Genomic DNA, 96,918 nt, shown 5'->3' with positions numbered 1-96,918 from the left:
TAAGCCCTTCTTCGCATTCAATACAAGCGCAATAGCAAGGAACCATTTCGGCAGAGGAAGTTTAGTCGCTTCAAAAATAGTCCCCACCAAAACACTATAACTTTTATTACAGCTATTACAATGGTGCCGCTGTGTCCCGTCACGTTTTGAGCTTTGTTTGCTCTTACAATAAGGGCATTGTGGCTCCCCGTGCCATCTAATCGCCTCCAAATGCGATATGCAGGTCTCCTGCTCGTGATACCTTGCAAGTACTTCTATTATGTTCATTATCATAAAGATACATATTTTAAATGTCTTTTCATAGGCTATTACTCTTGAGAGGGGTTAGGGGTGTGTCAGCCCGCGTGCATTGCGAATATTGCATGGCGACGAACACACCCCTGCCACTACACAGTCAGATGCGCCCCCTCTCAAGAGGGGAACAAAAAGTCACTTTTTCCCTTTAGCCCCGTGCTCCAAAATATGATTTTCAATTGTCCTCAAAACGTTAACCATATCCTGTCTAACCTCCCGCTCGGTAAATCGCAAGACAACTAAATCATAAGCAGCCAGTTCCTCATCGCGTAAGACGTCAGCATTTGATATCTCTTCATAACTATGATATTGGCCATCAATCTCAATCACTAAATCCAATTCGTAACAGTATAAATCGACGATATAATTTAACAGCGGCTTTTGACGGTGAAAATCGTACCCATACATTTGTTTATCTTTCAGTTCATTCCAAAGCAAAACTTCGCCGAGGGTGCTGTCGTTTCTTAATTTTCTGGCGAATTGTTTTAGGCTTGTATTATATGGGATGATTTTGCGGGGCATAAATCAATAATAGAAAAGAATTTAAGGAAAATCAAGTATTTTGGAGGATAGTTCAATAACACACCCCTAGCCCCTCTCAAGAGGGGAACCGTTCTTCCATAGACAATAAGATTTCGGACACCCTGTTGTTTTTTAGCTGCACAAAAAAAGGCCACCTGATTACTCAAGTGACCTTCAAAAATATAGACAAATAAATACTATGTATCTATTCTCGCGTATTTCGCATTCTTCTCAATAAACTCGCGGCGAGGGCCAACCTCATCACCCATTAACATGGAGAAGGTATGGTCGCATTCGGCGGCGTTTTCAATGCTGGCGCGTTTTAGGGTGCGGGTTGCCGGGTTCATGGTGGTGTCCCACAATTGCTCAGCGTTCATTTCACCCAAACCTTTGTAACGCTGAATGTGTACGCTATCTTCTTTACCCGCGCCTTTAAGGCGTTGTACGGCAGCATCGCGTTGTTCTTCAGTCCAGCAATATTCAAATTCTTTACCTTTTTTAACCTGGTAAAGCGGCGGCGAAGCAACATAAACATAACCGTTTTCAATCAGCTCCTTCATATAACGGAAGAAGAAAGTCAATATCAACGTAGTAATGTGCGAACCGTCGACGTCCGCATCCGTCATTATCACAATTTTGTGGTAACGCAGTTTGACCATATTTAGGGCCTTATCATCCTCAGGCGTACCGCGGCTTACGCCAAGGCCGGTAAACATGTTCTTTATTTCCTCGTTCTCGTAAATTTTGTGTTCCATGGCTTTCTCCACGTTCAGTATTTTACCCCTTAGCGGCAAAATAGCCTGGAATTCGCGGTTACGGCCCTGTTTGGCGGTACCACCCGCCGAGTCACCTTCGACAAGGTACAATTCGCACAATGCCGGATCGCTGTTGGCGCAATCTGAAAGCTTACCGGGCAAACCTGAGCCCCCCATAACGCTTTTACGCTGCACCATTTCGCGTGCCTTGCGGGCAGCAGCACGGGCGGTTGCGGCAAGTATTACCTTGTTCACAATCATGCGGGCCTCTTTAGGATGTTCTTCCAGGTAGTTACCTAAAATTTCGCCTACTGCCATATCCACAGCCCCCATTACCTCGTTGTTACCTAACTTCGATTTGGTTTGTCCTTCAAACTGCGGCTCCTGCACTTTAACCGAAATTACTGCGGTCATCCCTTCGCGGAAGTCATCACCGGTAATTTCAATCTTCATGTTTTTTAACAGGCCTTCCTTATCAGCATAAGCTTTCAAAGTACGGGTTAAACCACGGCGGAAACCGGCAACGTGTGTACCACCTTCAATAGTATTGATGTTATTCACGTACGAATGCACGTTTTCTGAATACGTATCATTATACTGCAAAGCCAGCTCAACAGGGATGCCGTTTTTAATACCGTCAACATAAATAGGCTCCGGTATTATAGCTGTACGTGTGCCGTCAAGGTATCTGACAAACTCAGCCAAACCGCCGGTGGAGTAAAATTCTTCAGTTAAAAAGCTGCCATCCTCTTCGGGTGTACGCTCATCAGTTAGTGTTAGGCGGATGCCTTTATTTAAGTAAGCCAGCTCGCGTAAACGGGCTGCCAGCGTGTCGTACTTATACTCGGTTGTAAGGGTAAAAATCTCATGATCCGGCTGAAAGGTTTGGGTTGTACCTGTACGGTCTGATTTTCCAATCTCCTTTACTTCAAACAAAGGCTTCCCTTGCGAGTACTCCTGGGTAAACATTTTGCCATCGCGCTCAACAACAGTTTTCATGTGGATTGACAGCGCATTAACGCAGCTTACACCCACACCGTGCAAACCGCCGGATACCTTGTAAGTATCCTTGTCGAATTTACCGCCTGCGTGCAAAACTGTCATTACAATCTGCAATGCCGATACCTTTTCTTTGGTTGTAATACCTGTAGGGATACCGCGGCCGTTATCAACTACGGTAATTGAATTGCCTTTGTGGATGGTTACATTTATGGTGTCGCAATAGCCGGCAAGCGCCTCATCTATCGAGTTATCTACAACTTCGTACACCAGGTGGTGAAGGCCTTTAACGCCAGTGTCACCAATGTACATCGACGGGCGTTTCCGCACCGCCTCTAAACCCTCTAAAACCTGTATATTATCTGCTGAATAATTTGATTTGTCTTCTTTTTCTTCGCTCATATATGGTAAAAACAATAACCTTCAAAAGTACGAAAAATACCCCATATTGCCGCATTTGTGGATAAGTAATAAGTGTGGAAAAGATAGTTGATTTGAAGATTAGTTGATTTGAAAATTTGAAGATTATAAAGCACATAAATTCTTAATATTGCCAAGTCGATAACCTTTGAAATATTAAATTTCCAAGGCTACTCATCTTCAAATCTTCAAATTAGCACATCTTCAAATCAATCGCACATCAAATTAGGATACTTGTGCTTAAAGTTTATCTTTGTCAAAATTTTTATAAATCAAAACAAGCAAAATTCTTTGCGTAAATCGCAGTAAAACAAATTAAAACAATGAAAACTTCGGCTTCAATTATTACTAAAATTGCTCTTGGTGCTTTACTTGCCGGAAGCTTAGCAGCATGTAATCAAAACAAACCAGCAACCCCGGCCACACCAGCTGCAGCAACAAGTGTAAAACCCGAAATTGTTTACATAAACGAAGATACGGTTAATACAAAATACAATGCCTCGATAGATATGCGCAAACGCCTTGAAGATAAAGGCAAAAGCATGCAGAACGATGTAGGTGGTAAAAGACAGGCCTTACAGCGCGAAATTGCAGAATACCAAAAAAACGCTGCTACCCTGAGCGCCGACCAGCGCCAAACTACCGAGCAACGTTTACAACGTGAAGGGCAGACTGAACAAAGCTACGAGCAAAACGCAAGTGCCCAGATGCAAACCGCCCAGGCCGACGAAAGCAAAAAACTTTACGAAAAAGTTTATGAGTTCACTAAACAATACGCCAAAGAAAATGGCTATAAAATGGTGCTGACCTTCCAAACAGGTAACGCTCAGCTTTTATATGCTGACCCAAGTCTTGACGTTACAGCTGATTATTTAAAAAAGCTGAACGACGCCTACGCTAAAGAAAAGAAATAACAATGTACGGATGAGGGCACACGCAACTGCGCGAGTGTTTTTCAAAATGATATTATGACAAAAGCCCCGGCAAATCGCCGGGGTTTTTTAATTTTGAACCTATGGAAAACGGGATGAATGAAAACTTTATGCGGATGGCCATTGCATTGGCCGAAAGCAATATTGAGCAGCGCCTTGGCGGTCCGTTTGGTGCGGTGATTGTAAAAGATGGCGAGGTTGTGGCAGGCAGCGCCAATAAAGTAGTACCCGAGAATGACCCCACCGCCCATGCAGAAATTTCGGCGATAAGACTGGCGTGCAAGGCTTTGGGTACTTACAATTTATCCGGTTGTGAAATCTATACCAGTTGCGAGCCCTGCCCCATGTGCCTGGGCGCCATTTACTGGGCACACATAGACAAAATCTACTACGCCAACACAAAGGTAGATGCCGCCAACATAGGTTTTGATGACCATTTCATTTATAATGAAATGGCATGCAGCATGGACGAACGAAAGCTGCCATTTGTACAACTATTGCGCGATGAGGCCCAGCCTGCCTTTAAACGCTGGCAGGAAATTGGATAGCAGCAGATTTAATTTTAAATCACAGCCATACCTGTAAAAAGAAAATTTATGGCAACTGGTTGAGATATACACAAATACGTTAAAATTTAAATACCTGACAATCAACATGTTTCACAGCGTTCCGGGTGTTCCGCGTGTAAAAATGGAACGCCTTGCCGACTTATAACTCATCCGCCGGGGCCGGCCTTTTAGTTATCGCATGAAAACAGGTTACGAAAGTCCCGGTATATCCTCTGCCTTATAATACACCGGGATCCCCAGTGAGTGTGCTTTTTCTACATCGCCGTCGGCACCCTTTGAGGCACCTTCAATCCGCCATATCGCATCGGCCCTGGTAATCATCCGGCGGGCAATAGGGTACGAAATTCCCTCGTAAATAGCATCACCAGGATACTTTGACCCTGCGACTTTTAATAGCGGCAGTGCAAACCACTCGCCAACAACCGGTATGTGCCCCGCCCTGAAAATAAGCAGCGCGGCTTCTTCCATTTTCCGCAGGTTGTTTTCCATCAGCACCGGGTCGTCGTTGGTTCCTGAGCGGTATGGCCCGGCAACCAGGATAATTAAGGCTTTGTCGTTCATATAAGATATTGTAAAAGAATTATTCTAAAAGATCGCGTGTCAAAACGCGTTCTCATCGCCTACCAGCGAATTCCTCACGGTCAGGAAAACAATTTTGAGGTCGAGCAAAAATGACCAATTTTCCAGGTACCACAAGTCGGCCTCAACGCGCTGGTTCATATCGTCAACTGTTTTGGTCTCGCCACGGAAGCCCTTTATCTGCGCCCAGCCGGTTATGCCAGGCTTCAAAAAGTGCCTTACCATAAACATGTCTATCAGTTCCGAATACTCCTCCGTATGGGTTATCATATGCGGCCGCGGCCCCACTACCGACATATTGCCTATCAGCACGTTAAAAAACTGCGGCAGTTCATCTAAACTGGTACGCCGTATAAAGGCCCCCAATTTGGTAACCCTGCGGTCGTTACGCGTTGCCTGCCTTTTATCCGCATCACCGTTAACATACATGCTGCGGAATTTATAACAGTTAAAAGGCTCGTTATTGTGGCCCGACCGTGTTTGTATAAAAAACACCGGCCCTTTCGACTCCAGTTTGATAATGAGCGCCAGGATGGGAAACAGCCAGCTGAAAATAAAAACAATAACAAACAATGAAAATGCAATATCGAACGTACGCTTTATCGAGCGGTTCAACAGGCTCTCCAACGGCTCGGCCCGGACAGATATCACCGGTATTTGCCCAAAACTTTTGATATAAACCGGCTTGTTGCCATAGTCGTAATACTCGGGTACCGATTTAAAGCGGATAAGGTTTTTATCGGCATCCAACATCAGCTTTTTTATGGTTTTAGCTTCGGATACCGGCAGCGTGCAAAAAATCTCAGTTATTTTATTGTGCTTCACATATGTAATACAGTGCTTTACATCGCCTAAATACAAACCTGCTTCGCTAACGTTGGAGGGCTCATCATCAAAAAAGCCTACTACCCGGTAACCTGTATCCCAATTTTTAAGCAGGTATTCGTGCAAATCCTGCCCGGTGCGGCCGGCGCCAACAATTACCGCTCTGCGCGTATCCATTAACGATGCGCGCTGCCTTTTACGTATCAGCAGGAAAATAACCTTCCAAAACCCTAACAACGATCCAAACAGTGCCAGCGAGTAAAACAGGTATTGCCGGGTGATAAAATAAGCCTCGGTACCAATTAATATCAATATGGTGAAGCAGATAAAACTGATAAACAGAAAATAGGCGTTAATTACGTTGCGGAAGGTTATGATTGAATCCTTGTTCAGCACATCGAAATATAACTTTGCTATATTGGCCGACAGCATCCATATCAAATTAAAAACCAGCACTATGGGCAGGTATTTTTTATTGCTCCCCGCTAATATGCTGGTACTGTTCTCAATATAATAAGTCGCTATTAAACTAATGTTCAATACCAGGTAGTCGACTACAAGATTTAAGGCTTTAAAAAAGGTGGTATGCCTGTTTATCATTCAAATTTTGCAGCTTAAATTTGTACAGTTTTTTGCCAAGATAACGATATAGCGGTTGTTTTTAGTTGCCTTTTTCAAAATAGTCGTCCTTCAGGTCGTCAATTTCGCGGCGGTCGCGCTTGGTTGGGCGGCCTGTACCCCTGTCGCGTTTTAGTACCGGGGCATGAAACATTGATTTAAACGCATTCGTTTCTTCAACCGGTGTAACGTCTTCATAAAAGTTAACAGCAGTTTTGGCGTCAACCCTGTTCTCCAGCATACCCGTAACTTTAACTATCTTTCTGTCCTGCCCTTTTGACACCTGGTACACCTCCCCTATTTTCACCTCGTGTGCAGGTTTAATATTCTGGCCATCCAGCTTTACGCGCCCGGCTTTGCACGCGTCTGATGCGAGGGTGCGGGTTTTAAAAAGCCTTATCGCCCACAAATATTTATCTATCCTAAGTTTTTCTTTAACCGGCATAAGTGGTCAAAATTACAAAGTTTTACACACTTGTCTATTCAACCTAAACAATTTTCCATTTGTTTAATTGTATGTTAACTTTACTGAACAAATTCTTTAAAAATCCTTTAATTTGCCGAAAGTTAAAATTTACTGATGCAAGACCTTAAAAAATTGATAGAGGCTGCCTGGGAAGACAGGAACCTGCTGAATTACACCGAGTACGTTAACGCTATTGATACCGTAATTGAAAACCTTGACAAAGGAACCATGCGCGTAGCTGAATTGATTGGCACACGCTGGCACACGCACGAGTGGATGAAGAAGGCGGTTATCCTGTATTTCCCCACCCGCCAGATGGAAGAAATTTCAGTGGGCCCGTTTGTGTTTCATGATAAAATGAAGTTAAAAACGGACTATGCCCAAACCGGAGTACGCGTGGTTCCGCATGCGATCGCACGTTATGGTGCGCACCTTGCAAAAGGCGTTATCATGATGCCATCGTATGTAAACATAGGCGCATATGTTGATGAAGGCACTATGGTTGATACCTGGGCTACAGTAGGCTCATGTGCGCAAATTGGTAAACATGTGCATTTAAGCGGTGGCGTTGGTATTGGTGGTGTGCTTGAACCCGTACAGGCAGCTCCGGTTATAATTGAAGATAATTGTTTTTTGGGCTCCAGGGCCATAGTAGTTGAAGGTGTACACCTTGAACGCGAAGTGGTATTGGGTGCAAATGTTGTATTAACCGCATCGACCAAAATTATTGATGTTACCCACGAAAACCCTATCGAATACAAAAGCCGCGTTCCTGCACGTTCGGTAGTTATTCCGGGCTCATACACTAAAAAATTCCCTGCCGGCGATTACCAGGTACCTTGTGCTTTAATAATCGGCACCCGCAAAGAATCGACCGATAAAAAAACATCATTAAATGATGCGCTGCGCGAAAATAATGTAGCAGTTTAGATTTAGAGATTAGAGGTTAGTTAATTGGAGATTAGTTCAAAGCCTTTTATTTTGGCTATGAACCATCATCTATGAACCATGAACAAACAACTAGTCTCTAATCAACTAACCTCTAATCAACTAACCCCATGAAAGTCCTGATCCGTCTTCCTAACTGGCTCGGCGATGTGGTGATGAGCACTGCGTTCGTGGCGGCGGTGAGGGAAACTTACCCGGATTCGGCGATTGACGTGATTGTTAAAAAGGAACTGGCCGGCATTGCTGCGCTCATACCGGAGATAGATAAAGTACACCCATTTTCAAAGCTGGAATACAAGGGACTCGGCGGTGTTTATCGCTTTGGTAAAAACCTTCGCGGCGAAAAGTATGATATATTTTTCAACCTGCCTGCTTCGCTGTCATCATTAGTGATGGCACGGGCAACCGGAGCAAAAAAGCGGGTTGGTTTTGCAAAGGAGGGTGGTTTTTTCCTGCTGACAAATCGCTATAAAACGCCTGCAAACCTACATCGCGTTGATGAATACCTGTTTTTGCTGGAGCAATTTACCGGGAAAAACATAGCCACCAGGAAGGTTAAGCTATTGCCGCAGCCAACCGAAAAAAACAACGCCCGTTTATTGGTTAATTTTAATTCTGAAGCCGAATCGAGGCGAATGCCTGTAGACAAAGGCCGGGCAATTATCAATTTGCTGACGTCGACCTTTACCGGTGCAACGCTAACTTTTATCGGCGCACCAAAAGAAGCGGCATTTGTTGATGAACTTATTGCCGGCGTTGATAACCGCGAAAGAATCGAAAACTTTGCCGGCAAAACGAATTTGCCCGGTTTGGCGGCTCTGATGGCATCGTCGGCGGCAATATTAACGACCGATTCGGGTCCGGCGCACCTGGCGAACGCAGTTGGCACGCCAACCGTTGTTTTATTTGGTGCAGGCAACGAACACAGCACCGCCCCATATAACAAACACAATTTGACCGTTTTACGTGCCGGGAAGCTGGACTGCGAACCTTGCATCAAAAACACTTGCAAGCTTTACGGCATACCAAAATGCATGCAACTGTTAGATGAATTACAAATGATTAACGCATTGACTGTATATTTGCCCCATGCTTAGAGACGAAGTTGCCAAAGCTTTTAAGGTGATACAGGATGGGGGCATCATCCTGTACCCTACCGACACTATATGGGGAATTGGCTGTGATGCCACCAATACTGAGGCTGTAAACAAAATTTACAGGCTTAAACAGCGTGATGAGGCAAAAAGCATGATTATTTTGCTGGACACCGAAAACAAACTGGAAAGCTATATCAGCGATGTGAACCCTTTGGCTTACGATTTGATAGAATATGCCGAAAACCCACTGACCCTGGTTATGCCCGGCGCCAAAAATATTTCGCCCGCATTAATAGCGGCCGATGGCAGCGTAGGTATCCGAATAGCCAAACACCCGTTTTGCCAGCAGCTGATACAGCGCATGCGTAAGCCGCTGGTTTCAACTTCGGCGAACATCAGCGGCAAACCATCGCCGCAATATTTCTCGCAAATTGATGAAGAAATAATAAGCGGCGTTGATTATGTAGTGGACATTGACCAGCACGACATGGAGATCAAAAACCCATCAACCATAATGCGTTTAGCACCTGATGGAAAGTTTGAGTTTATCAGGCGGTGATTTTAATTTACGATTTCAGATTTACGAATTACGATTTTTTTAATTTGTAATAAATCTGAAATCGTAATTCGTAATTAGTAAATAATGAGACAGCACTTACAAAACCCAATATTCTCAACGATATCAAAGCTTGCCGGCGAACACAACGTGCAGGCTTACGCTATCGGCGGTTTTGTGCGCGATATTTTTTTAAACCGGCCATCAAAGGATATCGACATTGTAGTGCTTGGTAACGGCATTGAATTTGCCGAAGCGGTTGCCCGTAAATTAAATGTTAAGTTATCCGTTTTTAAAAATTTTGGTACGGCATCACTTAAGTACCGCGACCTGGAGATTGAGTTTGTAGGCGCCCGCAAGGAATCATACCGCCGCGATTCGCGGAAGCCAATAGTGGAGAACGGAACTTTGGATGATGACCAGAAACGCAGGGATTTTACCATTAACGCCCTAGCCATATCATTGCACCCGGACACCTATGGCGAGCTGCTTGATCCGTTTGACGGCATAATCGATTTGGAAAACAAGCTTATCCGCACGCCGTTAAACCCGGTTGAGACCTTTAGCGACGACCCCTTACGCATGATGCGGGCCATACGCTTTGCTACGCAGCTCAATTTCAAAATTGATGAGGTGGCGATTGCTGCTATAAAAAATAATGTAGACAGGATTAGCATTATATCGCAGGAACGCATCACTGAGGAAATGAATAAAATTATTTTGTCGGCAAAACCGTCCATTGGGTTTAATTACTTGTTTGATACTGGCCTGCTGCACAAAATATTCCCGCAAATGACGGCACTTTATGGTGTCGACTATATCGACGGCAAAGGGCACAAAGACAATTTCTACCACACCCTGCAGGTTTTGGATAACATTTGCGAAACGACTGAGGACTTGTGGCTGCGCTGGGCAGCTATATTGCATGATATTGCCAAACCTGCCACCAAGCGTTTTGAACCCGGCCACGGGTGGACGTTTCATGGACACGAGGACAAAGGCGCCCGGATGGTGCCAAAATTGTTTACGCAATTAAAGCTGCCGCTGAATGAAAAAATGAAGTTTGTGCAAAAAATGGTGCAACTGCATTTAAGGCCCATTGTTTTGGCACAATCAATCGTAACAGATTCGGCTGTGAGGCGTTTACTTTTTGAGGCAGGCGAGGATATTGAAAGTCTGATGTTGTTGTGTAAAGCAGACATCACCACAAAAAATGAATATAAAGTAAAAAAATACCGCAATAATTTTGAGCTGGTCCAGCAAAAGCTGAAAGACGTGGAAGAGCGTGACAGCATCCGTAACTGGCAGCCGCCCGTTACAGGCACCGATATTATGGAGCTTTTTGGCATAAAAGAAGGAAGAGAAGTGGGAATTATTAAAAACCACATACGCGAAGCCATACTTGAGGGCGAAATACCAAACAGTCGGGAAGAGGCTATTCAGTACACAATTGCCAAAGGCGAAGAAATTGGCTTAAAAGTTGTGGGGAAGCCGTAACGATTTACGATATAAGATTTACGAATTACGATTTTAAAAACCCAACTATACAATTCACATTTTAGTGATTTCTAATAATTGATGCAGCATCTTTATAAATCCGAAATCGAACATCCGACATCCGAAATAAATAAAACATTACTATTTTTGTAAAAAAATCTATACTTAAAAAATGGCGCTATACAGGTTCAGGATTACTTTTGAAGACTATGATGATGTGGTAAGAGAAATCGACGTAAAGTCGAACCAAACATTTGAAGACCTTCACCGGGCAATCCATCAATCAACAGGATACAATCCTGAATATTCTTCGTCCTTTTATATCAGCAACGACCAGTGGATAAAGGGCGAGGAGATTACCTTTATGCCCAACCAGAAAAGAATTGACCGTAAGGTTGCCCTTATGGACAAAGTAAAGCTGTTAAGTTATATTGACGATCCGCACCAAAAATTTTACTATACCTTCAACTTCGACCGCCCCTTTGATTTTCACGTTGAGCTAATGAAAATTATACTGGACGAAACACCAGGTGTTACTTACCCGGCGGTTATTAAATCAACCGGCGAAGCTCCAAAACAGTTTGGCAACGTGCTTAACGTACCTGTTGCAGCACCCGAAGGCGACGATTTCGACTTTTTGAACGAAATGGCCATCGGTGAAGAAGATGCCGAGGACTTTGAAGAAATTAGCGAATCGGCCGATGAAGATATCGTTCCTAAAGTTGCCGTAGATGATGAGGAAGAAGAAGATGAATTCGGCAGCGAATTTTCTGACGATGAAGGCTTCGACGACGACAGCAAACTTTCGCACGGCGACGATTATTAATTTTTAGTCCATGGACCATAGTCGATAGTCCATAGATTTAACATTTTTCGATAAACGTATTTCTACTATGGACTATGGTCCATCGACTATGGACTCCTCAAAAACCCTCATCGTCATTGCCGGCCCCACTGCTTCGGGTAAAACTGCGGCTGCTATTGAGGTAGCCAGGCATTTTAAGACCGTGGTTGTTTCTGCGGATTCGAGGCAGTTTTATCGCGAAATGTCAATTGGTACTGCAAAGCCTTCAGCCGAAGAGTTAGCGGCGGTTAAGCACTATTTTATCGATTCGCTTTCTATAACCGAAACTTACACCGCAGGCGATTATGAAAAGGAATGCATGGAACTTTTGACAACGCTTTTTAAAGTTCATGATGTTGTGGTATTGGCAGGTGGCTCTGGCCTATTCATTAAAGCAATTTGCGAAGGTTTTGACGAGTTCCCGGACGTCGACCCCGAAGTGCGGAACAGGCTAAACAATGAACTTGATGACAAAGGCCTGATTTATCTCCAGGAAAAATTAAAAGCCGCCGACCCGGATTATTTTGAACAAGTGGATATCAACAACCCTCAGCGTGTAATCCGCGCTTTGGAGATATTTGAAAGTACGGGAAAACAATATTCATCATTCCGCAAATCAGCCGGTAACAAAAGGCCTTTCCGTATACTAAAATTTGGATTAAACCTGCCGCGTGAGGTATTATACAATCGAATTAACAATAGGGTTGATTTAATGGTTGAACAAGGCTTAATTGACGAAGTAAAATCCCTCCTGCCCTACCGTCATTTAAATGCCTTGAACACCGTAGGGTATAACGAATTGTTTGACTATTTTGACGGGAAAGCTGATTTACAAACTGCAATTGCACTTATCAAACAAAACACCCGCCGCTTTGCCAAAAGGCAAATGACCTGGTTTGGGAAGGATAAAGAGATTGATTGGCTGGATGCAGGTAGCCATTTAGCAGATACGATAGTCAATTCTATACATTAAACCCTATAAATCACGTCATTGCGAGGAACGAAGCAACCTCTGCACATGCTAATCATGGAGCGAAAAAAATGTGGGATCTGCCAGCCCGGCTGCCAAGTTCCCACATATATATATTTCGTGAATGTCCTATGTAGAGATGGCTTCGTTCCTCGCCATGACGGTACGGCTTTAATCCAGCAGCGTCTGCAAATAAGCCCCGTAACCACTCTTGGTGTACTTGGCTACCAGCACCTTCAATTGCTCGTTATCAATAAATTTCTGTCGCCAGGCAACTTCTTCAATGCAACCTATTTTGGTTGCTTGTCGCTTTTCAATAACCCTTACATATTCTGAAGCATCACTTAATGAATCGAATGTGCCGGTATCAAGCCAGGCCGTTCCCCTATCCATTACACCAACATGCAGGTTGCCCTGCTCCAGGTACCGTTTGTTTACATCGGTAATTTCATATTCTCCGCGGGGCGATGGCTCCAGTTTTTTGGCGATATCAATTACACTGTTATCGTAAAAATAAAGACCAGGTACGGCATAATTTGATTTTGGTTTTGCCGGCTTTTCTTCGATAGATAAAGCTTTAAAATCCGAATCAAATTCTACTACGCCATATCTTTCCGGGTCCGCAACAGGGTAAGCAAAAATAGCAGCGCCGTCCACATCGTTAAAGCTGCGGATTAGCTCTGTAAAACCTGTACCGTAAAATATGTTATCGCCCAAAATAAGCGCTACTTTGTCGTTACCGATAAACTGCTCACCTATTACAAAAGCCTGGGCAAGGCCGTTTGGTTTTTCCTGTATGGCATAATTAAAGCTGCAACCAAGTTCCTCACCTGTTCCAAGCAAGCGTTTAAAGCTGTCACTGTCTTCTGGCGTGGTGATTATCAAAATTTCGCGTATGCCGGCCTGCATTAAAACCGATAGCGGGTAATAAATCATCGGTTTATCATAGATGGGCATCAGTTGCTTGCTTATTGCCCTGGTTATGGGATAGAGCCTGGTGCCCGACCCGCCTGCTAAAATTATTCCTTTCATGGTAGAATATTGGGGTTATTTTTGAAGTTTACCTACGCAATTTACAAGGCTGTCTCTCCAATACGGTATTTCTATATTAAATGTTTGTTTTGCTTTGCTTTTATCCATTACCGAATATGCTGGCCGCGTGGCCTTGGTTACATATTCGTCGGTACGAACCGGTATGGCTTTTACCAGTGTGCCCGATATATCAAAAATAGCCCGCGCAAAATCAAACCACGATGTTACACCTTCGTTGCTATAGTGATATGTGCCGTAGGCTTTACTATCTGCCGAAATAATCATTAAAATAAAGCCAGCCAGATCGATAGCGTAGGTCGGCGTGCCAACCTGGTCAGCTATAATCCTTAGCTCATCCCGTTCTGCACCAAGTTTCAGCATCGTTTTTACAAAATTGTTTGCAAATTCCGAATACAGCCAGCCGGTTCGGATAATGAAATACTCTTTCAATACCGCAGCAACTGCTAATTCACCGTCGAGTTTTGTTTTCCCATAAGCGCTTATCGGGTTGGCTGTATCATCTTCTTTAAGCGGATGGGCAACATCACCTTTAAAAACAAAATCTGTGGATATGTGAATCAATACTGCACCGTTTATGTCACACAATTTCGCAATGTTTTCGGCCCCGGTTTTATTAACTTTTTCAGCAATTTTAAACTCATCTTCCGCTTTATCAACAGCGGTATAGGCTGCACAATTAATAACCCAACCAGGTTTGTACTGGTCAAATATTTTTTCAAGACCGGCGGTGTTTAAAATATTGGCGTCTTCCTCGGGCGGGAAAATCAATGTTGTTATTTGCTTTTCGGCCGCAACAGCTTTTATGCATTGCCCTAATTGACCCGAAGCGCCGAAAACCACTATATTTTTCATATCAGAAATTCTTTTTTGCATAAAAACCAAACGCTTACAGGTAGATTAAGCCGATAAGGTAATGGTGTTTATGGCTGCAAATATGTCACTATATTTCAAATCAGAAGCAAAAATTAAATATTCAGCTTGCTGAGACACTATCCCGGATAAATTCAGCCGCGCTTCATTACTTTTTTTGCTGCCTTTATCAAAATGGGCGGTACAATATCAAGCACCACGTCCCTGAACGTCAGTGGTTCCTTTACTATATCATCTTTCATTTTTGCGCGACTAACAAAAACAGTACCGTGAGTGCGGTCGCTTATTTCGCTTTTGGGGCGCCCGTTTGAGTAATAATAAAACGCCAGTGATTTTCTGCTCCTGTCCGGCGGACAGGTAAGCGGATCCGGGTGGCCGTGGTATGAAAAATCTGTTGTCGAAAAAATAGCTACCCTGTTAAATACCGGCAATACTTTTTTGCACGATTTGCTCATGTTTTTATCCCATAGCTCAAAATGGCCGCCGTAGCTTTCCTCCCAGTCTTTGTTCAGGTAAACCAATAAATTTATTCTGCGGTCAAGTTTGGTAAAATCGTGTTTATTAAAATCAGCATGCACTTTCAGCAGGCCGCCAGGCTTAATTTCGTGGTACCCGCCGCCGACAAAATATGGGTCGGGTAGCAGGGTTTCTTTTATTCCCGTAAGCTCCTGTAAAAACTCCAGCACCGGCTGCGAGTTTAAATAATGTGTAAACGATTTGGTTATATCGCTAAAATATTTCTCGCCCTTTGCCTCAAATTTCTTTTCGTTGTGGTTATTGTAGGAAATAACCTCCTTTTTTTGCGATAAATCCGGAAAATCGGCCAAAACCTGGTTTAAAACTTCCTCGTTAAAAAAATTGTCAAACACTATACTGGGGAACGGGCTCGCGTTGAGGTATTCTTCGCTCTTATCAATCCCAAGCTGTTTCAGGTCTTTTATTTCCGGGTTAAGGTAGTTCATACGGTAAATTTAATAATTCACGAATATAATTATTTATCCAACGCATAATTAAGCAAATGTTCAATGCGCCAACCGGTATCATTTCTCCATCATTAAACCGTATTTTTACGGGTAAATTAAGTTAAATTTGCCTGCAATCCGTACCACTTGAAACAACGCGTAACTAACATTTACAATAAGCTAAAGGCGACTAACATCATAGCCAATTTCTTAAATTTAAGTAGCATCCAAATTTCAAATATGTTGCTATTGTTATTGCTTATCCCCATCATCACGCGCATTATCGGTATAAAGGAATTTGGCATAATAATGTTTGCCAGCAAGTTTGCACAATTAGCGGGTTCTGTTATTAATTATGGTACCGGCCAGTCCGGCGTAAGGGATGTAGCGTTTTATTTAACCGATCAAAAAAAACTGGGCACTGTATTTTACAATAACCTTTTCATTCGTGTAGTTATCTTCGTGCTTTTTATAGCGCTATTATTTAGTCTGCAATGGGTTAATGTTGATTATTATCCCTATATCCTTTTATCAATACCTATAGCTTTAGCAGAGGTATTTAACCCCTTATGTTTTTTCATCGGCGCCGAAAGGCTGAAGTTGTTTAATTTATTAAACATGCTTTCAAACGTAGCTTCAATTATAGCCATTTTGATTTTTATTAAAAGCCCGCACGATGCTATTTGGGTAAATTTTATACTGGGCGGGGCCAATACAATTACCTACATCGGGCTGCTTGTTTACTTTGCCTCGCAATACGGGTTGGGCTTTAAATTACCATCGCGGCAGGAAATGCTAAAAATTGGGAAAGATAACTCTTACCTCACTATCAATAACATCTCGGTTAACTTGCAGCAGTCTATCATCATATTTGCCATGCCGCGCTGGGGTTATGCAGCACTGCTCGGCCCTTATACTTTATGCGATAAAATCATCGGCCAGTGCCGGATCCTGCTCATTACCGTGTCGAACGCTATTTACCCAAATGCGGCACGCTTATTCCAGCAAAGTACCGGGTTATGGAATATCTACCGCAAAAAAACAAAGTACCTGCTGGCCGCCGTTTTCTTTGCCGGCTCTATACTGATATTTATCCTTGCCGATTTTATCGTGTTTGTATTATCAAAAGAACACAACCCTACCGCTGTTTTAATTTTAAGAGTAATGGCCTTTGTTCCTATAATGTCGGCGCTTAATGTGTTAAACGTGCTCGACCAGCTTTTAAAAAACAACACAGTTTATATTTTCAGGATCGCGGTTTATCTTTTTATATTAACGGTAGTTGTTGCGTTTGCGCTGGTCAGCATCGGCGGGACCCTGGCAATTGGCGCATTTACCCTGATAATTGAAACAAGCGCTGTACTGATGTACGAGTATGCCATAAAAAAACCATATACCCAAAATGGATAAGCCGGTAGCCGTGATATTGCTCAACTGGAATACGCCTGTGCATACGGCTAATTGCATCGCTTCGCTCAAACAGTATTGCGATGGGGCTTTGTTTGATATTATTGTGGCCGATAATGGCTCTGCTGACGATTCTTTATCGACATTAAAAAAACAATATCCGGGTTTAATATATATTGATAATCAACAAAACCTCGGCTTTGCCGAAGGCAATAACAGGGCGCTTATATACAGCATCGATAACGGTTATACCTATTCGTTGGTGATGAATACTGATACAGAAGTTGACAGCAACCTGGTTAGCTGCCTGCTTCGCCACATGGATAGCCATCCCGAGGTCGCCGCTGTACAACCCGCGATTTACTGGATGCACGATAAAACCCAAATCTGGAACGGTGAAGGGAAATTCAACCGATTTACCGGCAAAACTATATCCGACCTTTCTGTGCCCGGTGCCAGTGCATTAAATACCTTTAAAAAAGCCGAATGGGTAACCGGTTGCTGTATGCTGCTCCGTAATTCGGCACTGGCGAAAAGCGGATTGTTTAACAAGCAGTTCTTTTTATATTTCGAAGATGTAGAACTTTCGTTCAGGCTGCGTGATTCTGGTTTCGAGGTACATTACCTCCCATCATGCAAAATGTACCACGAGGCGGGAGTGTCTGCAAAAGTAGCTGCACCAAAAAAAGAAGGCACTTTAAGTCCGGTTATTCACTATTATACCAGTCGTAACCATATCTGGATATTAAGACGATATGGCAACCCGTTGTTGTACCCTGTTTACCTGGTTTACAACGGTTTTTACTACCTGGCGTTGCTTGGGTATTTGTTGTTGCGCCGCCGTACGCAAAAAGCAGGCTTTTTAATTAAGGGGTTAAAAGAGGGAGTTTTCACGTCAAAAAGCCTAATTTGGCCTTTGGGGAGTCAAAAGTCTTAAGTCCAGAGTCCAAAGAAAAGACTATTGACTACAGACTCAGGACTTCTGACTAAACTACAATTTATAACTGAAACGATACACGTAAAAAAGGATGTTATTCATATTTCCGCTCATTTTCCTTACTTCATTTTTTGTCGCCTGCCGTGAGGTGGTGAAAGGGAATTTGCAGGGAATATTGGTGTTCTTCATTTTCGGCCTTTCCATGTACACCACGGCAATGTCGGTTGCCTTTTTGCTCGGTCTTAAAGATTTCATTCCCATATTTCAATATTTTAAAGAAGTATTGGTATTAAGCGTGCTGTTTTTAAACATCATATCGCTGCAATACCGGCCACGGCTCCATTTAATTGATTATGCAATACTTGCATTTTTAGGCTACACATTTATTTACGTCATATTGCCCATTGGTGAACAAGGCTTTGTTAACAGGCTGATGGCGTTTAAAAGCACATCGTTCTTCGTGGTGGTATATTTTACCGGGCGCCTGATGGATATCCGGGCGGTATACGTAAGTAAATATTTCAATTATATAGCCTTGTTAACCATTGCCGCAGGCTGTGTGGTACTTACCGAGGTAATTTTTAACCAGCACCTGCAAAGCAAAACCGGCTTTGCCGAATACGTTTACTATTTCTTCAACTTCGAACCCGGCGGCGATTTTGGCTTGAGCTGGACATTTCAATCCGAAGGAGGATATAAACGCTTCGCGAGCTTTTTTGCAAACCCGTTGGAGCACGCTTCTGCAACCCTGTTGGCTTTGGCCGTTATCATAGCGTTATTTAACCGCGAGGATAACAAGTTTAAGCCTAATGGCGTAGGCATGCTTGCTTTGGGTGCATCATTCCTTTCAATTGTATTTGCGTTATCGCGGGCACCCTTTGTAAGCTATTTTGTTATAATTTATGTGTACGCTTTAATCACCAAAAAGAAATACATCACTTATACAGTGCACGCTGCACTTGGCGCCGGGGCCGCGTACTTAATTTATTTATTTACAGCTTTTGGTGTACAAAAAGGGGGCATTACAGAGGTGATAATGAACACCATCGACTTTAGCAATCCATCGAGCGTTGGCCACCTTTTGGAATGGGCCGAAGGGCTGATGGCTATGATCGAGAAACCTTTAGGCCTGGGGCTGGGTACATCGGGCCGTGTTGCGGGCAGCCTTGGCGAAAACGTGGGCGGCGAAAACCAATATATAATAATAGGGGTCCAAGCTGGTATAATTGCCTTATTTTTATACTTGTGGATTTATATCATGCTGATAAAAACGAGCCTAAAATGGCTACCACATTTACACGGGCGGGAAAAGAAGGTTTGTATGGCTGTTTTACTAATAAAAGTTGGGTTCTTTATCCCACTGTTAACGTCAGAAGTGGAGTCATCATCGTATATATCTTACGTAAATTGGTTTTTATGTGGCTTATTGATGAGTATTATTATGAAACCCCAAACGGCACAATTATATCCGGCAAATGATGATTGAAAAGCTGATAAAAACATTAAAAAACGACCCCAATTATAAGTGGGAAAGCCCCCATTCATCAAGGGATTTATTTAGCATTGCCTGGATAAGGCTGATACAGGTTACCCGTGGGCTGTTTTTAAAGCTGTTTTTAAAAAAGTCAAAAGGGTTACTTTTCAGGGGAAGTCATGTTAAAGTGAGGCATGCCTACAAGATAACTGCCGGTAAAAATTTGATACTTGAAGATAATGTGAGTGTCAACGCCCTATCTGAAAACGGCATCAGCTTTGGCGATAACGTTTCGATCGCCCGCGATTCGATACTGTTTTGCACCGGGATAATTGCCTACCGTGGTAAAGGTATTTCTATTGGCGACCGAACAGGCATCAGTGCACGGGCCTATTTTGCAGGCCAGGGCGGTATAACCATTGGCAACGATGTGATAATGGGGCCAAATGTGCAGGTGTTCTCAGAAAATCATCTCTACAACGATATGAGTCTAACCATAAAGGAACAAGGCGTGACAAAGCAGTCGGTAAGCATTGGCAATAATTGTTGGGTCGGCGCCGGCTCAACCATATTGGCAGGCGTTACTATTGGTGATGGCTGCGTAGTTGCAGCGGGCAGCGTTGTTACTAAATCGTTCGCTGCAAATTCAGTGATTGCGGGCGTGCCTGCCAAGCTGATAAAAACCAGGGGAGAAAATTAAATGCCGAAACCATTAACCATAGCCGTTGATGTGCGCGATTTGCAGGTGGCCAAAACAGGCACACGCACCTACCTTGAGGAACTTTGTAAAGAATTTAAAAACATGGAAAGCGGCGAGATCCGTTTTCATTTTATCGACACAAGCATTCCTGTTTACGCCGGTAACAATAAACTACTAAAATATATTGAGCACGCCAGATACCAGTTGTGGAAGCAATTGATTTTACCGTTAAAAGCATTTTTTAAAGGTTGTGACATTGTTTTTTGTACCGACAACTGCGTTCCGATAATTCATTTAGGGTATGAAACCGTCCCTGTCTTTCATGATGCTTTTTGTTTTGAGTCGCCAAAAGCTTATGGCAAACTGTGGCTATGGCTGTATATGAAAACAGCGGTGCCCGCTGCGAAAAGGTCGCCCTTTGTAATTACGCCGAGTGCATGGTCCAAAAAGCAAATTCATCATTTTACCGGCATCGACCATGAAAAACTGGAAGTAATATATGAAGGGCCGAAAGAGTTAGCTACCACAGGCAATTCTCAGAATGACGAATTGTTATTAAGCAAATTTGGCTTAACACCACAAAAATACCTGCTGCACGCCGGTTCAATGTTTAAACGAAAAAACATACCCGCGCTTATTGAAGCATTTGCAAAAGTTAAAGCTTCCAACTATCCCGATTTAAAGTTGGTGCTCGCAGGCCCCACCCCTGCCAATATTTTCGACAGTGATTACAAATTGATTTTAGACGCTATTGAGATTAACAGCATTAGCGACGAGGTATTACTAACCGGTTATTTAACTGATAGTGACCTGGGTGCACTTTATCAAAATGCGCTGTTGTATGTTTTCCCGTCAACAAATGAAGGTTTTGGTATCCCTGTCCTCGAAGCATTTAAAAGTAATTTGCCCGTATTGGTAGCAGATAATACCTGTCTGCCCGAAGTTGGCGGCGATGCTGTACTGGAATTCAATCCTTTTGATATTCAGGATATGGCGGCAAAGATCAAAAGCGTTTTAGATGATCCTGAATTACGTGAGGACATGAAAAACAAAGGAAGAGAACGCCTTAAATTATTCTCGTGGCGTAACACGGCGTTTCAACTGGTTGAAGTGTTTAAAAAGGCTATTTAGGACTCTGCAAAAACTTTTACGTGTTCATCGGCAACCATTTCCCAGTTAAATACGCTTAACGCACGCACCTGCGCTTTCTCCGCAAGAGCAAGCATTTCGGAATGATTTGCCTCACAAAAGTTTATTTCTTCGGTTAACGATTCAATATTGCCTTGCTTAAACATACGGGCGGTATCTAAAACTGCATATTGGTTTTCTTCAATATCGCTTACTATAAGCGGCACGTTAAGCCCCATCACAGTTAGCACTACCGGCGACAAACCCTCTACATCAGATGGCTGGATATAGCAATAAGCATTTTTCATCAGCGTATTTACATCATCGCCATAAACATAACCGGGGAATATTATTTGCTCATTTGCCATATCGAGCAGTTCCTTTTCGTATGGTGAAGGGTTGGGTGAACCGCCTATAAGTACCAGCTTTCTTTTTGAGTTCGATTTCTTGAATGCAGGTATAAGATAATGGAGGCCTTTATCAGGGATAAAACGGCCAACAAATAAGTAATAGCCGCCTTTTTCAAGGTCATGATTGTCCAGTATTTCAGTGCTGCCGTTACCCGGTTCAACCTCGCTGCCAAAGGGTATAAACTTAAATTGCTTATTAAATTTTGCTTCAAAAAGTTTTTTAGCAATTACGTTATCAAATATCACCTCGTTGGGTATGTGTGCGGTAATAAACGACGAAAGCTTTAAATATAATTTACCGTACCAGGGCCATTTATCGCGTTTCCAGTCTACCCCATCCTGGCTGATAAATACTTTTTTACCAAACAGGCGCAACGGCAGGGCCCATATGCTGTTGCCTCCGTTTTGTATATGCACAATATCGGCGGTGTTATTTGCAATAATATCCCAGGTACATTTAAAGGAGTGCAGCAGTGTATCGAATCCCTTTCTGGGGGTAGTTTTAAAGGTTTTAATCTTTACACCCTTATATTCATCTACATCAACAAAAACGTCTGGGTACTGGCGATTATAGGCCACAACGCTATGGCCCCTGGTAACAAGTCGCGGAAAAAGTTCTAAAGCAAATTTATCAGCGCCGGCAGCACCTTTCGATGGCGGGACCGACCGGAAACCGAAGGCAGCAATGCGCATTATGGCTGGTAGTAGTTATAAAGTAATGGTATCTTCTTTTGTCGAATAGATATTTTTTTCCTTCAAGTAGTCAACATAGTAGTCATCAATATACTCGCCGAGTGCGATCTTCCAGTCGCGCATAATATTCATGTTCCTCAACTCAAGCTTTTTATTGATCAGGCGCTCTGACGGCGGCCTTGGTGCAAAATAGGTATCTTTAAAGTAGCTTGACGAAACTTCGTGGAAGGTAACTTCATTTTCGAGGCCCAAAATCCTAACCAGCTCCTCAGCCACCTCAAGCCTGCTGGTTTCGCCGTTACAAACCAGATTGTACAAGCCCCAATATTCTTTTTCAATCAGCAGCTTAACATTTTTGGCAAAATCAACCGTAAAAGTTGGCGTACCATCTTTGTCGTTTACAATATGCAAGTCGCGTTTACCGCCAGCCAATTGCTTAATTATCTTGTTTATAAACTTTTTGTCTTTATAGGGCCCACCGCCCATCATCCATCCTGCCCGGCAAATAATGTAGCGCTTTGCATTTTCTCTCACATAACGTTCACCCATATACTTTGAACGTGCGTAGTGGCCAAGCGGATTAGGCTCGTCCCAATCGTCGTAAAAGTCCTTTGTACCGTCAAAAATACCGGCAGTGCTAATGTATAATAAAGGTATATCTATGTTGTTAGCTATGAATACAGCATTTTCAACAGCTGTAGTATTGGTAAGGTAGGTATCGTCTAAATTAAGCTCGCAAAACTCAAGGTCGGTGTAGGCGCCAAGGTGAAAAAGATAGTCTGGTTTAAAAGTCTCAACTTCTCTCTTATATTTCTCAAAATCGCGAAAATCCAAAAAGCTAAGCCATTTTTCATTTACATCCTTATCTGTGCACTTAACTTCATACTCATCTTTAAATATTCGATAAAAAGCTTCCCCAAGCATTCCGCCTGCGCCTGCAATGTAAATCTTTTTCTTCATATAAATGTTAAAACCATAAGGTAGAATCTGGTAGTTGATTCAAAAGTGTGACGGGATAGATAGTCTTCACTTTCCAAAATTAACTTTTTTTGCCTTACCAACCAGATTATTTTTTTTAAAACTGTTAAAAAATCGATAAAATAATTCAAATACTTTGGCTTTTAGTATAATTAGATAAAATTTTAGCAACCAAAATACCAATTAAATACGGGTATTATAACCAGCGGGTCGTCCAAAATGCTTTATCGGAAGTCTATACAGCGTGGAAAATCTAAATCAATTCGATACAATGCGGGTCAACATTGTTTAACCGAGTTAATTTTTAGGGTCATTTTCATGACCTTACCGGGTAAATAGCGGCCCGTTATTAATGTAAAATTGTCCTCCAAATTTTAAACTTCTAGTTTTATCGTACTAATATCATTTAATACAGGCATCTTTGAATTTTGTTTTATTTAAGTTAAAAAATTATTCGGAATGAATATTCTTGTTGTTAATTGGGCGTGGTATCCGACCGGAGGTGACTGGACTTATGTCGAAAATGTGGTTAATATTTACCAGCAAAAAGGACACAATGTTGTGCCATTTTCTATGAAAGATGACAGGAGCCTACCTTCGGAATACAGCAGTTACTTTATCGAAAACATCGACTACAAAAAAGTTAACAAACGTAGCATATCCGCCGGAGTAAAAGTGGTAATGAAAAGCATATATTCATTTGAAGCCCAGGAAAACCTTGAAAGGCTGCTGAATGATGTTAAAATTGATTTTGCCCATATCAATGTTATCCACCATTATATCACCCCAACTATTTTAAAAATCCTAAAAAAACGAAATATTCCCATCATTTGGACCTTGCATGAATATACACCCATTTGCCCGGATAGTATTTTTGTAAGCCATGGCCAGGTGTGCGAAAGGTGCTTTGGCGGTAAATTTTACAACTGCATTACCCATTCATGCAAAAAAGGTTCATACCTGGCAAGCACGGTGGCTGCGCTTGAAAACTACGTTCATAAATACCTTAACTATTATGCCTACGTAGATTATTTTGTTTGCCCGTCAATTTTTCAACTTGAAAAATATAAGCAATTCAATTTTTTTAATGATAAGCTGGTACAAATTTATCACGGCTACGACTATGCTGAAATTGAAAGGGTAAAGCTGATGCCAGCGCAAACAACCGAAAAGTATATAATTTTTGTAGGCCGGCTGGAGCGGATTAAAGGCGCGCATACCTTATTAAAAGCGATGCAATCTTTCCCCCATATCAAGCTTAAAATAATAGGCGACGGCACCCAGGAAGCGGAATTAAAAACATTAAAAACTGAGCATCAGTTAAACAATGTCGAGTTTTTAGGAAAAAAAAGCAAGTCAGAAGTTTTACAAATTGTTAAGGGGGCTGATTTTTTGATCTGTCCCTCCGAGTGTTACGAGGTTTTAGGATTCACTGTGGTTGAGGCTATGGCGCTGGGCAAACCAGTAATTGGAGCCCGCATTGGCGGTATACCCGAAATGGTTATTGATAATTATACAGGACTGCTGTTTGAACCGGGCAATGCCGCACAGCTGGCCGAACGAATCAAAGTCTTGTACAATAATGAAAGCCTTGTTACCGAAATGGGAAAAAATGCACTCGGGCATATTAACAAACTTATAAACAACAAAACGCACTACGAAAGGCTTCAAAAACTTATCCCCGGCTTGTAGGCAAATTGTCCCCGGCAATTACCAGGGATACTTTGTAACCACTTTATTTTAAAAACCAGCAAACCAAGCCGCTCTCGTTTTGTTAACGCTGCGTATCACCACAGGCTTGCTATTTATGGTATTTCACTGATTTAATATTTTATATTTGCAACGCTAAGCTTAACTTCAATTTTTACATGCGGATTAAATACTTATTCTATATTTTATTGTTTGCCTTAACGGCCTTTTCAACCAGGGTAACAGCGCAGGATGTATCACTCGCAAATATCCAAAACATAAAGGTTGGCGCTTTGAGCGATGAGCAAATAACAATGGCCTGGAAAAAATTACAGGACTCCGGCGTATCTGAACAGGACGCTTATAAAATACTCATTCAAAAGGGTATGCCTGCAGGTGAAGTTGATGCCTTTAAAAACCGTGTAACGTTGCTTGGCCTCAACAAAAAAACAGGAACAAAATCTACCCAGTCAACTGAAAAGAAAAAGATAGATTTTTCAAGGGACGAGAATGACACGGTATTAACCCCAAAAGCAAATACGGCTGTCCCAGCTCCTGCCAGCACCAATGGCTTACGTGTTTACGGAAGCGATTTCTTTAACCAGACCAGTTTAAGCTTTCAGCCAAATTTTTCCGTTGCAACGCCTAAAGGCTATGTGATAGGCCCGGGCGATGAATTGATTGTACTATTAACCGGATTGAATGAAAGCAGCGTACGCTCGAAGGTAACACCAGAAGGAAATGTTCAGGTACCCTATGCCGGTATAATTTATGTAAATGGTTTTACTATTGAGCAGGCCACAAAACTTATTAAAACCAAAATGACCAGGGTTTACCCTGCCTTAAACTCCGGCCAAACACAATTAGCTGTAAACCTTGGTAATACCCGCAGCATCAAGATTACATTGGTGGGCGAAGTGAAGACCCCGGGGTCATATACACTATCGGCGCTTTCAACTTTGTTTAATGCGCTATACAACTCAGGCGGCCCAAATCAAAACGGATCGCTAAGAAACATTGAGCTGATAAGAAATAATAAAGTATACAAAACGGTCGACTTCTACGCATTTCTTCAGCAGGGGCTGTTGGATGGCAATATAAGGCTCGAGGATCAGGATGTAATCCGCATCCCGGTTTACAAAAAGCGCGTTGGCATTAGCGGCGAAGTAAAAAACCCCGCTATTTATGAATTAAAAGATAACGAACAGTTAGACGAGCTTATAAAATATGCAGGCGGCTTTACTGATGTAGCCTACAAAGGCATTGCCAAAGTAGACCAAATTAATGCGCTGGAACGCGAGGTTAAGGACGTTCCGGCAAACTTGTTTGCAAACTACATACCCCATAATGGCGATTTAGTACAAATAGGAGCCATTACTAACCGCTACACCAATAGAATAGTACTCGAAGGTGCGGTTTACCGCCCAGGCGTTTACGAGCTTACTGCGGGCTTTACTTTAAGCGCGCTGCTAAAAAGTGCGCAAGGATTAAAGCCAGAAGCCTATATGGAACGCGGCTATATAAAAAGAACTATGCCAAACCTCGAACGACAATTGATATCATTTAACCCTGGCGACGTGGTCGCCGGCAAAAATGACGTTGCTTTGTTACGCGAAGATTCGGTGACGGTGCTTAACCGCGATGTTTTCACATCAAACCAAAAAGTCGTTGTAGATGGTTTTGTACGGAAGCCAGCAGTTTTTACATACCGCTTTGGATTAAAGCTAGCTGATGTAATTGCGATGGCTGGCGGGTTTGCTGACGAAGCAGCCGACCACCATGTTGAGATATCAAGAATTATAAAAAACGAATCAGACACAGTAGCCAATAAATTAGTAAATACTTTTGTTGTAAATATGGATAGCCCGGAGGCCGGGAAGGACATTGAATTACAGCCGATGGATTTTATCTACGTGCCGCGCCTGGTCAACTATCGCTCCTTAGGAAACGTGAGCATTAAAGGTGAGGTGGTGTTCCCGGGCGATTATGCGGTTCAAAAACAGGACGAATCGGCGCTTGATTTTTTAAACCGGGCCGGAGGTGTAACGCCTTACGGTTCGCTGCAAAATGCCCAGGTTTTCAGAAAAGGAATACGGGTAAATGTTGATCTTACCCGGAAGGACGGTAATAAAATTGAAAACAGCAATATGGTATTAATGCCGGGCGACAGTGTTTATGTTCCGAGGGTTATCTCGTATGTTGAAGTATCGGGCTCGGTAAACAACCCGCAGTATATAAGTTATAACGGCAGCAGTTTTAAATACTACATTAATGCCGCCGGTGGCACAACTGAAAAAGCAAGGTTAAAGGGTGCTTACATTAAGTATCCCGATGGTTTAAACCAACCTGTGCGGCATTTTCTGTTCTTTCGCAATTATCCATTAGTAAAACCCGGAAGTAAGATCATAGTGCCTGAAAAAACGCCAGATTCCCGTATTAAAATAGGCGTAGGAGATATTGGCAGCATAGCTGCAGCGTTAACTGCAATAGTTAGTATTATTGCCATTTTACATAAATAAGAATGAGCCAGGAAAATCCACCATATCCTTATGAGCCCGAGTTTTCTATAAAAAAGGTACTTCAAGACCGTGTTGCGGATATAGCTTATATTTTTCAGTTTAAAAAAACTTTGGCGCTGGCTTTAATTGTTGGTGGCCTTGCGGGCGCATTAACGGCCTGGTTGTGGACACCATCGTATACTGCCCGACTGACATTTGTTGTGGATGATGCTAAATCATCAGGCAGCGCAGGTGGCCTCTCGGCACTGGCAGGTCAATTTGGATTCAATCTCGATGGCCTTGGCGGTGCGAGCGGAGTATTAGCCGGCGACAATGTTGAGGAATTGATAAAGAGCCATAAATTGATAAAAGCTACACTTTTAACTGCATACGATAGCACGCAAACCCTTGCCGACCGCTATGCTGCGGTAAACAAACTTGATAAAAAGTGGCTTAAATACAGTCCTGATGGTAAGATAACGCGCTTCCCGCTAAACGGTAAAAACAATACGCGCCTTCAGGACAGCCTGCTGCACGAAATGACCACACTTATTTTATCAGGCGAGTTTGGGATTGATAAAACCGATAAAAAACTTGGTTTCTTTGAAGTAAATGCTACTATGAAGGATGAAAAGCTGGCTCAACTGTTTTGCACCAGGATGATTAAACAGTCAACTGACTTTTTTATCACCACTAAAACAAAGCGGCTAAGAAATAATGTGGAGCGACTGCAGCAACGCGCTGACAGTATTGGTGCTATTTTAAACCATAAAACTTACGACTTATCCAGTGCAAACCAAACATTGCTTGATGTTAACCCAGCCTATACAAAGGCATCAGCCAATGTTGACATAAAAGAGCGTGACAAGATTGTTCTGTCAACCGTTTTTTCTGAAACAGTTAAAAACCTTGAATCAAGCAAAACAATGCTAGCCCAGGAAACACCAACCGTTCAGATAGTTGACGAACCTGAATTGCCGCTTAAGAAAAACAAACTCAAATACTCTATTGCCATATTAAGTGGCTTGATAATTTCAGGATTATTATTCAGCTTTTACATACTGGTAACCCGGAAAAAAAGGGCCTAAAACCTATAAGTTGCTCCTATTATCGCGTGAAGGTTATAGACTGTGTTATGCGGAATATAATATTGTTGCGACGACGGGTCGTAATCTTTTAAAAACCATTCATAGTTTAATGATTTCACTTCTTCAATTGTAGCATTAAATATCAGGTTTTTATAATTCCATTCGCCTTGCAACGCAAATGCAAAATCAACCCATTTCCTGCTATTGCCGTTTATATCTGCAAGTGACGCGCTAAAGTCGGCGTTGTGTTCGTAGCGTTCAAGCCTCACCCCCAGTTTTTTCAGCCCTGAAACCCAACTTACATCCATCGACTGGAGATTACCCCCTGAACCCGTTCCAGCTCCTATAACTTGTCCTTTATTGGTTTGGCCTTGCTTTACACCAGAATGCACGTACCATCCTCCTGCCCCTCTTACTAACCTATCCACAGTTTGCGAAAGCTGGGTTATCTCTCCGCTTAATAAAATATGCTGGTCTGCATGAGTACCAAATGGAAGCATTTTGCGCAACCCAAATATGTAAGCGCGGGAATGATCTGGCGATCCTATAAAGTCCCTGAAATTATATGAATTATCGTTTAAGCCATATTCAAAATAAACTTCGGCCTGTGCTTTTGTAAACAGCCATCTTGCGTACAATGAGGTGAGCTGATCACGGGGAATTGGGTCTCCATCATTGGTGCTTTGTTTTTGATATGGAAAAAAGAAAGGGACATACTCACTAAGTGTATTAATATCTTTATGATATGCGTCAAAAGTCCTGGTTAGTCCCAGTGTCAATCCTTCAACCCACTTTATATGATAATTAATGTTAACGCCGGTATAATATCTCCAATCATTGGTTTTTGCCCGTACCAGGTTGGCCCCCGTTGAGGTAGTAGTAGTTAATAATGGCGGAAAGTTTGTAGCATCCAAACGTGCAGCAATAACCTGAAACTCAAACGATCCAACCGGGGTATTTATCGGGCGTACGGTGTTAATTGTAAAATGTTTAAACCCTGGGGCATTATTACCCAGGATCAACGAATTACGGATACCCGGCCCCCACCATAGATTTTCATTTGACAGTCCGATTGACACCGGGTCGAAGGTTAGTCGGATACTGCTTTGCCCTAAAAATGCTTTGCTATAGGCTTTATTTCCAAAACGTTCCGGGTTGTCAATGTAATTGTAAAAAGCATAGTATTTGATCAACTCCTTGTCTGAATGGCCCGAAGCAAATCCATTAAAAGGCGGGTTGCCAGCATAAACAAACTCAGGGCGGAATTGGATACTTAAAGGGCCGTACTTTACAAATATTCCGCCACTTACCATAGTTTGATACCCTTTGGCTGGTATCATCGCCCCATCGTTCCAACCGTACGGATGGTCAGAATTAAATTGCTGTTGCCAGCTAAACGGCAATATTTGAAACGATCCGGCACCATTGGCAAAACTAACAGGACCCGTGGGTGTCCAATTGTCATTTTTTAAAGTGGTGTCGGGATCGTATACATTATGCCTTTTAAACGCCACGCCTGGAAAGAGTGGCCGTATGGTAAACGACACATTTGAGTCGACCTTTCCAAGTAGCTGCATCCTGCGATAATAATCGTCAAGAGCAGGTGTGCCAACCGGAACGGACTGAGCATTTACCTTGCTTTTTAACAAACCGGTAAAGGCTAACGCCATGCTTAATATAAAAAATATCTTTTTCATCTGTAACTTTAGCTGTTAAAACCTGTATGTAACGCCTGCCTGAATTTGTAAATTAATTGCATTGGCACCATTTGTAAAATATGTATTGCCGATCTGTTTTAAGTACCATTGATAATTTAACGATTTTATACCCTGTATCTTAACGTTAAATAACAGATTATTATAATTCCATTCACCATTTGCTGCAATGCTCAAATCAACCCAGTGCCTTCTGAAATCATAACTGTCATAGTAGGCATAATAATAAAAATCGTTATTATGGATATAACGTTCAAACTGCAGTCCGATCTTTTTAAGCCCTTTTACCCAGCTTACCTCCAGCGTTTGTAAATTTCCGCCCGGACCTATGCCGGCACCAAGTACTTCGCCATAATTAGTATAACCCTCTGGTATGCCCTTGCTTGTATACCACTCATCCCCAGCTTTAATTTTATCGATAGATGTTTCCTGCAATTGAGTAACCTCCACTCCTATCAAAATATTTTCTTGTTTTGCAGTATTAAAAGGTACCAATTTTCTTATCCCAAAAATGTACGCACGCGATTCGCTCGGGTTTAATTCAGCCTGAGTTAGATCGCCTGTATAATTGTTATGCCCCCATTCAAAATAAATTTCAGCGTTTTCCTGCGGCCATAACCAGCGCATAAATAGCGAGCTTCGCTCATCCTGCTTATTGATCGGCTCATCAGGCGCCCCAACTTTCTTTATTTGCGAAAAAAGAGGCAGGATGCTTTTAATACCATTTAAATCTTTCCCATAGGTCTGTGAACTCTGGTCAAATCCCAGGAACAAACCTGGAATCCATTTTGGCTGCCAGGTAAGCACAATTCCCGCCAGGTATCTCCAATCCGTGGGCTTCGGAACGTATAAGTCGGTACCAAAATAAGTATGTCCCGGTTCCAGGGGTGGGTAACCCGAATTATTGAGTTTCCCACCTATGAGTTGCCCTTCAAACGAACCAATTGCAGTTTTTATCGGGCGTGTGGTGTTTAACGTTGCGTGTAAAAAGCCCGGCGCCGTATTGCTCATTAAAAGCGAGTTGCGGATACCCGGCCCCCACCACAAGTTTTCGGTCGATAAACCGAGCGACATCGCCTTATAATTTACCCGTATGCTACTTTGCCCCCAGCGTACCCTATCATACCCTGAAGTACCAAAACGAGCTGGTAAATCAATATTATTGTAGATATCATAGTAGCGGGCGAAGATTACATCATAATGACTGGGATTAAATGTTACAAAATCTGAGTTTGCAGCCATCAAAAACTCCGGTCTCAATTGTATTGTCAGAGGACCGTATTGCGCAAAAACACCTGCGCTTAAAACCCCCTGCAATCCTTTGGCCGGTATCATTATACCATCGTTCCATCCGTAGGGATGATCGGAATTAAATTGAGTTTGAATGCTTACTGGTAATAACCGAATGTCTAAAGCATTTTGTTTTGCGGGTTTCCACAGCCTGCTTGAACCAAACCCAGTGTATTTTTGTGGCGTGCTGTCAGGATAAAATATATTTGTGCCCCTGGTTATGCTGCCGGTAAATAAAGGCCGAACTGTAAACGATACGCTTGAGTCGGCAGTTCCAAGGAGTTGCGCCCTTCTGTAATAGTCTTCGAGCGCTGTTGTGCCAACAGGCAAAGTTTGCGCCTTAGCGCTAAATTGCACAAAAGTTGCTAGCGCACATATTAATGCAAGCTTCAGGATCTTCATAAGGTAATTGCTTTAACATTGATATTATCTATTGACCAACTTTCGTCACATTTTGGATCGATCGTGTTCGATTGAACAAGTTTATCCAGGCACTTTAGCACTAATGTTTTTTCAGAATGTTTAAAGGTTTTTGAAATCTTGTACATTGTGGTGCCATGGGTGCTGCTTGCCCAACTACAGGCACCGGGCAAATCGGTCCTGAACGCCCCGGTTTTCGGGTTGTTATAGTTATTGGGATAATCCAGTGGATACGACTGCGGGGAACAGAAATTACCTGGTGAACAGTCGGAATTTGAAAAGGTAGTGTAAATGTAACGGCTGTTATCTACTATCATTTCCCAAATGTCTGGTCCATCAGGAGCAGCTTTATTTCCGTCCCAACTATCGTGAATATACAAATCAAACGAAATGGTAATAAGATCGTGATTAGGCAGGCTTTTTAGTGACAGGGTAAAACTGGTGTCATTATATCGCCCTAATACCGAGGAATTATTAAATTGGGTGATCGTGCCATTGGTTATGTTCGACAGATCGTTGGTTTCAAAATCATTATGGTACACCACCGTCTCGTTACTAACAGTGCTTTTGTTGCACGACCCAATAAAACAAAGAGGGATGATGAAGAGTAATATTTTTTTCATATGGTAGCGTTACGTTTAATATCTAATTCCTCAAAATTAAATTTTCGTTTTTCAATTGGTGTACTAGATCCACTTTCGCTTTAGCGCATGGAACATCAGTTTCCATGGCCTCAGTTGCTTTATCTTCCACCATTGAGGCGTTGCTTATATGCCGCCGTTTAGTAAACGAATGAGGCTTGTATTTTTCAAACAAATACCGCGTATTTTTCGTCTCTTACGTTTCCAATAAACGCGTCAATGCCTTTTTCAGTATGTTTTTCTTCAATTCAGAGTACAGGGATAAACTCCAACGAGTTTATCTGATAAATTAATCAAATAGTCAAGAGCTTACTGATAAAAAGCTGATTAATAAATCGACAGTAAAAACTATCCAGCGAACTACCATGTTTATTTGTTTAAATAACGGGAATCAATTAATGTCAAATTAATAAAGCTATAAATTACCCGAAACTTCCTCAAGCTAATTCAACATTCAATCAAATTCCATAGCGAGCTGACTATTAATAGCTACCCGTTTATTATGACAAAAGTAACAACCTTAGATCGAATTTCCACAAATATTAAACAAAGGCTTGATAATTTTCAAAATTAATAAAATATTGTACTCTTTAAGAGTCGGGTTTAAACACATTTTTCAGTTTAACTAGCTTTAAAAGGCTAACAAGTAAGTAACTTAAGGAAATCAGAAGAAAAGAGGCTTTAATGATTACCAATAGGACGGCTGCATAAACTATGTGAGTAAAATCAGCAAACCTGGCCAACCAGCGATTATCTACTGACTTTTTTTATTCAAAAAGCAAGTAGTCTATTCATTAAACTATATTGTTATACAGATTTTGTTTATATCCCTATTCCACTTAGAACAGTTTTTATCGTCAGGAATATTATCTTAACATCGAGGAAAAAGTTTTGATTTCTGATATAATATAGATCGTATTTATGTTTCCAAACTCCATCTTCGATGGATGCTCCATACGGGTACTTCACCTGCGCCAGACCAGTTATACCAGGTAATATGCTGTGCCTGAATTCATAGAACGGAATTTCATTAGTCAGCATCTTAATAAATACGCTTCTTTCGGGGCGCGGCCCGATCAGTGACATTTCGCCTCTTAGAACATTGATTAATTGAGGAATCTCATCGATACGTGTTTTTCTCAAAAAACTACCTACCCTGGTGACACGGGGATCTATCTTTTGAGCCCATTGAGCACCTTTGCTTTCAGCATTGACCCTCATCGACCGGAACTTTATAACTTTAAACTCTTCATTAAATTGCCCAACCCTGGTTTGTATGTAAAAAATCGGACCCGGAGATTCAAGCTTTATGCAAATAGCTGCAAGTATAGATATAGGCAACGTCAGAATAATTAACACAATTGCATGAAAATAGTCGGCGATTCTTTTTAAGGCTACCTTCCGGGTGTTTCTAAGCACCGAAAAATCATCCTTACCTATAAAATAATCCCAGTCTAATAAATCAACTTCAGTATAGCCATTTATTTCCTCCAGAAAATCAATCAGCGAATAGGCTCTAAACCCGTTCTCGATGTAATTTATTAAGTGAAGTTTATCTAAATGATTAATTAAATGACTTTGATAGTATAAAATTATTTTCTTATTAAAAGAAAACATTTTCCGAAGCTTAACCGGCTTGTTCTTAATTAGTTCCAACAACATTTTGCGCACCTTGAAGTGCTGGCTTTCGGGACAAAATACTTCTATTTTATTAAACTCCATTTCAATCTCGAAAAATGAAGTCTTATCATTAGTTAAATTTCTGCTGTATAATTGCGTAATCCTTGCTTCAACCAATTCCATGTTTAAAATATAAATTTTTCTATAGGTGTGTTCTTCTTATCTAGTATAAATACCTATTGTTAAAAAAGGTTTTATTTATTCTAATTAAAAAACTATAAATCCTTATTTTCTGCTGAAAAGACAACTTTTTATGTCCTATTGCAATAGATCTAGATTCGGCAAAGTTAATAACTAAAGATTTAATTAAAGACTATTTTGTTAAATTAAAATGTTCGTCGTTTAACATTTCGGAGTCATCATATCAAATCATTGTTCTCAAATTGTGTTTCTATATCGTTGACACCGAGAAATTAACGCCAGTCGACGTTTCTTTTTTATGACATGTGTAAAACATGTTCCAACCTACTTTTCCTGATCAATTACTAACATATATCTATGATTTTCTGCTCTCTTGCCGAACATAAACACAATCCTTCTCCTATACGCGGGGTTTCCGATTTTCGCTACATGTACATGCGAAAAATTTTCAATCAGAAAAAGTTTACTTATCATACTGTATGCGGGCTACTCGAAGGGATAAAACAAATAATCTAATTAATTTATTGAATTGAAAATATCTATCATAATATGATTTCGAAAGGTACGGCGCAAAAATAGCTTGTAGTTATCCTAGCATGACAATTTTAGTTATCTAACGATATTGTTATATAGTTGCATTACCGGCGAAAATTACAGCATCACCGGACTTGCGAGCTGGCGCTATACCTAAAACATCATGAATTTCTAGTCTTCGCAATATTTCCTTGAATAGGCATTGAAACTAACAATGACAATTATGAAAAAATATTAACAATAATTTAATTAAGGGGGGATTAAGGTTTTGTTATAGCGGCTAAATACCTTCTTAGACTATTTCAAATAGTTCAGCAATCCAGCCTCTTAGGTGGTACTTTTTCAAAATGTTGTCGCTTACCGGCATGAAGGGGGCAAGTAAAAATTGTTTGTCAATAACTGGGTTCAATCTGTCTATGATCAAAATGTTGTTTTTATTGTAAAAATCATAGTTTACTACATCAGCATTTGTTGTGATAAGTTTTCGCCCGGAACCTAATACCTCAAATGTCCTCATTGTTAAGCCTAATTGGCCTGGATGATTAATATCTAACACGGCTTTCGACTGTTGAACCAATTCTGAATTGTTTTTGTGAGTGAGGGGACTGAATGATATATTTCCATAGCTAACGTTTCTGAAATCCTTTTCAATAATTTTTTTTGCCCAGAAAAGCATTTTACTCCCCAGAAAAAAGTACTCTTTAATAATAAATTTGTCAGAAAATTGATTTCTAATCTTGTCCAGGAGTTTATACCGGTCGGTGTGGGCCGTTCCAATGAAAAGCAAATCATATTTTAACTTCCCGTTTCCTTTTGCTGAATACAAGTCAATATAAAACAGCGGTCGCAGTTTTAATCCGAAATTTTGCGCGTCCCTTGGATCAAATGTAAATTTGTTGTCAAAAAACGGCATTAATTCTGCGGTGGTTTTCCTGTTTTTAAATGAATCCCACATATACAAAATAAATTTCGCGCCTGGTAACCCAATTTTTAATTGTCTTAAGCTAGTAACAGAAATCGCCTCAGGGTTTAAGAAAAACACATAGTCAAAATGCAGATTATCTATTTTTATCTGTTCAATAATGGCTTTATAGTAATTGAAGATTTTTTTTTTGATGAAATTTTTATTGATCCGTATAAGCGCCTTTGATAGGAAGTTATTTGAAGGGCGATCATCATACCATTTAACAGTTGCTCCAAACTCTTCGAGCACTTTTTTTATTTCGAGTTCATAGCCGAAAAATTTCGGACAAAAAAATAAAACAGACTTTCCGCTTAAATCCTTCATACTACCTGTATAAGCCCCTGCTTCTCATTTCCTCGATAGATTTTGCGTAATTATCAGGCTCTATCATTTGCCTATTAACCCAATCGCAAAATTTCTTTATGCCATCATCAAATAAATATTCAGGTTTATACTGCAGTCTACTTTTTATCTTGCTTAAATCCGCATAATTGTGCCTGATGTCACCGAGCCTGTAATTTCCGGTTATAGTTAAAGGTACCTGTATACCATAATTCTGGATAAGGCGGTTGGCCACTGTAACAACATCGGTAGGCACCCCTGTGCCTACATTAAATACTTCACCATCAGCATCGCTATTTTCAATTCCTTTTATGGTGGCGTCAACAACATCATCTATAAAAACAAAATCCCTGGTTTCTTTTCCATCCTCGAATATATTAATGCCGTTTCCATTTTTAATCTGGGTTGAGAAGATAGATAAAATACCTGTGTACGGGTTTTTCAATGATTGTCCCGGACCATATACATTTTGGTAACGAAATGCTACCGGTGCAATTTCTAACGTCGGGCAAACCGTCATAATCATTTGCTCCTGGTTTTGTTTGGTAATACCATATACGGATGATGGATGGATTTTCGATTCTTCATCAGTCGGCATAACTATTAAAGTGCCGCAACCGGGGTATTTCACCTCAAAATCGAGTTTATCCATGTCTTTGGCTTCACGATGTTTTGGATAAACGAAACCCGATTCCGGACACCGGTATTTCCCTTCACCGTATATTGACCGGGATGATGCCACAACAATCTTTTTAACCTGGTGCTTTTGGTTAGCCAGGATATCCAGCATAATTGCAGTTCCATTGATGTTGACTTCAACATATTTTTGTATTTCATACATTGACTGGCCGGTCCCGGTTTCAGCTGCAAGGTGTACAATAATATCCTGCCCTCGTAAGGCTTGTTCCCAATCCACTTTCGAAGTAACCGTTCCGATTATAAAATTCACCTTCCCTTTTATACTTTGATATAGCGGAGATGAATTGTCGGGATCATCGCCGTGTATCTGAGAAGAGAGGTTATCGAGAACCGTAACTGAATATCCTTTTCTTATTAAGGCTAAACTTAAATTACTCCCGATAAATCCTGCACCACCTGTTATTAGTATATTCTTCATTCTGTTTAATTCACTTTAAAAGAGCCATCCGGGTTAGTTTTTTCCCAGGCTTCTGTTTTAACATTATATCTTTTAACTACTTTAGCGGGTATCCCAACTATTACCGAGTAATCCGGGAAAGATCCTCTGACTACAGAACTGGCCCCCACTATACACTGCTTACCCAGTATTGTTCCCGCTTGAATAGCAACACCGTACCCGATGAAACAGTTGCTTCCGATTCTCGTCTCCTTAACAATCATTTTTTGATTTAGAATATGCGTTCCGATTTCCTGGTAATCGTGATCAATATTTGTTATAAATACATTGCCAGAAATTGTAGTATCCCGGCCAATTATAAGTTCTCCGGCGGAAGTAACGTGAAAGTTTTGTCCTATAGAAATATTTTCTTCAAACAAAATTGTTCCATTTTCATGCGTTTCAATTCTGACGCCGGGCAATATTCTAACTCTTCTGCCAATTACTACTCTTTTCAAACCAGAGGTAACAATTGGTACTCCAATGTAAGAAGGAAATGAAAACTTCTTAAAAAACGGAGCGTAGAGAACAGAAATTAAACCCCAATATAATCTATAGAGCATTCTATCTGATTTTAGTAATAAATATTCTTCTCAAGTACTTAATCCTGGCAAAAGAATATATAAAATAGAAGAAAGGCATACTAATTAACCCTTCTTTTTGAGCCTCTTTAAATGTAAACTCGTTGCCTATTTGCATTTCCCTTAAATTGGCTGACAGACCGCTGTGTCCGAAAGTTGGTTTACGCATACCGGTTATTACTAATGATTCAGGCAAAAAATAAAAATTAGAATTCGCACAATAACGTATCCACAAGTTTCCATCTTCAGCATGTGTCAGGCTTTCATTGTATCCGCCAAATTGCTCAAATAATTTACGTTTAAAAATAGCAGTTGAAGTTTGGGGAAACATTTTTATAAGCAACTCCCTTACAGAAGCTTTATGTAAGATTTTTACTTCTTTCCATAAAATTCTTAAAACTTCGTCGTTTCTGCTACATCCTAAAAAATCTATTTCATTATTATTTAGTAATACCTCCATCTGCCTTTCTAACTTTGTCGGTAACCATTCATCATCGGCATCTAATAAAGCAATATAGTCCCCTTGGGACGCTTTCATGCCCATATTTCTGGCGGAAGAAACTCCGCCATTTTCTTTGTCTATAATAACTAAATTTTTTATATTATTATCTTCCTGGTACTTTGTTAGCGTATTTAAAGAATCGTCGGTCGAACCATCGTTAACCACGATAATTTCTAATCTCCCTTTATAAGTTTGCTTCAAAACGGAATCTAAACAAGGCTGAATTGTCTTCGAAGCATTGTACATTGGGATAACCACACTTATAATACATTTATTCATCTAAAGTCACTCTCTAATTTCTTTTGTACTCACAGTTTAATTATATTCCCGGTACGTATATTATTATTTTTATAAATTCTAATTCTTGTAAAAAGATTCGCGATAAGAGGCCATATTAATAACGTTCCAGAGGCATACCACATATTACTAAATATATTCAGCAAAACTATTGACACCAAACAAGCCCATCCAGTTATAAAATATTTCGAGCTTCTAGGGATCAGGTAGGGATAAAAAAGCATTATTGCTATCGAATACACAAACATTAATACAGCCCCTGTCCAACCCAGCAGGTAATAAGATCTGTAATATACAGTTGGGGCATTTAATACTTCAATAACAAAATATTTACTTGCATCGTCGCTAAAGTCTTCAACTCCAAGCATTGTTACCAAGCGTTTCGAAATAAAATCAGGAAATAGTTCACCTGCTATAAATGAACTCACATTACCAGTAACAAAACGCGACTCCTTTTTATTTATAATGTTTTGCATATTCCCAATCGGCGTAGCAATATAAAGGTATCCCCAGTAATATTCAAACGGAACATCGCCCTGGATAAACTCATCAGAGGCTCCGCCTATTCGTAAAATATATTCCTTATCCTCTTTACTTGCCGAATAACGCAGGTTACCTATTATCCCAAAAGCGTAAATTAATGCTGCAATTGAAAATATAATTAATCCAATTTTTTTCAAACGTAGACGTTGAATTTTCATCAGATAAATAACGAAACACGCAAAAATGATTATTATAATTGCACCCCGGTTTACAACTAAAATATTTGGAAAAATTGAAATAAGAAATAAAATTAACCCCCAAAAGTCATTATCAGCAGAAATATATTGATGAAATAAGTATACGCTATAGAAAAGGCTAAAAGTACCAAGGATGACGTGAAAAGTAGGTATACCGGTAAAATCTTTATAATTAAAATCCGGATTTGAAATTGCACTTAAAATAGGCACCCCTCCGAAATAAATAAACTCCAATACAAAACCCATATACACCAATATCAAAACAGTTATCCGTTTTTTACTGATCTCTATTTTTGAGAATTCATTTATTTTATGCTTTTCGTGGACAAATGCCAAAAAAAAAGAAATTATGAAGGTGGCAAATAAAAACACTATTAGCCCGGCAGATAAAGGAGGATATCTATCTGACCAACGCAACTGGTATATACTAAAAACCAATAGAAAGCTTAAAGAGTATACAAAAAAAGGATTCGTTAACCATTTAGTATTCATTTACTCCCCCCTTTTGAATATTAATGCCAGCCATTCGCTCAGAGGGAGCACTATGGCAGTTCCATTAAAGTCATATTTATTTAAAAAAGATTCCTGAACCATAGGGTTCTTTTCATCAAAAAAAGCAATTTTTGTTGGATCATATATTTTCTTATCATCAAGAAGCCTGCGATTATTTGTTAAAACCTTTGTATGCGATGCCAGTGATTCAATCACCCTCATAGCTAATCCTGTTTGGTTTGGGTTACTAACGTCGACCATAACTTTTGAATTTGCCAGGTTTTCCAAATATTCTTTTCTATTCATATGTTTAAGCGATACGATAGATCTATCAAGGGATTCCCTTTTTAGCTTATATTTAATATATGTTGTAAAAGGCATATAAAGGAACGCCTTTAATCTGTAATTATTCTCTTTAGCATATTGAACAAACCGAAGAACAGACTGATATCTCTCCGGAAAGAACCAACCCATAAAAAAAAAATCGTATGCGGCTTCATTTTTGTTTTTAATTGCCGAAACAACATCGTTTGTATAAAACAAGGGAAGGTATTGAATTGAAGGGTGGTTTTTGCAATCTTCAAAATCAAAAGAAAATGCTTTGTCAAACAGCGGCAGTAAATGGGAAAAAGGATTGGTCCGATCAGAATCCCATTGGTACATAATTAATTTTGCGTCCGGGTGATTAGTTCTAAACGCCTTTAAAAAAGTCTCCGGCATCATATATCCCCTTATTACAAAAAGGTAATCAATGGATTTCGATTTGGTCTGTTGATTTATCTTTTCATAATGTGTAGCCTGGTAATGTTTAAGACGTGCAGGAAAAAAATTATTAATCAGCTTAAACGCCGTGCCGTAAGTTCTTTCAGGATAAAAATCCACAACAGCGCCCATTTTTGCCAATTCATCGATTATCAGTTCTTGGTAATTATGAAATTGGGGGCCAATAAATAGTATGCTTTTATCCTTTAGTTCGCTTGCCATATTTTATATGAATGTAACTCAAGGTAATTTACTTTTAAACAAGTGCGTGCCCATAAAAAACGTAAAAAAAGCATTAAACTTAAATGTAAACTATAATTTATTTCCTATGGATAATAAAAACTCCTTAATATAATTTCTTGATTTATAAACAAATGGAAAATTGGCTTTAATCTCCGCCTTTTTCAACAAGCCATTCAAATGAACTTCAAATTTGTTGATAGAAACCTGATATTTAAATTGGTAATGTTCATTTATTATTTTCGATAACTTTAACAGGTTGTGTACATTATTCAATTGTGACATATTTGAGGTATGCGACTTGCCCTGGTTATGTCGCCTGTATACGCACATCACATTATCGATATATTTAAAAGGGCCTCCTTCTATTAACAAAAAATGCATAGCGAGGTCACCGTTATTTACAGACTCAATCCAATCAGGCAATGCTAATAAACTTCTTTTGTAAACAATACTGGCGGAGGCTATTTGCCAGTGATTAGCCAGGTCGTCAAAATAGAGTATTTCTTTCTGGTCGGCGCCGTTAAAATAAACGGGCGGGTATTCATTTTCCTCAAATATCACTTTTGCATTGTGAAAGCACATAGAATACTCCGGGTTTGCGTCTAAAAAATCTACTTGTTTTTGTAATTTATACGGGTCGGTCCAATAATCATCTCCTTCGAGGTAGGCAATATATTTTGATTGCGGGTAAGAGATCAGTTCTATCCAGTTCTTCGCAGCACCCACATTCTTTTCACGGACAATTAAATGAATTAAATCAGGGTATCTCTTTTGATAATCAAGCAACAGTTCTCTTGTTCCGTCGGTAGAGCAATCATCTGCAATTACCAATTGCAAGGCAAAGTTAGCTTTTTGTGACAGGACGCTATCGATAGCCTCTCTAATATATTTAGCGTGGTTATAAGTAATTAAACACACTGAAAGGAGTGACTCGCTCATTACTTACCCCCTTTTTCGCATATTAAAAGTATACTCGAACATAAGTCCGGATATAACTGCCCCAATTCATAACAGCCCTCCAAGTATTCTTTTGAGATGATGTCAGTATTCAATAATCTGTCCCATTGAAAATTGGCCAATGCCTTAAAAAATATGCCTGACCTGTGGATTACTTGCAAGCCGGCAGCTCTTACATCGCGTTCCATCGTATCTAAAGTATAGGTAATTCTGTGGCCATGTGCAGCCTCCGATGGCGTTACCGCTGAGTTGTGACTGATTAAGCCCATTTTTACCGCGATTTGTCTTGATGGCGCATTAGCATTTGGGCAAACCAGGAAGAACCTGCCGGTATCAGACAACCATTCATCATTAATCCTTTTCAGTAGTTGTACAGGTTCATCAATATGTTCTAAAACATGGGTCAAAACAATGTTATCATATTTTACAGGCAATGCTGCTTCTTCAAATAAGGAGTTTACGAACTTTACGCTATCACCGAACTCATTTTTCGCAATAGCTACCGCCTCATCCGATGCTTCAACGCAGGTGATATCATCAAAATAAGGCAAAAACCTTTTAGTGAAAGCTCCTTTAAAACTTCCCAACTCAAGAAAATTCCCTTCTTTAAAAAGAGGAATAAACGATTTAAGCATATAATGATGCATTACATCAAAATCAAAGTTATATGCATATTTATGATCTTGTGTGTCTTTTAATTCCTTATTATAATCTCTTAAACCGGTCATACTTTATTTATCAAAATTTCCATTACTATTATTTAATACCAAGTGCATAACAACATAATCACCCTGCTTATTTTTTTGTTCAAAATTATACTTTTTATATAACTGAATTGCAGCAAAATTTAATTTATTGACTTCAAGGAAAATCTCTTTAAAATCATTCTTTTTACCGTAAGTGATACACTGACGCAGTAAAGTCGAGGCTAGACCCTTACCTTTATAATCTCTATATACACTAACACTGGTTATGTAACCGCAAATATGAGCATCATCATTAAAGTACGCTGCAATGAGCCCAATTAAACTACGATCATCCCACGCCTCAAAGGTTACAGCATTCGCAGCAATTTTCGCTGCGTAAGTTGCTATATTCACTCTTTCACTTAGTTCAGGCGTGAAACTTCCACTGCAATTAGATAAATGCGTGTGGAGGTCATCTGCCAATGCCGCATTTATTTTATATTCGAGATTATCAATATTATTAGCCATAAATGTGCGTTATTGTTGCAACTCGGCTATTCCAAATCCATGTTTGCCAAATTCGTTTCCATTGTACAGCAAAAATTGCTTGCCGTCGCATTCGAAAATATGTGGATAGCACATCATTTCAGAATCCCATCCCGTCTCGGAAATCTCGATTCCTGAACCTTCGTCGTTCCTTGTCCACGTTATTAAATCATCCGAAAAGGCGTACCCCAAACGATAACCTCTGTTAGCATTTTTTCTAAAATCGGTAGCCTGCCGGTAACAAAAATACATGTGATACCTATCCCCTATTTTTAAAACAGTGGGTAAAGCCTGGCACTCATCCGCATTTAGGCTATCGGAAATAATTTGCCTACCCTCCTCCTTTTTCCACTCAATTCCGTCCTTGGACACCGCATGCGCAATTTTATATACTCTGGCGGGCGGTTCGTTTTCATCAGCATCTTTCCATCCTTTTCCAAATATGTACCACATATGAAAAACACCATCATAAACACGCACAAACGAATCGCCAACTAACATAGGTTCAAAAAGTGACGAAGTCAATACGGGGCCTGTACCAACCTTTTGAAATGTGAGGCCGTCGTCATAGCTATAGGCCAACCCAGTTGATGTTTCTACTGAAACAGAAACACGCCTGCTCCATCCACAAGTATACGCGTATATTTTTCCATCGTGCCGAAGAATATTGATTGGAAATATTCCGTGTTCATCAAAACATCCAAGTCCACCCAACGCAATTACAACATCTTTTGATGTGTTCAATATCCTTTCAAATTTCTTGTCGAAATCCACAAATGATATAAAACTTAAAAACTTGCCCGAATCAATATCCTTTTTCCTTGTCGAAAAATAAATCCTCACAAAGTCTTCAAATACCAAGGTTTGAGGACTTTGTGCAAATTCGAATTTAGTATTTAGTGATATTTGATCTGACAGATCGAGTATCAATCCTTTTTTGAGCCACTTCATTGTAAAAATTAAGCTTTATAGCCGTCAAGCTTTGCTAATCCAAATCCGTATCTGCCAACCTGATTGCCAAGGTAAAGCATGTACAACGAATTATCCAGTTCGAAGACATGAGGATAACTGATCATTTCAGAATCCCAGCCTTCCTCAGAAACATTAATACCAACCTGTGAATCATCCCTGGTCCAATTCACCAAATCATTCGAATAGGCATAGCCTATTCTATAGCCGTTTTCATGCCCTCTGTAATTGATGCTGTACCTGTAACAAAAAAACATATGATATTTCCCGTTATAAAAGAAAACATCAGGACTCGCTTGGGCTTCGTTCTCCTCTACTTTGGTTTCAATTAGGTCTTTATTCATTTTTACCCAAGCTAATCCATCGTCAGACGTTGCCATCCTGATCTTATAAACAGGTTCCGGCTTACCATTATCCATCACCCATTTTTTACCTGCAATGTAAAACAGGTACCATTTATTATTAAACCACCTGATCTTTGGCCCGCTTAATATAAATGGTTCATCTATACTATATGACAGGACAGGTCCGCCACCTAATTTCTCAAAGGTTTCGCCATTGTTTTTGCTTATTCCAATCCCGATCGCAACATTAAACGGTACTGATTCACACCTTGTCCACCCGGCATAATATGCGCGAAACTCTTCGCCATGCTTTATAACCGAAACCGGATATGTTCCAAATTCGTCAAAGGTACCTAAATCTCCCAATTTGAGTATCGGCATATCACTCACCTTTAATATATCAAACAAGTTATCCCTGTTTAAATCTACATAAGCCGAATAACTTACATATTGGCCATTTTTGTCGGCGGGCGGGCGGCATGAAAAATAAACCCTTACAAATTTATCAAAAACTACTACCGCTGGCGCCTGCGCAAATTCTTTGAGCCAATCTCTATTTTTTACATCAACAGGATTAAAAACCCTTCCCAATTTCTTCCACTCAAACATTAACTTAAATTTTTGTATACAATTGTAAAAACTCCCGCATTTTATCTTTTGAATTGAACATCATTAAATCTATTATAGACAACCAAGGTATAAACTCATTTTTGAATTGGGAGTATTCAATAGTTGCTGATTTAAGAAAATTCAACTGAATCCCGTTATTAATAAATCTTTCCTTTGAATAGAGCTCAACGCCCCCAATTGGATTCAAATAGCCGATTGCGCTTACCGCTTTGCATAATGCTATCACTTTATCTTCAGATTTTAACTCATGATCAATAGGAAGGGTTGATGAGATAATGAATTTTGTTTTGATGTCCAGATATTTACATATCTCCGTAAGCGAGTTGTAAATAAACTTAAATAGATTGTCTTCTTCGTAATTAATAGTCTTTTCAACCAACGTATATGCTTCTATAAAATAAGGAGCTTTTTGGTAGGCGTCCTTTATTCTTCGCAACAACTTATTTCTTTCCTCATCAAAATTATCGGCCAAATACCGCTGATCTATATTTAAAAAATCGGAATCTTTCTTCAAAGGTAAGGTGATATAATCATCCTTGCCGTTCACAAGTATTCTGTTCCTGTTGATCCAGCCTTTTTTTGTGAACTTTATGTTGTCATATACAATAAATATATCTACAGCATTTATCAATTGAAAATATCCAATATAAGGAAATATATAAGGCTGCATGATGGCAACTTCCATATCAGTTATTTTGTGATCTTAATATCAGCCTGCAAATAAGGTCTACCTCTTCTATGGTTAAATCGCAAAACAACGGCAAACAGATTACTCTTTTGGCAACATCGTCTGTAACTTCCAAATTTACTGGAGTTAAGTAAGGTAAAGTACTAGCCAGCGACGGATAAAAATAACGCCTTGTAAATATTTCATGATGCTTTAAGTACTCGATACATTTCAGCATCAAGCTTTCACTGTCAAAAACCAGGGGGTAGTAGGCAAAATTATTACCAGATTGTGTATGCCAAACTGGCTTCACAGCGTTAAGGCCTTTTAATCTTTCATCATAACGCTTGGCAACTGCCTCCCTCTTTTGGCAGATAGTCTCTATATATTCCAGATTAGCCAATCCCATCGCCGCATGAAATTCGGAATTTTTGCCATTTATTCCCAATTCACTAAAGGCAACCGGGCCGTTAAATCCGAAATTTCTGATATCTGCGAGTCTTTTAAGCAGATTAGAGTCTTTAGTGATAATCAGGCCACCTTCAATTGAATGATAAAGTTTAGTGGCATGAAGACTGCAAATCGATATGTCTCCGTAATCGAAAATCGACTTCTCGCCAACCTTCACTCCGAAAGCGTGAGCGGCATCATAAACGACTTTCAGATTATGTTTTTTAGCTATTTTTTCGATAGCCTCCACGTCACATGGATTACCATAAACATGCGTAGCTATTATTGCTTCGGTTTTATTTGTTATTGCCGCTTCTATTTTAGACGCATCAATATTTAATGATTTTGCATCAATATCAACAAATACCGGGGTGCAGCCTTCCCATACAATACTGCTGGTGGTAGCGATAAAGGAAAAGGGTGTGGTAATTATTTCGCCTTTTAACTGTAATACTTTAATTGCCATCTGCAGGGCAATTGTTCCGTTTGTTACAAACAGCAAATGATTAACCTTCAAAAACGACTTAAGCTTAATCTCAAGATCACTTGCCAACGGCCCCATATTGGTAAGCCATTGTCTGTGCCAAATGCCTTCTAAGTATTTTTGGTATTTCTCCTGGGGCGGTAAAAATGGTTTAGTTACTGGGATCATAAATTTCGCGCTAAAATAACAATGGTTTTTTAGAAATTATCATAATAAAATCCTGTAAAGCAGTGATCTTGCCAACAAAGCTAATTCCTAAATATATAGTGAAAAAAAAAGTGCTAACTGCCGGAATTTGTACAACGTTTGGCAGAGTATAGCTCTGGGTTAAAAAATTATACAACAGCCATGAAACCGCAGTGGCTATTGCTCCAGTTAAAAACATTGGATAAATATCGGTTAACTGTTCTTTAAGTGGATAGTTGATCATTCTTCCACTGTAATAGGTGTTGATGTATACCGCTGAAAATGAAAATAGTACCTGGGCAACAAGAAGGCCAGTCATTCCCCAAAATAATGAAAAAACAATTACAGCAACCCCAACAACTTTCTTTATAATCTCTAATCGCAGAAACAGGTCACTTCTGCCTTTAACATTTATAATATTAAGATTATAAACATGAAGCGGGTAAGCTATTGCGGCAACACACAATATTTGAAAATAGGGAACTGCCGGTTTCCACTGTTCTCCTAATACGAATATGAATAAAGGTTTTGCGATAACAGTTAACGACAGCATAAGCGGTATGATCCAAAAAAGAACCTGCGTCATTATTTTTTTATAAGCCATTTTCAATTTAGCATCATCATCGATTATTGAAGCAAACATAGGGTAAGTCACCTTACCAAGTGCGGACGATAAATTGTTAACTGGTAACATCCTAAAAGTATCGGCCTGGTTATAATAACCTAGTTGGGTGGACGAAAACAGCTTGCCGATAATAAGATTGTAAGAATTTGTATATATTACATCCAATAGCCCTGACAGGGTAAGCTTATACCCAAAATTGAAATGATATTTCAATCTTTCTTTATCAATAATAAAAATAGGCCGCCAATCTGTATAAAACCAATGCTGCAACATGAAAACAAAGGCGCGGGCAAGGTTCATCCACACCAGGCTCCAAACACCATAGCCCTGGTAAGCTAATACTATCCCAACCACGCCACCTATAATAGATGACGGGATTTGCATTATCATTTGCAATTTAAAGTTCATCTCCTTGGTTAACCGGGTTGTTTGAACGCCAACCAACCCCTGGATGATAAATGTTAAGCAGTAAACTCTCACCACTATTTTGAGTAAGGGGATGTCGTAAAAATTTGCAATAAGGGGCGCGCAAAAGAACACTATCGCATAAATACCAACGCTACTTATTATATTAATAAAAAAAACCGTTGAGTAATCTTTCTGGCCAACATTCTGCGTGCGAATCAGGGACGATGTCATCCCACTATCTATCAAACTTTGGCCCAATGCCAAAAATATCTGCAGCATGGCTATCAGACCAAAAGCGGAAGGGGCCAACAATCTTGCCAGAACAATCTGTACAATAAAGTAAATTATTTGTACACTAAATTGTTGGGAAAATGTCCAAATTAAACCAGAAATTGTTTTTTTTCGCAGTTCCATTTAAATTAAAAATAAGATTATACCGACCCGCAGTATATTTAACGGCGAAGATTATTCTCGTTTTCAGGCTCTTCGAACATGATATCCTTGAAAATTTTTTTACAAAAAAGTACTATTATCACCAAAAATGCACTAATCAACCCGCCCATAATAAATCCTTTAATGTGCCCAACCTTATCTTTTTCCAACGGCAAAATCGGCTTATCAATTATCTGTATTAATGGAGTCTCTTTTCTTAGTGATACTTTTGACAGTTCGAGATTGGCAACCAATTGAGTTAATATCGCCTGGTTGGCCTGTACATCTACCTGGCGACGTTGTGAAGGTACCCGCAATATTTGCAACGATGGATTTGGATTTGGGTTAATATCCGACGACGACGCTACGCCTGTAAGCGCTGCATTTAGTTCGCGCCTAACAGAATCAGTTTGATGCTGTAGTATAGCAACATTTTTAACAGACTTTTTAGTTTTCGTGTCGATGTAAAAATCGGAAACCGTTTTTGTAAGTACTTCTGTAAAGTATTTGGAAAACAGTTCGTTTTTTGAATTTACTATAACTGTGATAATGCTTAACTTTTTGTCGATTTTTTCTACTGACAAACTATTCTTAACAATATCTCTATAAAAACTCCCTAAAATACTATCTTGCTGTAGTGTGAATTTTGCAGGGTCGGCCCCCGGTAAAAATCGAACATCTTTAAATTCCGGCTTTTCCGCCCAACTTTCCCGAAGCTTGTTAAAAGAGATATATAGTTCGGCAAGCGTTTGATTTTTCCCGCTTATGTTTACAGTGGTTAACAACGTATTTTCCACCATCGAACGAGATTTCATTAGCTCAAGTAAGTTATCCCCCGAAAATGCACCACCGCCACTGCTCCCCAAATCAAATCCAAACTGACTTGCTAATCCCAAGGCGCCGCTTAGACCTCCACCAGATGACTTGTCATCTTCTAGTGCAAAGCTTAATTCAGCTTTATAAATTGGCTTTTTAACCAGGGAATAAGTTAATCCGATTGCTCCACCAAGTATTCCGGCAAAAAGAATAATCACCCATTTAGTTAAAATATATTTCCACAGTTCTCCTATTTTCAGGAGAATCTCCTTCAAAGAAATCTCATTTGTATTTGCCAAGCCCTTTTCTTGATCTGCTTTATTCATAACTTTTAGCCTGCCGCTATTACTGGGTTACTTCTTTAAACTTATTATACCTAATATAATAGCCCCTAAGGACGCTAATCCCGTGGTAAACCCTAAAATCGTTTGGGCCGTATTGTTATTAGTGACAGGCTTTAATGGCACATAAATTTCACTGCCTGGTTTCACCTTTGGATGAATATTAAAAAACAGAAACTTTGATGTTCCTTTTACTGTGCCATTAGGATATACTACATAAGCACCCCGTTTTAAAGCGTGGGGCGAAAATCCACCTGCGTTTAACACATATCCCCTAAATGATTTTCCACCTTCATAAACCACAGCACTGGGATATAACACCTCGCCATTTACCCTAACTAACTGTTGCTGTTTAGGAACCCTTAAAACATCGCCATTTTCCATGATAAGATCTTCGCCGGTACCTGGCTTCTGTAAAATTTTCTTCAGGTCGATACCAACATAATTATTGCGATATTGAGTTGTATCGTTTTTTGTCGAATCTTTAAACGTTCGCTGCAGCCGCTTTAAACGGTCAGTCTGTTCCCTTTTTAATTCCAGCGTATCAATCTTAGTTTTGTCGATACCGAGTACAGCAGTATTGTCCCGTTTCAAACTACTACCCTCTACATCTGCTGATTCTGTAAGGCCGCCGGCTCTGGCAATTATATCAGATATCTTTTCATTTTTCTTTTGAATTGTGTAATATCCTGGGTAGATTACTTCCCCCTCAACCTTTACTGTTTTTTGAGTTTCGTATCCCGGTAAGCTGTACACCGATACGATATCAAAGGGCTTAAGCGTAAAGCCAATTTCATCGTTCAGGGCAGAATTAACATCGACACTAAAAACTTGCGCAACGATACTATTACGAACACGAGGATCGCTGTTAAATACTCTGCGGGATACCTCTATGCGTTTTGCGCTGGCGCCCTCTGAAAATCCACCTGCTTTAATAATCAAATCGGTTACTTTCATGCTATCTGCATATGCAAATTCGCCGGGTTTCCTTACTTCTCCTTTAATTACAACATTATACTTAGCTCGAAGGTCAAAAACTGATGAAATGATTACACTATCTTCTCTTTGTAAAAGAATATCAGACGCCGGCTTATTCATTACGTCCATAATATTGAAAGATAATTGCTGGGTGGTATTGTCAGGATTTAACCTTATAATGCTACCGCGTCGTGTAAATGCATCTTCCTTGAGGCCGCCTGCATTGGTTATGAGTTTTGAAACCGTCAATCCTTTTTGCAATTCAAATTCACCCGGTCTAAAAACTGCACCTTTTATTACCACTCGATTTTCGTAACGTTCAAGAATTTTTGCGACCGTATACTTGTCCCCTCTCAAAGGGTTATAATTTTTATAGTCGTTTTCAAAAACGTCCGTTATCTTCCGCTGCTGGTCACTAACCTGGTCAACTTTTATACGCGCGGTATAGGCCTGATCTGTAAATCCTCCGCAAAAATTCAAGACATCCTGTAAGGTTTCTCCTGTTAAAACTTCAAAGAGTGCTGGTATTTTCACTTCGCCCCTTAAATCCACGCGAACTCTGTAAGTTGGTACACGAATTACATCCTGGTCCTGCAAGGTAATGTTATCTTTCTGACTACCTTTTACGATGAAATCATACAAATCTAAATGACGTATTATCCTGTTATTCCTTATCACTTCAATCTGCCGGAACGAGCCAACGTTGTTAGGTCCTCCTGCAGAGTATAACACGTTAAAAACTGTTGCCAATGAGGGTACCGTATACGTGCCTGGTTTAACCACCTGTCCTTGTACTATTACTTTGATACTACGGATGTTGCCTAAGCCAACTTTTACATTGGTACCCTTCCCAATAGCATAATTATTAGCCGCCAGCTTATTTTTTATTGTTGATGTAGCTTCTTCGATCGTTTTTCCCGCTACGTTCAATACCCCCACACCAGGAATATTAATATTCCCATCAGGGGTAACATCTAAGTCCCAATCGACAGATGAATTACCATAAACGTTGATGTTTATTTGATCATCGGGTCCTACGATATAATTTACAGGTGTTGCCAGCCGTAAATTAGGTTCAAAAGTATTGCTTTTGCTATTTCTAAATAAATCGCTACCAAATATCTTAGGACTCAGGTCTATAAACAAATCAGGTTTATTTAGAGCTGTATCTGTCAGCGAATCCCTGGACGAAATTTTTCGCCGGTTGTTAATTTGGTTTGACGTTGTATCTGTCGGCGACTTTTTAGACGACTTGTTCTTATTACGTATATCCTTTATCCGGTTTTGAAGTTTTTGCACCTGTATACCAGACATCCCCCGGCTCTGCGCCTGCTGAAGTAACTGGTCGTCGCTTAAGCCTGCCTTTTGTGCCTGCACTATTAGCTGGGTTATTTGCTGATCACTAAGATCATCAACATTGATACTTGACAAATTTTGAGGAATAGTTTGAGCGCATGCTGGCCTAACAGCCAAAACACACAAAAAAACAGAAATTATAAATAGGCAGAGTTTAAGTTTATTCATTATTCTATAAAAATCACATCCAATGCATTTTTGCCAAACTTGTGATATGGTTACAAATAAATTCGCTGCAATATTAAGCAAATAAAATTACTTGTAAGTATTGGCGCTCACAATGCTCGGCAACCCTCTAAAGCACAGCCCGAATAAATATGCGTTAAATACAGATTAGAGCCGTTATTGTTTTAATTTTCAACAAACAGTTCTCTGGACTCAAGCTTGTTTTGCTAAAAAATCCTGGTATGCCATCTTTATGCCTTCAGGCAGCTCAACTGTATGTTTCCAGCCTTTATTGTGCAACTTGCTAACATCCATCAGTTTTCGCGGTGTACCGTCAGGTTTGGTGGTATCAAATTTTATTTCGCCGCTGTACCCTATAACGTTTTTAATAAGCATTGCCAGGTCTTTAATTGAGATATCATGCCCGGTGCCAATATTCACAAGGCCTTCCTCATTGTAATTTTGCATCAGGTAATAGCACGCTTCGGCTAAATCATCGGCAAATAAAAACTCCCGCATCGGTGAGCCCGTTCCCCATATGGTTACCTCGGGCAAACCCTGTTCCTTTGCCTCGTGGAAACGGCGTATCAGCGCAGGTAGCACATGTGAATTTTGTGGATGATAATTATCATTAAAGCCATACAAATTGGTTGGCATTACCGATATAAAGTTGCTCCCGTATTGTGCCCGGTAGGCGTCGCACATTTTTATTCCGGCAATTTTTGCTATCGCGTAAGGCTCGTTGGTCGGTTCAAGCAAGCCTGTAAGCAAATATTCTTCCTTTAGTGGCTGTGGGGCCATTTTAGGATATATACAACTCGAGCCCAGAAACATCAGCTTTTTTACCCCATTAAGGTATGCATTGTGTATAACATTGTTTTGTATCTGCAGGTTATCATACAAAAACTCGGCCCGATAAGTGTTATTGGCTACAATGCCACCAACTTTAGCTGCCGCCAAAAAAATGTAATCAGGTTTTTCCTGTGCAAAAAACTCGGCAGTCTGCTGTTGACTCCGCAAGTCGAGGGTATCCGAGGTCCGGGTGATAAAATTCGAAAAGCCTTCTTTTTGAAGTTTACGATGAATGGCAGAACCCACCATACCCCGGTGGCCTGCAATATAAATTTTAGCTGATCTATCCATTTAGGCTTGTCCTACTGTGCCACCGAAATTCATGGGGAACCCCGATGGGTCCTGCTGAATTTTTATGCGGCCATTTGCGTTTTCGAATTTTTCTAAATTATCTTCTAACGCAGTTAACAAACGTTTTGCATGCTCAGGCGTCAAAATTATTCTCGACCTCACCTTTGCTTTAGGCACACCGGGCATTACACGTATAAAATCAAGCACAAATTCTGAGCTTGAATGCGTGATTATGGCCAGGTTGGAATATATACCCTCTGCAATCTCTTCAGAAAGCTCAATATTCAGTTGATTTTCGTTTTGTTCTTCCATGGTGCTAAATTAACAAAAAAGCCTTCCGTTTGTGCGGAAGGCTTTGATAATATATTTGTTCGTATAATTTTAAGCTTCTATTTCTTCAGCTTTTGAAGCCATCAGGCGATCAAATTCTTCCTGCGAACCTACACGGATATTTTCGTATTCGCGCAGACCTGTTCCTGAAGGAATTAAGTGACCTACAATAACGTTTTCTTTCAAGCCAAGCATCAAATCCTTTTTACCTGCAATCGCAGCTTCGTTCAGAACCTTGGTAGTTTCCTGGAACGATGCAGCCGAGATAAATGATTTAGTACCTAACGATGCTCTTGTTATACCTTGCAGCATCGGGCTCGAGGTTGCAGCGATTGCATCACGTACTTCAACCAATTTTAAATCTTTACGTTTCAAAATTGAGTTTTCATCGCGCAGCCTTCTTACCGAAACTATTTGGCCTGATTTTAAGCTTGTTGAATCACCTGGTTCTGTAACCACCTTCTTGTCAAAGATGTCGTCGTTTTCCAGCATGAAATCCCAGCTGTCAACTGCTTCCCTTTCAAGGAAACGGGTATCGCCGGCATCTTCAATAGCTACCTTCTGCATCATCTGGTGAACAATCACCTCAAAGTGCTTATCGTTAATTTTCACACCTTGTAAGCGGTAAACTTCCTGTATACCATTTACCAGGTACTCCTGCACTGCTGCAGGGCCTTTAATGGCAAGGATATCAGCAGGCGATATCGAACCGTCAGACAATGGCATACCTGCCTTCACAAAGTCGTTATCCTGTACAAGGATGTGTTTCGACAATGGAACCAGGTATTTTTTAACCTGTCCGTCTTTCGATTCGATGGTGATTTCGCGGTTACCACGTTTCACACCACCTAAAGTTACGACACCGTCAATTTCGGTTACTACCGCAGGGTTCGATGGGTTACGTGCTTCAAATAACTCGGTTACACGTGGTAAACCACCTGTAATATCCCGGGTTTTACCGGTTGAACGAGGAATTTTAGCAATAACCTGTCCTGTTTGCAGTTTTTCACCTTCATCAACAGCAATGTGAGCGCCTACCGGGATGTTATAGCCTTTAATAATGTTTCCTTTATTATCAGCAACCTGTATAACAGGATTTTTGGTTTTATCCCGGGTGTCGATAATTACCTTTTCGCGGTGACCTGTTTGCTCGTCTGATTCTTCGCGGAAAGTAATACCTTCCAAAACAGCCTCAAATTTGGTAACACCCGCAAATTCAGATATAATTACCGCATTGTACGGATCCCATGAACAGATACGGTCGCCTTTGGTTATTTTACTTCCGTCCTTAATGTACAGGTAAGCACCATAAGGTATGTTATTGGTAACAATAACTTTGTTAGTACCTTCCTCAACAATACGGAACTCGCCCGAACGGCCTAACACAACCTCTACCAAACCTTCTTCGGTTTTGTATTCAACTGTACGAACGTTCTCGAATTCAATGATACCATCAAACCTTGCGTTAATCTGCGATTCAGCAGCGATGTTTGATGCGGTACCACCCACGTGGAATGTACGCAGTGTTAACTGTGTACCCGGCTCACCGATACTCTGTGCAGCTATTACACCAACAGCTTCACCTTTTTGCACACGTTTACCGCTTGCAAGGTTACGCCCATAGCACAATGCACACACACCGCGTTTGCTTTCGCAGGTTAATACCGAACGTATTTCGATACCTTCCAGCGGCGAGTTTTCAATTTTCTTGGCAATCTCTTCGGTAATATCTTCACCGGCTGTTATCAATAATTCATTGGTAATAGGGTCAAGCACATCATGCAAAGTGGTACGGCCTAAAATACGATCGTACAATGGCTCAACAATATCCTCGTTATCTTTAAGGGCGGTTGTGTATATACCTCTTAAAGTACCGCAATCAACTGTACCAACAATCATATCCTGGGCAACGTCATGCAACCTACGCGTTAAATAACCAGCATCCGCAGTTTTTAACGCTGTATCCGCCAAACCTTTACGTGCACCGTGAGTTGAAATGAAGTACTCCAATACCGACAAACCTTCTTTAAAGTTCGAAAGGATCGGGTTCTCGATAATCTCACCACCCGAACCCGATTTCTGAGGCTTAGCCATCAAACCACGCATACCTGCAAGCTGACGAATCTGCTCTTTAGAACCACGTGCACCTGAGTCAAGCATCATATAAACAGAGTTAAAGCCCTGGTTATCACTCGAAAGAATTTCCATCACATTCGCTGTTAAGCGGTTGTTGATACGGGTCCAGATATCGATAATTTGGTTGTAACGCTCGTTATTGGTAATAAAGCCCATGTTGTAGTTACCCATTACCTCTTCAACCTGTTTAGAGGCCTGGGCAATTAATGTAACTTTTTCAGCAGGGATATTAATGTCTTTAAGGTTAAATGATAAACCACCCTGGAATGCCATTCTGAAACCTAACTCCTTAATATCATCAAGGAACTGGGCTGCGCGTGCCATACCGGTAATTTTCACTACCTCGCCAATAATATCGCGTAGTGATTTCTTGGTCAGCAATTCATTAATGTAACCTACCTCAACCGGAACATGCTGGTTAAACAACACGCGGCCTACAGTAGTATCAATAATTTTGCTCACTATATGCCCGTCACGTTCTTTGATCATACCCTTAACCTTAATAAAGGCGTGCAGATCAATCTTACGTTCGTTATAAGCTATAATTACTTCTTCAGCAGAATAGAAGGTCAAGCCTTCGCCTTTTACAACGCGTCCTTCATCTGTTTTACGGCCTTTGGTTATGTAGTACAAACCAAGCACCATGTCTTGCGAAGGTACTGTAATTGGTGTTCCGTTAGCAGGGTTAAGGATGTTATGTGATGCAAGCATTAATACCTGGGCTTCCAAAATTGCTGCGTTACCAAGCGGTACGTGCACAGCCATCTGGTCACCGTCAAAATCCGCGTTAAAGGCGGTACAGGTTAACGGGTGCAATTGAATAGCCTTACCTTCAACCAATTTTGGCTGGAAAGCCTGGATACCTAACCTGTGCAGCGTTGGCGCACGGTTTAGCAATACAGGGTGGCCTTTCAATACGTTTTCCAAAATGTCCCAAACCAATGGATCTTTCCGGTCAACAATCTTTTTGGCAGATTTTACTGTTTTAACCACACCACGCTCAATCATTTTGCGGATGATAAATGGTTTAAACAGCTCGGCGGCCATATCTTTCGGCAAACCGCACTCGTGTAGTTTAAGGTTTGGCCCTACAACAATTACCGAACGTGCCGAATAATCCACACGTTTACCTAATAAGTTCTGGCGGAAACGGCCTTGTTTACCTTTCAGGATGTCTGAAAGTGATTTCAAAGCACGGTTACCTTCAGTTTTCACTGCGTTTACTTTACGTGAGTTATCGAACAACGAATCCACAGCTTCCTGCAGCATACGTTTTTCGTTACGTAGTATAACTTCCGGCGCTTTTATCTCAATCAAACGTTTTAAACGGTTGTTGCGGATAATTACACGACGGTATAAGTCGTTCAAATCTGACGTCGCAAAACGGCCGCCTTCCAATGGAACTAACGGGCGCAATTCAGGCGGGATAACCGGAACGATTTTAACAATCATCCACTCAGGGTTATTTTCAATCCTTGTTTTTGCATCGCGGAAAGCTTCAACAACCTGTAAACGTTTCAAAGCTTCGTTTTTACGTTGCTGTGAAGTTTCGTTTGCAGCCTGGTGACGCAAGCTAAATGAAAGTTCGTCAAGGTCCAGGCGTTTTAACAACTCCTCTAAAGCCTCGGCGCCCATTTTAGCCACAAATTTCTGCGGATCTTTGTCGTCCAGGTACTGGTTTTCCTTTGGTAAGGTATCCAATACATCAAGGTATTCTTCTTCGGTCAGGAAATCCATTTTGTTGATTCCGTCAGCTTCTTTAATACCAGGCTGGATTACTACATAACGTTCGTAGTAAATGATTAAGTCAAGTCTTTTTGTTGGTAGGCCCAGTAAGTAACCAATTTTGTTTGGCAACGAACGGAAGTACCAGATATGCGCAACAGGCACCACCAGGTTGATGTGGCCCATACGCTCGCGACGGACTTTCTTTTCGGTTACTTCAACACCGCAACGGTCGCAAACAATACCCTTGTAACGGATACGCTTGTATTTACCGCAATGGCACTCATAATCTTTAACCGGACCAAAAATACGCTCGCAGAATAAACCATCACGCTCAGGCTTGTAGGTCCTGTAGTTAATGGTTTCAGGTTTTAAAACTTCACCGCTTGAACGCTCCAGGATAGATTCAGGCGAAGCTAAACTGATGGTAATTGTGGTGAAATTACTCTTGATTTTATTATCCTTTTTGTAAGACATAGTCTCCTTTGTTTTTAATTGTTGTTGAAAGGTTGGAATGTTGCAAAGTTGAAATGTTGTAAGGTTTTAATGCTGCGATAAATTACAGATTCAAACCTTACAACTTTACAACAACCTTTATTCTAACGTTATATCCAAACCTAAACCTCTTAATTCGTGAACCAATACGTTGAATGATTCTGGAACTGACGGTGTTGGCAGGTTTTCGCCTTTAACAATAGCCTCATATGTTTTGGCACGGCCGATAACATCATCCGATTTAACGGTCAATATTTCCTGCAGTATGTTTGATGCACCGAATGCTTCCAGTGCCCAAACCTCCATCTCACCAAAACGCTGACCACCAAACTGGGCTTTACCACCCAATGGCTGTTGTGTAATTAATGAGTATGGCCCAATTGAACGTGCGTGCATCTTATCGTCAACCATGTGGCCCAGTTTCAGCATGTAGATAATACCTACAGTGGTCTGCTGGTCAAAACGGTCGCCGGTCAAGCCATTGTACAGGTAAGTACGGCCTGATTCAGGTAAGTTTGCCTTTTTAACCCACTCTTCCACTTCTTCATGGCTTGCACCATCAAAAATCGGGGTTGCGAATTTAATTCCAAGCTCTTTACCAGCCCAGCCTAATACTGTTTCGTAAATCTGGCCCAGGTTCATACGTGAAGGTACACCCAGCGGGTTCAACACAATATCAACCGGTGTTCCGTCTTCAAGGAAAGGCATATCTTCGTCACGTACAATACGTGCAACAATACCTTTGTTACCGTGACGGCCCGCCATTTTATCACCCACTTTAAGCTTACGCTTTTTAGCGATGTAAACTTTAGCCATTTGAACTATACCTGATGGCAGCTCATCACCCACGCTGATAGCAAATTTATCACGACGGTAAGCACCCAGTTCCTCATTCAACTTAATGTTGTAGTTGTGAAGCAGGGTTTTTATCTGGTCGTTTTTATCGTCATCAGTTGTCCACTTGGTTGGGTTAATATTTTCATAATTAAGCTCAACCAGTATTTTTTGCGTGAATTTTACACCTTTAGGCACATGCAGTTCTTTGTAAACGTTGTAAACACCTTGTGATGTTTTGCCGTTCACTATCTCAAATAACTTCTCAATTAAAGTATTTTTAAGATCTTTTACTGCTTTGTCGTGCTTGTTATCAAGTTTCTCCAACTGTGCTTTTTCTTCGGCTTTCGAAGTTTTCTTAGCACGGCTGAACAATTTAGTATCAATAACCACACCTGCGATAGATGGAGGAGTTTTCAGGGATGCATCTTTAACATCACCTGCTTTGTCACCAAATATAGCACGTAACAGTTTTTCTTCCGGAGATGGGTCAGATTCGCCTTTAGGGGTAATCTTACCAATCAGGATGTCGCCTTCTTTAACCTCAGCGCCTACACGGATAATACCGTCTTCGTCAAGGTCTTTAGTAGCTTCTTCTGATACGTTAGGGATATCCGGTGTCAATTCTTCTTCACCGCGTTTGGTATCACGCACTTCAAGCTCAAACTCTTCAACGTGAAGCGATGTAAATATATCCTGCGATACTACACGCTCAGATATTACAATCGCATCCTCAAAGTTATAACCTTGCCAAGGCATGAACGCCACTTTCAGGTTACGACCAAGGGCCAGCTCACCTGCCTGTGTTGCATATCCTTCGCAAAGCACCTCTCCTTTTGATACCCTCTGGCCTTTTTTAACGATAGGCTTAAGGTTCATGGTAGTGCTCTGGTTAGTTTTCTTAAACTTCGTTAACCTGTAGCTTCTTGTATCGCCATCAAAAGAGATTAAGCGGTCAAGTTCGTTACGGTCATATTTAATACGGATTTCGTTTGCATCAACATACTCAACCACACCATCGCCTTCAGCGTTGATCAGGGTACGAGAGTCTTTCGCAACACGGCCTTCCAAACCTGTACCAACAATAGGAGCTTCAGGGCGCAATAAAGGCACTGCCTGGCGCTGCATGTTCGAACCCATCAAGGCACGGTTAGCATCATCATGTTCAAGGAACGGAATCAACGACGCAGCAATTGATGTAATCTGGTTTGGAGCAATGTCCATTAGATCCAGTTTCTCAGGATCAATAATCGGGAAGTCACCTTCAAAACGTGCTTTAACTTTAGGTAGTGCAAATACACCCTTATCGTCATAATGCGCGTTTGCCTGGCCGATAGTTTTACCGTCTTCATCTTCAGCAGATAAATAGATAACATCTTCCTGCACCTGTACTTTACCGTCAACCACACGTTTGTATGGCGTTTCGATAAAGCCTAAGTTGTTGATTTTTGCGTGTACGCAAAGCGAAGATATCAAACCAATATTCGGTCCTTCCGGAGTTTCAATAGTACATAACCTACCGTAGTGGGTGTAGTGTACGTCACGAACCTCAAAACCTGCACGCTCACGTGACAGACCACCGGGCCCAAGGGCTGACAGACGACGCTTGTGCGTAATCTCTGCCAGTGGATTGGTTTGGTCCATGAACTGTGAAAGCTGGTTGGTACCGAAGAACGAGTTGATAACCGATGAAAGCGTACGTGCGTTGATCAGGTCGGTTGGTGTAAACACCTCGTTGTCACGAATGTTCATACGCTCGCGGATGGTACGGGCCATACGTGCTAAACCAACACCAAACTGAGCATAAAGCTGCTCGCCAACAGTACGAACACGACGGTTTGACAAGTGATCAATATCATCCACCTCAGCTTTTGAGTTGATTAACTTGATCAAATATTTAACAATCGCGATGATGTCCTGCTTGGTTAAAACTTTAGTCTCGTCGCTGGTAGTCAACTTCAATTTACGGTTGATGCGGTAACGTCCCACATCGCCCAAATCATATCTTTTATCAGAGAAGAATAAACGATCGATGATACCACGGGCAGTTTCCTCATCAGGTGGTTCAGCGTTACGTAATTGACGGTAGATATGCTCAACCGCCTCTTTCTCCGAATTCGAAGTATCTTTCTGTAAAGTGTTATATATAATGGTGTAATCACCGCTGGTAGCAGCATCTTCCTTGTTCAGGATGATAGTTTTAACACCTGCGTCAATAATCATATCAATATGATCATCTTCCAGCACGGTTTCACGCTCCAGGATAATTTCGTTACGGTCAATAGAAACAACCTCGCCGGTATCTTCGTCCACAAAGTCTTCAACCCATTTTTTCAACACCCTTGCAGCAAGCTTGCGGCCAATGAATTTCTTCAGGCCTGATTTGCTTACTTTAACCTCGTCGGCCAGTTCAAACAATTCTAATATATCTTTATCAGAGTCGTAACCAATTGCGCGCAGCAAAGTAGTAACCGGGAATTTCTTTTTACGGTCGATGTAAGCATACATCACGTTGTTAACGTCGGTAGCAAACTCAATCCATGAACCTTTGAAAGGGATAACACGGGCAGAGTATAATTTTGTACCGTTAGTGTGGCGGCTTTGGCCAAAAAATACACCTGGCGAACGGTGTAACTGCGATACAATTACACGCTCGGCACCATTGATAACAAAGGTACCTTTGGGTGTCATATAAGGGATAGTTCCCAGGTATACATCCTGTACAATAGTTTCAAAGTCTTCGTGTTCCTCATCGTTACACGACAGGCGAAGCTTGGCTTTTAAAGGCACACTGTAAGTTAATCCGCGCTCAATACATTCCTGTATATCGTAACGTGGCGGATCAATAAAGTAATCAAGAAACTCTAAAACGAAGATGTTTCTTGAATCGGAGATAGGAAAATTTTCAGCAAACACTTTAAACAAACCTTCTTTGTAGCGGTTGTCTGAGGTAGTTTCCAATTGAAAAAATTCCTGGAAAGATTGCAACTGAACATCAAGAAAATCGGGATAATCCAATACCTTTCTGCTGGTCGCAAAATTTACTCTTTGATTAATTTTGTTTGCCAAGGGAATAAAATTTTAGTTTATTAATAAACTGGTGTAGATGTTTTCTGGTAGATGTTGATATTCAGAATATTACCGAAATCACTAAAAAGCAATAACCTGATCTATATAAACAGCAATAGACCCCGACCAAAAAGGTCGGAGTCTGATGCCATTTTATTATGGGTTAACTTATTTAACCTCAACTACTGCTCCGGCTTCTTCTAATTGTTTTTTAAGAGATTCAGCTTCTTCTTTAGTAACACCAGTTTTTACTTCTTTAGGTGCACCATCAACTAAGTCTTTAGCTTCTTTCAAACCAAGGCCGGTTAGGTCTTTTACTAATTTAACAACTGCTAATTTAGCGCCACCTGCTTCTTTCAGGATAACGTCAAATGCAGTTTGAACTGCAGCTTCAGCAGGTGCGTCATCGCCACCAGCAGGAGCAGCAGCAACAGCAACAGCTGCAGCAGCAGGCTCAATACCATACTCGTCTTTTAAGATCTGAGCTAATTCGTTTACTTCCTTTACTGTTAAGTTTACCAACTGTTCAGCAAACGCTTTTAAATCCGCCATTTTATTTTAAATTTTACTTTTAATGCTTTTTGTTTTTTAATATCGAACTTTTAGGTGTCCGGTTAACCTCTTTCCTGTAATGTTTTTACAACGCCTGCCAATATATTTCCGCCTGATTGCAGTGCAGAAATAACATTCTTAGCTGGTGATTGCAATAATCCAATGATTTCTCCAACCAGTTGTTCTTTTGATTTCAATGCAATCAAAGTGTCTATCTGGTTATCACCGATAAATATCGCTGAATCAATGTAAGCTGCTTTTAAAATCGGTTTGTCACTTTTCTTCCTTAACTGCTTAATCAACTTTGCCGGGGCAGTAGCTGATTTTGAGAAAAGAATTGAAGATGAACCTTTTAAAACATCAAACATCTGGGTGTAATCGCCACCGGCAGCTTCCATAGCCTTTTGTATCAGGCTGTTTTTTGCTACTTTCATGGTAATGTCGCTTTCGAAACATTTACGGCGAATATCATTTACTTTTGCAACCGTCAAATTTGAGGTGTCAGTAATATAAAAATTACCAAAATCCTTCATTTGTTCAGTAAGGGCGATTACTAATTCGTGTTTTTCTTCTTTAGTCATGATTTAGATCCCCGCTACTGTTTTAGTTTCAATTTCAATTCCAGGCGACATGGTTGAAGAGATATGAATACTCTTAAAATATGTTCCTTTTGCTGCTGAAGGTTTTAATTTCGAAATCACCTGTAATACTTCAAGTGCATTTTCGTAAATTTTATCAGCAGGGAAAGATACTTTTCCTATTGAGGCATGAATGATGCCGGTTTTATCAACCTTGAAGTCAATTTTACCACCTTTAACCTCAGTTACAGCTTTCCCAACTTCGGGAGTTACTGTACCTGATTTTGGGTTTGGCATAAGGTTACGCGGGCCTAAAATACGACCTAAACGACCAACCTTCGCCATAACACTTGGCATAGTGATGATAATATCAACATCAGTCCATCCACCTTCAATTTTGGCAATATAATCATCCAAACCTACGTAATCTGCACCTGCATCTTTAGCTTCTTGTTCCTTATCAGGAGTACAAAGCACCAATACACGTACAGTTTTACCGGTTCCATGAGGTAAGGTTGCAATACCACGCACCATTTGATTGGCTTTACGCGGATCAACACCTAAACGAACATCAATATCAACAGATGAATCAAATTTGGTATTAGTAATATCTTTTACCAAAGATGTTGCATCCTGTAAGGAATACGCCTTGTTTGCCTCAATTTTGGAGACTGCCACTTTTTGATTTTTTGTTAATCTAGCCACTGTCTTAAACTGATTTGTATAAATTAATTAATTCCAGGGTGCCGTACCTGATACGGTTATCCCCATACTGCGGGCAGTTCCTGCCACCATTTTCATGGCTGATTCTACTGTAAATGCATTCAAATCCACCATTTTATCTTTGGCTATCGTCTCAACCTGGGTCCAGTTTACACTGGCTACCTTTTTACGGTTGGGTTCGGCCGAACCACTCTTTAAACCTGTTGCTTCCAGTAACTGGATTGCAACGGGAGGAGTTTTAATGATAAATTCGAAAGATTTGTCAACATAAACAGTAATAAGCACAGGAAGCACTTTACCAGGTTTATCCTGGGTACGTGCATTGAATTGCTTGCAAAATTCCATTATGTTCACACCCTTTGCACCCAATGCTGGGCCAATTGGGGGTGATGGATTTGCAGCGCCACCCTTTACCTGCAGCTTCACCATCGCACCGACTTCTTTTGCCATTTTTATTTATTTAATTTGTAACTCAATGTTAGTAAGTGGAAGCTAAGTAACATTTAAGATCTTTGATGATTTCGAATTTCGGATGTTCCATTTCGGATTTACCACCTTCAACACAAAATCGTATATTTTTTATATTTAAATTCCGATATCGAAAATCCGACATCCGAAATTTCACTACTCTTTCTCTACCTGCATGTAATTTAATTCAAGCGGTGTACGGCGCCCGAATATTTTCACCATTACTTTCAGTTTTTTCTTTTCTTCGTTAATCTCTTCAATAACGCCGCTGAAACCATTGAAAGGGCCGTCCATAACTTTTACACCCTCGCCTACAAAATACGGAACATTCATTGTTTCGCCTTGTGCAGTCATTTCGTCAACCTTACCTAAAATACGGCTAACTTCTGCCTGGCGCATCGGGATGGCGTTACCTTGTTTGTCGCCCAAAAAGCCAATTACGCTATTAATGTTTTTGATGATGTGCTCAATTTCAGCATCAAGTTGCGCCTCCATTAACACGTAACCGGGCAAAATATTGCGTTCTTTTGCAATCTTTTTCCCGTCGCGCATCTGGTAATATTTTTCAGTAGGTATTAAAACCTGCGGAACTAAATGTGTAATACCCAAGCGATTAATTTCGGCGTCGATATATTGCTTTACCTTTTTTTCCTTGCCGCTTATAGCCCGCACCACGTACCATTTTAACTGATCACTCATCGTTACTTAATTAATTAGGTTAGTGATGTATAAAACTGCTGCAGCAAAAAGTGTATGCTTTGATCCATTAACGAAATTATTAATGCAATTATAAGCGCCGCAACCAATACAAGGATCGAACTGTTTTGCAGGTCTCTCCAGGTTGGCCAGGTAACTTTTTCGGTTAGCTCAATATAGCTCTCTTTAATATACTCAGATACGTTAGCCATCTTTTTAGTTTACTGTATTAATGCACGGGAACAAGGATTCGAACCCTGATCAAAGGTTTTGGAGACCTCTATTCTACCATTGAACTATTCCCGTTTATTAGTATATCCTCAAAGGGATGTTTTTTATTAACAAAGTACTTAGCTAAAAAGCTAAGTACTTTGCGTTGAAATTAACCCTAACCTAACCTTAATCTCCACCTTTCGGCAGAGGTTAGGGGGTTATTTTAAAATTTCAGTTACCTGACCGGCACCTACTGTTCTGCCACCTTCACGGATAGCGAAACGTAAGCCTTTTTCCATAGCGATAGCGTTGATCAGCTTTACAGTGATGGTAACGTTATCACCTGGCATAACCATTTCTACACCTTCAGCCAATGAAATCTCACCGGTTACGTCAGTTGTACGGAAATAGAATTGCGGACGGTATTTATTGAAGAATGGAGTGTGACGGCCACCTTCTGCTTTTGATAATACGTAAACTTCTGCTTTAAAATCAGTGTGCGGGTTAACTGAACCTGGTTTGCAAATAACCATGCCACGACGGATATCAGTTTTTTCAATACCACGTAACAATAAACCTACGTTGTCACCAGCTTCGCCACGATCAAGGATCTTGCGGAACATTTCAACACCTGTTACAGTTGATTTTAAGTTTTCAGCACCCATACCAAGGATGTCAACTTGCTCGCCTGAGTTGATAACACCACGCTCAATACGACCGGTTGCAACAGTACCACGACCAGTGATCGAGAATACGTCTTCAACAGGCATTAAGAATGGAAGCTCAGTTAAACGCGGAGGAATTGGAATGTAGCTATCTACAGCATCCATTAACTCCATAATCTTACCAACCCACATTGGATCGCCGTTCAAGCCACCAAGAGCCGAACCTTGAATAACAGGGATATCATCACCAGGGAAATCATAGAACGATAATAATTCGCGGATTTCCATTTCAACTAATTCTAATAATTCAGGATCATCAACCATATCCACTTTGTTCATGAATACAACCAATGAAGGTACACCTACCTGACGTGCTAACAGGATGTGCTCGCGAGTTTGTGGCATCGGACCATCTGTTGCAGCCACTACTATAATCGCACCGTCCATTTGTGCAGCACCTGTAACCATGTTTTTTACATAGTCAGCGTGACCCGGACAATCTACGTGAGCATAGTGACGGTTTGCAGTTGAATACTCAACGTGCGCTGTGTTAATAGTAATACCACGTTCTTTTTCTTCAGGAGCTGAGTCAATTGAATCAAATGAACGGGCTTCTGATAAACCTGCATCACTTAATACTTTTGTGATAGCCGCTGTAAGGGTTGTTTTGCCGTGGTCAACGTGACCGATAGTACCGATGTTTAAGTGCGGTTTACTGCGGTCAAACTTTTCTTTTGCCATGATTTATTTTATTATTTGTAGGTTAATTTATACTTAAAAATGCACTCTATTATATACTTGTTATAATATTGAGCCAACAATGGGATTTGAACCCATGACCTCTTCCTTACCAAGGAAGTGCTCTACCCCTGAGCTACGTCGGCTAATTTTGATTTCGGAATTCGGATGTTCGATTTCAGATTTAAATCCTTTGTCAACAATTTACCCGGCGTCCAGCCATCTTTTTTAAACGTCCGAAATCGAAATTTCGAAATCCGACATATTATTGAGCGGAAGACGAGGTTCGAACTCGCGACCTATAGCTTGGAAGGCTATCGCTCTACCAACTGAGCTACTTCCGCTTTTTAATTAATGAATGAATTAGCGAATTAGTGATTTATCGAATTATAAAAATTCAATCACCAATTCACTAATTCAACCCTCACTAATTCATTTCTGTGGGGGGAGAAGGATTCGAACCTTCGTAGCCGAAGCAACGGATTTACAGTCCGTCCCATTTGACCGCTCTGGTATCCCCCCATTTGTTGATTTCGGATTTGCAATGTCCAAAGTTGAAGCTAAACATTACGCTTCCGAAATTAACAGAGCCTCCTATCGGGATCGAACCAATGACCTACTGATTACAAGTCAGTCGCTCTACCAGCTGAGCTAAGGAGGCTTAATTTATTACCCTTTTAATTCCATCAGTTAATTTAACATCGGAATTATACCGGTTAATTAATAAGGCTGTATTTTTTTATTTTAAAGAACCAACCCTTTTAACTTGGAGAGGCGTGTTACATACCTCTCTGAAAGGGATTGCAAATTTACACATTTTTAATGCTGAACAAAATTTATTTTCTAAAAAAAAATCGGCGGGCTGATACCCACCGATTTAAATAAAAAAATACTGTTTATTTAACTTAAAACTCGTCCTCTGTGGCTAATAAAACTGCCTTTTTTGCGGCAGCCGCGGCAACGGTTTTCTTTTGTTTATGCTTTTCAATTTGTTTTCTCAGGCTCTCAATTGCCAGGTCGGTAGCTTCTTCAAACGTTTTACATTGCTCTTTGGCAAATATTTGATTCCCCGGCAGCATCAGTTTAATCTCCGTTATTTTATTGGCTTCATCTTCAACATTCTCTAATTTCAGGTAAACCTCACCACTAATAATGTGGTCGTAATAGGTGTCAAGCTTATCGGTCTTCTTCTGAATAAAATCCAATAACTTCTTGTCTGCATTAAAACGAATAGATTGCACTGTGATTTTCATGATTCCTCCTTTGTTAAGCCTTTGGATGGGCTTGTTTGTAAATAGACTTTAATCGTTCAACGGAATTGTGTGTATAAATTTGGGTTGCGCTTAGGTTGGCGTGGCCCAAAAGTTCTTTAATAGCATTTAAATCGGCGCCCCTGTTTAACAGGCTGGTGGCAAAGGTATGCCGCAACACATGCGGGCTTCTTTTATTTTGGGTTGATATATAAGATAAATACTTCTGCACTATTAAATAAATGAGCTTTGAATAAGCATTGGCTCCTTTATCTGTAACGATTAAGGTTAACGAATTGTTACCGAAAAAATCCTGCTTTTTCTTTAACTCCTGGTATTCAGCTATTAATAATTTCAACTCATTGTTTACCGGGATAATGCGCTCCTTATTACGCTTACCCAAAACCTTTATGGTGCCTTCGTAAACGTTTATATCGGCATCCTTAACGCCCAGCAGCTCCGAAAGGCGCATGCCGGTGCCAAACAGCATTTCAATCACCAGTTTGTCCCGCAGGCCTTTAAAATCGTGGCTAAACACCTGGTTTTCGTCAAGCATTTGAGTTAGCTTGACATCTTCAACGATAACAGGTAAATTTTTTGGAATTTTGGGCGTATTGATTTTGGATGCCGGATTTATTTCAATCACCCCTTCCTGCACCATAAACTTAAAATACTTGCGCAGCGTGGCTATTTTACGATTTACCGAACGGGCTAAAATTTTATGGTTCATTAACTCAACCATCCAGTTACGGATATGATAATGCGTAATTTGGTTGGGGTGCGTAATTTCAGGAACTGGCGGTGGTATTGTGTTGTCGGGGTTATTCAGAAACGACATGAACTGGTCAAGGTCTGATTGATAGGCCGATACAGTATGCGGAGAGTACCGCTTTTCGAACTTAATATAACGGATAAAACGGTCTATAAACATAAAAACTACTTGTACATCCGGACTATGAATGTACAAATAGTTTTGATATTTTGATTAGAAAATCGAAAATTCTTTTAAAAGAATTAAACGGTGGTTTCTAAGTTCATATTCTGCTTGTAGATGGCGTGTTTAATTTCGTGACGACGGGTAATTGATTTTTTCTCAAATGCCTGGCGACTGCGAAGTTCTCTTAAAACACCGGTCTTTTCAAATTTCTTCTTGAAGCGTTTCAATGCTTTATCTAATGATTCGCCGTCTTTTACGTTAATAATGATCATAATTCCCAAATACCTCCTTTCAGGGAGGGCAAAGGTAAGTATTTAGTTTTGAATATGAAAGGGGTTTATAGAAATGTTTTAAGGTTGAAAAGTTGTAAGGTTTTTGCTGACTATTAATTTAATAGCATTTCAACTTTATGACATTTCAATCTTACAACCCCTACTTCAGTACTTCCCTGCTTATCACAATCTTCTGTATCTCACTTGTCCCCTCACCTATTGTGCATAGTTTGGCGTCACGGTAATATTTTTCAACCGGGAAATCCTTGGTATAACCGTAGCCACCAAATATCTGTACAGCCTCTGTTGCCGTACGTACGGCAACTTCCGATGCAAAATACTTCGCCATGGCCGACTGTTTGGTAACCGGCATGTGCCTGTTTTTCAAATCGGCCGCCTGCATTATCAACAGTTCGGCTGCTTCTATTTCGGTAGCCATGTCCGCCAGTTTAAAGGCGATACCCTGAAAATTGCTTATTGCTTGTCCAAACTGCTTGCGTTCTTTTGAGTAAGCCACAGCAGCTTCAAAAGCGCCTTTTGCAATACCTAATGATAAAGCAGCGATAGATATACGGCCGCCATCAAGTACCTTCATTGCCTGCTTAAAGCCCTCGCCTTCCACACCTAATAAATTTTCTTTTGGTACACGGCAATTATCAAATATTAATTCTGTTGTTTCAGAAGCACGCATGCCCAGCTTGTTTTCTTTTTTGCCATGGGTAAAGCCAGGTGTACCTTTTTCAATAACAATAGCTGATATTCCTTTTGAGTCACCTTTTTCACCGGTGCGCACCATCACCACGGCCACATTGCCAGATTTACCATGTGTTATCCAGTTTTTTGAACCATTTACAATATAGTGGTCGCCATCTAAAACGGCAGTTGTGTTCATTCCCATTGCATCCGACCCGGTGTTAGCTTCAGTTAGGCCCCATGCTCCCAACCATTCAGCAGTCGCAAGTTTCGGCAGCCAGCGGTGTTTTTGTTCCTCGCTGCCAAAGGCAAGGATGTGACCGGTACATAATGAATTATGCGCCGCAAGCGATAAACCTATCGACCCGCAAACCTTAGCAATTTCAACAATAACAGTTACATATTCAAAATACCCGAAACCTGAGCCACCATATTCTGCGGGCACAAACACGCTCATCATACCCAGTTCGCCTAATTGCTTGAATAATTCAATTGGGAAATGCTGCGTCTCATCCCATTCCATCACGTGCGGGCGAATATGTTTTTCGGCAAAATCCCTGGCCATCTGGCCTATCATTTTTTGATTATCATTTATAGAAAAATCGTACCCGGCAGGTACATCGGTGAGCAAAGAATCCATGTATTTATAATTGATTTTTAGCAAAGTAACATAATATTTTACGCATTGGTTTGCTTATAACAACTATGAAAAGGGACACTTTTGGTATATGGTATGAATTGTAGGTTTAGGGGGAATAGGGGTATGTACCGAGGTCAAAGTAATTCTAAAATTTCTCCTGTCGCAATCAAATTACTTCCCTCTTGAATTCTCCATTTATTGCCTACAAATAGATATTTATCAATCGGCTGATCTTTAATAAATCTTACAATAACTTCTTTTTCATCACCTGGGCATATTTCTGGATAATCGAAAATCACATCACCTATGTAGGTTATAAGGTAATTATTCACCGGAACCTCAAATACGTGATTTGGCCGATATCCACTAAAAATACACGTTCGTCTTTTGCCGCCTTCCTCGGCGGTTAGGACTTTAATTTTGGCTTTAATTATTACAAGACCAGGCATTTTTATCAATCAATACTCCGCCAACACCACTACCTTATTGCAAACTTCCTCAATCCGTTCTCTCCCATTCAAAAAACCTAATTCAACCACAAAGGAAAAACCTGCAACTATTCCACCCATTTCCTGTATCAGTTCGCTGGCGGCTAATGCGGTGCCACCGGTTGCCAGCAGGTCGTCGTGTATCAATATATGCTGGCCTGGCTCGAATGCATCGGTATGGAGTTCAATGACGGCTGTGCCGTATTCCAGTTTATAAGCCTTTTGTTTTATGGTGAACGGCAGCTTGCCAGCCTTGCGTACCGGCACAAAAGGTACGCCCATTTTAGTTGCCAGTGTTAGTCCAAATAAAAAACCCCGGCTTTCAATCCCGGCAATGGCATCAATGTGGGTGCCCTGCAATTTTTCGGCAAAGGCATTTACTATGCTTTCGCATAAAGCTGGACTTTTTAATATAGGTGTGATATCCTTAAATATTATTCCCGGCTTCGGGAAATCAGGTATATCGCGTATGGCCGATTTTATTTGCTGCGCTATCATTTAAAACTTATATATGGTTCAATTTTACGTAAAATTCCGGCATCCAACAGCACAATATTTTTCAAATCATCCATTGAATTATAATTGCCATGCTGTTTACGGTATTCAATTACAGCGTTAACCTGTTTGTAATTCAGATAAGGGAATAACCGCAATTGATCGAACGATATAGAATTGATGGGTAACTTTTTGATTTTTGCCGGGTTTACCGAGACCTGAGATTTTATTTCTTCATAGCGAAGTGAGTCTATTCCATAAACTTCTTTCAATTGTTCCTTGCGGTAGAAGCCGCCGAGCCTATTACGGTAACGCAAAATTACTACAGCCGATGCAGGTCCAACGCCCCTCAACGCTGTCAGCTTTGCCGAATCGGCGCTATTTAGTTCGATGATTTCGCCGGGCTTAATTTTGTTTGACGTATAAACTGCGTCGGGGATACTGATGTATGGCTCCAGTCGCTTATAATCATCAGGGGTGATGGCATATATCTTCTTTAAATCCTGCTTGTTATAAAATCTGCCGCCCTTATCGGTGTAATGCTTTATCACTTCGGCCTGGTGCTCATTCAATCCCAATTGTTGCCATTGCGATATAGTTAGGATATTAGGGTTAAAAGGAAACATAACCGGCGGCGTTTTCTTTTCCGGGGTTTCGGGCGCTTCTTTGTCAGGGTCGAAGCCGGATTTGGCGCCCGCTTTGTTTAATTGCGCTGCTGCTTTGTTAAAATCTTTGAAATTTATTGTATTATCTTTGCGGAACACCTGATAAACATAGGGCGCGGCAAGTACCAATGCAATCAAAACAACCAGTACAACCAAACCATTCCATTCCTTTTTGGTTATCGACAGGTAATTTTTTATCCGCGTTTTCATTAACAGGTTTATCAGGGTTAAATTAAATAATTTTTCAGGATATTTATGGCCCTATCAACAGGGTTTATTTTATAAGTATGAAAGTAATTACCACCGAAGAATTTGCCAAAGCCACTAAGCTTGATAAGCTGCGCATGCCCGGGCTGGCCGGCCTGTTGATGGAGTTAATGAAGATAAACCAGGTAAACGACCTGTTTGCCCAGGCACAGCCAAAAGTAGGCCCCGAGTTTGTTGATGCAATATTAGAAGGCTGCGGCATTGATATCGAGTTTGACGAAAGCGATTTAAAACATATACCCAAAACCGGCGCCTTTATTGCCATAGCCAACCACCCGTACGGCGGTATAGAAGGCATGGTATTGTTAAAGATGCTTTGCATGGTTAGGCCCGATGCCAAACTGATGGCCAACTTCCTGCTCAAAAAAATACCCAACCTTGCTGATTACTTTATCGCCGTAAACCCGTTTGAAAATGTGGAACATTCATCAAGCATCAGCGGCTTAAAAAACACGCTCGAATTGCTTGCCAACGGTACGCCAATAGGCATATTCCCTGCAGGAGAAGTATCTACCTATAAAGTAGATAAACAACAGGTAACCGACAGGCTATGGCACCCGGTTGTAGGTAAGATAATAGCCAAAGCAAAGGTACCTGTAGTACCAATTTATTTCCATGGCAATAACGGGCTGCTGTTTAACTTGCTTAGCTTGATACACCCGGCGTTACGTACCGCTAAACTACCGTCTGAACTTTTTAACAAGCACGGGCACACCATTAAACTGCGCATTGGCAAGCCGATAAATGTTGTTGATATACCCGATTACACCAATAGCGCCAAACTGCTTAACTATTTAAGGGCTCGTACCTATGCATTAGGCACCGGGCTTGAAGACGAAAAGAAGATTTTCAACCCGCGTAACCTTTTTAAGATAAAAAAACAGCCTGCCGAAATAGCACCAGCCATTGCCGGCGATATACTTGATAAAGAAATCTCGGCGCTGCGTGATGATTACCGTATTTGGGTTGAGAAAAACTACGAAGTGTACATTGCCCCCACAACCCTCATTCCCTGCACCATCCGCGAAATTGGCCGGTTGCGCGAGGTTACCTTCCGCGAGATTGGCGAGGGCACCAACAAATCTATCGACCTGGATGAGTATGATATTTATTACCACCATTTATTTATTTGGGATACCGATGCAAAAATGCTTGTCGGTGCCTACCGTATTGGCCTGGGCGACGAGATATTTTACAGTATAGGCAAAAAAGGCTTCTACGTTTCGGAATTGTTTAAGATAAAATCGCAATTTACACCGGTGCTTAAAAAGAGCATTGAACTGGGCCGGTCGTGGATACGTAAGGAATACCAGTTGAAGCCTTTACCTCTGTTTTTACTTTGGAAAGGCATATTAAAATATTTGATCGATAACCCGCGCTATCGCTATTTAATCGGACCGGTAAGCATCAGCAACTCTTTCTCCAACTTCTCAAAATCGCTGATTGTTGACTACATTAACCGCAATCACTTTGACGAAGAAATGGCACAGTACGTAAAGCCACGCAAAAAATTCAAAGTTGACCTTGGCAGCATTGATACTGACCTGCTCATGTCGGGAGAGGACAGTTTTAAAGGATTGGATAATTTGATTTCCGAAGTGGAAACCAGGAGCCTAAAAGTACCTGTATTGCTGCGCCAATACATCGGCCTCAATGCTAAAATCATCTGCTTCAACATCGACCCTAAATTTGCCGATTGCCTGGACGGTTTTTTGGTACTCGACCTGGAAAAAATACCGCAGGATATGTTGGATAAGCTTGGCAAAAATATGTAGCGGGGAAGATCCAGCAATAGAGTCGTCAGGAATCAGGATTAATAGATATCGGTAGGAAGAACATCTGCCAACTTTCCTGGCTCCTATTCTCTTGAGTCTTGACTCTTCTTCTAATATCTTATTGAAAACTTCTTCAATATAAAATGAAGCAGCCAAATAGGACCAATAAGCAAAAACTTAAGATCATCTAAAAAAGAAGGCTTTTTACCCTCGATCTTATGGCCTATAAATTGCCCAACCCATGAAATTATGAAAATAGCCAGGCATACCTGCCATATGGCCGGACCACCGGCTTTTTGCCAGGTATCCAGCTCTATAATTCCATAGCTAAAAGCAAATAATATAAGCAGCATTAAGTACGACAACACCGGTGAAAGCTTATAATAGTAATAGATACTGAAGCCAATTAAAAACGATGCCCAGTTAACGAAGCCGTTATATTTGCCTAAAAATTTTAAGTAAGGAAACGGAATAGCCCAAAACAACCCTAACAAACTAAATACGATAAGTGGCACACATACCCAGTGAATACTTTTATTTGTTGGATTTTGATGGCTTTCGGCGTATTTGTCAAAATAAACATCAACAGGCCGTTTATCTGCTAACGCAGAACCACCACTGGTGTGCATTTTTGCGCTTTTGCCCGAATTATTGTTAGTTGCCACGGTTTATAAATTATAAAACCCTCTCCTTTTACAGAGAGGGTTGCAATTAATTTATTTCGCAAACGCTACCGACCTGGTTTCCCTTATTACGGTAACCTTTATCTGGCCGGGGTATGTCATTTCGGTTTGTATGCGGTTTGATATATCTGCCGCCAATACTTCTGATTGTGCATCACTAATCTTTTCGCTTTCAACAACCACGCGCAATTCACGACCAGCTTGTATAGCAAATGTTTTCTCAACACCAGGGTATGATAATGCAAGCTCTTCCAGCTCTTTTAAACGCTTGATGTAGCTTTCAACCACCTCACGGCGTGCACCCGGCCTTGCGCCTGATATGGCATCACAAACCTGTATAATTGGCGACAACATCGAAGTCATTTCCACCTCATCGTGGTGGGCACCTATGGCGTTACAAACTTCAGGATGCTCCTTATATTTTTCGGCCAGCTGCATACCTAAAATTGCATGCGGCAATTCCGGGTTGTCATCAGGCACTTTACCAATGTCATGCAGTAAGCCGGCACGTTTGGCGAGTTTAACATTCAGTCCTAATTCGGCAGCCATGGTGGCGCAGAAGTTAGCCACCTCGCGTGAGTGCTGCAAAAGGTTTTGCCCGTACGATGAACGGTAACGCATCCTGCCTACCATACGGATCAATTCCGGGTGCAGGCCGCTAATACCTAAATCGATTACGGTACGCTCGCCTATTTCAACAATTTCTTCTTCTATCTGCTTTTTGGTTTTAGCAACCACTTCTTCAATACGTGCAGGGTGTATGCGTCCGTCCGTTACCAGGCGGTGCATGGCCAGACGGGCAATCTCCCTGCGTACAGGGTCGAAACCTGATAAAATAATGGCCTCCGGGGTATCATCCACAATAATTTCGATACCGGTAGCCGCTTCCAGCGCACGGATGTTACGACCTTCACGACCGATGATGCGGCCTTTAATCTCGTCATTTTCGATATTGAAAATAGATACAGTATTCTCTATTGCCGCTTCAGTAGCTGTACGCTGGATGGTTTGGATAACTATCTTTTTGGCTTCTTTGGTAGCAGTTAATTTAGCTTCGTCAACAATGTCTTTTATCTGGGCCATAGCCTTGCTGCGGGCTTCTTCGCGCAGATTGTCAATAAGTTGATTTTTGGCATCCTCGGCAGATAAGCCTGCAATAGTTTCCAGCTGCTGCACGTGCGAATTTTTCAGCACTTCAACTTCTTCCTGCTTTTTAGTAACAATTTCCGTTTGGCGCTCCAGGTTTTTGCGCAGATTATCCAACTCGGTATCCTTGCGGTTTTGGTTTTCGAGGCGTTGGTTTAACGATTGCTCTTTTTGCTTAACGCCGTTTTCACGCTGATTAATAACGTTGTTTTTCTCGTTAATTTGCTGCTCGTGCTCAGCTTTCAACTGCAAAAACTTCTCTTTGGCTTCAAGTAACCTGTTCTTTTTAAGGATTTCCGCATCATTTTCAGCATCCTTTAAAATCTTCTTTACTTTGCCCTGGGCTGCTACTTCCTGGTCTTTGAATAGCTTTTTCAGTAAAAACCGTCCGAGTAAGAACCCCGGTAGTCCCCCTATCAACACTCCGATGATAAGGTATAATAATGTATTACTCATGTCTATAATTGGTATATAATAAAAAAAACCGCAACTAATTTCTAAGGTTCATGTATCTAAAAACTTCTTTTCGAATATGGACCCACGGCTTCCCGTTTAACCATTACGATTAACGAATCCGCTTCCATCCATCTATATTGAAGCGTTAAGTTTTTAATAGTGAAACTTAAAATTTAACTGCGGTTAAATCTTAATTGCTCTGTTTGTATGTAAAGAACGTTTATTGCTTTGAAAAAAATTCTGATAATAAATAATCCAACTGGTAAACCTTGTCTGTCACTTCGGTATCTTCTACCGAAACCTTCATATCAGCTTTTAATGATGAGGTTGCATAATGCAACACACACATCGAAAGCAAATCCTGTTTATCCCTAACTGCGTAATTTTCCTGGTATTCTTTTATCCGGTCGTTAATCAGTTTGGCTGCCCTACGTATTATTTCTTCTTCTTCCATGTTTACCTTTAAGGGGTAAACTCTGTCAGCAATGTTTATTTTTATGGAGATTTCTCCCATTTGAGCTTCACTTTTTGTATTATTTCTTCAATAATACAATACACTTATCTATTTCCTGCACAAATTCGTTAATTTTTTGCTTTATGTCAAGACTTTTTTCATTTGTTTCTGAAAACGACTTCGCCATCTTCAATGCGCGGAGCTTTTCATCAAGCTCTTTTGTCTTGTTCCGGCTTGCATCCAGCGCCACCGAAAGCGACTGGCTTTCCAGCTTCAACAAGTCATTTTCCTCCTGCAAAGCAGCACAAAGCTCTATTAAGCGCTCCGTTCTTTCAACAATTGAATTTAACTGCTCTGCTAAGGCCATGGTTTAATTAGTGAATTACTGAGTTGGCGAATTAGTGAATTTATTTTTTTGCTAATGTTTTAAGGGCTGAATATATTAATTAATATTTAAATACCAATCACAAATCCCGGAACTCACTTATTTTCAAATTTACAATTACTTAATCATTAATTCACTAATTCACCCATTCACTAATTATTTTCTGATCTCCGCTCCTGCTTCTTTGCCTAAATTATAAATTAACTTTTGCATAATGCTGTCGATGGCTTTATCGGTCAGCGTTTTTTCACTGTCCTGGATGATAAAGCTCAACGCGTAAGACTTTTTACCAGCCGGCAGCTTGTCGCCTTCGTAAACATCAAACACGCTTACATCCTGCAATAGCTTGCGCTCAGTTCTTTCAGCTATTTGTTTAAGCTGGCCAAAGGTTACCGCTTTATCAATCAGCATCGAAAGGTCGCGACGAACCGATGGGAACTTAGGCACATCCTGGAATACAATTTTGTTTTTGCGGACTGCCATTAATATCATGTCGAAATTAAAATCGGCACAAAATACTTCCTTATCCACATCAACCTTTTTCAAAGCATCTGCCGATACCTTGCCGAATTTAACCAGTTGCTTGCCGTTGCGTTTGTATTGCATGCCCCAGGCAAATTTGCTGCAGGTTGAATCTTCCAGCGTTAAATCGCCGATGTTTAATTTAGTGATGATGCCATCAACAATTGCCTTCAGGTTGTAAAACGATACAGCCTTTGCCTTTTGGTTCCATTGCTCGGGTTTATCAACGCCCGATATGAACAGGGCGAACCGTTGTGTTTCGCTATATTTATCTTCCTTCAGCTCGTAAACCTTGCCGAACTCGTATAATTTCAAATCAGCATTCCTGCGGTTGGTGTTGTAGGCGATGGCTTCCAATCCTGAATAGATCAAAGTTTGGCGCATTACGTCTAAATCGCTGCTTAAGGGGTTCAGAATCTTAACCGCTGTATCCAGGTTTGATGAATAAGCCGACTTCGTAAGCGAGTTCGACATAATCTCGTTAAAGCCATTGGCGCTCAGCATATCCGAAATCAAATTCTGAACAGTATCCTTTTCCGGCCTTTGCGAGTTATTTAATGATGCCCTGATTTGCGTAGGGATTTCGATATTGTTATACCCGTAAATACGCAGTATCTCTTCGACAATATCCACCTCACGGGTAATGTCCACACGGTATGGCGGTACTTTTAGTGAAAGCCCCTCCCCTGTTTCGCCAACAATTTGGATATCCAAAGCGGTTAATATGCCCTTGATTTCTCCATGCGGAATTTCCTTGCCAATTAGCCTGTGGATGTTTTTATAAGTTACCTCAATTTCAAAAGGTGAAACCGGGTTTGGATAATTATCCGATATCTCTGACGATATCTTTCCACCGGCAATTTCCTGGATTAGCAGCGCTGCACGTTTAAGGGCAAATACGGTCATATCCGGGTCAGTACCACGCTCAAAACGGAACGAGGCATCAGTCTTCAACCCGTGGCGTTTCGATGTCTTACGAACTGAAACCGCGTTAAAATAAGCGCTCTCCAGGAATATATTTTTGGTTGATGCCTTTACACCCGAATCCACACCGCCAAACACACCGGCTATACACATTGGGGCTTCGGCATTACCTATCATCAAATCATCGGCGCTCAACTTGCGCTCAACGTCATCCAAAGTTTTGAAGGTGGTACCTTCGGGATAGTTTTTTACGATGACGGTATCGCCTTTTATCGCGTCGGCATCAAAGGCATGCAGGGGTTGTCCTAAATCATGCAGCACGTAGTTGGTGGCATCAACAATGTTATTGATCGAACGGATGCCGATAACCGCCAATCTTTCTTTAATCCATTTTGGGGATTCTTTAACCTCAACGCCTGATATGGTAACACCCGAATACCTCGGACTTGCAGCCTCATTCTCCACCACAACCTTAATTGTGCGACTGGTATCATCAACCTTAAATGCCGAAACATCCGGCTTTTTTATGCCGATTTTCAGGAACGCAGTAATATCCCTTGCCGTACCTAAATGCGAAGTTGCATCGGCACGGTTAGGGGTTAAGCCTATTTCGTAAAGGTAATCGTCGTTAAGTTTAAAGTATTCTTTGGCCAGCGAGCCTACTTCGGCATCAGCGTCGAGTACCATAATGCCGGCATGGTCGTTGCCCAGGCCAATTTCATCCTCGGCACAGATCATCCCTTCGGATACCTCGCCACGTATTTTCGATTTGTTTATTTTAAATGGCTCGCCAACGGTTGGGTATACGGTTGTACCAACGGTAGCCACTACCACTTTTTGACCGGCTGCCACGTTATGTGCGCCGCAAACTATCTGTAAATCTTCACCTGTGCCAACATCAACTTTGGTGACACTTAACCTGTCGGCATTGGGGTGCTGGTAACGCTCCTTTACGAAGCCAATCACCAGGCCTTCCAGTCCACCGGGAACAGCGTGCACTTTTTCGAGGCTCTCCACCTCCAAACCAGTGCCGGTTAATATGGTTGAAATCTCTCCGGGAGTTTTATCGGTATCAATAAATTCTTTAAGCCAATTATACGATATCTTCATTACAGCTAAATGATAATCGGCAAAGATAGGAATTAGTCCGAAAGTCGGGAAGACGGAAAGTCCGAAAGTGAGAAAAGAGTTCGGAAAGACCGAAAATCGGTAAAGTCCGAAAGAAAAAAAGTCTCCCCTTTAGGGGAGATTTAGAGGGGCGTATTAATCATCATTATCCGTATCGCCATCATCACCGATATCAAGCGTGTAGGCTGATTCCGATGCATCGTAGGCACGCTGTAGTTTGTCCGGGTCAGCATAATCTACTGTATCGCCCGACTCTGGCAAATCATCCAAACCATTTGAATGTACGTCTTTCTGGCTTAGCTGGTCATCGGCGTCGTTTTCGTTCTGATCGTCGATGGGTATTTGGTTGTCTGGAGTTATCATAGCGTTAAATTTTTGTTTAAAGATAACGCTATTGTATTAAGGTTGTTTCAAAAATGCGAAGAACTTCTCAGTCTCGTCATTGCGAGGAACGAAGCAACCTCTACGTATGCAAATCAACGAAGCAAAAGCTTTGTGGTGACCTATCAGCCGCGTTTAGGTCACCATAAACACTAAGGTCCGTGAACGTCCTATGTAGAGGTTGCTTCGTTCCTCGCAATGACGAATGGTGAGAAACTCCCCTAAAAATGCGCCTCATCCGCCAAACTGTAAAAGCCTTTATCCGTGATAATCAAATGGTCGAGAATCCTTATATCCAATAACTTGCCGGCTTCGGCTAATTTTTTGGTGAGGTAAATATCCTGGTGGCTTGGGCTTAAGTTACCCGAGGGGTGGTTATGGAAAAGGAAAATATTACTGGCCTGGTGTTGCAGCGCCATGCCGAAAATAATCTTGGCATCAACTGCCGTTTCGGATAATCCGCCCCTGCTTATCAGTTCTTTAGCTATCATTTTTGATGAGCGGGTTGTGAGCATTATCCAAAATTCTTCATGTTTTAGGTCGATGAAATGGCGCTTCATAATGTTGTAGGCGTCACGACTGCTGCCGATATGTTCCGGGTCTGGGCTGTCAGTATCGTTTCTTCTCCTTCCGATTTCGAGCGCGGCTATGATGGATATGGCTTTGGCTTCGCCGATGCCTTTAAATTTGGATAGTTCGGCTATGGAGGCCTTGCCCAGCTTGTTCAGGTCGTTTTCGTAATGGTGCAGGATGCGTTTGCTTAATTCAACAGCCGTTTCGTTCCTGCTGCCAGAACCTATTAGTATGGCAATCAGTTCAGCATCAGTTAAGGCACGCCTACCCTGCCCGCTTAGTTTCTCGCGTGGCCGGTCTTCCTCTGCCCATGATTTGATGCCGATTTTGGTTTGGTTGCTTTCCATTTATATTATGCCCGGCTTTTGAGTTCCGGGTTTAAAAACGAAAAATAGTAAACTAATCGCTAATCTCCTATCAATAATTATAAACCGCTGCTTACCACCAATACTTCAAAAGTACCCGGGATAAGTGAGGGCCTGAATTCGCCTGCTTTTTTAGGGCCGAACTTGCCGGTAGGCAGGTACAACAGGTGTGTTACCTGGTCGACAGCGATTGTACGTGCACCAGCTTTTGTTTTAAGATTTTGAACAACCGTGAATTTATTTGCTGACAGTTCTTTGATAACGGTTAACGTGCCTTCTCCATTTGATGAGTAAACTGTTTTAAGTTTTTTGTCAAATCCTACGGCATCGCACTCATCGCCTATCGGCAACGTGGTCACTACTTTGCCATTGGTGGCGTCCATCACTACCAGTAATTTATTATCGCAGCCGGCAAACAAACGCATGGTGTTCCTGTCAATAGCTAAGCCCGAAGCGCTTTTACCCGGAGCAATTGGCCATGTATTCACTATTTTATAAGTAGTGGCGTCTATCACGTCAATCTCGCTTTTTTCGGCATTGTTAACGTATACTTTGCCTTTGCCATCGCTGGCAGCGGTTTCGGGCCAGCCGGTAAGCTGTACTGTGGCTACGGCTTTATCAGTTGCCGGGTCAATAAAAGTCATGTTTTTGCTTTTGCCGTTACAGCTGATGACCTTTTTTGAATAATCATCATACAAAATTCCATCGGCAAACATACCTGTCGGCACATGGGCGAGTATTTTAAAGGTTTTTAGGTCGAAAACCGCTACGCTGGCAGCCGAACCATTGGTAATGTACCCTTTGCCCAATTGGCGTACAATGGCAATGCCGTGCACATCCTTTTCGGTTTTAATTACACCAATCGAGTCGCCGGTAGTTTTGTTTAATACGTTTACCTGGTTGCCATGCGATACATAAAGCCTATCGGAAGCCGAATCGACGGTGATATAATCATAGCCGCCGCTGCTTTTGATATGGAATGTTTTTGAAACGTGGTAAGCCGCTTTTTTTTGCGCGTAAACCGATGTGATTACTGCTGAAAGCAGTAAAATAGCGATGATGATCTTTTTCATGTTCCTAATATTGCCGGGGTGTACAGCAATATTAGGAATGAAAGTTGTATTATTTTGGTATAATCTGCCGAAAGGCGAAATTTATAGACGAAGGCATATTTATCCTCCCAACAAATTCTTCCAGCTCACCAAATCACCTAAAATCTTCTCTAACTGGCCTGCATCCACACGCTCCTGCGCCATAGTATCGCGGTGGCGGATGGTAACGGTGTTATCTTCTAATGTCTGATGGTCAACAGTGATACATATCGGCGTACCTATTGCATCCTGCCTGCGGTAACGCTTGCCTATGGCATCCTTCTCTTCGTATTGCAGGTTGAAATCAAATTTCAGCCTGTCCATTATTTCGCGCGCCTTTTCGGGCAGACCGTCTTTTTTAATTAACGGGAAGATGGCTGCCTTTACCGGGGCCAAACAAGGGTGCAGGCGCAACACGGTGCGGCTGTCCTGTTTTTCTTCGGTACTAAGGTCTTCTTCCTCAAAGGCGTTGATCATCGTTAATAAAAACATCCTGTCTAAACCTATCGAGGTTTCAATAACGTAAGGGATGTAGTTACCGTAAGGCTTTTCTGTTGCCGGGTCAATCTCCGGGTCGAAATACTGCATCTTTTTGGTGCTGAACTTCTGGTGCTGGCTCAAATCAAAATCGGTACGGCTATGGATACCTTCCACCTCTTTAAAACCAAACGGAAAATCAAACTCGATATCAAAAGCGGCATCGGCGTAATGAGCCAGCTTAACGTGCTCGTGGTAACGGTATTTTTCGGCCGGGGTTCCCAAGGCTAAATGCCATTTTAAGCGGGTTTCTTTCCATTTATTAAACCATTCTTTTTGTGTGCCAGGGCGTACAAAGTATTGCATCTCCATCTGCTCAAACTCGCGCATGCGGATAATAAACTGGCGGGCAATCACCTCGTTACGGAAGGCTTTACCTATCTGTGCTATCCCGAAAGGAATTTTCATCCTGCCCGATTTTTGTACGTTCAGGTAATTCACAAATATCCCCTGGGCAGTTTCAGGCCGCAGGTAAACCACATCGGCATCATCAGCCACGGCGCCCATTTGGGTGCTGAACATCAGGTTAAACTGGCGCACATCCGTCCAGTTGCGGGTGCCGCTGATAGGGTCGGCAATTTCGTGTTGTACAATCAGGTCTTTTAAACGTACAAGGTTTTCCATTTTTAAGGCCTCGTCCAATTCCTCCTGCAACAATTCAGCCTTATCGGTTTTACCGTCTTTTGTGTAGCGTTCAATTTTATCTTCTAAAAGCTGGTCGGCACGGTAGCGTTTTTTGCTGTCCTTGTTGTCAATCATCGGGTCGCTAAAACCATCAACGTGACCACTGGCCTTCCATATCTTCGGGTGCATAAATATGGCAGAATCAATGCCGACAATGTTCTCGTGCATCTGCACCATGCTTTTCCACCAGTAGGTTTTGATGTTATTTTTCAGTTCCACACCGTTCTGACCGTAATCATAAACAGCGCTCAGGCCATCATAAATTTCGCTTGAAGGGAAAACAAAGCCATATTCTTTTGCGTGCGATATAACGTTTTTAAAAAGTTCGTCGGTTGATTTGCTCATAATAGCGCAAAGATAGTTTTTTTTGATTTTCTCGCTATTGTTTGTTTTCAACGGTGCTCAAAGAAGGCTGCGCCGTTTCGGATGTCGGAATTTCGATTTCGGATTTTTTTGATTGCATTTTTGAGAACACCGAAAGTCGGGAAGGTCAGTAAAGAAAAAAAAGTTGAGGGATATATTAATCCGTGGGGCGTCTAGGCGAATCGCTTTTAAAACAGGGGGCTCCGCTGGAGCCTTTTATTGAGACATTTCGACTATAAACAGGTAGCTCCGCTGGAGCTGTGAATAATGCCGCCCGGACTCCAGCGGAGTCGCCTGTTTATAGAATTAATGTCCTGAATATTTAGGCTCCAGCGGAGCCACCTGATATTTTACATATTCAAAAGCGATTTCCCCGAGGGTGTCCGTCCGCCAGGTGGGAAAGGCTATATTGTGACGGACGGACAGCATGAAGGCCGGAAGATGAAAATTGCCGGTTCGTGGTGTCCGTCCGTCCGGTTAGACTACAGTCCCTGCGGACGGACGGACACCCTGCATTGTATCGCAATTAAATATCCGTAAACTGTCCGTCCGTCCAAAAGATACAAGGGCAGGTAACCGGACGGACGTTTTTTATCGCAGTAAATAAATATCAAATAATGCTTTGAAAAGATAAATATATTTACTAATTTTGTTAGTAAACACTTCTTCCTGTTTCATTTTTAATTTCTCGCCATCCACCACAGCCGTCCTTTACTATTTACGTAGTAAGTGGGTAAGGAAGGGGTATTTTTAAATTACCGGTATAATTTAATGTTGTTTTGTTTCTTACCGCGAAAAAGATTTGTTGTTTGTGATTTGTCAGGTGAAATAGTTGACAATATATCAACGTGACGGCAGCTAGGATTTTTTGAACATTGATTGTAAGACTGTTAATTGGTGCAAATCAAATTTTCGCTTCCAGTTTTTGGCTAAAGCCCCAATTGCGTTGTTCGTGTCCCGTCCCTTAAAAGGGATGGCAATGAAACATTTTTTTCAATTCATTGCCGTCTGGCTTTAGCCAACGGGAAAGATAAAATAACAATATACGGCTTTAGCCAAATTCCGCCATGTTATATCACCGGGAAATAAATGACTGTAAAGTAAGTTAGTGACAATTTGATTTGCTCCCCTGATAATTGCCGGTTTAACCCATGGGTGTCCGTCCGTCCGCCGGAGCCCCTTCTCCTGCGGACGGACGGACATCCCATCTGTTAAATGTTGTTAAACAATTATTTAGCTTGATGCCGATAGTTATTTTTGGGTGGATGATAAACCTGCAACCTCATACTGCCACTCTATGAAATACCTGCTGCTGTTTAGTTTTATGATCGTTTCGGGCTTTTGTTACTGCCAGCAAATAAAAGGCAAGGTGCTTGATAAAGATACCAAACTGCCCGTTAACGGCGCTATGGTACGTGTGGGCTGTAAGATAGCATTTACCAATATCCTTGGCGATTTCAGTATCGCAGCATCCACAACTGACAGCCTGAAAATAACCTGCTTTACCTACAAACCTTTTAAGTTGCCGGTGACTAATACCATGGAAACCCTGCGTATTGAGCTGGAGCCTGCCAAAATTGTGTTGAACGAAGTTACCATACGCTCCAATCGTGAACGCGACTTTAAAAAGGACTCAGCAGCAAACCGGGAGTTTTACGCGAAACAGTTTAATTACAAGGGGCCAAAGGTTATTAATGCTTTTGTCCCATCGGGCGGTAATGGCACCAGCCAGTTGCTTAGTATTGATATAGTAACGTTAGTGCGTGCCCTCACCAAAAAAAGCACCCGTGCCTACAAATTCAACAAGCTTTTGCTGCGCGATGAAAAAACCGACTATGTAAACCAGAAGTTTAGTCACGGCCTGGTGGCAAGGGTAACCGGGTTAAAAGGAGATACGCTTTCGGCATTTGTTGTGCAATACCGCCCAACTTATGCCTTTGCCCATAAGGCTACCGATTACGAAATGGAGCTTTATATTAAGGATTGTTATCAAAAGTTTTTGAAGGAAGGGATTAAGGGGGGTGAGTTGTTTATAAGGCCTGGAACCGAATAAATATCACAATCACGTCATTGCGAGCGTGGTTGCTTCCAACCGCGTCCGAAGCAATCTCTAAGCAAATGCCTGCACCGAAGTAATAAACTCAATAGTTTCCTGTCCGCGGGTGCAAGGTCACTTCAACATAAAGGTTCCTGACTGTCCTTCGTAGAGATGGCTTCGTTCCTCGCCATGACGCGCGTTGGGTTATTTCGAGCTACTACGTATTTTTTTGAGTTCAGCCTCGGCTCTGCGAGTTACTTCTTCCCATGAAAGCCCCTTAGTTTTCCCGCTTTCAATATCATCAAGTCGGCCTTGTAACTCTTTCAAAAAAGCTTCATCCCCCCAGGGGTCGATTTCGTCTAATAGGTCATCTTTTTCCATATCCCTGATAATCTTCAAATTCTCACATCATCAAATCTTCAAATCAATTCAACACCGGCTGCACATTCGTCAAGCTAAAAATATCCGCCATTAAATCATCGCTTGGGTTTACTTTAAAGTTTTTGGAGGGCAGTTCAACCAGCATGTTCTCTTCCCTGTCTTTTATCATAAACTTGAGGGTGCAGTTTTTAACCGGGTATTTCTGATTGTTGGTGTCTATAAGACCTTGCAAATCGCTTAACAGGCGGCTGTTTAAGGCATTCAGTTCCAGGCAAACGGTTAACGATTTGGTGAGCTTATCCCGCATTTCGGATAGCAGGCTCATTACTGTTATCTTCATATCCCAGTTATCTTTCTGACGGAATTTCTCTTCGATGATGCCCCGCAGGTGCAGGAAGTATCCGTCCATCATCATGTTACGGAACTTCACATAATCATCGCCAAACAGCGCAAACTCGTACGATTCGTTATAATCCTCCAAAACAAATGTGCCGAACGGTTTGCCAGTTTTAGTCATTTTATGCTGAACGTTGCCTACCAGGCCGCCAATACATATTTCCCCCTTGCGGCGCAGTGCTGCAAATTGTGCCATCAGCTCTTCGCCGCCTTCGCCTGAGCGTGCTTTTTGCATCATCTTCAAATCGCTGATCGTGCTGTTGCAAAAGCGGTCCAGCTCCACCTTGTAATTATCAAGCGGGTGCCCGGTAAGGTAAATACCGATTACATCCTTCTCGTATTTTAACTTTTCAATCAGCGGCCATTCTTCGGCCTCCGGCATGGCAGGCTCCGGAATATACGAGGCCACCGACCCGCCAAACAACGACGATTGCGAACTGCTTTGGGTGTTCTGGTAGTCGTTGGCGTATTTTATCAAACGCTCCACCCCTGTTAACACACCATTTTCCGTCTTGGCAAAAAACTGGGCGCGGTTTAAGCCGAACTCGTCAAAGCCACCGCCATAAACCAGGTTTTCGTACGATTTACGATTAACGCTCCGGGTATTGCTCCGCTGCGCGAAATCGTATACCGATTTATAAGGGCCGCGCTCGTTTCGTTCTTCAATGATGCTTTCAACAGCCTTATCGCCCACCCCTTTAACACCTGTTAGCCCAAAACGGATCTGCCCCTTGCTGTTAACGGCAAAAGCCATATCGCTTTCGTTGATATCCGGGCCTAGCACCTGTACACCCATGCGGCGGCATTCCTCCATAAAAAAGGTGATCTTTTCCATGTTGTTCTGGTTGTTTAAAACCGCCGCCATGTATTCGGATGGGTAATGCGCTTTAAGATAGGCTGTTTGATAGGCCACAAACGCATAACAGGTAGAGTGCGATTTATTGAACGCGTACTGGGCAAATGCCTTCCAGTCGGTCCAAATTTTGGTAAGCTTATCTTTGGGGTGACCCTTGGTAGCCGCCCCATCCATAAACTGGGACTCCATTTTGTTCAGTATCTCAATCTGCTTCTTACCCATTGCCTTACGCAAAACGTCGGCATCGCCCTTGCTGAAGCCTGCCAGTTTTTGCGATAAAAGCATCACCTGTTCCTGGTACACGGTAATACCATAGGTTTCGCCCAGGTATTCCTCCATGTCAGGTAAGTCAAACGTTATCGGCTCCCGGCCATGCTTACGGCTGATGAAGTTAGGGATGTACTCAATAGGGCCCGGGCGGTAAAGCGCGTTCATGGCAATTAAATCCTCAAACTTATCCGGCTTCAGCTCGCGCAGGTACATTTGCATACCATCACTTTCAAACTGGAAGGTACCGTTGGTATCGCCGCGTTGGTACAATTCAAAAGTCTCCTTATCGTCCAGCGGGATGTAATCTATATCGATAACAACACCATGATTCTGTTTGATCATCCGCAGGGCATCCTTTAAAATGGTAAGGGTCTTTAATCCCAAAAAATCCATCTTAATAACGCCTGCATCCTCAATTACACGACCATCGTACTGGGTAACCAGCAGATCACTATCTTTTGCTACCGCAACAGGAACAATGTCTGTTAAATCGTAAGGCGCAATGATGATACCCGCAGCATGCACACCTGTGTTACGCACTGATCCTTCCAGCTTTTCAGCTTCGCGCAGTACCTGGGCACGCAGGTCGTTACCTTTTAATATTTCTTTTAACTCAGGCACCTGTTCAATGGCATCTTTCAGGGTGATGCCCAATGTATCCGGAACAAGCTTTTTAATGGCGTTCATTTCGGATAGCGGCATATCCAGTACGCGGCCAACGTCCTGTATACTGGTACGCGCAGCCATGGAACCATAGGTAATGATCTGCGCCACCTGGTTTTTACCGTACTTATCAACCACGTAGTCAATAACCTTCTGCCGACCTGCATCATCAAAGTCCGTATCAATATCGGGCATCGACTTACGGTCGGGGTTCAAAAACCTCTCGAACAGGAGGTTGTACTTCATCGGGTCGATGTTAGTGATACCCGTGCAATACGCAACCACCGAACCGGCAGCCGAACCACGACCAGGGCCAATGAACACGCCCATATCCCTTCCTGCACGAATAAAGTCGGCAACGATAAGGAAGTAGCCGGCAAAACCCATGGTACGGATAGTAAACAGCTCAAAGTTGATACGCTCTTCCGTTTCGGCATCTATATCGATATAACGCTCTTTGGCGCCTTTAAAGGTTAAATCTTTAAGGTATTCCCACTGGTTAAGGGTATCCGCATCGGCAACACTGTCGCCGTGTATCTTAAATTCAGGGGGGATAACATAGTTGGGCAGCAGGATGTCGCGTTTAAGCTTTAAAACCTCCACCTTATCAACAATCTCGTTGGTGTTATCAAGCGATTCCGGCACATCATGGAACAGCTTACCCATTTCGGCCTGTGTTTTAAAATAAAACTGGTCGTTAGGGAAACCGAAGCGATAGCCTTTGCCGCCTTCTTCATCAGTAGCTATGGGCGTGCTTTGCATATCGCCGGTGTTTACGCAAAGCAAAATATCGTGTGCGTTTGAGTCCTGCTGATCCACGTAGTGCGAATCATTCGAGCAGATCATCTTCACATTATATTTTTTGGCGAACTTCATCAGTACCGCATTCACCGTATTTTGTTCGGGGATATCGTGGCGCTGCATCTCGATGTAGTAGTCTTCGCCAAAAAGGTCGAGCCACCATTTAAATTCGATCTCGGCTTCTTCTTCGGTACCACGTAAAATAGCCTGCGGCACCGATGCACCGAGGCAGCAGGTAGTGGCTATTAGGCCTTTATGATGTTTTAATATGAGCTCCTTATCAATACGCGGCCATTTGCTGTACAACCCTTCCATGTAGCCGGCAGAGCATAATTTCACCAGGTTTTTATAACCTTCGGGATTTTTAGCCAGCATCAACTGGTGGAAACGCTTATCCTTTTTCTCTTTGGTGAATTGTTTTTTATGGCGATCATCAACCACGTAAAACTCACAACCCACAATAGGTTTCACGTTGTGTTTACCCGCCTCGGCCACAAATTTAAACACGCCGAACATATTGCCATGGTCGGTAATTGCCAGGGCTTTCATGCCATCGGCAGCTGCTTTTTTGTATAGTTTGGATATATCGGCAGCACCGTCGAGCAGTGAAAATTGGGTATGAACGTGTAAGTGAGAGAAATCGGGCATCGTCTATTCTTTTCCTTGAGTGAAGATAGCAAAGTTAATGCTGAATGTCGGATTTCGGATGTTCGATTTCGGATTTGTGGAAAAATTGGCTTGCGTTGACAACTAAATTCTAATCCATTGTCATTGCGAGCGCAGCGCGGCAACCGCGAACTTTACAGGGCGGCTAGAACGGTGTAGAACTATGCAGCCCGCTCTGTAAATTTCGCGGTTGCCGCCCTCGTTCCTCGCTCGCAATGACAAATTTTGAGAGAGTCCGGGTGTCCGGCCGTCCACTACAGACACGTCTCCACCGGACGGACGGACACCCCTTCAGGTTCCTTTAAAAAATTCCGACATCGAACATCCGACATCCGAAATCAAATTACTTCCCGTTCAAATTCACCTCCGCATTTTTCCCTTTCAAATTCTTCTCCAAAAACTGGAAGCTTACATTTTGTATTAGCTTATAGCTTTCCCAGTTGTATGCTGCGCCATGTGCTCCTGGCGGATAGATACGTAGTTCTGCGTCTTTACCGGCATTGGTTAAAGCGGTTAACAACTGCATGGTATTGGCCGGGTGCACGTTATCATCGCTCATGGAGTGTATCACTAACAAGTGGTCCTGCAGGTTTTTGGCGTAGCCGATGACTGAACTGGTCTTGTAGCCTTCCTCATTTTCATTTAACGGCGCCATGTAACGTTCGGTGTAAACATCGTCATATAAACGCCAGTCGGTAACCGGGGAGTTGGCTATGCCCACTTTAAACACACCGGGATGAGTAAGCAATGTGTAAGTTGTGCTGAAACCGCCATAGCTGGTGCCCATAATTGCCATGTTATTGGGATCAACTATGCCTTTGCCTACCAGGAATTTAGCCAGGTCGACAAAGTCGCTGCTTTCCAGTTTGCCAAGTTGCTTGTATACCGATTTCATAAATGCGCTGCCATAATTCGCGATGCCACGGTTGTTTACATTGGCCACAATGTAGCCGTTTTGTGCCAGCCACTGCGCCCAGGTATCGGTTGCAAAATTGTCAAAAATATCATGCGACTCGGGGCCGCCATAAACGGTCATCACCAGTGGGTATTTTTTATTCGGGTCGTAATTAAAAGGTTTGATGTAATAGCCATCAAGCCGGGTACCATCGCTGGCAGCAAACTCGAATTGCTCCTGCGGCGAGTAAGCATGCGTTTTTACAAATTCATCAACAGCGTGGTTATCTTCCAGCATTTTCAGCACTTTGCCTTTGTCATCATCAAGAGCTACATGCGTGGGCGTTGTTTTGTTGCTGTAGGTATCTAAAAAGTATTTAGTATTTGGCGACATATTGATATCATGATACCCGCTCACCGTCGACAACTTTTTCTTGCTACTGCCGTCAAAATTAATCGTCCAGAGTTCCTGGTTCAACCCGCCGGTTTCGGCCGACAGGTAGTATATTTTCTTTGCGTCCGCATCAATACCCGTAACCTTTATCATATCCCAATTGCCGCTGGTTACCTGGTTTATCTGCTTGCCATCGTAACCGTAACGATAAATATGGTAATACCCCGAACGGTCAGACACCCAGAAAAACTCTTTCGATTTCTCGGGGAAGTAGATCATATCATTAACGTTGGTATAAAAGTTAAATATGGCTACCCAGGTTTTGTTCTGCTCTTCCAGCACCACATGATGATCGCCTGTTTTTACATTGAAGAAATACAACTTCATGTGGTTTTGAGCGCGGTTAAGCGTCATTAGTGCGATAACATCAGGCGTGCTCGTCCAGTAAATGCGGGGGATATAAAAATCACCGGTTTCATCGGGCGTAAGCCAGACCTTTTTGCCCGATTCCACATCAACAACACCAATTTTAACCGATGGGTTTGGGTCGCCCACCTGCGGGATGGAGATATGCACCTGCTCGGGGTGCATGCCTTCAAAGTTGCTCATTTGGAAATCGGGTACTTTGCGCTCATCGAACTGCCAGAAAGCCATGTACTTATTATCCGGCGACCAGTTCCATGCCTGCGCCTGGCCAAACTCTTCCTCGTAAACCCAATCGTAATGGCCGTTAAAGGTGCCGTGTTCGTCGGTTTGGTCGTTGGTTAGCTGCGTTTCTTTTGCTGTCGCGAAGTTGTAAACAAACATATTGCCATTGCGCTCCATGCCTACCTTCGAGCCATCTGGCGATAACTCTGCCGAACGGGCATCCTTGGCTGCCTGCTTTAATTGTTTGCTGCCGATATCATAAATAAAATAATCAGCTATACCCGACCTGCGGTAAATGGGCCTGAAATTAGTTTTAAAAACCAAATGCTTCGAATCATGCGACCATTGGAACGACTCATAATTAAAATCTTCATTTGTGCCCGGCAACTTCAGCCCTTTGTTGGTGAATACCAGCTCATCCTTTTGCGTGCGTGCATCCATCGAGCGGATCTCATCATTATTGATAAACGAGTATTTATTGCCGCCATCAGTCCAGTTAACGCTTTGCGGGCCCGGGTTGCCAGATAGTTTGCCGGCAGATTGCAGGGCATCTTCCAGGCTAGTATACAATTGTTTGTTTTGAGCAAGCGTACCAAACGGCACCAACAGGCAAAGTGCAAGCGGGGTAATTATACTAACACGCAGGTATTTGAATTTCATAAAATGGAATTGGGGTTTTGAGTGCTTAAAGCTAAGGGGAAAAGAGGTTAGAATCAAGAGGCAAGAAAACAAGAGTCAAAAGTCAAGAGACAAGAACCAAGACGAAAAATAGAACGGCGATTGGCGATTCTCTCCTGGCTCTTGATTCTTGGTTCTTGATTCTCAAAATCTTGCCTCATTCACTATCTTTGCCCCATGAAAGGAAAATCGCCCAAAGAATCGTACACCATTATGAATGAGCTGGTGTTGCCCAATGATACCAATACACTTAACAATTTAATGGGCGGGCGCTTACTGCACTGGATGGATATTGCCGCGGCTATTGCAGCACAAAAGCATTGCAACCGCATTGTGGTAACGGCATCTGTGGATAATGTTTCTTTCAAGCATTCTATTAAGCTGGGCGATGTGATAACCATCGAGGCCAAGGTTTCCCGGGCGTTCAACACCTCGGTTGAGGTGAGGCTTGATGTTTGGGCCGAGAATATCCCATCGGGGAACCGTTACAAGAGTAACGAGGCCTTTTACACCTTTGTGGCGTTAGACCAAAACAACCTCACCATACCTGTACCCGAACTGATACCCGAAACACCCGACGAAATAGTTCTATTTGAAGGCGCCCTGCGCCGCCGCCAGCTGCGTTTAATACTCGGCGGTAAAATGAAACCGGATGATGCTACGGAGTTGAAGGCCCTGTTTTTTGGGGAGAATAACGGGTAGCACCCAAATCTAAAAAAAACGTCATTGCGAGGAACGAAGCAACCTCTGCACAACCAAATCAAGGAGCAAAATCTTTGTGGAGACCTATCAGCCGCTGCAAGATCACCATCAACTTGAGGTTCATGACTGTCCTATGTAGAGGTTGCTTCGTTCCTCGCAATCACGCTTGCATAGTACGCTCGCTATCAGCACATTAGTTTACGCGTGTTTCTCAACCAGTTCCGACCTCAAAATCTCCAACACTCCCGGCGTTACATTTCCAAAAAATGAAACCCCGTGTGCGCCGTTCTTAAATGCTAACTGCACACCTTGCCTTATTTCGTCATCGTTTTTAAAATCAGACAAATACAAACCAGCATACAGCGGGAATGCCCCTGCCAAAAAGTGGACACCTTCAGCAACGGCATCTCCTATCCAGGTTACTTTTTCTTTGTAGAAGCCGTGGTATATCATGGGGCAAACGCCGTCGAGCTTCCAGTTTGTCCAGTCTTGCCGAACGTTGCGGCGGGCAATTTCGGGCGTTGGGAAAACGGCGGCGGTAATTAGTTTTTTATGCTGATGGGCAATATTCGACAGGCTGTTTACCACCCTGCTGATATTATTGTACCTGAACAACCGCCACGACAGGCTGGCTTCCGGGAACTGTATATCAGCCAGCTCCGTGCCGTACTGCTCCTTAAATTTGGCGCGGCAAACCTCGCAGTAGCAATAATCATACTCCGGCAGTTCTTTGGTTTGCTCAATTTTGTAATTGGCCCACAGGTTTACGGGCAGTACCACATCACAGTAGCGCACATAATCAAGGTGGATGCCGTCGATATAATCCTTATCCAAAATATCGGTTACCTGTTGTTCCAAATACTGCTGTACCTCGGGGCGCGACGGGCAAAGCCAGCGGTAATAATTTACATAAGGCGGCTTATCGGCGCACGAATCGCCGTTGCGGTTTTTGCTGTACCAGTCCGGGTGAATGCTTACCAGCTCGGCACGGTTAAAGGTCCATATCCAACGGTGCGCCTCCAACCCGTGGGCTTTTGCAGCGCGGAAATGCCGTTCACTATCCGCCTCGAACAAGATGCCGGTTATGCCGGCGGCTTTATAGCTGATATAACGGGTGGTCAATTCCTCGTCGGTATCTTTTTGGTTGGGGTTTGTCCAAACCCAGTTTTTTATCTTTTTATGCTTAGCACCGGCCACAACAGCAGCAGCCAAACCTTTTAAAGGCAATTGCGATGCCACACCCGCAAGCAGGCCGGCTTTTATAAAATCGCGTTTATTCATAGTGTTGGGGGGGCTAAAATGGTTACAAACCCATCCTGGTCAATGGTATAAGTTATGTTGTTTTTACTATCGGTTATAAACGCCATAAACTGGTGCGGGCTGGCTTCCATCTTCAGTAAATTACTATTGCCGTTAATGGTAACTTTGGCGTCAATATCCAGTTCTTTTAAAGTGAGCCCATAGGCGTTGTGCCGGTTAATCAAGGCTTTCTGCCTGTAATAAGCCAGCCATAAATATTGTTTTTGCAGTTCAGCGTAAGGAGTGGCAAATTTCGCATCGCTGGCGGCATTTTTTGTAAACTGCAGGTAACCCCAGCGCTCGGGGTAATGCATATTTACCACACCCTGCGGGCTCCAAACCCAGTTATGTTCGGGCAGGTTGCGCCCATTGGCATCCTTTAATTTTTCGTATTTGCCGTTTACAGTTTTGGTGTCCCACTCCACCCGCGAAAAGTTGATGCGCCACAAGGTGCCTTCGCGCGGCACCTGCGTGCGGTTGCCCAGGCTGATGGCCTTGAACGGGATGGCCATTTCCATTGTCCAGCCCTTATCAATATCCAACGGGTCGTTAAGTGTTCCCTGCACCTTTACCGCCGACCGCATGCCATTTACATTCCAGGCGCTCATGGGCAAACCCAGGTTGCGGTAAGGCTTGTTTAAAAACAAATCAAAAATGGTGTTAACGGCATTACACTCAATCTCGTAATACTGGTGCGTGGTGTTATTGGGGTTGATGAAAACCTCCACATCATTATCCTGGAAAACAATGTCATCATGCTTTTTAAGGTAGGCCCAAACGTTAGGGTCGCTAACTTGCGCGGCAATATACAGGCAGGTATCATCCCAAAGCATTTTGATATTGGTTTTTAACGGCGGGTTGGGTTTCAGGTTACCCTCAATGTCCACAAAATCATCCGTCCATTTGGCCTGCTGCCAGGCGGCATCAGTGATATCGCCATCAATAACAGGGGCGGTTTTGGTATAGCCCACCACGTAGCTTTTTGGGAGCGAAAAAAAGTTTTCAAGGTCCTTAAACTGCGGCTGTGCCAATGCAGCAGTTGCCGAAAACAGCAATAGCGCCGCAAATATCAATTTTGCATAGCCGGCGGGTAAGCTCTTATACATCAGCTTAGCGGCTACCAAGTTCAACAATCCGGTCGAACTCTTCGCGCTTCATACCCATTACGCTCAGGCGACCCTGGCGAACCAGGCCCACATCCTTCAGGCGCTCATCGGCTTTTATGGTTTCGAGGGTTACGGGGGTCTTCAAGGTTTCGTAGGGTACAAGGTCTACCACCAGCCAGTTTGGATCTGTGGTGGTGGGGTCCTGGTAGGCGGTTTTGGCTACTTTGGCTATGCCGACAACTTCTTTACCCTCGTTGCTGTGGTAAAACAGCACCAGGTCGCCTTCCGTCATTTCGCGCAGGTTGTTGCGTGCCTGGTAGTTGCGAACGCCATCCCAAAAGGTGTGGCCCTCCTGGTTAAATTTCTCCCAACTGTATTTATGTGGTTCTGATTTTACAAGCCAATAGTTCATGTTAAAGGTTTTTGCCAAATGTAATGAAATTGGGGAAAATGGGAAGCGGATGTGGGAATTTGAGGGGGTGATGTAGGGGCTAAGTTTTATGTTACTTTGCAGCTTGAAACCCCGCAAAGCGTTCCATTTTTACACGCGGAACACCCGGAACGCTATGAAACATACTGATTATCAGGCGTTTTATTTTTTAACGAATCCACAAAGCGTTCCGGTTTTACATAAATAGATGTTTTTGGGGTGTGTGGCTATAACCTTTACGCGCCATGAAATGATAAATCAGGTTGACATAAATAGTCCGTTAAAGATTATTTATTAATTTGGATTTAAGCGGGACGCTTAAATTGTTAGCGTTTAAGCAAAATGCTTAAACGGGCGGTGTAGGGCTATAGCGTTTTTTAGCTCAAAAAAAAAGGCGGCATTTCTGCCGCCCTTCCTTTTAAAAACTGTATGCTTTACTATTTCACCGGTACAATATCAATTATAACCGTACGATTATAAAAGCGTTCTTCGGTGGTGTTATTGTCAAACGGTGCGTTGGCTGCATCCTCGCCAAAACCTAAGGTTTCAAACTTAACGTTGGTTTTACCGGCTTTGGTTAATGCACGTTGCAGGGTGTTTTGAACATCCATTGCGCGTTCTTTTGATAACTTCATATTGTGGTCCACATCGCCAATTTTATCGGTGTGGCCGTGTATAATAACGGTTGAACCATCGGTGATTGAAGCTGCTACAATATCGGTTAAGAATTTGTCGTACGATGCTATAGAGTTTGCTTTGTCAAAATCATACAATATACTGTAGCGTATGCCTTTAACAACTGCGCCGTCCTGGCGTACTAAGTGGACGGTACTTTCCATTCTAACCGGTTTGCCGGTGGT

84 protein-coding genes and 5 tRNA genes (1 of these 89 only partly in view) are annotated in these 96,918 nt (G+C 41.7%); 19 read left to right on the top strand and 70 right to left on the bottom strand.

All coding sequences use genetic code 11. From position 1 onward, the window contains the following. The 3 genes from NAF19_RS10365 to gyrB form a co-directional block, all read right to left on the bottom strand. Positions 1–267: transposase (locus NAF19_RS10365; protein WP_252789970.1), on the bottom strand; the 267-nt coding region annotated here is incomplete at its 3' end. A gap of 162 nt (positions 268–429) precedes the next feature. Next, complete coding sequence (locus NAF19_RS10360; RefSeq protein WP_252789969.1) at positions 430–816, bottom strand: endonuclease domain-containing protein; 387 nt, start codon at positions 814–816, stop codon at positions 430–432. Between the two features lie 197 nt (positions 817–1,013). Beyond that, on the bottom strand, positions 1,014–2,972 hold the full coding sequence (gyrB, locus tag NAF19_RS10355) for a DNA topoisomerase (ATP-hydrolyzing) subunit B (protein WP_252789968.1): 1,959 nt from the start codon (positions 2,970–2,972) through the stop codon (positions 1,014–1,016). 341 nt (positions 2,973–3,313) lie between these two features. Between gyrB and NAF19_RS10350 the strand changes: the two genes are divergently transcribed. Further along, positions 3,314–3,904 carry an OmpH/Skp family outer membrane protein gene (locus NAF19_RS10350; protein WP_252789967.1) on the top strand — a complete coding sequence of 197 codons (591 nt, stop codon included), beginning with the start codon at positions 3,314–3,316 and terminating at the stop codon, positions 3,902–3,904. Positions 3,905–4,005: 101 nt separating this feature from the next. After that, complete coding sequence (locus NAF19_RS10345; protein ID WP_252789966.1) at positions 4,006–4,470, top strand: nucleoside deaminase; 465 nt, start codon at positions 4,006–4,008, stop codon at positions 4,468–4,470. Positions 4,471–4,680: 210 nt separating this feature from the next. Here NAF19_RS10345 and NAF19_RS10340 read toward each other — a convergent pair whose 3' ends face one another. The 3 genes from NAF19_RS10340 to NAF19_RS10330 form a co-directional block, all read right to left on the bottom strand. Next, complete coding sequence (locus tag NAF19_RS10340; protein ID WP_252789965.1) at positions 4,681–5,052, bottom strand: DUF4406 domain-containing protein; 372 nt, start codon at positions 5,050–5,052, stop codon at positions 4,681–4,683. A 39-nt stretch (positions 5,053–5,091) separates the two neighbouring features. Further along, entirely contained in the window at positions 5,092–6,495 is a 1,404-nt protein-coding gene (locus tag NAF19_RS10335; RefSeq protein WP_252789964.1) for an undecaprenyl-phosphate glucose phosphotransferase, read from the bottom strand. A 61-nt stretch (positions 6,496–6,556) separates the two neighbouring features. After that, positions 6,557–6,958, bottom strand: a complete 402-nt coding sequence (locus NAF19_RS10330; RefSeq protein WP_252789963.1) for an RNA-binding S4 domain-containing protein — start codon at positions 6,956–6,958, stop codon at positions 6,557–6,559. A gap of 135 nt (positions 6,959–7,093) precedes the next feature. Here NAF19_RS10330 and NAF19_RS10325 point away from each other — a divergent pair, with 135 nt between their 5' ends. From NAF19_RS10325 to miaA, 6 genes are all read left to right on the top strand, one after another. Then, entirely contained in the window at positions 7,094–7,909 is an 816-nt protein-coding gene (locus tag NAF19_RS10325) for a 2,3,4,5-tetrahydropyridine-2,6-dicarboxylate N-succinyltransferase (protein WP_252789962.1), read from the top strand. A gap of 128 nt (positions 7,910–8,037) precedes the next feature. Beyond that, a complete protein-coding gene (locus NAF19_RS10320) occupies positions 8,038–9,024 on the top strand; it encodes a glycosyltransferase family 9 protein (protein WP_252789961.1) in 987 nt (328 codons plus the stop codon). Continuing rightward, positions 9,017–9,583 (top strand): L-threonylcarbamoyladenylate synthase, encoded by a 567-nt coding sequence (locus NAF19_RS10315; protein ID WP_252789960.1) that lies wholly within the window; start codon positions 9,017–9,019, stop codon positions 9,581–9,583. The genes NAF19_RS10320 and NAF19_RS10315 overlap by 8 nt, the downstream gene beginning before the upstream one ends. An 84-nt stretch (positions 9,584–9,667) precedes the next feature. Further along, positions 9,668–11,077: a CCA tRNA nucleotidyltransferase gene (locus tag NAF19_RS10310; protein ID WP_252789959.1), complete on the top strand. Its 1,410-nt coding sequence runs from the start codon at positions 9,668–9,670 to the stop codon at positions 11,075–11,077. Between the two features lie 172 nt (positions 11,078–11,249). Next, positions 11,250–11,903, top strand: a complete 654-nt coding sequence (locus NAF19_RS10305; protein ID WP_252789958.1) for an IS1096 element passenger TnpR family protein — start codon at positions 11,250–11,252, stop codon at positions 11,901–11,903. Between the two features lie 67 nt (positions 11,904–11,970). Beyond that, positions 11,971–12,894 (top strand): tRNA (adenosine(37)-N6)-dimethylallyltransferase MiaA, encoded by a 924-nt coding sequence (gene miaA / locus NAF19_RS10300; RefSeq protein WP_252789957.1) that lies wholly within the window; start codon positions 11,971–11,973, stop codon positions 12,892–12,894. 168 nt (positions 12,895–13,062) lie between these two features. Here miaA and rfbA read toward each other — a convergent pair whose 3' ends face one another. The 3 genes from rfbA to NAF19_RS10285 form a co-directional block, all read right to left on the bottom strand. Further along, on the bottom strand, positions 13,063–13,923 hold the full coding sequence (rfbA, locus tag NAF19_RS10295; protein WP_252789956.1) for a glucose-1-phosphate thymidylyltransferase RfbA: 861 nt from the start codon (positions 13,921–13,923) through the stop codon (positions 13,063–13,065). 15 nt (positions 13,924–13,938) lie between these two features. Beyond that, positions 13,939–14,796, bottom strand: a complete 858-nt coding sequence (gene rfbD, locus NAF19_RS10290; protein ID WP_252789955.1) for a dTDP-4-dehydrorhamnose reductase — start codon at positions 14,794–14,796, stop codon at positions 13,939–13,941. A 152-nt stretch (positions 14,797–14,948) separates the two neighbouring features. After that, entirely contained in the window at positions 14,949–15,776 is an 828-nt protein-coding gene (locus NAF19_RS10285; RefSeq protein ID WP_252789954.1) for a 2OG-Fe(II) oxygenase, read from the bottom strand. 147 nt (positions 15,777–15,923) lie between these two features. Between NAF19_RS10285 and NAF19_RS10280 the strand changes: the two genes are divergently transcribed. The 5 genes from NAF19_RS10280 (at position 15,924) to NAF19_RS10260 (ending at position 21,425) form a co-directional block, all read left to right on the top strand. Then, the gene (locus tag NAF19_RS10280) at positions 15,924–17,186 is read left to right on the top strand and encodes an oligosaccharide flippase family protein (protein ID WP_256484263.1); all 1,263 of its coding nucleotides are present in this window, start codon (positions 15,924–15,926) and stop codon (positions 17,184–17,186) included. After that, a complete protein-coding gene (locus tag NAF19_RS10275; protein ID WP_252789952.1) occupies positions 17,179–18,120 on the top strand; it encodes a glycosyltransferase family 2 protein in 942 nt (313 codons plus the stop codon). The genes NAF19_RS10280 and NAF19_RS10275 overlap by 8 nt, the downstream gene beginning before the upstream one ends. Before the next feature lie 91 nt (positions 18,121–18,211). After that, the gene (locus NAF19_RS10270) at positions 18,212–19,606 is read left to right on the top strand and encodes an O-antigen ligase family protein (RefSeq protein ID WP_252789951.1); all 1,395 of its coding nucleotides are present in this window, start codon (positions 18,212–18,214) and stop codon (positions 19,604–19,606) included. After that, the gene (locus NAF19_RS10265) at positions 19,596–20,294 is read left to right on the top strand and encodes an acyltransferase (protein ID WP_252789950.1); all 699 of its coding nucleotides are present in this window, start codon (positions 19,596–19,598) and stop codon (positions 20,292–20,294) included. The genes NAF19_RS10270 and NAF19_RS10265 overlap by 11 nt, the downstream gene beginning before the upstream one ends. After that, positions 20,295–21,425, top strand: coding sequence for a glycosyltransferase family 4 protein (locus NAF19_RS10260; protein ID WP_252789949.1), 1,131 nt, complete (start codon positions 20,295–20,297; stop codon positions 21,423–21,425). Here the strand turns inward: NAF19_RS10260 and NAF19_RS10255 are convergent. Then, positions 21,422–22,525: a glycosyltransferase gene (locus tag NAF19_RS10255; RefSeq protein WP_252789948.1), complete on the bottom strand. Its 1,104-nt coding sequence runs from the start codon at positions 22,523–22,525 to the stop codon at positions 21,422–21,424. The genes NAF19_RS10260 and NAF19_RS10255 overlap by 4 nt on opposite strands. A 15-nt stretch (positions 22,526–22,540) precedes the next feature. Beyond that, the gene (locus tag NAF19_RS10250; protein WP_252789947.1) at positions 22,541–23,485 is read right to left on the bottom strand and encodes an SDR family oxidoreductase; all 945 of its coding nucleotides are present in this window, start codon (positions 23,483–23,485) and stop codon (positions 22,541–22,543) included. 477 nt (positions 23,486–23,962) lie between these two features. Between NAF19_RS10250 and NAF19_RS10245 the strand changes: the two genes are divergently transcribed. The 3 genes from NAF19_RS10245 (at position 23,963) to NAF19_RS10235 (ending at position 28,778) form a co-directional block, all read left to right on the top strand. Continuing rightward, entirely contained in the window at positions 23,963–25,195 is a 1,233-nt protein-coding gene (locus NAF19_RS10245) for a glycosyltransferase family 4 protein (protein WP_252789946.1), read from the top strand. A 176-nt stretch (positions 25,196–25,371) separates the two neighbouring features. Continuing rightward, the gene (locus NAF19_RS10240) at positions 25,372–27,711 is read left to right on the top strand and encodes an SLBB domain-containing protein (RefSeq protein ID WP_252789945.1); all 2,340 of its coding nucleotides are present in this window, start codon (positions 25,372–25,374) and stop codon (positions 27,709–27,711) included. A 2-nt stretch (positions 27,712–27,713) separates the two neighbouring features. Further along, positions 27,714–28,778 (top strand): hypothetical protein, encoded by a 1,065-nt coding sequence (locus NAF19_RS10235; RefSeq protein WP_252789944.1) that lies wholly within the window; start codon positions 27,714–27,716, stop codon positions 28,776–28,778. Here NAF19_RS10235 and NAF19_RS10230 read toward each other — a convergent pair. The 43 genes from NAF19_RS10230 to NAF19_RS10020 all read right to left on the bottom strand — a co-directional run bounded on the left by NAF19_RS10230 (position 28,775) and on the right by NAF19_RS10020 (position 72,312). After that, entirely contained in the window at positions 28,775–30,475 is a 1,701-nt protein-coding gene (locus tag NAF19_RS10230; protein WP_252789943.1) for a capsule assembly Wzi family protein, read from the bottom strand. The two genes, NAF19_RS10235 and NAF19_RS10230, sit on opposite strands and share 4 nt — an antisense overlap. Before the next feature lie 15 nt (positions 30,476–30,490). Next, the gene (locus NAF19_RS10225; protein WP_252789942.1) at positions 30,491–32,185 is read right to left on the bottom strand and encodes a capsule assembly Wzi family protein; all 1,695 of its coding nucleotides are present in this window, start codon (positions 32,183–32,185) and stop codon (positions 30,491–30,493) included. Continuing rightward, on the bottom strand, positions 32,182–32,826 hold the full coding sequence (locus tag NAF19_RS10220) for a hypothetical protein (RefSeq protein ID WP_252789941.1): 645 nt from the start codon (positions 32,824–32,826) through the stop codon (positions 32,182–32,184). Before NAF19_RS10220 ends, NAF19_RS10225 begins: the two co-directional genes overlap by 4 nt. Positions 32,827–33,666: 840 nt before the next feature. Further along, on the bottom strand, positions 33,667–34,647 hold the full coding sequence (locus NAF19_RS10215; protein WP_252789940.1) for a sugar transferase: 981 nt from the start codon (positions 34,645–34,647) through the stop codon (positions 33,667–33,669). Positions 34,648–35,491: 844 nt separating this feature from the next. Further along, positions 35,492–36,487 (bottom strand): WaaS/CpsH family glycosyltransferase, encoded by a 996-nt coding sequence (locus NAF19_RS10210; RefSeq protein ID WP_502213788.1) that lies wholly within the window; start codon positions 36,485–36,487, stop codon positions 35,492–35,494. A gap of 1 nt (position 36,488) precedes the next feature. Beyond that, positions 36,489–37,622: an NAD-dependent epimerase/dehydratase family protein gene (locus NAF19_RS10205; RefSeq protein ID WP_252789938.1), complete on the bottom strand. Its 1,134-nt coding sequence runs from the start codon at positions 37,620–37,622 to the stop codon at positions 36,489–36,491. 5 nt (positions 37,623–37,627) lie between these two features. Next, positions 37,628–38,203, bottom strand: coding sequence for a DapH/DapD/GlmU-related protein (locus NAF19_RS10200; RefSeq protein ID WP_252789937.1), 576 nt, complete (start codon positions 38,201–38,203; stop codon positions 37,628–37,630). Position 38,204: 1 nt separating this feature from the next. After that, on the bottom strand, positions 38,205–39,002 hold the full coding sequence (locus tag NAF19_RS10195) for a glycosyltransferase family 2 protein (protein WP_256484262.1): 798 nt from the start codon (positions 39,000–39,002) through the stop codon (positions 38,205–38,207). 29 nt (positions 39,003–39,031) lie between these two features. Next, complete coding sequence (locus tag NAF19_RS10190) at positions 39,032–40,252, bottom strand: O-antigen polymerase (protein WP_252789935.1); 1,221 nt, start codon at positions 40,250–40,252, stop codon at positions 39,032–39,034. Then, positions 40,253–41,236: a WaaS/CpsH family glycosyltransferase gene (locus NAF19_RS10185; RefSeq protein WP_502213787.1), complete on the bottom strand. Its 984-nt coding sequence runs from the start codon at positions 41,234–41,236 to the stop codon at positions 40,253–40,255. A gap of 90 nt (positions 41,237–41,326) precedes the next feature. After that, a complete protein-coding gene (locus NAF19_RS10180) occupies positions 41,327–42,196 on the bottom strand; it encodes a glycosyltransferase (RefSeq protein WP_252789933.1) in 870 nt (289 codons plus the stop codon). After that, the gene (locus tag NAF19_RS10175; protein WP_252789932.1) at positions 42,196–42,942 is read right to left on the bottom strand and encodes a class I SAM-dependent methyltransferase; all 747 of its coding nucleotides are present in this window, start codon (positions 42,940–42,942) and stop codon (positions 42,196–42,198) included. The genes NAF19_RS10180 and NAF19_RS10175 overlap by 1 nt, the downstream gene beginning before the upstream one ends. 3 nt (positions 42,943–42,945) lie before the next feature. Then, positions 42,946–43,428 (bottom strand): GNAT family N-acetyltransferase, encoded by a 483-nt coding sequence (locus tag NAF19_RS10170; protein WP_252789931.1) that lies wholly within the window; start codon positions 43,426–43,428, stop codon positions 42,946–42,948. A 9-nt stretch (positions 43,429–43,437) separates the two neighbouring features. Beyond that, entirely contained in the window at positions 43,438–44,397 is a 960-nt protein-coding gene (locus NAF19_RS10165) for a glycoside hydrolase family protein (RefSeq protein WP_252789930.1), read from the bottom strand. An 8-nt stretch (positions 44,398–44,405) separates the two neighbouring features. Further along, positions 44,406–45,368 carry a glycoside hydrolase family protein gene (locus NAF19_RS10160; RefSeq protein WP_252789929.1) on the bottom strand — a complete coding sequence of 321 codons (963 nt, stop codon included), beginning with the start codon at positions 45,366–45,368 and terminating at the stop codon, positions 44,406–44,408. A gap of 4 nt (positions 45,369–45,372) precedes the next feature. After that, a complete protein-coding gene (locus tag NAF19_RS10155) occupies positions 45,373–46,074 on the bottom strand; it encodes a WbqC family protein (protein ID WP_252789928.1) in 702 nt (233 codons plus the stop codon). Position 46,075: 1 nt separating this feature from the next. Further along, positions 46,076–47,158 carry a DegT/DnrJ/EryC1/StrS family aminotransferase gene (locus NAF19_RS10150; RefSeq protein ID WP_252789927.1) on the bottom strand — a complete coding sequence of 361 codons (1,083 nt, stop codon included), beginning with the start codon at positions 47,156–47,158 and terminating at the stop codon, positions 46,076–46,078. A gap of 10 nt (positions 47,159–47,168) precedes the next feature. Then, positions 47,169–48,623: a lipopolysaccharide biosynthesis protein gene (locus NAF19_RS10145; protein ID WP_252789926.1), complete on the bottom strand. Its 1,455-nt coding sequence runs from the start codon at positions 48,621–48,623 to the stop codon at positions 47,169–47,171. Positions 48,624–48,661: 38 nt separating this feature from the next. Further along, a complete protein-coding gene (locus NAF19_RS10140; protein ID WP_252789925.1) occupies positions 48,662–49,783 on the bottom strand; it encodes a Wzz/FepE/Etk N-terminal domain-containing protein in 1,122 nt (373 codons plus the stop codon). 27 nt (positions 49,784–49,810) lie between these two features. Then, a complete protein-coding gene (locus NAF19_RS10135) occupies positions 49,811–52,207 on the bottom strand; it encodes an SLBB domain-containing protein (RefSeq protein ID WP_252789924.1) in 2,397 nt (798 codons plus the stop codon). Positions 52,208–52,510: 303 nt separating this feature from the next. Next, positions 52,511–53,440 (bottom strand): GDP-L-fucose synthase, encoded by a 930-nt coding sequence (gene fcl / locus NAF19_RS10130; RefSeq protein ID WP_252789923.1) that lies wholly within the window; start codon positions 53,438–53,440, stop codon positions 52,511–52,513. Further along, the gene (locus tag NAF19_RS10125; RefSeq protein ID WP_252789922.1) at positions 53,441–53,752 is read right to left on the bottom strand and encodes a DUF3467 domain-containing protein; all 312 of its coding nucleotides are present in this window, start codon (positions 53,750–53,752) and stop codon (positions 53,441–53,443) included. A 69-nt stretch (positions 53,753–53,821) separates the two neighbouring features. Next, a complete protein-coding gene (gene rpoC / locus NAF19_RS10120; protein WP_252789921.1) occupies positions 53,822–58,108 on the bottom strand; it encodes a DNA-directed RNA polymerase subunit beta' in 4,287 nt (1,428 codons plus the stop codon). Positions 58,109–58,225: 117 nt separating this feature from the next. Further along, the gene (gene rpoB / locus NAF19_RS10115; RefSeq protein ID WP_252789920.1) at positions 58,226–62,029 is read right to left on the bottom strand and encodes a DNA-directed RNA polymerase subunit beta; all 3,804 of its coding nucleotides are present in this window, start codon (positions 62,027–62,029) and stop codon (positions 58,226–58,228) included. 168 nt (positions 62,030–62,197) lie between these two features. Then, on the bottom strand, positions 62,198–62,581 hold the full coding sequence (gene rplL / locus NAF19_RS10110; protein ID WP_252789919.1) for a 50S ribosomal protein L7/L12: 384 nt from the start codon (positions 62,579–62,581) through the stop codon (positions 62,198–62,200). 62 nt (positions 62,582–62,643) lie between these two features. Beyond that, positions 62,644–63,162 (bottom strand): 50S ribosomal protein L10, encoded by a 519-nt coding sequence (gene rplJ / locus NAF19_RS10105; RefSeq protein ID WP_252789918.1) that lies wholly within the window; start codon positions 63,160–63,162, stop codon positions 62,644–62,646. Positions 63,163–63,165: 3 nt separating this feature from the next. Beyond that, positions 63,166–63,864, bottom strand: a complete 699-nt coding sequence (rplA, locus tag NAF19_RS10100) for a 50S ribosomal protein L1 (RefSeq protein WP_252789917.1) — start codon at positions 63,862–63,864, stop codon at positions 63,166–63,168. A gap of 27 nt (positions 63,865–63,891) precedes the next feature. After that, positions 63,892–64,332: a 50S ribosomal protein L11 gene (rplK, locus tag NAF19_RS10095; protein ID WP_252789916.1), complete on the bottom strand. Its 441-nt coding sequence runs from the start codon at positions 64,330–64,332 to the stop codon at positions 63,892–63,894. A 174-nt stretch (positions 64,333–64,506) separates the two neighbouring features. Next, on the bottom strand, positions 64,507–65,049 hold the full coding sequence (gene nusG / locus NAF19_RS10090) for a transcription termination/antitermination protein NusG (protein ID WP_252789915.1): 543 nt from the start codon (positions 65,047–65,049) through the stop codon (positions 64,507–64,509). A gap of 14 nt (positions 65,050–65,063) precedes the next feature. Continuing rightward, positions 65,064–65,258 carry a preprotein translocase subunit SecE gene (gene secE, locus NAF19_RS10085; RefSeq protein WP_252789914.1) on the bottom strand — a complete coding sequence of 65 codons (195 nt, stop codon included), beginning with the start codon at positions 65,256–65,258 and terminating at the stop codon, positions 65,064–65,066. A gap of 23 nt (positions 65,259–65,281) precedes the next feature. Next, positions 65,282–65,352, bottom strand: a tRNA-Trp gene (locus NAF19_RS10080). Between the two features lie 125 nt (positions 65,353–65,477). After that, complete coding sequence (gene tuf, locus NAF19_RS10075) at positions 65,478–66,665, bottom strand: elongation factor Tu (protein ID WP_252789913.1); 1,188 nt, start codon at positions 66,663–66,665, stop codon at positions 65,478–65,480. Between the two features lie 71 nt (positions 66,666–66,736). Continuing rightward, a tRNA-Thr gene (locus NAF19_RS10070) sits at positions 66,737–66,808 on the bottom strand. A gap of 125 nt (positions 66,809–66,933) precedes the next feature. Next, positions 66,934–67,006: transfer RNA gene (locus tag NAF19_RS10065), tRNA-Gly, on the bottom strand. Positions 67,007–67,103: 97 nt separating this feature from the next. Further along, positions 67,104–67,184, bottom strand: a tRNA-Tyr gene (locus NAF19_RS10060). Positions 67,185–67,250: 66 nt separating this feature from the next. Continuing rightward, positions 67,251–67,323: transfer RNA gene (locus NAF19_RS10055), tRNA-Thr, on the bottom strand. A gap of 244 nt (positions 67,324–67,567) precedes the next feature. Further along, positions 67,568–67,915, bottom strand: a complete 348-nt coding sequence (gene hpf, locus NAF19_RS10050; protein ID WP_252789912.1) for a ribosome hibernation-promoting factor, HPF/YfiA family — start codon at positions 67,913–67,915, stop codon at positions 67,568–67,570. Positions 67,916–67,928: 13 nt separating this feature from the next. Continuing rightward, positions 67,929–68,879: a tyrosine-type recombinase/integrase gene (locus tag NAF19_RS10045; protein WP_370362867.1), complete on the bottom strand. Its 951-nt coding sequence runs from the start codon at positions 68,877–68,879 to the stop codon at positions 67,929–67,931. A gap of 47 nt (positions 68,880–68,926) precedes the next feature. Then, positions 68,927–69,121, bottom strand: a complete 195-nt coding sequence (rpsU, locus tag NAF19_RS10040) for a 30S ribosomal protein S21 (RefSeq protein WP_067059690.1) — start codon at positions 69,119–69,121, stop codon at positions 68,927–68,929. A gap of 160 nt (positions 69,122–69,281) precedes the next feature. After that, positions 69,282–70,454, bottom strand: coding sequence for an acyl-CoA dehydrogenase (locus NAF19_RS10035; RefSeq protein WP_252789911.1), 1,173 nt, complete (start codon positions 70,452–70,454; stop codon positions 69,282–69,284). A gap of 134 nt (positions 70,455–70,588) precedes the next feature. Beyond that, positions 70,589–70,903 (bottom strand): EF-Tu C-terminal domain-related protein, encoded by a 315-nt coding sequence (locus NAF19_RS10030; protein WP_252789910.1) that lies wholly within the window; start codon positions 70,901–70,903, stop codon positions 70,589–70,591. 9 nt (positions 70,904–70,912) lie between these two features. Beyond that, a complete protein-coding gene (locus NAF19_RS10025) occupies positions 70,913–71,440 on the bottom strand; it encodes an adenine phosphoribosyltransferase (RefSeq protein WP_252789909.1) in 528 nt (175 codons plus the stop codon). Continuing rightward, on the bottom strand, positions 71,437–72,312 hold the full coding sequence (locus NAF19_RS10020) for a ComEA family DNA-binding protein (protein WP_252789908.1): 876 nt from the start codon (positions 72,310–72,312) through the stop codon (positions 71,437–71,439). The genes NAF19_RS10025 and NAF19_RS10020 overlap by 4 nt, the downstream gene beginning before the upstream one ends. A gap of 77 nt (positions 72,313–72,389) precedes the next feature. On the opposite strand from NAF19_RS10020, the gene NAF19_RS10015 reads away from it, so the two are divergent. Further along, a complete protein-coding gene (locus NAF19_RS10015) occupies positions 72,390–74,144 on the top strand; it encodes a bifunctional lysophospholipid acyltransferase family protein/GNAT family N-acetyltransferase (RefSeq protein ID WP_252789907.1) in 1,755 nt (584 codons plus the stop codon). A 110-nt stretch (positions 74,145–74,254) separates the two neighbouring features. Here NAF19_RS10015 and NAF19_RS10010 read toward each other — a convergent pair whose 3' ends face one another. The 9 genes from NAF19_RS10010 to NAF19_RS09970 form a co-directional block, all read right to left on the bottom strand. Then, positions 74,255–74,773 carry an Mpo1 family 2-hydroxy fatty acid dioxygenase gene (locus tag NAF19_RS10010; protein WP_252789971.1) on the bottom strand — a complete coding sequence of 173 codons (519 nt, stop codon included), beginning with the start codon at positions 74,771–74,773 and terminating at the stop codon, positions 74,255–74,257. A gap of 87 nt (positions 74,774–74,860) precedes the next feature. Then, positions 74,861–76,429, bottom strand: a complete 1,569-nt coding sequence (gene rny / locus NAF19_RS10005) for a ribonuclease Y (protein WP_252789906.1) — start codon at positions 76,427–76,429, stop codon at positions 74,861–74,863. A gap of 220 nt (positions 76,430–76,649) precedes the next feature. Then, positions 76,650–76,943, bottom strand: a complete 294-nt coding sequence (locus tag NAF19_RS10000) for a cell division protein ZapA (protein ID WP_252789905.1) — start codon at positions 76,941–76,943, stop codon at positions 76,650–76,652. Positions 76,944–76,962: 19 nt separating this feature from the next. After that, entirely contained in the window at positions 76,963–77,250 is a 288-nt protein-coding gene (locus NAF19_RS09995) for a hypothetical protein (protein WP_252789904.1), read from the bottom strand. Between the two features lie 174 nt (positions 77,251–77,424). After that, complete coding sequence (pheT, locus tag NAF19_RS09990) at positions 77,425–79,824, bottom strand: phenylalanine--tRNA ligase subunit beta (protein WP_252789903.1); 2,400 nt, start codon at positions 79,822–79,824, stop codon at positions 77,425–77,427. 153 nt (positions 79,825–79,977) lie between these two features. After that, the gene (locus NAF19_RS09985; RefSeq protein WP_252789902.1) at positions 79,978–80,205 is read right to left on the bottom strand and encodes a hypothetical protein; all 228 of its coding nucleotides are present in this window, start codon (positions 80,203–80,205) and stop codon (positions 79,978–79,980) included. A 239-nt stretch (positions 80,206–80,444) separates the two neighbouring features. After that, positions 80,445–81,143: a RadC family protein gene (radC, locus tag NAF19_RS09980; RefSeq protein WP_252789901.1), complete on the bottom strand. Its 699-nt coding sequence runs from the start codon at positions 81,141–81,143 to the stop codon at positions 80,445–80,447. A gap of 77 nt (positions 81,144–81,220) precedes the next feature. Further along, on the bottom strand, positions 81,221–82,234 hold the full coding sequence (locus tag NAF19_RS09975) for a YncE family protein (protein WP_252789900.1): 1,014 nt from the start codon (positions 82,232–82,234) through the stop codon (positions 81,221–81,223). A gap of 99 nt (positions 82,235–82,333) precedes the next feature. Next, positions 82,334–83,818, bottom strand: coding sequence for a glycine--tRNA ligase (locus NAF19_RS09970; RefSeq protein ID WP_252789899.1), 1,485 nt, complete (start codon positions 83,816–83,818; stop codon positions 82,334–82,336). A 1,315-nt stretch (positions 83,819–85,133) separates the two neighbouring features. Between NAF19_RS09970 and NAF19_RS09965 the strand changes: the two genes are divergently transcribed. Further along, positions 85,134–85,889, top strand: a complete 756-nt coding sequence (locus NAF19_RS09965; protein ID WP_252789898.1) for a peptidase associated/transthyretin-like domain-containing protein — start codon at positions 85,134–85,136, stop codon at positions 85,887–85,889. Between the two features lie 189 nt (positions 85,890–86,078). Here NAF19_RS09965 and NAF19_RS09960 read toward each other — a convergent pair whose 3' ends face one another. The 3 genes from NAF19_RS09960 to NAF19_RS09950 form a co-directional block, all read right to left on the bottom strand. Further along, on the bottom strand, positions 86,079–86,255 hold the full coding sequence (locus NAF19_RS09960) for an addiction module protein (protein ID WP_252789897.1): 177 nt from the start codon (positions 86,253–86,255) through the stop codon (positions 86,079–86,081). Between the two features lie 43 nt (positions 86,256–86,298). After that, positions 86,299–89,889: a DNA polymerase III subunit alpha gene (dnaE, locus tag NAF19_RS09955; RefSeq protein WP_252789896.1), complete on the bottom strand. Its 3,591-nt coding sequence runs from the start codon at positions 89,887–89,889 to the stop codon at positions 86,299–86,301. A gap of 361 nt (positions 89,890–90,250) precedes the next feature. Then, positions 90,251–92,503 carry a S9 family peptidase gene (locus NAF19_RS09950; RefSeq protein ID WP_252789895.1) on the bottom strand — a complete coding sequence of 751 codons (2,253 nt, stop codon included), beginning with the start codon at positions 92,501–92,503 and terminating at the stop codon, positions 90,251–90,253. Positions 92,504–92,698: 195 nt separating this feature from the next. Here NAF19_RS09950 and NAF19_RS09945 point away from each other — a divergent pair, with 195 nt between their 5' ends. Continuing rightward, positions 92,699–93,223 carry an acyl-CoA thioesterase gene (locus NAF19_RS09945; RefSeq protein WP_252789894.1) on the top strand — a complete coding sequence of 175 codons (525 nt, stop codon included), beginning with the start codon at positions 92,699–92,701 and terminating at the stop codon, positions 93,221–93,223. A gap of 198 nt (positions 93,224–93,421) precedes the next feature. On the opposite strand, the gene NAF19_RS09940 is transcribed toward NAF19_RS09945, so the two are convergent. The 4 genes from NAF19_RS09940 to NAF19_RS09925 all read right to left on the bottom strand — a co-directional run. After that, on the bottom strand, positions 93,422–94,504 hold the full coding sequence (locus NAF19_RS09940; protein WP_252789893.1) for a family 10 glycosylhydrolase: 1,083 nt from the start codon (positions 94,502–94,504) through the stop codon (positions 93,422–93,424). Beyond that, positions 94,501–95,628, bottom strand: coding sequence for a carbohydrate-binding family 9-like protein (locus NAF19_RS09935; RefSeq protein ID WP_252789892.1), 1,128 nt, complete (start codon positions 95,626–95,628; stop codon positions 94,501–94,503). Before NAF19_RS09935 ends, NAF19_RS09940 begins: the two co-directional genes overlap by 4 nt. A gap of 4 nt (positions 95,629–95,632) precedes the next feature. Beyond that, on the bottom strand, positions 95,633–96,040 hold the full coding sequence (locus NAF19_RS09930; protein WP_252789891.1) for an EVE domain-containing protein: 408 nt from the start codon (positions 96,038–96,040) through the stop codon (positions 95,633–95,635). 455 nt (positions 96,041–96,495) lie between these two features. Continuing rightward, positions 96,496–96,918, bottom strand: the end of a protein-coding gene (locus NAF19_RS09925) for an OmpA family protein (RefSeq protein ID WP_252789890.1). 1,527 nt of this gene lie beyond the right edge of the window; 423 of the gene's 1,950 nt are visible here — the last part of the coding sequence; the start codon falls outside the window, past its right edge; the stop codon is at positions 96,496–96,498.

This window comes from Mucilaginibacter flavidus (genome assembly GCF_024055575.1).
Classification (GTDB): Bacteria; Bacteroidota; Bacteroidia; order Sphingobacteriales; family Sphingobacteriaceae; genus Mucilaginibacter; species Mucilaginibacter flavidus.
The sequence above is the reverse complement of the archived record's forward strand: the minus strand, read 5'-3'. Positions and strand labels throughout refer to the sequence as shown.

What these genes read in the sequence shown, in the direction of transcription:
- NAF19_RS10360 (WP_252789969.1), bottom strand. Translation starts at nt 816, where the DNA reads ATGCCCCGCAAAATCATCCCATATAATACAAGCCTAAAACAATTCGCC.
- gyrB (WP_252789968.1), bottom strand. Translation starts at nt 2,972, where the DNA reads ATGAGCGAAGAAAAAGAAGACAAATCAAATTATTCAGCAGATAATATA.
- NAF19_RS10350 (WP_252789967.1), top strand. Translation starts at nt 3,314, where the DNA reads ATGAAAACTTCGGCTTCAATTATTACTAAAATTGCTCTTGGTGCTTTA.
- NAF19_RS10345 (WP_252789966.1), top strand. Translation starts at nt 4,006, where the DNA reads ATGGAAAACGGGATGAATGAAAACTTTATGCGGATGGCCATTGCATTG.
- NAF19_RS10340 (WP_252789965.1), bottom strand. Translation starts at nt 5,052, where the DNA reads ATGAACGACAAAGCCTTAATTATCCTGGTTGCCGGGCCATACCGCTCA.
- NAF19_RS10335 (WP_252789964.1), bottom strand. Translation starts at nt 6,495, where the DNA reads ATGATAAACAGGCATACCACCTTTTTTAAAGCCTTAAATCTTGTAGTC.
- NAF19_RS10330 (WP_252789963.1), bottom strand. Translation starts at nt 6,958, where the DNA reads ATGCCGGTTAAAGAAAAACTTAGGATAGATAAATATTTGTGGGCGATA.
- NAF19_RS10325 (WP_252789962.1), top strand. Translation starts at nt 7,094, where the DNA reads ATGCAAGACCTTAAAAAATTGATAGAGGCTGCCTGGGAAGACAGGAAC.
- NAF19_RS10320 (WP_252789961.1), top strand. Translation starts at nt 8,038, where the DNA reads ATGAAAGTCCTGATCCGTCTTCCTAACTGGCTCGGCGATGTGGTGATG.
- NAF19_RS10315 (WP_252789960.1), top strand. Translation starts at nt 9,017, where the DNA reads ATGCTTAGAGACGAAGTTGCCAAAGCTTTTAAGGTGATACAGGATGGG.
- NAF19_RS10310 (WP_252789959.1), top strand. Translation starts at nt 9,668, where the DNA reads ATGAGACAGCACTTACAAAACCCAATATTCTCAACGATATCAAAGCTT.
- NAF19_RS10305 (WP_252789958.1), top strand. Translation starts at nt 11,250, where the DNA reads ATGGCGCTATACAGGTTCAGGATTACTTTTGAAGACTATGATGATGTG.
- miaA (WP_252789957.1), top strand. Translation starts at nt 11,971, where the DNA reads ATGGACTATGGTCCATCGACTATGGACTCCTCAAAAACCCTCATCGTC.
- rfbA (WP_252789956.1), bottom strand. Translation starts at nt 13,923, where the DNA reads ATGAAAGGAATAATTTTAGCAGGCGGGTCGGGCACCAGGCTCTATCCC.
- rfbD (WP_252789955.1), bottom strand. Translation starts at nt 14,796, where the DNA reads ATGAAAAATATAGTGGTTTTCGGCGCTTCGGGTCAATTAGGGCAATGC.
- NAF19_RS10285 (WP_252789954.1), bottom strand. Translation starts at nt 15,776, where the DNA reads ATGAACTACCTTAACCCGGAAATAAAAGACCTGAAACAGCTTGGGATT.
- NAF19_RS10275 (WP_252789952.1), top strand. Translation starts at nt 17,179, where the DNA reads ATGGATAAGCCGGTAGCCGTGATATTGCTCAACTGGAATACGCCTGTG.
- NAF19_RS10270 (WP_252789951.1), top strand. Translation starts at nt 18,212, where the DNA reads ATGTTATTCATATTTCCGCTCATTTTCCTTACTTCATTTTTTGTCGCC.
- NAF19_RS10265 (WP_252789950.1), top strand. Translation starts at nt 19,596, where the DNA reads ATGATGATTGAAAAGCTGATAAAAACATTAAAAAACGACCCCAATTAT.
- NAF19_RS10260 (WP_252789949.1), top strand. Translation starts at nt 20,295, where the DNA reads ATGCCGAAACCATTAACCATAGCCGTTGATGTGCGCGATTTGCAGGTG.
- NAF19_RS10255 (WP_252789948.1), bottom strand. Translation starts at nt 22,525, where the DNA reads ATGCGCATTGCTGCCTTCGGTTTCCGGTCGGTCCCGCCATCGAAAGGT.
- NAF19_RS10250 (WP_252789947.1), bottom strand. Translation starts at nt 23,485, where the DNA reads ATGAAGAAAAAGATTTACATTGCAGGCGCAGGCGGAATGCTTGGGGAA.
- NAF19_RS10245 (WP_252789946.1), top strand. Translation starts at nt 23,963, where the DNA reads ATGAATATTCTTGTTGTTAATTGGGCGTGGTATCCGACCGGAGGTGAC.
- NAF19_RS10240 (WP_252789945.1), top strand. Translation starts at nt 25,372, where the DNA reads ATGCGGATTAAATACTTATTCTATATTTTATTGTTTGCCTTAACGGCC.
- NAF19_RS10235 (WP_252789944.1), top strand. Translation starts at nt 27,714, where the DNA reads ATGAGCCAGGAAAATCCACCATATCCTTATGAGCCCGAGTTTTCTATA.
- NAF19_RS10230 (WP_252789943.1), bottom strand. Translation starts at nt 30,475, where the DNA reads ATGAAAAAGATATTTTTTATATTAAGCATGGCGTTAGCCTTTACCGGT.
- NAF19_RS10225 (WP_252789942.1), bottom strand. Translation starts at nt 32,185, where the DNA reads ATGAAGATCCTGAAGCTTGCATTAATATGTGCGCTAGCAACTTTTGTG.
- NAF19_RS10220 (WP_252789941.1), bottom strand. Translation starts at nt 32,826, where the DNA reads ATGAAAAAAATATTACTCTTCATCATCCCTCTTTGTTTTATTGGGTCG.
- NAF19_RS10215 (WP_252789940.1), bottom strand. Translation starts at nt 34,647, where the DNA reads ATGGAATTGGTTGAAGCAAGGATTACGCAATTATACAGCAGAAATTTA.
- NAF19_RS10210 (WP_502213788.1), bottom strand. Translation starts at nt 36,487, where the DNA reads ATGAAGGATTTAAGCGGAAAGTCTGTTTTATTTTTTTGTCCGAAATTT.
- NAF19_RS10205 (WP_252789938.1), bottom strand. Translation starts at nt 37,622, where the DNA reads ATGAAGAATATACTAATAACAGGTGGTGCAGGATTTATCGGGAGTAAT.
- NAF19_RS10200 (WP_252789937.1), bottom strand. Translation starts at nt 38,203, where the DNA reads ATGCTCTATAGATTATATTGGGGTTTAATTTCTGTTCTCTACGCTCCG.
- NAF19_RS10195 (WP_256484262.1), bottom strand. Translation starts at nt 39,002, where the DNA reads ATGAATAAATGTATTATAAGTGTGGTTATCCCAATGTACAATGCTTCG.
- NAF19_RS10190 (WP_252789935.1), bottom strand. Translation starts at nt 40,252, where the DNA reads ATGAATACTAAATGGTTAACGAATCCTTTTTTTGTATACTCTTTAAGC.
- NAF19_RS10185 (WP_502213787.1), bottom strand. Translation starts at nt 41,236, where the DNA reads ATGGCAAGCGAACTAAAGGATAAAAGCATACTATTTATTGGCCCCCAA.
- NAF19_RS10180 (WP_252789933.1), bottom strand. Translation starts at nt 42,196, where the DNA reads ATGAGCGAGTCACTCCTTTCAGTGTGTTTAATTACTTATAACCACGCT.
- NAF19_RS10175 (WP_252789932.1), bottom strand. Translation starts at nt 42,942, where the DNA reads ATGACCGGTTTAAGAGATTATAATAAGGAATTAAAAGACACACAAGAT.
- NAF19_RS10170 (WP_252789931.1), bottom strand. Translation starts at nt 43,428, where the DNA reads ATGGCTAATAATATTGATAATCTCGAATATAAAATAAATGCGGCATTG.
- NAF19_RS10165 (WP_252789930.1), bottom strand. Translation starts at nt 44,397, where the DNA reads ATGAAGTGGCTCAAAAAAGGATTGATACTCGATCTGTCAGATCAAATA.
- NAF19_RS10160 (WP_252789929.1), bottom strand. Translation starts at nt 45,368, where the DNA reads ATGTTTGAGTGGAAGAAATTGGGAAGGGTTTTTAATCCTGTTGATGTA.
- NAF19_RS10155 (WP_252789928.1), bottom strand. Translation starts at nt 46,074, where the DNA reads ATGGAAGTTGCCATCATGCAGCCTTATATATTTCCTTATATTGGATAT.
- NAF19_RS10150 (WP_252789927.1), bottom strand. Translation starts at nt 47,158, where the DNA reads ATGATCCCAGTAACTAAACCATTTTTACCGCCCCAGGAGAAATACCAA.
- NAF19_RS10145 (WP_252789926.1), bottom strand. Translation starts at nt 48,623, where the DNA reads ATGGAACTGCGAAAAAAAACAATTTCTGGTTTAATTTGGACATTTTCC.
- NAF19_RS10140 (WP_252789925.1), bottom strand. Translation starts at nt 49,783, where the DNA reads ATGAATAAAGCAGATCAAGAAAAGGGCTTGGCAAATACAAATGAGATT.
- fcl (WP_252789923.1), bottom strand. Translation starts at nt 53,440, where the DNA reads ATGGATAGATCAGCTAAAATTTATATTGCAGGCCACCGGGGTATGGTG.
- NAF19_RS10125 (WP_252789922.1), bottom strand. Translation starts at nt 53,752, where the DNA reads ATGGAAGAACAAAACGAAAATCAACTGAATATTGAGCTTTCTGAAGAG.
- rpoC (WP_252789921.1), bottom strand. Translation starts at nt 58,108, where the DNA reads ATGTCTTACAAAAAGGATAATAAAATCAAGAGTAATTTCACCACAATT.
- rplL (WP_252789919.1), bottom strand. Translation starts at nt 62,581, where the DNA reads ATGGCGGATTTAAAAGCGTTTGCTGAACAGTTGGTAAACTTAACAGTA.
- rplJ (WP_252789918.1), bottom strand. Translation starts at nt 63,162, where the DNA reads ATGACTAAAGAAGAAAAACACGAATTAGTAATCGCCCTTACTGAACAA.
- rplK (WP_252789916.1), bottom strand. Translation starts at nt 64,332, where the DNA reads ATGGCAAAAGAAGTCGGTGCGATGGTGAAGCTGCAGGTAAAGGGTGGC.
- nusG (WP_252789915.1), bottom strand. Translation starts at nt 65,049, where the DNA reads ATGAGTGATCAGTTAAAATGGTACGTGGTGCGGGCTATAAGCGGCAAG.
- secE (WP_252789914.1), bottom strand. Translation starts at nt 65,258, where the DNA reads ATGGCTAACGTATCTGAGTATATTAAAGAGAGCTATATTGAGCTAACC.
- tuf (WP_252789913.1), bottom strand. Translation starts at nt 66,665, where the DNA reads ATGGCAAAAGAAAAGTTTGACCGCAGTAAACCGCACTTAAACATCGGT.
- hpf (WP_252789912.1), bottom strand. Translation starts at nt 67,915, where the DNA reads ATGAAAATCACAGTGCAATCTATTCGTTTTAATGCAGACAAGAAGTTA.
- rpsU (WP_067059690.1), bottom strand. Translation starts at nt 69,121, where the DNA reads ATGATCATTATTAACGTAAAAGACGGCGAATCATTAGATAAAGCATTG.
- NAF19_RS10035 (WP_252789911.1), bottom strand. Translation starts at nt 70,454, where the DNA reads ATGGATTCTTTGCTCACCGATGTACCTGCCGGGTACGATTTTTCTATA.
- NAF19_RS10030 (WP_252789910.1), bottom strand. Translation starts at nt 70,903, where the DNA reads ATGCCTGGTCTTGTAATAATTAAAGCCAAAATTAAAGTCCTAACCGCC.
- NAF19_RS10025 (WP_252789909.1), bottom strand. Translation starts at nt 71,440, where the DNA reads ATGATAGCGCAGCAAATAAAATCGGCCATACGCGATATACCTGATTTC.
- NAF19_RS10020 (WP_252789908.1), bottom strand. Translation starts at nt 72,312, where the DNA reads ATGAAAACGCGGATAAAAAATTACCTGTCGATAACCAAAAAGGAATGG.
- NAF19_RS10015 (WP_252789907.1), top strand. Translation starts at nt 72,390, where the DNA reads ATGAAAGTAATTACCACCGAAGAATTTGCCAAAGCCACTAAGCTTGAT.
- NAF19_RS10010 (WP_252789971.1), bottom strand. Translation starts at nt 74,773, where the DNA reads ATGCACACCAGTGGTGGTTCTGCGTTAGCAGATAAACGGCCTGTTGAT.
- rny (WP_252789906.1), bottom strand. Translation starts at nt 76,429, where the DNA reads ATGAGTAATACATTATTATACCTTATCATCGGAGTGTTGATAGGGGGA.
- NAF19_RS10000 (WP_252789905.1), bottom strand. Translation starts at nt 76,943, where the DNA reads ATGGGAGAAATCTCCATAAAAATAAACATTGCTGACAGAGTTTACCCC.
- NAF19_RS09995 (WP_252789904.1), bottom strand. Translation starts at nt 77,250, where the DNA reads ATGGCCTTAGCAGAGCAGTTAAATTCAATTGTTGAAAGAACGGAGCGC.
- pheT (WP_252789903.1), bottom strand. Translation starts at nt 79,824, where the DNA reads ATGAAGATATCGTATAATTGGCTTAAAGAATTTATTGATACCGATAAA.
- NAF19_RS09985 (WP_252789902.1), bottom strand. Translation starts at nt 80,205, where the DNA reads ATGATAACTCCAGACAACCAAATACCCATCGACGATCAGAACGAAAAC.
- radC (WP_252789901.1), bottom strand. Translation starts at nt 81,143, where the DNA reads ATGGAAAGCAACCAAACCAAAATCGGCATCAAATCATGGGCAGAGGAA.
- NAF19_RS09975 (WP_252789900.1), bottom strand. Translation starts at nt 82,234, where the DNA reads ATGAAAAAGATCATCATCGCTATTTTACTGCTTTCAGCAGTAATCACA.
- NAF19_RS09970 (WP_252789899.1), bottom strand. Translation starts at nt 83,818, where the DNA reads ATGAGCAAATCAACCGACGAACTTTTTAAAAACGTTATATCGCACGCA.
- NAF19_RS09965 (WP_252789898.1), top strand. Translation starts at nt 85,134, where the DNA reads ATGAAATACCTGCTGCTGTTTAGTTTTATGATCGTTTCGGGCTTTTGT.
- NAF19_RS09960 (WP_252789897.1), bottom strand. Translation starts at nt 86,255, where the DNA reads ATGGAAAAAGATGACCTATTAGACGAAATCGACCCCTGGGGGGATGAA.
- dnaE (WP_252789896.1), bottom strand. Translation starts at nt 89,889, where the DNA reads ATGCCCGATTTCTCTCACTTACACGTTCATACCCAATTTTCACTGCTC.
- NAF19_RS09950 (WP_252789895.1), bottom strand. Translation starts at nt 92,503, where the DNA reads ATGAAATTCAAATACCTGCGTGTTAGTATAATTACCCCGCTTGCACTT.
- NAF19_RS09945 (WP_252789894.1), top strand. Translation starts at nt 92,699, where the DNA reads ATGAAAGGAAAATCGCCCAAAGAATCGTACACCATTATGAATGAGCTG.
- NAF19_RS09940 (WP_252789893.1), bottom strand. Translation starts at nt 94,504, where the DNA reads ATGAATAAACGCGATTTTATAAAAGCCGGCCTGCTTGCGGGTGTGGCA.
- NAF19_RS09935 (WP_252789892.1), bottom strand. Translation starts at nt 95,628, where the DNA reads ATGTATAAGAGCTTACCCGCCGGCTATGCAAAATTGATATTTGCGGCG.
- NAF19_RS09930 (WP_252789891.1), bottom strand. Translation starts at nt 96,040, where the DNA reads ATGAACTATTGGCTTGTAAAATCAGAACCACATAAATACAGTTGGGAG.